The 114,459-nt window shown below is 46.9% G+C and carries 118 protein-coding genes, 1 tRNA gene and 1 pseudogene (1 of these 120 only partly in view); 39 read left to right on the top strand and 81 right to left on the bottom strand.

From position 1 onward, the window contains the following. The first annotated feature begins 358 nt into the window (after positions 1-358). Positions 359-1,360 carry a cytochrome-c peroxidase gene (locus CBX96_RS04110; protein ID WP_109285796.1) on the top strand — a complete coding sequence of 334 codons (1,002 nt, stop codon included), beginning with the start codon at positions 359-361 and terminating at the stop codon, positions 1,358-1,360. Between the two features lie 138 nt (positions 1,361-1,498). On the opposite strand, the gene yejK is transcribed toward CBX96_RS04110, so the two are convergent. Next, positions 1,499-2,527, bottom strand: coding sequence for a nucleoid-associated protein YejK (yejK, locus tag CBX96_RS04105; protein WP_011622980.1), 1,029 nt, complete (start codon positions 2,525-2,527; stop codon positions 1,499-1,501). 77 nt (positions 2,528-2,604) lie between these two features. On the opposite strand from yejK, the gene CBX96_RS04100 reads away from it, so the two are divergent. Beyond that, positions 2,605-2,823 carry a YejL family protein gene (locus tag CBX96_RS04100; RefSeq protein ID WP_109285825.1) on the top strand — a complete coding sequence of 73 codons (219 nt, stop codon included), beginning with the start codon at positions 2,605-2,607 and terminating at the stop codon, positions 2,821-2,823. A 66-nt stretch (positions 2,824-2,889) separates the two neighbouring features. Next, positions 2,890-4,680: a DUF3413 domain-containing protein gene (locus CBX96_RS04095; RefSeq protein WP_109285795.1), complete on the top strand. Its 1,791-nt coding sequence runs from the start codon at positions 2,890-2,892 to the stop codon at positions 4,678-4,680. Positions 4,681-4,808: 128 nt separating this feature from the next. Here CBX96_RS04095 and CBX96_RS04090 read toward each other — a convergent pair whose 3' ends face one another. After that, entirely contained in the window at positions 4,809-5,921 is a 1,113-nt protein-coding gene (locus tag CBX96_RS04090; RefSeq protein WP_109285794.1) for an NADH:flavin oxidoreductase/NADH oxidase, read from the bottom strand. A 101-nt stretch (positions 5,922-6,022) separates the two neighbouring features. Here CBX96_RS04090 and CBX96_RS04085 point away from each other — a divergent pair, with 101 nt between their 5' ends. The 4 genes from CBX96_RS04085 to CBX96_RS04070 all read left to right on the top strand — a co-directional run bounded on the left by CBX96_RS04085 (position 6,023) and on the right by CBX96_RS04070 (position 13,703). Next, entirely contained in the window at positions 6,023-6,889 is an 867-nt protein-coding gene (locus CBX96_RS04085; RefSeq protein WP_109285793.1) for a LysR family transcriptional regulator, read from the top strand. A gap of 194 nt (positions 6,890-7,083) precedes the next feature. Beyond that, positions 7,084-8,034, top strand: coding sequence for a GGDEF domain-containing protein (locus CBX96_RS04080; protein WP_109285792.1), 951 nt, complete (start codon positions 7,084-7,086; stop codon positions 8,032-8,034). Positions 8,035-8,507: 473 nt separating this feature from the next. Beyond that, a complete protein-coding gene (locus CBX96_RS04075) occupies positions 8,508-13,277 on the top strand; it encodes a DUF3320 domain-containing protein (RefSeq protein WP_109285791.1) in 4,770 nt (1,589 codons plus the stop codon). 69 nt (positions 13,278-13,346) lie between these two features. Continuing rightward, complete coding sequence (locus CBX96_RS04070) at positions 13,347-13,703, top strand: hypothetical protein (protein WP_109285790.1); 357 nt, start codon at positions 13,347-13,349, stop codon at positions 13,701-13,703. A 536-nt stretch (positions 13,704-14,239) separates the two neighbouring features. On the opposite strand, the gene CBX96_RS04065 is transcribed toward CBX96_RS04070, so the two are convergent. The 10 genes from CBX96_RS04065 to CBX96_RS21535 are packed head-to-tail and all read right to left on the bottom strand — an operon-like array spanning position 14,240 to position 21,700. Then, the gene (locus tag CBX96_RS04065; protein ID WP_109285789.1) at positions 14,240-15,436 is read right to left on the bottom strand and encodes a phage integrase Arm DNA-binding domain-containing protein; all 1,197 of its coding nucleotides are present in this window, start codon (positions 15,434-15,436) and stop codon (positions 14,240-14,242) included. Beyond that, positions 15,436-15,639 (bottom strand): hypothetical protein, encoded by a 204-nt coding sequence (locus CBX96_RS04060; protein WP_109285788.1) that lies wholly within the window; start codon positions 15,637-15,639, stop codon positions 15,436-15,438. Before CBX96_RS04060 ends, CBX96_RS04065 begins: the two co-directional genes overlap by 1 nt. Then, on the bottom strand, positions 15,636-16,061 hold the full coding sequence (locus CBX96_RS04055) for a hypothetical protein (RefSeq protein WP_109285787.1): 426 nt from the start codon (positions 16,059-16,061) through the stop codon (positions 15,636-15,638). Before CBX96_RS04055 ends, CBX96_RS04060 begins: the two co-directional genes overlap by 4 nt. A 1-nt stretch (position 16,062) precedes the next feature. Then, positions 16,063-18,774, bottom strand: coding sequence for a toprim domain-containing protein (locus CBX96_RS04050; protein ID WP_219930408.1), 2,712 nt, complete (start codon positions 18,772-18,774; stop codon positions 16,063-16,065). 9 nt (positions 18,775-18,783) lie between these two features. Continuing rightward, positions 18,784-19,020, bottom strand: coding sequence for a hypothetical protein (locus tag CBX96_RS04045; RefSeq protein WP_109285786.1), 237 nt, complete (start codon positions 19,018-19,020; stop codon positions 18,784-18,786). Continuing rightward, on the bottom strand, positions 19,020-19,553 hold the full coding sequence (locus CBX96_RS04040) for a hypothetical protein (RefSeq protein WP_109285785.1): 534 nt from the start codon (positions 19,551-19,553) through the stop codon (positions 19,020-19,022). The genes CBX96_RS04045 and CBX96_RS04040 overlap by 1 nt, the downstream gene beginning before the upstream one ends. Beyond that, on the bottom strand, positions 19,550-20,410 hold the full coding sequence (locus CBX96_RS04035) for a 3'-5' exonuclease (RefSeq protein ID WP_109285784.1): 861 nt from the start codon (positions 20,408-20,410) through the stop codon (positions 19,550-19,552). The genes CBX96_RS04040 and CBX96_RS04035 overlap by 4 nt, the downstream gene beginning before the upstream one ends. Continuing rightward, positions 20,407-20,691, bottom strand: coding sequence for a hypothetical protein (locus CBX96_RS04030; RefSeq protein ID WP_109285783.1), 285 nt, complete (start codon positions 20,689-20,691; stop codon positions 20,407-20,409). The genes CBX96_RS04035 and CBX96_RS04030 overlap by 4 nt, the downstream gene beginning before the upstream one ends. Beyond that, a complete protein-coding gene (locus tag CBX96_RS04025) occupies positions 20,688-21,536 on the bottom strand; it encodes a Bro-N domain-containing protein (protein WP_109285782.1) in 849 nt (282 codons plus the stop codon). The genes CBX96_RS04030 and CBX96_RS04025 overlap by 4 nt, the downstream gene beginning before the upstream one ends. Beyond that, complete coding sequence (locus CBX96_RS21535; protein WP_181382133.1) at positions 21,533-21,700, bottom strand: host cell division inhibitor Icd-like protein; 168 nt, start codon at positions 21,698-21,700, stop codon at positions 21,533-21,535. The genes CBX96_RS04025 and CBX96_RS21535 overlap by 4 nt, the downstream gene beginning before the upstream one ends. Positions 21,701-22,153: 453 nt before the next feature. On the opposite strand from CBX96_RS21535, the gene CBX96_RS04015 reads away from it, so the two are divergent. Together CBX96_RS04015 and nadS are read left to right on the top strand one after the other, a co-directional pair. Continuing rightward, positions 22,154-22,465 carry a type II toxin-antitoxin system RelE/ParE family toxin gene (locus CBX96_RS04015; protein ID WP_109285780.1) on the top strand — a complete coding sequence of 104 codons (312 nt, stop codon included), beginning with the start codon at positions 22,154-22,156 and terminating at the stop codon, positions 22,463-22,465. 1 nt (position 22,466) lies between these two features. After that, on the top strand, positions 22,467-22,754 hold the full coding sequence (gene nadS, locus CBX96_RS04010) for a NadS family protein (protein WP_109285779.1): 288 nt from the start codon (positions 22,467-22,469) through the stop codon (positions 22,752-22,754). A 41-nt stretch (positions 22,755-22,795) separates the two neighbouring features. Here nadS and CBX96_RS04005 read toward each other — a convergent pair whose 3' ends face one another. Continuing rightward, positions 22,796-23,038, bottom strand: coding sequence for an ogr/Delta-like zinc finger family protein (locus tag CBX96_RS04005; protein ID WP_109285778.1), 243 nt, complete (start codon positions 23,036-23,038; stop codon positions 22,796-22,798). Next, entirely contained in the window at positions 23,038-23,298 is a 261-nt protein-coding gene (locus tag CBX96_RS04000) for a hypothetical protein (protein ID WP_109285777.1), read from the bottom strand. The genes CBX96_RS04005 and CBX96_RS04000 overlap by 1 nt, the downstream gene beginning before the upstream one ends. A 172-nt stretch (positions 23,299-23,470) precedes the next feature. On the opposite strand from CBX96_RS04000, the gene CBX96_RS03995 reads away from it, so the two are divergent. Further along, positions 23,471-23,944: a hypothetical protein gene (locus CBX96_RS03995; RefSeq protein WP_109285776.1), complete on the top strand. Its 474-nt coding sequence runs from the start codon at positions 23,471-23,473 to the stop codon at positions 23,942-23,944. A gap of 5 nt (positions 23,945-23,949) precedes the next feature. Here the strand turns inward: CBX96_RS03995 and CBX96_RS03990 are convergent, their stop codons facing one another. From CBX96_RS03990 to CBX96_RS03980, 3 genes are read right to left on the bottom strand one after another with little or no spacing between them, the layout of a single operon-like run. Further along, positions 23,950-24,234 (bottom strand): hypothetical protein, encoded by a 285-nt coding sequence (locus tag CBX96_RS03990; protein ID WP_109285775.1) that lies wholly within the window; start codon positions 24,232-24,234, stop codon positions 23,950-23,952. Between the two features lies 1 nt (position 24,235). Beyond that, the gene (locus CBX96_RS03985; RefSeq protein WP_146194325.1) at positions 24,236-24,712 is read right to left on the bottom strand and encodes a hypothetical protein; all 477 of its coding nucleotides are present in this window, start codon (positions 24,710-24,712) and stop codon (positions 24,236-24,238) included. Positions 24,713-24,715: 3 nt separating this feature from the next. Next, entirely contained in the window at positions 24,716-24,961 is a 246-nt protein-coding gene (locus CBX96_RS03980; protein ID WP_109285773.1) for a hypothetical protein, read from the bottom strand. 180 nt (positions 24,962-25,141) lie between these two features. Between CBX96_RS03980 and CBX96_RS03975 the strand changes: the two genes are divergently transcribed. The 3 genes from CBX96_RS03975 to CBX96_RS03965 all read left to right on the top strand — a co-directional run bounded on the left by CBX96_RS03975 (position 25,142) and on the right by CBX96_RS03965 (position 27,985). Next, positions 25,142-25,450 (top strand): helix-turn-helix domain-containing protein, encoded by a 309-nt coding sequence (locus CBX96_RS03975; RefSeq protein WP_109285772.1) that lies wholly within the window; start codon positions 25,142-25,144, stop codon positions 25,448-25,450. Between the two features lie 109 nt (positions 25,451-25,559). Beyond that, complete coding sequence (locus CBX96_RS03970; protein ID WP_109285771.1) at positions 25,560-27,074, top strand: ParB N-terminal domain-containing protein; 1,515 nt, start codon at positions 25,560-25,562, stop codon at positions 27,072-27,074. Then, the gene (locus CBX96_RS03965) at positions 27,074-27,985 is read left to right on the top strand and encodes a DNA adenine methylase (protein ID WP_109285770.1); all 912 of its coding nucleotides are present in this window, start codon (positions 27,074-27,076) and stop codon (positions 27,983-27,985) included. The genes CBX96_RS03970 and CBX96_RS03965 overlap by 1 nt, the downstream gene beginning before the upstream one ends. Positions 27,986-28,049: 64 nt before the next feature. On the opposite strand, the gene CBX96_RS03960 is transcribed toward CBX96_RS03965, so the two are convergent. The 14 genes from CBX96_RS03960 to CBX96_RS03900 all read right to left on the bottom strand — a co-directional run bounded on the left by CBX96_RS03960 (position 28,050) and on the right by CBX96_RS03900 (position 38,777). Beyond that, complete coding sequence (locus CBX96_RS03960) at positions 28,050-29,162, bottom strand: phage late control D family protein (RefSeq protein WP_109285769.1); 1,113 nt, start codon at positions 29,160-29,162, stop codon at positions 28,050-28,052. Beyond that, the gene (locus CBX96_RS03955; RefSeq protein WP_109285768.1) at positions 29,159-29,608 is read right to left on the bottom strand and encodes a phage tail protein; all 450 of its coding nucleotides are present in this window, start codon (positions 29,606-29,608) and stop codon (positions 29,159-29,161) included. The genes CBX96_RS03960 and CBX96_RS03955 overlap by 4 nt, the downstream gene beginning before the upstream one ends. Positions 29,609-29,610: 2 nt before the next feature. After that, positions 29,611-32,589, bottom strand: a complete 2,979-nt coding sequence (locus CBX96_RS03950) for a phage tail tape measure protein (RefSeq protein ID WP_109285767.1) — start codon at positions 32,587-32,589, stop codon at positions 29,611-29,613. Continuing rightward, positions 32,586-32,714: a GpE family phage tail protein gene (locus CBX96_RS03945; RefSeq protein ID WP_109285766.1), complete on the bottom strand. Its 129-nt coding sequence runs from the start codon at positions 32,712-32,714 to the stop codon at positions 32,586-32,588. The genes CBX96_RS03950 and CBX96_RS03945 overlap by 4 nt, the downstream gene beginning before the upstream one ends. An 8-nt stretch (positions 32,715-32,722) precedes the next feature. Beyond that, on the bottom strand, positions 32,723-33,052 hold the full coding sequence (locus CBX96_RS03940) for a phage tail assembly protein (protein ID WP_109285765.1): 330 nt from the start codon (positions 33,050-33,052) through the stop codon (positions 32,723-32,725). Between the two features lie 137 nt (positions 33,053-33,189). After that, entirely contained in the window at positions 33,190-33,705 is a 516-nt protein-coding gene (locus tag CBX96_RS03935) for a phage major tail tube protein (RefSeq protein WP_109285764.1), read from the bottom strand. 9 nt (positions 33,706-33,714) lie between these two features. After that, positions 33,715-34,884: a phage tail sheath protein gene (locus CBX96_RS03930; RefSeq protein ID WP_109285763.1), complete on the bottom strand. Its 1,170-nt coding sequence runs from the start codon at positions 34,882-34,884 to the stop codon at positions 33,715-33,717. A 116-nt stretch (positions 34,885-35,000) separates the two neighbouring features. Next, on the bottom strand, positions 35,001-35,174 hold the full coding sequence (locus tag CBX96_RS21530; RefSeq protein WP_181382132.1) for a hypothetical protein: 174 nt from the start codon (positions 35,172-35,174) through the stop codon (positions 35,001-35,003). A gap of 9 nt (positions 35,175-35,183) precedes the next feature. Then, on the bottom strand, positions 35,184-35,453 hold the full coding sequence (locus CBX96_RS03925; RefSeq protein WP_109285762.1) for a hypothetical protein: 270 nt from the start codon (positions 35,451-35,453) through the stop codon (positions 35,184-35,186). Next, complete coding sequence (locus CBX96_RS03920) at positions 35,454-36,278, bottom strand: phage tail protein (protein WP_109285761.1); 825 nt, start codon at positions 36,276-36,278, stop codon at positions 35,454-35,456. It abuts the gene before it with no gap. Next, complete coding sequence (locus tag CBX96_RS03915; protein WP_109285760.1) at positions 36,275-36,901, bottom strand: phage tail protein I; 627 nt, start codon at positions 36,899-36,901, stop codon at positions 36,275-36,277. The genes CBX96_RS03920 and CBX96_RS03915 overlap by 4 nt, the downstream gene beginning before the upstream one ends. Further along, the gene (locus tag CBX96_RS03910) at positions 36,894-37,823 is read right to left on the bottom strand and encodes a baseplate J/gp47 family protein (protein ID WP_109285759.1); all 930 of its coding nucleotides are present in this window, start codon (positions 37,821-37,823) and stop codon (positions 36,894-36,896) included. The genes CBX96_RS03915 and CBX96_RS03910 overlap by 8 nt, the downstream gene beginning before the upstream one ends. Then, positions 37,816-38,172: a GPW/gp25 family protein gene (locus CBX96_RS03905; protein ID WP_109285758.1), complete on the bottom strand. Its 357-nt coding sequence runs from the start codon at positions 38,170-38,172 to the stop codon at positions 37,816-37,818. The genes CBX96_RS03910 and CBX96_RS03905 overlap by 8 nt, the downstream gene beginning before the upstream one ends. Then, positions 38,169-38,777: a phage baseplate assembly protein V gene (locus tag CBX96_RS03900; RefSeq protein ID WP_109285757.1), complete on the bottom strand. Its 609-nt coding sequence runs from the start codon at positions 38,775-38,777 to the stop codon at positions 38,169-38,171. The genes CBX96_RS03905 and CBX96_RS03900 overlap by 4 nt, the downstream gene beginning before the upstream one ends. A 174-nt stretch (positions 38,778-38,951) precedes the next feature. On the opposite strand from CBX96_RS03900, the gene CBX96_RS03895 reads away from it, so the two are divergent. The 3 genes from CBX96_RS03895 (at position 38,952) to CBX96_RS03885 (ending at position 42,521) form a co-directional block, all read left to right on the top strand. Continuing rightward, positions 38,952-39,425 carry a GIY-YIG nuclease family protein gene (locus CBX96_RS03895; protein ID WP_109285756.1) on the top strand — a complete coding sequence of 158 codons (474 nt, stop codon included), beginning with the start codon at positions 38,952-38,954 and terminating at the stop codon, positions 39,423-39,425. Between the two features lie 412 nt (positions 39,426-39,837). Continuing rightward, positions 39,838-41,655, top strand: a complete 1,818-nt coding sequence (locus CBX96_RS03890) for an AAA family ATPase (protein WP_181382131.1) — start codon at positions 39,838-39,840, stop codon at positions 41,653-41,655. A 197-nt stretch (positions 41,656-41,852) separates the two neighbouring features. Continuing rightward, the gene (locus CBX96_RS03885) at positions 41,853-42,521 is read left to right on the top strand and encodes a hypothetical protein (protein ID WP_109285754.1); all 669 of its coding nucleotides are present in this window, start codon (positions 41,853-41,855) and stop codon (positions 42,519-42,521) included. A 160-nt stretch (positions 42,522-42,681) separates the two neighbouring features. Here CBX96_RS03885 and CBX96_RS03880 read toward each other — a convergent pair whose 3' ends face one another. From CBX96_RS03880 to CBX96_RS03830, 12 genes and pseudogenes are all read right to left on the bottom strand, one after another. Beyond that, a complete protein-coding gene (locus CBX96_RS03880; RefSeq protein WP_109285753.1) occupies positions 42,682-43,146 on the bottom strand; it encodes a phage virion morphogenesis protein in 465 nt (154 codons plus the stop codon). Continuing rightward, positions 43,128-43,601 (bottom strand): phage tail protein, encoded by a 474-nt coding sequence (locus CBX96_RS03875; RefSeq protein WP_109285752.1) that lies wholly within the window; start codon positions 43,599-43,601, stop codon positions 43,128-43,130. Before CBX96_RS03875 ends, CBX96_RS03880 begins: the two co-directional genes overlap by 19 nt. Then, positions 43,594-43,818, bottom strand: a pseudogene (gene lysC / locus CBX96_RS21740) (Rz1-like lysis system protein LysC); the annotation flags it as partial. The pseudogene lysC and the gene CBX96_RS03875, both read right to left, overlap by 8 nt. After that, entirely contained in the window at positions 43,721-44,188 is a 468-nt protein-coding gene (lysB, locus tag CBX96_RS03870) for an Rz-like lysis system protein LysB (protein WP_109285751.1), read from the bottom strand. The gene lysB and the pseudogene lysC, both read right to left, overlap by 98 nt. After that, positions 44,172-44,999, bottom strand: coding sequence for an N-acetylmuramidase family protein (locus CBX96_RS03865; protein ID WP_109285750.1), 828 nt, complete (start codon positions 44,997-44,999; stop codon positions 44,172-44,174). The genes lysB and CBX96_RS03865 overlap by 17 nt, the downstream gene beginning before the upstream one ends. Before the next feature lie 10 nt (positions 45,000-45,009). Continuing rightward, positions 45,010-45,312 (bottom strand): phage holin family protein, encoded by a 303-nt coding sequence (locus CBX96_RS03860; RefSeq protein WP_109285749.1) that lies wholly within the window; start codon positions 45,310-45,312, stop codon positions 45,010-45,012. Further along, positions 45,309-45,686: a putative holin gene (locus tag CBX96_RS03855; RefSeq protein ID WP_109285748.1), complete on the bottom strand. Its 378-nt coding sequence runs from the start codon at positions 45,684-45,686 to the stop codon at positions 45,309-45,311. The genes CBX96_RS03860 and CBX96_RS03855 overlap by 4 nt, the downstream gene beginning before the upstream one ends. 2 nt (positions 45,687-45,688) lie before the next feature. Next, positions 45,689-45,907, bottom strand: a complete 219-nt coding sequence (locus CBX96_RS03850; RefSeq protein WP_109285747.1) for a tail protein X — start codon at positions 45,905-45,907, stop codon at positions 45,689-45,691. Further along, complete coding sequence (locus CBX96_RS03845; RefSeq protein ID WP_109285746.1) at positions 45,907-46,368, bottom strand: head completion/stabilization protein; 462 nt, start codon at positions 46,366-46,368, stop codon at positions 45,907-45,909. Before CBX96_RS03845 ends, CBX96_RS03850 begins: the two co-directional genes overlap by 1 nt. A 100-nt stretch (positions 46,369-46,468) precedes the next feature. Next, positions 46,469-47,170 carry a phage terminase small subunit gene (gpM, locus tag CBX96_RS03840; protein WP_109285745.1) on the bottom strand — a complete coding sequence of 234 codons (702 nt, stop codon included), beginning with the start codon at positions 47,168-47,170 and terminating at the stop codon, positions 46,469-46,471. A 2-nt stretch (positions 47,171-47,172) separates the two neighbouring features. Then, the gene (locus CBX96_RS03835) at positions 47,173-48,177 is read right to left on the bottom strand and encodes a phage major capsid protein, P2 family (protein ID WP_109285744.1); all 1,005 of its coding nucleotides are present in this window, start codon (positions 48,175-48,177) and stop codon (positions 47,173-47,175) included. Positions 48,178-48,186: 9 nt separating this feature from the next. Then, complete coding sequence (locus CBX96_RS03830; protein WP_109285743.1) at positions 48,187-48,996, bottom strand: GPO family capsid scaffolding protein; 810 nt, start codon at positions 48,994-48,996, stop codon at positions 48,187-48,189. A gap of 152 nt (positions 48,997-49,148) precedes the next feature. Between CBX96_RS03830 and CBX96_RS03825 the strand changes: the two genes are divergently transcribed. Then, positions 49,149-50,906 (top strand): terminase ATPase subunit family protein, encoded by a 1,758-nt coding sequence (locus CBX96_RS03825; protein ID WP_109285742.1) that lies wholly within the window; start codon positions 49,149-49,151, stop codon positions 50,904-50,906. Beyond that, complete coding sequence (locus CBX96_RS03820) at positions 50,906-51,949, top strand: phage portal protein (RefSeq protein WP_219930407.1); 1,044 nt, start codon at positions 50,906-50,908, stop codon at positions 51,947-51,949. The genes CBX96_RS03825 and CBX96_RS03820 overlap by 1 nt, the downstream gene beginning before the upstream one ends. A gap of 789 nt (positions 51,950-52,738) precedes the next feature. Here CBX96_RS03820 and CBX96_RS03815 read toward each other — a convergent pair. Continuing rightward, a tRNA-Pro gene (locus tag CBX96_RS03815) sits at positions 52,739-52,815 on the bottom strand. A 365-nt stretch (positions 52,816-53,180) separates the two neighbouring features. On the opposite strand from CBX96_RS03815, the gene CBX96_RS03810 reads away from it, so the two are divergent. Continuing rightward, complete coding sequence (locus CBX96_RS03810) at positions 53,181-55,361, top strand: diguanylate cyclase (protein WP_109285740.1); 2,181 nt, start codon at positions 53,181-53,183, stop codon at positions 55,359-55,361. Here CBX96_RS03810 and CBX96_RS03805 read toward each other — a convergent pair. After that, positions 55,358-56,824 (bottom strand): carboxylesterase, encoded by a 1,467-nt coding sequence (locus CBX96_RS03805; RefSeq protein ID WP_109285739.1) that lies wholly within the window; start codon positions 56,822-56,824, stop codon positions 55,358-55,360. The two genes, CBX96_RS03810 and CBX96_RS03805, sit on opposite strands and share 4 nt — an antisense overlap. Before the next feature lie 164 nt (positions 56,825-56,988). Here CBX96_RS03805 and CBX96_RS03800 point away from each other — a divergent pair, with 164 nt between their 5' ends. Further along, positions 56,989-57,516 (top strand): DUF6942 family protein, encoded by a 528-nt coding sequence (locus tag CBX96_RS03800; RefSeq protein ID WP_109285738.1) that lies wholly within the window; start codon positions 56,989-56,991, stop codon positions 57,514-57,516. 178 nt (positions 57,517-57,694) lie between these two features. Here CBX96_RS03800 and nadE read toward each other — a convergent pair whose 3' ends face one another. From nadE to CBX96_RS03720, 15 genes are all read right to left on the bottom strand, one after another. Next, a complete protein-coding gene (gene nadE, locus CBX96_RS03795) occupies positions 57,695-58,525 on the bottom strand; it encodes an ammonia-dependent NAD(+) synthetase (RefSeq protein WP_109285823.1) in 831 nt (276 codons plus the stop codon). A gap of 209 nt (positions 58,526-58,734) precedes the next feature. Beyond that, a complete protein-coding gene (locus tag CBX96_RS03790) occupies positions 58,735-60,039 on the bottom strand; it encodes an inosine/guanosine kinase (protein WP_109285737.1) in 1,305 nt (434 codons plus the stop codon). A gap of 190 nt (positions 60,040-60,229) precedes the next feature. Continuing rightward, on the bottom strand, positions 60,230-61,276 hold the full coding sequence (hemH, locus tag CBX96_RS03785) for a ferrochelatase (RefSeq protein WP_181382130.1): 1,047 nt from the start codon (positions 61,274-61,276) through the stop codon (positions 60,230-60,232). Positions 61,277-61,355: 79 nt separating this feature from the next. Beyond that, entirely contained in the window at positions 61,356-62,000 is a 645-nt protein-coding gene (gene adk / locus CBX96_RS03780; RefSeq protein ID WP_011623010.1) for an adenylate kinase, read from the bottom strand. A 141-nt stretch (positions 62,001-62,141) separates the two neighbouring features. Next, entirely contained in the window at positions 62,142-63,005 is an 864-nt protein-coding gene (locus CBX96_RS03775; protein WP_109285736.1) for a tetratricopeptide repeat protein, read from the bottom strand. 117 nt (positions 63,006-63,122) lie between these two features. Then, a complete protein-coding gene (htpG, locus tag CBX96_RS03770) occupies positions 63,123-65,036 on the bottom strand; it encodes a molecular chaperone HtpG (protein ID WP_109285735.1) in 1,914 nt (637 codons plus the stop codon). A 313-nt stretch (positions 65,037-65,349) separates the two neighbouring features. Beyond that, positions 65,350-65,949, bottom strand: a complete 600-nt coding sequence (recR, locus tag CBX96_RS03765; RefSeq protein WP_023265729.1) for a recombination mediator RecR — start codon at positions 65,947-65,949, stop codon at positions 65,350-65,352. 12 nt (positions 65,950-65,961) lie between these two features. Continuing rightward, entirely contained in the window at positions 65,962-66,291 is a 330-nt protein-coding gene (locus tag CBX96_RS03760) for a YbaB/EbfC family nucleoid-associated protein (protein ID WP_109285821.1), read from the bottom strand. Between the two features lie 169 nt (positions 66,292-66,460). Then, positions 66,461-69,616 carry a DNA polymerase III subunit gamma/tau gene (gene dnaX, locus CBX96_RS03755; protein WP_109285734.1) on the bottom strand — a complete coding sequence of 1,052 codons (3,156 nt, stop codon included), beginning with the start codon at positions 69,614-69,616 and terminating at the stop codon, positions 66,461-66,463. Positions 69,617-69,745: 129 nt separating this feature from the next. Further along, on the bottom strand, positions 69,746-70,297 hold the full coding sequence (gene apt / locus CBX96_RS03750) for an adenine phosphoribosyltransferase (protein ID WP_011623016.1): 552 nt from the start codon (positions 70,295-70,297) through the stop codon (positions 69,746-69,748). A 471-nt stretch (positions 70,298-70,768) separates the two neighbouring features. After that, positions 70,769-71,137: a YbaN family protein gene (locus CBX96_RS03740; protein ID WP_011626436.1), complete on the bottom strand. Its 369-nt coding sequence runs from the start codon at positions 71,135-71,137 to the stop codon at positions 70,769-70,771. Positions 71,138-71,237: 100 nt separating this feature from the next. After that, positions 71,238-71,360 (bottom strand): hypothetical protein, encoded by a 123-nt coding sequence (locus CBX96_RS21635; protein ID WP_011623018.1) that lies wholly within the window; start codon positions 71,358-71,360, stop codon positions 71,238-71,240. Between the two features lie 156 nt (positions 71,361-71,516). Continuing rightward, on the bottom strand, positions 71,517-72,257 hold the full coding sequence (locus CBX96_RS03730; RefSeq protein ID WP_109285733.1) for a DUF2063 domain-containing protein: 741 nt from the start codon (positions 72,255-72,257) through the stop codon (positions 71,517-71,519). Beyond that, positions 72,257-73,096, bottom strand: a complete 840-nt coding sequence (locus tag CBX96_RS03725; RefSeq protein WP_109285732.1) for a DUF692 domain-containing protein — start codon at positions 73,094-73,096, stop codon at positions 72,257-72,259. The genes CBX96_RS03730 and CBX96_RS03725 overlap by 1 nt, the downstream gene beginning before the upstream one ends. 142 nt (positions 73,097-73,238) lie before the next feature. Continuing rightward, positions 73,239-73,670, bottom strand: a complete 432-nt coding sequence (locus CBX96_RS03720) for a hypothetical protein (protein WP_109285731.1) — start codon at positions 73,668-73,670, stop codon at positions 73,239-73,241. A 259-nt stretch (positions 73,671-73,929) separates the two neighbouring features. Here CBX96_RS03720 and CBX96_RS03715 point away from each other — a divergent pair, with 259 nt between their 5' ends. Beyond that, positions 73,930-74,877, top strand: a complete 948-nt coding sequence (locus CBX96_RS03715) for a tRNA-dihydrouridine synthase (RefSeq protein ID WP_089067605.1) — start codon at positions 73,930-73,932, stop codon at positions 74,875-74,877. A gap of 162 nt (positions 74,878-75,039) precedes the next feature. After that, positions 75,040-75,399: a TraR/DksA C4-type zinc finger protein gene (locus CBX96_RS03710; protein ID WP_011717378.1), complete on the top strand. Its 360-nt coding sequence runs from the start codon at positions 75,040-75,042 to the stop codon at positions 75,397-75,399. Positions 75,400-75,491: 92 nt separating this feature from the next. Here the strand turns inward: CBX96_RS03710 and ushA are convergent, their stop codons facing one another. The 3 genes from ushA to CBX96_RS03695 form a co-directional block, all read right to left on the bottom strand. Further along, on the bottom strand, positions 75,492-77,213 hold the full coding sequence (gene ushA, locus CBX96_RS03705; RefSeq protein ID WP_109285730.1) for a bifunctional UDP-sugar hydrolase/5'-nucleotidase UshA: 1,722 nt from the start codon (positions 77,211-77,213) through the stop codon (positions 75,492-75,494). A gap of 364 nt (positions 77,214-77,577) precedes the next feature. Next, positions 77,578-78,243, bottom strand: coding sequence for an alpha/beta hydrolase (locus CBX96_RS03700; protein ID WP_089067603.1), 666 nt, complete (start codon positions 78,241-78,243; stop codon positions 77,578-77,580). 52 nt (positions 78,244-78,295) lie between these two features. Continuing rightward, complete coding sequence (locus tag CBX96_RS03695) at positions 78,296-78,523, bottom strand: DUF3389 domain-containing protein (protein ID WP_011623027.1); 228 nt, start codon at positions 78,521-78,523, stop codon at positions 78,296-78,298. A gap of 386 nt (positions 78,524-78,909) precedes the next feature. Between CBX96_RS03695 and CBX96_RS03690 the strand changes: the two genes are divergently transcribed. Next, positions 78,910-80,838 carry a M1 family metallopeptidase gene (locus tag CBX96_RS03690; RefSeq protein ID WP_109285729.1) on the top strand — a complete coding sequence of 643 codons (1,929 nt, stop codon included), beginning with the start codon at positions 78,910-78,912 and terminating at the stop codon, positions 80,836-80,838. A 287-nt stretch (positions 80,839-81,125) separates the two neighbouring features. On the opposite strand, the gene CBX96_RS03685 is transcribed toward CBX96_RS03690, so the two are convergent. Together CBX96_RS03685 and CBX96_RS03680 are read right to left on the bottom strand one after the other, a co-directional pair. After that, on the bottom strand, positions 81,126-81,614 hold the full coding sequence (locus CBX96_RS03685) for a peptidylprolyl isomerase (protein WP_109285728.1): 489 nt from the start codon (positions 81,612-81,614) through the stop codon (positions 81,126-81,128). 208 nt (positions 81,615-81,822) lie between these two features. Next, positions 81,823-83,115, bottom strand: coding sequence for a lytic murein transglycosylase (locus CBX96_RS03680; protein ID WP_258294030.1), 1,293 nt, complete (start codon positions 83,113-83,115; stop codon positions 81,823-81,825). Positions 83,116-83,522: 407 nt separating this feature from the next. Here CBX96_RS03680 and CBX96_RS03675 point away from each other — a divergent pair, with 407 nt between their 5' ends. After that, positions 83,523-83,882, top strand: a complete 360-nt coding sequence (locus CBX96_RS03675; RefSeq protein ID WP_011072081.1) for a DUF2750 domain-containing protein — start codon at positions 83,523-83,525, stop codon at positions 83,880-83,882. A gap of 57 nt (positions 83,883-83,939) precedes the next feature. After that, positions 83,940-84,581 (top strand): hypothetical protein, encoded by a 642-nt coding sequence (locus tag CBX96_RS03670; RefSeq protein WP_109285727.1) that lies wholly within the window; start codon positions 83,940-83,942, stop codon positions 84,579-84,581. Positions 84,582-84,767: 186 nt separating this feature from the next. On the opposite strand, the gene CBX96_RS03665 is transcribed toward CBX96_RS03670, so the two are convergent. Together CBX96_RS03665 and CBX96_RS03660 are read right to left on the bottom strand one after the other, a co-directional pair. Then, positions 84,768-85,712 (bottom strand): chemotaxis protein CheV, encoded by a 945-nt coding sequence (locus CBX96_RS03665; RefSeq protein ID WP_011717385.1) that lies wholly within the window; start codon positions 85,710-85,712, stop codon positions 84,768-84,770. Positions 85,713-85,913: 201 nt separating this feature from the next. Beyond that, a complete protein-coding gene (locus CBX96_RS03660; RefSeq protein WP_109285726.1) occupies positions 85,914-86,528 on the bottom strand; it encodes a class I SAM-dependent methyltransferase in 615 nt (204 codons plus the stop codon). Between the two features lie 96 nt (positions 86,529-86,624). Between CBX96_RS03660 and CBX96_RS03655 the strand changes: the two genes are divergently transcribed. The 5 genes from CBX96_RS03655 (at position 86,625) to CBX96_RS03635 (ending at position 89,900) form a co-directional block, all read left to right on the top strand. After that, positions 86,625-87,182, top strand: a complete 558-nt coding sequence (locus tag CBX96_RS03655; protein WP_109285725.1) for an LON peptidase substrate-binding domain-containing protein — start codon at positions 86,625-86,627, stop codon at positions 87,180-87,182. A gap of 116 nt (positions 87,183-87,298) precedes the next feature. After that, entirely contained in the window at positions 87,299-87,967 is a 669-nt protein-coding gene (locus CBX96_RS03650; protein WP_181382129.1) for a sigma-70 family RNA polymerase sigma factor, read from the top strand. Then, positions 87,960-88,655, top strand: coding sequence for a ChrR family anti-sigma-E factor (locus CBX96_RS03645; protein WP_109285724.1), 696 nt, complete (start codon positions 87,960-87,962; stop codon positions 88,653-88,655). Before CBX96_RS03650 ends, CBX96_RS03645 begins: the two co-directional genes overlap by 8 nt. Positions 88,656-89,189: 534 nt before the next feature. Further along, entirely contained in the window at positions 89,190-89,363 is a 174-nt protein-coding gene (locus CBX96_RS03640) for a hypothetical protein (RefSeq protein WP_011072074.1), read from the top strand. 276 nt (positions 89,364-89,639) lie between these two features. Further along, positions 89,640-89,900, top strand: a complete 261-nt coding sequence (locus CBX96_RS03635) for a hypothetical protein (RefSeq protein WP_109285723.1) — start codon at positions 89,640-89,642, stop codon at positions 89,898-89,900. A gap of 3 nt (positions 89,901-89,903) precedes the next feature. On the opposite strand, the gene CBX96_RS03630 is transcribed toward CBX96_RS03635, so the two are convergent. Further along, on the bottom strand, positions 89,904-90,851 hold the full coding sequence (locus tag CBX96_RS03630; protein ID WP_109285819.1) for a 1-aminocyclopropane-1-carboxylate deaminase/D-cysteine desulfhydrase: 948 nt from the start codon (positions 90,849-90,851) through the stop codon (positions 89,904-89,906). 269 nt (positions 90,852-91,120) lie between these two features. Between CBX96_RS03630 and CBX96_RS03625 the strand changes: the two genes are divergently transcribed. Continuing rightward, positions 91,121-91,528 carry a YccF domain-containing protein gene (locus CBX96_RS03625; RefSeq protein WP_011626453.1) on the top strand — a complete coding sequence of 136 codons (408 nt, stop codon included), beginning with the start codon at positions 91,121-91,123 and terminating at the stop codon, positions 91,526-91,528. Between the two features lie 62 nt (positions 91,529-91,590). Here the strand turns inward: CBX96_RS03625 and CBX96_RS03620 are convergent, their stop codons facing one another. The 3 genes from CBX96_RS03620 to CBX96_RS03610 all read right to left on the bottom strand — a co-directional run bounded on the left by CBX96_RS03620 (position 91,591) and on the right by CBX96_RS03610 (position 94,344). Next, positions 91,591-92,460, bottom strand: a complete 870-nt coding sequence (locus CBX96_RS03620; protein ID WP_109285722.1) for an alpha/beta fold hydrolase — start codon at positions 92,458-92,460, stop codon at positions 91,591-91,593. Next, complete coding sequence (locus CBX96_RS03615; protein WP_089067597.1) at positions 92,460-93,485, bottom strand: M14 family metallopeptidase; 1,026 nt, start codon at positions 93,483-93,485, stop codon at positions 92,460-92,462. The genes CBX96_RS03620 and CBX96_RS03615 overlap by 1 nt, the downstream gene beginning before the upstream one ends. Before the next feature lie 106 nt (positions 93,486-93,591). Further along, positions 93,592-94,344: an ABC transporter substrate-binding protein gene (locus tag CBX96_RS03610; protein ID WP_109285721.1), complete on the bottom strand. Its 753-nt coding sequence runs from the start codon at positions 94,342-94,344 to the stop codon at positions 93,592-93,594. A gap of 264 nt (positions 94,345-94,608) precedes the next feature. Between CBX96_RS03610 and CBX96_RS03605 the strand changes: the two genes are divergently transcribed. Continuing rightward, positions 94,609-94,875 (top strand): PGPGW domain-containing protein, encoded by a 267-nt coding sequence (locus CBX96_RS03605; RefSeq protein WP_089067595.1) that lies wholly within the window; start codon positions 94,609-94,611, stop codon positions 94,873-94,875. 230 nt (positions 94,876-95,105) lie between these two features. On the opposite strand, the gene CBX96_RS03600 is transcribed toward CBX96_RS03605, so the two are convergent. Further along, positions 95,106-96,818: an AMP-binding protein gene (locus CBX96_RS03600; RefSeq protein WP_109285720.1), complete on the bottom strand. Its 1,713-nt coding sequence runs from the start codon at positions 96,816-96,818 to the stop codon at positions 95,106-95,108. A 128-nt stretch (positions 96,819-96,946) separates the two neighbouring features. Next, on the bottom strand, positions 96,947-97,327 hold the full coding sequence (locus CBX96_RS03595) for a DUF6508 domain-containing protein (RefSeq protein WP_109285719.1): 381 nt from the start codon (positions 97,325-97,327) through the stop codon (positions 96,947-96,949). Between the two features lie 301 nt (positions 97,328-97,628). Between CBX96_RS03595 and CBX96_RS03590 the strand changes: the two genes are divergently transcribed. After that, positions 97,629-98,090: an EVE domain-containing protein gene (locus CBX96_RS03590; protein ID WP_109285718.1), complete on the top strand. Its 462-nt coding sequence runs from the start codon at positions 97,629-97,631 to the stop codon at positions 98,088-98,090. 344 nt (positions 98,091-98,434) lie between these two features. After that, on the top strand, positions 98,435-98,767 hold the full coding sequence (locus tag CBX96_RS03580) for a hypothetical protein (protein WP_109285717.1): 333 nt from the start codon (positions 98,435-98,437) through the stop codon (positions 98,765-98,767). Between the two features lie 66 nt (positions 98,768-98,833). Here CBX96_RS03580 and CBX96_RS03575 read toward each other — a convergent pair whose 3' ends face one another. Both CBX96_RS03575 and CBX96_RS03570 read right to left on the bottom strand, forming a co-directional pair. Then, on the bottom strand, positions 98,834-99,628 hold the full coding sequence (locus tag CBX96_RS03575; protein WP_011626460.1) for a TIGR00266 family protein: 795 nt from the start codon (positions 99,626-99,628) through the stop codon (positions 98,834-98,836). Between the two features lie 160 nt (positions 99,629-99,788). Further along, positions 99,789-100,703, bottom strand: coding sequence for a LysR family transcriptional regulator (locus CBX96_RS03570; RefSeq protein ID WP_109285716.1), 915 nt, complete (start codon positions 100,701-100,703; stop codon positions 99,789-99,791). A 214-nt stretch (positions 100,704-100,917) separates the two neighbouring features. Here CBX96_RS03570 and CBX96_RS03565 point away from each other — a divergent pair, with 214 nt between their 5' ends. Together CBX96_RS03565 and hppD are read left to right on the top strand one after the other, a co-directional pair. Beyond that, entirely contained in the window at positions 100,918-102,078 is a 1,161-nt protein-coding gene (locus tag CBX96_RS03565; RefSeq protein WP_089067590.1) for a homogentisate 1,2-dioxygenase, read from the top strand. A gap of 113 nt (positions 102,079-102,191) precedes the next feature. Next, positions 102,192-103,232, top strand: coding sequence for a 4-hydroxyphenylpyruvate dioxygenase (gene hppD, locus CBX96_RS03560; RefSeq protein ID WP_011623053.1), 1,041 nt, complete (start codon positions 102,192-102,194; stop codon positions 103,230-103,232). 173 nt (positions 103,233-103,405) lie between these two features. On the opposite strand, the gene CBX96_RS03555 is transcribed toward hppD, so the two are convergent. Continuing rightward, the gene (locus CBX96_RS03555; protein WP_109285715.1) at positions 103,406-104,809 is read right to left on the bottom strand and encodes a diguanylate cyclase; all 1,404 of its coding nucleotides are present in this window, start codon (positions 104,807-104,809) and stop codon (positions 103,406-103,408) included. A gap of 181 nt (positions 104,810-104,990) precedes the next feature. After that, a complete protein-coding gene (locus CBX96_RS03550) occupies positions 104,991-105,554 on the bottom strand; it encodes a sugar O-acetyltransferase (protein WP_109285714.1) in 564 nt (187 codons plus the stop codon). A gap of 324 nt (positions 105,555-105,878) precedes the next feature. Between CBX96_RS03550 and CBX96_RS03545 the strand changes: the two genes are divergently transcribed. Continuing rightward, on the top strand, positions 105,879-106,502 hold the full coding sequence (locus CBX96_RS03545; RefSeq protein WP_011626464.1) for a LysE family translocator: 624 nt from the start codon (positions 105,879-105,881) through the stop codon (positions 106,500-106,502). 112 nt (positions 106,503-106,614) lie between these two features. Here the strand turns inward: CBX96_RS03545 and CBX96_RS03540 are convergent, their stop codons facing one another. Continuing rightward, positions 106,615-107,880: a GNAT family N-acetyltransferase gene (locus CBX96_RS03540; protein ID WP_109285713.1), complete on the bottom strand. Its 1,266-nt coding sequence runs from the start codon at positions 107,878-107,880 to the stop codon at positions 106,615-106,617. 109 nt (positions 107,881-107,989) lie between these two features. On the opposite strand from CBX96_RS03540, the gene ggt reads away from it, so the two are divergent. Continuing rightward, entirely contained in the window at positions 107,990-109,729 is a 1,740-nt protein-coding gene (ggt, locus tag CBX96_RS03535) for a gamma-glutamyltransferase (RefSeq protein ID WP_109285712.1), read from the top strand. Between the two features lie 266 nt (positions 109,730-109,995). Here ggt and CBX96_RS03530 read toward each other — a convergent pair whose 3' ends face one another. Beyond that, on the bottom strand, positions 109,996-112,089 hold the full coding sequence (locus tag CBX96_RS03530; RefSeq protein ID WP_109285711.1) for a TonB-dependent siderophore receptor: 2,094 nt from the start codon (positions 112,087-112,089) through the stop codon (positions 109,996-109,998). A 354-nt stretch (positions 112,090-112,443) separates the two neighbouring features. On the opposite strand from CBX96_RS03530, the gene CBX96_RS03525 reads away from it, so the two are divergent. Beyond that, positions 112,444-112,671, top strand: a complete 228-nt coding sequence (locus tag CBX96_RS03525) for a hypothetical protein (protein ID WP_375136844.1) — start codon at positions 112,444-112,446, stop codon at positions 112,669-112,671. A gap of 517 nt (positions 112,672-113,188) precedes the next feature. On the opposite strand, the gene CBX96_RS03520 is transcribed toward CBX96_RS03525, so the two are convergent. Together CBX96_RS03520 and CBX96_RS03515 are read right to left on the bottom strand one after the other, a co-directional pair. Next, positions 113,189-114,196, bottom strand: coding sequence for an NADP-dependent oxidoreductase (locus CBX96_RS03520; protein WP_109285709.1), 1,008 nt, complete (start codon positions 114,194-114,196; stop codon positions 113,189-113,191). After that, positions 114,193-114,459 carry the 3' portion of a hypothetical protein gene (locus tag CBX96_RS03515; RefSeq protein ID WP_109285708.1) on the bottom strand. Its footprint extends 144 nt past the window's final position, so the window shows 267 of its 411 coding nt (coding positions 145-411); its start codon lies off the right edge, out of view; it ends in the stop codon at positions 114,193-114,195. Before CBX96_RS03515 ends, CBX96_RS03520 begins: the two co-directional genes overlap by 4 nt.

The following is a 114,459-nucleotide window of genomic DNA, read 5'->3' as shown; positions in this document are numbered from 1 at the left end:
TAATTCGATGACTGAGTGAGCAAAACGCAAAATGCACTAATGCCACTCGCCCCGCCCAACAACGCGGAAAAATCTCGATAACGGCGTCAAGGATGTCACCGCTGAGCTAATAGCGATGAATAGGCAAGCGTAAATACAAGCTGGTTAATAGGCACTCGCGATTAGCAGATAAATTGCTAAACGAAACACCACTCACCCTATCGAGATAATCAAATAAAAACAGCGAATTAGCTCACAAAAACCTAATCCACAACTGCGATAGACCCAATCGAAACAAGGCGTTATCCCTAAGTCGATTAAGCCGTTAGTATCGCCCTATAAACCATACATAAAACAAGGTTAATAAGGGAGAGACCAGATGATAAAACTCACCGCTATCGCGATCAGTATTATGGCCATGTTAGGCGGACACTATGCTGTTGCTGCCGAACCGATTGAAGTAATTACGCCAGCTAAAATCACCGAGCCAGAAAAAGTCGAGCTGGGTAAGATGCTGTTTTTCGAACCCAGACTGTCGAAATCAGGCTTTATCTCCTGTAATTCTTGCCACAATCTTTCTACCGGCGGCGTGGATGCCCTGCCCACATCGATTGGCCACCATTGGCAAGAAGGTCCAATTAACTCCCCAACCGTGCTGAACGCCGACTTTATGCTGGCGCAATTCTGGGATGGCCGCGCCAGCGACTTAAAAGAGCAAGCCGCAGGACCGATTGCCAACCCGAAGGAAATGGGCTTTACCCATGAACTTGCCACCGAAACCATTGCCTCAATGCCCGCATACCGTGCTCGCTTCGCTAAGGTTTATGGCGATGAAAAAGTCGATATCGATCGTTTAACCGATGCCATTGCCGCCTTCGAAAAAACCTTAGTCACGCCGAATAGCCCATTCGATCAATATCTATTAGGTAAACAGGATGCGATTAGTAGCGAAGCCAAAGCCGGTTATCAACTGTTTAAGGACAAAGGTTGCGTCAGCTGCCACAATGGCCCCGCGGTTGGTGGCACTATGTTTATGAAGATGGGCCTCATCAAACCATTCCACACCAATAATCCTGCCGAAGGGCGTAAAGGCGTGACGGGCAAAGAAGCCGATAAATATGTGTTTAAAGTACCGACACTGCGTAATATCGAGCTCACTTATCCCTACTTCCACGATGGCAGTGTTTGGACGCTTGAAGAAGCGGTAAATACCATGGCGGATATTCAGTTAGGACAAAAGCTCACCGACAAAGAAACTAAGGAAATGGTGGCCTTTTTAAATTCGCTCACGGGTGAACAGCCGCAGATCGCCCTACCAATCCTGCCACCATCGAATAAAGCGACGCCGCGCCCTGTGCCATTTGCGGCAGCGACCAAGTAGGTCGAGCTAAGCGACGCTTCAGATAGGTCGCTTACGCGCAAAAGTTAAAGGCCGAGGATTCATCCTCGGCCTTTTTGTTTAATGTTCGATGGTTAAAAAGCTGGCGCTTAAAGCTTAAGCGATATTATCCAAGGCGGCCTATTCGCCCTTAAGACGTCTATCTAACTGATCTTTTAAGTTAGCGGGCACGCCTTTAATCAAGAGCGTGTCGGAAATCGGATCGTAAATCACCCGCTGACCTAAATGGCCACCATCGAAACTAATAGTGACGCCGCCACCGGTACCCGAAAACTTCTTCAGCTGTCTTAAGGTCGATTTATCGGCGGGAAATTCTTCATCCAGCTCATAGCTACCGCCACGGGCAAAATCATAGAAAGACTCCATACCTTGGTCGGCGAGTTCATCGGCTAAATCTTTGATCTCAATGTCAGCGCCTTCATCGAAACGCTCGGAGCAATACTCAAACACTTTGTTACGGCATTGCTGACGTTCTTCTTTAGTCAGATCGCTGCTGGCCACAAAATCTTCCACCGCATTCATTAGGGTCTTATTTTGCGCCTTAGTATTTACGCCCTCGACACACCCCATAAAGTCGAGGAAGAAGTCCGCCACCTTACGGCCTGCACGTCCACGGATAAAGGAGATGTACTTGCGGGAATCCTTATCGGCCTGCCATTCAGTAAGGTCGATACGCGCCGCTAATTGAATATTACTTAAATCTAAGTGGTTGTTTTGCGACAGTTCCATATCATCGAGTACCGTCATCGATGATTTGGCACTCAGCAGCGCCACAAACAAAAAGTCACTCGCCATGCTGGTATAGCAGGACATCAACAAGAAGCCGCCTTGGCTAAAATCATATTTAGCCAACTCTTCCTGCAACAACTTACTGGCTTGGCCGGTAAATTCGACGAAGCCTAAATCCCCTGCACGGTATTCCTGCAACGCATTCGAAAAGGCCGGATTAGCCTCACCGTCATCACCATGGATACCAAAATAGCCAAATCCTTTGCCGGATTTGCTGGTATAAGTCTGATGCAACTCTTCCAGCATCATCTCGACAGCCTGACTGTTCAGCAGAGGTTGAGGACGTAAACGGCAGCGTAATTGACCCTGACTGTCCTGGGAAATCTCGTGAATAATTGCTTGTTCGATGTTAATACTCATAAGCCCTGATAGTGATGCTGGAATAAATCCGCTATTATATGCCGCTAATCCATTCCAAAGTGAAACATTTTTTGATTATGGCAATCCAATCGAAATACTCAAACACACAAGTTGAATCATTAATCGCCGAAATTTTAGCGGTACTCGAAAAGCACAAAGCTCCTACTGACTTAAGCCTGATGGCGCTAGGCAACTGTGTCACTCACCTGCTCGAGCGCAAAGTGCCAAGCGAATCTCGCCAAGCGGTCGCCGAACAATTTGCGAAAGCGCTCGCACAATCGGTGAAATCCAATTAAGTTAGTCGAGTAACAATGATTAAAACAGCATAAGATACAACGCCTTTTAGGAATAAGCGGATCACTATGGTCGAGCGAAAAAAACAAATGAGCCGCGATCGCGTATCGCGACTCATCAACTGGGGACATTGGTTCGCCTTCTTTAATGGCCTGTTGGCCATGATTGTCGGCACACGCTATCTCAGCAGTGTGGGTTATCCCGAAACCTGGTTTGGCTGGGGCTATCTCGCCGTCAGCACCATTGGCCAGTTCAGTTTTCTTGCTTTTATCGCCTACTTGATCTGCCTATTCCCACTGACCTTAATCTTGCCTTACTCCAAGATTTTAAGGGGCTTAGCGGCAGTTATCGCCACCTTAAGCCTGTGTATCTTATTGTATGACACCATAGTGTATGCCGATTATGGCATGCACTTGAGCCCCTTCGCCTTTGACTTAGCCTGGGCCGATTTAAATGCCCTGCTCCACGGCACCTCTTATATTGTGACGCCCATTGCCATTTTGGTGATTGAGCTAACGGCGGCTAACTTCCTGTGGAAACGGATTGAGAAAATCCAAAAGCTGAATCTTGGCAATAAGGTCATTACCTTGATTGGGGTGTGTTTTGTCAGCAGCCATTTGATCCACATTTGGGCCGACGCGGCCTATATCACCGAAATTACCCGTTTCGATGATACTTATCCGCTGTCATACCCCGCCACGGCTCGCTCCTTTATGGAAAGCCATGGGATTGATGGTTCTTCGCAATCGGATGACGAAGCTAATCATGCGACCAGCACGCTCAGTTATCCTGCACAACCACTACAATGCCAAGCCGACAGCAAACCCAATGTGTTAATGCTGACCATCGACAGCTTACGTGCCGACATGGTGGACGCTAAGACCATGCCGTTTTTACATCAGTATACTGAGCAGAATCAGAGTTTTACTCAGCATTACAGTGGCGGCAATCAATTTAGAACTGGCATGTTCTCCCTGCTCTATGGCTTACAAGGCAGCTATGGCGATGCGCGCATCTTCAATAGCACTAGCCCAATCATGACCCAAAGCTTTAGACAGGCGGGTTATCAGCTTGGCTTATTTATCCCCGAAACCAATCTGAATTTACGCTCGGCGCAGGCCATGTTTAATGACTTTACCCCCGTCATCGCCAAAGAAACCAATGGCAGTGCCGATGCGGATTTACGCAGCGTAAGCCACTTTAAGCAATGGCAAAGCGTGCAGCAGAGCCCATGGTTTGCCCTCGTCAATCTAAAGGCGCCGGAGAATTTTGACACTCCAGTCGGCTTCCTTGGCATCGAAACCGTCAAGGCCGATGCGAATTTGAAACCGGCGCAAAAGGTGCTGTTTAACCAATATCGCCAATCGTTGAATTTTATTGATAAGCAAATCCAAGCGATAGTGAGTGAGTTGCCAAGCGATACCTTAGTGGTGATCACCGGCGTTAATGGCAAAATTTTCACCAGCAACAGCGACGAAGCCCAGCGCAATCTGTCTCCCGAGAGTGTCAGAGTGCCTATGGTCATCCATTGGCCCAATGTCGGTGCCAGTAAGGTTAAATACCGCACGAGTCACTATGGCGTAGTGCCTACCTTAATGACCCATATCTTAGGTTGCACCAATAACACCACTGACTACAGCGCAGGCCGTAGCCTGTTACAGCCAAGCCAAGAGACCTGGATTTACATCGGTGACAGTCGCATATTTGCCATTTACCAACAGTCGGAAATCACCGTCATCGACCGTCATGGTAAATACCGCATTTACGATGAAAACTTTGAACACAGACTGCATAAGAAGATGAGTGCGCCTGAGCTTATCCAAGTGATGCGAGAAGGCCGTCGCCTCTACAATCATTAGGTAAAGCGTCACTAAGCCAGCAAATCGTTCAGGCTGTTATCGCCCCGTGTAAAAGTTTGCGTTAAAGCGAGAATAAACAAAAAGCCCCACCTTAAGCGTGGGGCTTTTTATTTGGCGAATAACTCATATCAATCTATGGATGATTCCGCTTTCACGGTGGAATAACGTTCTAACCAATGAGCGTAGGATGAAGGTAACACCCAAGATGGACGCGAGACCTTTAAGGTTTGCGCCGCTTGATAAGGCCAGTGAGGGTTAGCCAAGAATGCTTTACCTATCATCACTAAATCCATTTGCTGATCTTGAATCGCTTGCTCCGCATGGTGAGGATTATCCATGCCCCATGACGTTGCCACCGGGAAACCCACTTCCCGACGCACTCGCTCGGCGATAGGCGCCAAAAAGGCCGGGCGCCAAGGAATATTGGCCGTAGGTGTTGAAAAACAAATACTGACGTTAAGCATATCGAGGCCCGCGCGCTTAAATTGCTTTACCAAGGCGATGGATTCACTCAGGGTTTGCTCGTCTTTATCATCAAATTCAATCACACCAAAGCGCGCCGTTAACGGCAAATGCTCAGGCCAAACCGCCCTCACCGCCTCCACTGTCTCGATAAGGAAACGGCCTCGTCCTTCGGCATCACCACCGTATTCATCGGTTCTTTGGTTGGCGTAGGTAGAGAAGAAGCTTTGCGCTAAATAGCCGTGGGCAAAATGCAGCTCTAACCATTCAAACCCAGCGTCGAGCGCCCGCTTGGCCGCCGCCACAAAATCGGCTTTCACGCGCTGAATATCATCAATCGTCATGGCTGTCGGTACTTTGCCAAGGTTAGCGCCAAATGCCACGGCCGATGGCGACAATGTTTGCCAGCCTTGCTCCCCCTCAATATGGTCATCCCCTTCCCAAGGAATGTTGGCACTGGCTTTACGACCAGCATGGGCGATTTGGATCCCCGCCACCGCGCCAGCCCCTTTAATCGCCGAGGCGATGTTGGCTAAGCCCGCAGCTTGTTCCTCGTTCCACAATCCTAAGCAGCGCGGAGTGATCCGCCCCTCTGGCGATACGGCAGTCGCCTCAACCACCACTAAGCCTGCGCCGCCGCGAGCAAGACTCGTGTAATGTACTTGATGCCAATCGTTACTCAGCCCGTCGTGAGCCTGATACTGGCACATAGGTGCCACGGCAATGCGGTTTTTAAGCGTGATATCTTTTAATCTAAAAGGAGAAAATAGCTGGGTCATTTGACAGTCCTAACCATGGGTTAACTATGATGAGGACAGACTAAAACGAACCTGCCATAATTAAAAGCATTAGCTTATTATAGGTTCTATAAGATTTCATTATGATAAACCCACAATGGCTCAATACCTTTGCAGTGTTAGTGGAAAAGGGAAACTTTACCCGCACGGCCGAAGCCATAGGTATCACCCAAGCAGCGGTCAGCCAACATATCAGTCGCTTAGAGGAAGAATACGGCACTCTCTTTTTACGCCGTAGCCGCCAACTCGAAATCACGCCCGTTGGTGAGCATTTGTTGAGTTACGTCAAAGACATAAACTGCGCCGAGAAGCGATTACAGCAAAAACTCATTCAAGACGATGCCCATATTGGCGAGATAAGCCTTATCACGCCTGGCAGTATTGGCTTAACGCTCTACCCGTTACTTTTGCAGCTGCAAACGCAGTTTTCGCAGCTAAAAATTCACCATCGTTTTGCCCCCGATAATGAAATCCTCTCAGCCATTCTCGCAAATCAACATGAGCTAGGGATGGTGACCTTTAAGCCGTCGGATCCTTGTATCAGCAGCAGCCATTTTACTGAAGAACCCCTCGAGCTAGTTGTGCCTGCCGGGCATAAAATTACCAGCTGGCAAGATTTGCAGCGCCTAGGATTTATCTCTCACCCCGATGGCGAAGCCATGGCCACCCGCTTATTAAGCCGCAAATATCCAGGAAGTCCTGGCATCCAAGAGATCCCCTGTAAAGGGTTTATCAATCAGATCAGCTTAATTCTCGAGCCCGTCGCCAAGGGGCTCGGCTTTACCGTGATCCCTCGCTATGCCCGTAAAGCCTTTGAACGACAAGATGAAATCTATGTGGTTGAGTGTGGCAGCCCAGTGGTAGACACCATTTGGCTGATCCACAGAGCCGAGTGGCCTTTGTCTCGCAGGGCACAAACGGCCATCGCTTACTTAAAAAGCCAGATTTAGCCTAAAACCGATAGATGGAAATGCCACGGCGAAAGGCGTTAAACCGGCAAACTGAACGCCTCGCAATAAAAACTAGCTATTTTAGAGCAACATAATTAATTGAATATCGGACAGATTTATTTTAATGGGTTATATTAACAACCATAAAGAGTACCCCATGTTGTTAGAACTCATTCATTGCACGGCTGCGATCCATGACAAAAAATGCCCCACAACACACAGAAGCGGGTTCCGATACCAACCATAGTCAGGCCATTGATACTATTTTGAATAGTCTCGATGCGCTGGTTTATGTCTCTGATTTAGCCACCTATGATCTGCTCTATCTCAATGACTACGGTGTATCGGCTTGGGGTGAGGCAAAAGGTAAAAAATGCTATCAAGTGCTGCAATCGAGACAAAGTTCACCTTGTCAATTTTGTACTAACCCTAAGCTGCTAGATGACAAGGGAAACCCTGCTGGCGTCCATGTGTGGGAGTTTCAAAATACGCAAAATAAGCGTTGGTACCAATGTCGCGATCAAGCCATTCGTTGGACCGATGGCCGATTAGTGAGAATAGAAATCGCCACCGATATCACCGAACGCAAGCAGATGGAGCAAGCGCTCATAGAGGCAAAATCCACGGCCGAACGCCTTGCCGATACTGACGAACTGACCCAGCTCTATAATCGCCGGGCTTTTTTCAATCTCGGTCGTCAAATCGCGCAGCAAGCCCAACAACCGCTGGCCTTTATCATGTTCGATATTGACCATTTTAAGCGAATTAACGACCACTGGGGCCATGCGATGGGGGATGCAGCGCTTATCCATATCGCAAAATTGACGCAAACCAAACTGAGATCCCTGGATATTCTCGCCCGCCTCGGGGGCGAAGAATTTGGCCTGATTTTACCCAACACTCACCATGAGCAAGCATGGCAAGTGGCAGAGTCAATTCGCCATGGGTTTGATACGCAGCCACTGCTGCTTGACGGCCACAGCATTCACTGCACCGCAAGTTTTGGCATTGCATCCTTAAGCTTGCCTCAAGTCAATCATCCCGATGAGGCACAAACCCTGTTAGAGACCCTTTTCAATAATGCCGATCAGGCCATGATGCAAGCCAAACGCGCAGGTAGGAATCAAGTCTGTGATGCGGCATAACCTATTGCAAAGATGTCCATTGCAAAGAAGTTAGGCCTTTTAAATTCAGTGCAAGACTCAAGATGGGATAAGCATTTTGCAGTTTTTATCGTTATAGTATCCCCTAAAGAGTCCTAAAGAATTTTTTATCAACGAACTTAATATCCCATTTTGATATAGGTACACCTCAAGCTATATGCTAGTTAAGCGACTTTATTTAATGTTGAAAAGCATCTTCACAATCTTGGATTATTCACTCTAGTGCAAAACTTGGATACTCAACTTTGAATGCGCAATATTTAGATCCCATCAGTGTTTTGTAAGGCAAACGAAAAACGAAATTAATCCATCACTTTTATCAGTGTTGTTAACACAACTCTAGTCAATGCGCTTGAAGGTAAATTGAAAGCGCATTATGTTATTGTTTCAATTTGAATGGCCGGAATTAACAGTTCCGGATTTATGGGTTCAGCATATCTCGGAGATGGATATTTATGGTTGTCGACCAGCAACTGGAACGTGCGCGTCTTGAATTACTAGATATGGGTCTTCGAGCTAACCCTCAACTGAATTACCGAAGTGGCAGTAAAGCCCTCGACATTATTGATGAACAATCCGCCAAAATCTTTGAAATACTGGTTGAGCAACAAAACTCTCTCAGCTTTTTACCGCTGCCAGAAGTTTATCAGCAAAAAATTGCCGACAGCGAGGATGAAGGCTCATTCTTTCAGAACGATGATAATTCGGAATTACCACCTCTCGATTTATACCTTGAACAGAAAAAGGGAGCGGCTCGCTTCACCGACAAATACCTTCAAACAGGATTAGTGCCAGCCAAACTTGATAAAGCACTGCTGAAACTAGAAACCGAAGCCCATACAATGCTTCAAGAGCAAGGGGTCGAAGTTCTGTATTTAGCACTTGGTTTTCTACAGTGGAATGAACCAACAAACTCATCAGTCTCAAGGTATGCTCCTTTAATTTTAATCCCTGTTCAACTGATTCGATCGTCTGCCAGAGATAGCTTTAAATTGCGTTACACAGGCGAAGAACTGGGCTCAAACCTGACCTTGGCGGCAAAGCTCAGAACAGAATTTAAGTTACTGCTGCCAACCTATTCTGATGAAATGACAGTCTCGGATTATTATCAGGCGGTAACAGATGCAATTACGGCACAACCGTCCTGGAGGGTGCATCAGGATAAAATTGGTTTAGGGCTGTTCTCTTTTGGCAAGTTTCAGATGTATATGGACCTTGACCCATCCGGCTGGCCTGAAGGAAAAAAACCATCCCAGTTACCTTTGATTGGCCGCTTATTCCGGGATGGTTTTGATCACAATGCAGAAATCAATCCAACTGATCTGAATCATCCTGAAAAGCTCCATTTGGTAAAAGACGCAGACTCCAGTCAGATTGAAGCCATTTTAGCCATGAAATCTGGTACAGACCTGATTATTCAAGGCCCACCTGGCACAGGCAAATCCCAAACCATCACCAATATTATTGCTGAAGCCGTTGCTTTGGGTAAAAAAGTGCTGTTTGTGGCGCAAAAAATGGCAGCACTTGAGGTGGTGAAAAAACGCCTTGATGAAACTCATTTGGGCTTTGCCGTACTGGAACTACACAGCCACAAAAGTACGAAAAGAGCTGTGCTGGAATCTATTGCTGAATCGCTCGAACAAGGACGGCCACAAACCGGAAACCGCCAGCAAGAACTGTCAGATTTGGCAGAATCAAAAGCCTCACTGGATGCTTATGTCCATGCCATTCGCGCCCCAGTTTTGCGTAGTAGTCTCAATTACATTGAAGCTTTAGGCTCTCTGTTGCAGTTGAAAACAAAGAATCCCGAAAGCTCTTTACCTACTTTGCCTTTTAGCTGTTTTGAACAATGGACAGCTGAGCAATACAGCAATGCCAGAAAGCTGGTGGCCGAATTAGTGCAGCAACTGGAACGTGTTGGTGTGCCTGCAGCTCATCCTTTTGCAATGTCTGGCCGCACTGACTTTTCTCCAGCATTGCAGCAAGCTTTAACATCAGCTTTGGCTGAAATAAGCCAGCTACTTAATCAACTTGATGCACAAACTCAAACCGTCAGTGCATTTCTGAAGCTTGAGAAACCACAAAGCTTGCAGCAAGTTACCCCACTGATCGCAAGAACAAGCTGGCTATCCGAAGTGCCGGACCTTAAACAGGTTAAGGTAAATAACCCTTTATGGGCTGTTGAACAAAAACGGATCGATAACGGCCTGGCTTGTTTAGCCAATTTCTTAAGCCTCAAAACCAGCTGCGAACAACACTTTATCACTCAGGCGCTTGATGCCGATTTGCTGAGTATCCGCCAGGGCTTGATTGGCAAAACAGATAAATGGTGGCGTTTCCTGTCGTCCAGCTATCGACAGGCAAAAGCTAACTTAGCAGGACTTTGGCATGGCACCTTGCCTGCTTCGTCTACCGACTGGCTCACTGCATTAGATACTGCCTTAGCCTACCAAAGCGCGAAAAAAGAACTGGCCAGCTACAGCGCTATTTTGTCTGAAGTCTTTGGCACACAGTGGCAAGGCGAATTTTCAGAGCATGCTGAGTTAACCCAAATCCATAGCTGGATCAACGCCTTTTATGCAAAGGTAACGAGTCTTGAATTGTCGCAGCCATTGGCTGAACTGATTGATACAGGCGTTGATAAAAAGCTGCTGCGCGATCAGGCGAACTCTCTGGCAACACTCTGCAAAGCCATCGAAGCGCAGACACAAACGCTGCAAGAGCTGATACAAATCCACAACAGCAATCCAAACCACGATTTAGCCACCATGCAATTTACCCAGCTCAATGCTTTGTTAGAAGGCTGGAAAAACTCTGCCCTGCTCTACGATTTCGCGCGATACAACCAGATTATTCAGGCCTTTGACTCCTATAAAATCAAAGCTTTCGCTGAACTGGCGTACTCATGGCATACAGCTCCAGACTTGCTAATGACGGTATTCGAGCTTAGTTATTACCGTGGTTTGGTTGATCATGCCTACGACAGCTCGGAAGCCATACGGCGCTTTGACCGCAATAAACATGAGCAAAGCCTGCGTGACTTTAAACGTATTGATGGCAACAGTCTGTTTTTCGCCCAGGAGCTGTTGGTGAACACCTTGTACGAGCGCTTACCCAAGAAAACAGCGAAAGGGGAAATGGAATTAGTGCTGCGGGAAATGGGTAAGAAAAAGCGCCATATTCCTATCCGAAAACTGCTGGCTGAAGCCGGTAACGTGATCCAGCAAATAAAACCTATTTTTATGATGAGCCCTATGTCCATCGCCACCTACCTGAAACAAGGAGCTTTGGATTTTGAGCTGGTGATCTTTGATGAAGCCAGCCAAATTCCAGCCCCTGATGCCTTGGGCGCTATGCTACGTGGGCGGCAGGTGATTGTGGTGGGTGACAGCAAGCAAATGCCACCAAGCAACTTATTTGGTAAAGCCGTTGAACTGGAAGAAGAAGAGCTGGAAAGCAGCGCCACTGCAGAAATGGAAAGTATTCTGGCACTGATGGAAGCCCGTGGTGCGGCAAGCAAAATGTTGCGCTGGCATTATCGCTCCCGCCACGATTCACTGATTGCAGTGTCCAACGACCAGTTTTATAAAAACAAGCTAGTGGCCTTTCCAAGCCCAGGGTTTCACCCTGATGCAACAGGGCTGAAGTTTCATCACTTGCCGGAAACCCATTACGACAAAGGCGGTTCACGCACCAATCCGGGCGAAGTAAAAGCTGTGGTAGCGGCCGTATTTAACCATGCGTTAAGCAAACCTCACCTGTCCTTGGGTGTGGTGGCTTTTAGCCTTTCGCAGCGTGATGCCATTTTACTTGAGCTGGAAAAAGAGCGCCGCTTACACCCTGAAACCGACGAATTCTTTGCACGATATGCAGGTGGCGATGAGTTTTTTGTAAAGAACCTGGAGAACGTACAAGGCGACGAACGCGACGTTATCTACATCAGTATTTGTTATGGTAAAACCAGCACAGGCCAACTCAGCCAAAATTTTGGCTTGTTGAATAAACCCGGTGGTGAACGGCGCTTAAACGTGTTGATCTCACGCGCCCGTCTGGCGATGGAAGTCTTTGCCAACTTCAAAGGTGATGAATTAAAAGTTGAAGCAGACAGCCCATTTGGTGTGCGTTCGCTGCAAATCTTTTTACAATTTGCCGAATCAGGCCAGTTGAACAAAGCCCATGAAAAAGATCAGGAACAAAACTTTGCTTTTGGTGCCTTGCTGCATCAGGCGATCCAGCGTTTAGGTTATCAGGTAGCCACCCGGGTCGGCAGTCAGGGTTATTACATCGACTTAGCCATCAAACATCCGGAAGACCCAAGTAAATTTGTATTGGCGCTGGAATATGACGGCGCTGGATATTACCAGGCCGCTTCAGCCCGCGACCGCGAACGGCTGCGGCAAAGTGTGCTGGAAGGTCTTGGTTGGAGCTTTGAGCGTATTTGGTCCACCGACTGGTTTCGCGATCCAGAAGCTGAGTTACATCGCCTGAAAGTACTGATAGATAAAGCCATAACACAGCACAACGAACTGATGGTATCGATGGCGGCACAAGCCTATAGCACTAAAAAAGTGGAGCACAAAGCTGTGGTACAGGAGGCCATCGCAACGCCAATAATACGGATTGAAGAAGAACAACCAGAATTTGAAGCCTGCACTACGCCCTATAGAAAAGCCGATGTATCTAAACTTAATATTCCACATGTCGATGATTTCAGTGCCATCCCTTTAAGTACGTTGGTATATGCAGTTGAACGAATTGTTGAAACTGAATACCCAATATTCACTAGCCTAGTAGCAACTCGTTTAGCCAACGCCGCAGGACTGACAAGGGTTGGAGCCAAAATTAAACGCACTGTAGATCAGGCCATTTCAGGCGCTGTTGCTAAAGGATTCATCAAATTAGATAGCGATGAAGTGTTATGGCCGAATGGACGAAGTACAGTTAAGTTAAGAAACTGGAACAGCGTCGACACAGCCACCCGTAAGCTGGAAAACGTCTGTGATGCAGAGCTCACCAACGCCTTATTGCTGACAGTGCAAGACGCTCATGCCATTAGCATGACTGATGCGGCTTCTGCAGCGTTGGGGCTATTGGGTTTTCAACGTGCAACAGCTCAGGCAACTGAGCGGATGAGCAAGTTGGCACAGATTCTGTGTGATAAAAATGTGTTAGTTTGTGAGAATGAACGGCTGAGAATATCAATATCAAAGCCTTCATTGTCCTAAGAAGAAAGAACTTAAATTAACGCCAGCACTAAACTTTAACAACTGGTTATTTTTACATTGGGTAATAAAATGCTAATAGACACCGACTTAATTTTTGATGAAATACAGGGATATGAGTTCTATCACAAATGTGAAGTAAAGGCCGTCATAGATGATAAAGTAAAAGGAGAAGATGGTGAGATTCTTGAGTTCTATGAAAATATTGAATATTTAATAGAGGAGTTTGATGAAGTCATTGTTCTACGTAAAAAACTAACCCTAATGGAACTGGAAGACTTTCGGGACTATATCGAAAAAAAAGGAGATATAGAAATCCTCAAAACGATTGATAAGCAAATAGAAGAGGCCAAGCTAGCAGGGGCCTGTATTACATTCGCATGCTTACACAATGATTCTTTTTATGATTTGCATGTATTTAGAGACTAAAAATAGCTTTTATCTCCAGCATTATGATTAAATAGCAAAGGTATTTTTGGGCACTTTAAAAAGTAGACAATTTTTTATAAAAATATAAAAACCTGAAAAATTCGAAATGTAAGCTTAGCAAGGCTGCCTACTTTTGTTTAAAAAAGGTATTCAACTCCACCAAATCAGCCTTGAATACTTATGTTTATTTACTAGATAAGTAAACGCGATGAATTAAAGTCGTTGCTAAGTTTATAGCCTTCGAGGTTAATGCGAATGCAACCATCCGGTCTGTTGACAGTCCAAACATAGCTAAATTCCAGACACAAAAAAGCCCGCAATTGATTTAGATTGCAGGCTTTATTGTTTATGAATTTGGTCGGTATGAGAGGATTCGAACCTCCGACCCCTGACACCCCATCACAACGAACAGTAGTATGGTAACTGTCTAATATAAATGGTTTTTACCTTCGTTTTCGTCTCTAAATTAGACTCGTAAAAATGGATTTTCAGGATTATACGAATCAAGCACTTACACCCTAGTTTTGCGAGTGCTATCAGGCCTGCATTTTGATTTCTGCGAATGGTACCTCAACCCACTCTACATGGTTTTGTGTATAGATCTTTGTGCTCTTGGCATCGGTATGCGCCATTCGTGATTGAGGGTCTACGCCCTGGATATCGAATAAATGAGCTGCCAAGGCACGTATTTCATGGAATGTCGGCCGTTCTGCTGGTTCCAAGTGATTACAACACCCTACTTCATCTCGTAATGCTGAAAATGCACGGCTGATATAATCAGGGCTTAACTGCGAAATATGGTTCACTTCTTTGCTTAAACCATTAGAGCGTTTTGTGGGTAAACGGTGAACCACATAAGGACTCACAATTTTATCTCGACTACGGTCGATGATCCGCTTAAGTTCATCACCAATAGGTATGGCCACATGAGCAGCCTCCTTGCCCTCAATCTTTTGTCGATGGATGTAGAGCGTACCAAACACATTGCCAAACGGTGTGATTTGAGGTGAATCAAACCAATAGCAGCCACAGCTCTTACTATTTGGCTTCTTTAGTGAGTACTGAATGCGAGATATTTCTAGGCGAGCATGAGTGGTTTGCAATGATAGATCCATCGCAGTTTGCAGCCACAACGGTGCTTGATCATAAATAGCCTTAAACCATTCTATTTTCAAACGATGGCGCTGCTTACTCTTTACCCTGCGCATCTTTTTGTTCACTGCGGGGTTTAAAGGCATCAAGCTTTCATCCGCAGCATATGAGAACAGTTTCTTAAGCCAGCTCACCTTGCGGTTTTGCACGTTCGCACTGCTATCTGAATGGAATCTCGCTATATAGTCATTAACATGCTTTAACGTGATTAAGGACCCGGGCGTTTCAGCAAAAAACAGTATGCACCGCTGCGCATCATTCTCCATTGTTTTCACTAGGTCAGCAGAGGGTTGCTCATCGGCAACAATACGTTTCAGTAATGCGGGAATATGCTCAGAGAAAGGCAATTCATTAGGATAGTCACCTTGTGGCGTGTCCAATAAATCACTCACTTTCAAGCCGACCCTTGGTCTTGCTATCAGGTTATATTCTTTTGCGATCGAGATAGCGGCATCTCTATCACTACCTAAAGATCTGAATTTACCGCTAATCAACTTAATACGATACGTCCCCCAACGAGCATCATAATAAAGATGCTCGGGTAGATTGATTAAAGGTTTTTTCCGTGGTCTAGCAGCCATTATTCCCTCAACAACTCTTGAACTGTCTTAGATACATTAGAATCGACGCCCGCTCTTTCGGTATCAAATACATAGGTATTGCCATCAATCACCCTGCCAGCAATTACATTACGCTCAACCCAGCGACGTATCGTCTTATTATCAGGGATCGACCCTTCTGCAAACTCACGTTTTGCCCAAGCCATCGCCTTCATTAGCTTCATAGTGCGCCCCTTGGTTTCATCAAGCATAGAGCCATACGGCAAGCTGAGGATTCACGTAATTCATTTGCACTGTAACCAACTGTTAACCCGCCCGAATCCGCAGCCTTTTCTCTCAATAAGCCCTGAGAAACCAAAGCACTTCTCAATGAATGGTTTGATATCCGCCCTTCTGCAGAGGCTTTCTGTAAGCTATCACCTCTTTTATATGCTGCAACGGCAATTTCAATGCTGCGTTCTTTACCCTTTTTAAGCTCTGCACGCTTAAGCTTTATTTTTTGCAGTTTGCAATACACACACTCACCATGGCTGTTTGCATAACGTAACGACTGACCACACACATGCACATGGGCTGATTCAAACTTGGTCATGCCAGCAGCCTTCGCCTTAGCCACTTCTTCTTTAATCGAAATTGTACTGGTCATCTTAATTCTCCTTGGCAAAAACCCAGCACTTCACTGAAGTGGGGCGTTTAGCATAGGGATGGGTTTCGTTGTGTCGTGCATTAACGCCACTATTAATGGTGCGAACCCCAATAAACTTACGGTTTCGAGCCGATTTAAGCAGTCGCTTTAACTCGGTGAGAGGTGGTGCATTTTGCCTACGTTCTGCGGCGACCTCAGCAAAATGGTTAAGGTTAATGGCATACAACTTAGGATCACGAGAGTGGTTCAAAATAGGTAAGTTATCGTCATCAATAAAGTCGATCACATCCCAAAACTCTTGCACCATAGGATGATCAGCATTAATCGCTTGTTGGCGTTTAACGGCCATATCCCGCAGCATATCTTGGGTTTGTTCGATTTGTTCCTGGTTAATATCAGCAACGATGGCTAAAGCTTCTACCAATGCACAAAGCTGAGCATGATTTTTGATGATACGGATATTCTTAATATCCGGAAAAGTGCTCAACCACTGCTCATAATGCTTACAACGGTTATTCACACAATCCATAATCTGCTGCTCATGTAGTGCCGCCTTTAAGATAAACCCTGAAAGCTCATCAACACTCACCCGCTCCATCCATTCTGCCGCTTCTTTAGTTGCTGGCGTTTGCCCATTACGGTCAGTATGAATATGAATAATCCGCTGCAACACAGCCTCAGATGCCTGTACCTCGGCGTTTTGGGCAATCACAATCGCACCACGAAACGGCGGTTCATAGGTTTCGTTACCATTATTTCGTAGGCCTCGAGCACGCACACTGCGGCCGTTATAAGCCGTTTTCAGTTCATCCCAATCAAACCCTTTTTGCTTAGCATCTTTGCCGTCACCGCGGTCCCCCTCAATCAATACCACTGGCATATTAGATACTTGAGCAAAGTTACGAGCCCTTGCGGCAAGGGTAGATTTACTAGGGTCAAACCCTTCGTAATCCGCACGGCCAGCAAGCTTCCACATAAACTCGATCAAAGTTGACTTACCAGTGCCAGGTTCACCAATCACTTCTAAAAAGGGATAACTCTTGTGCTCTTGGCGTATCTGTTCAGCAAAAAAACTACCAAACCAAAAACTCAATGCCACAAAACCTTTTGCATTAAACGCCTGCCATAACTTACGTGGCCACTCCTGGTTTAACTGTTTAAAATCGGGATTAAGATGCACACCAACAGACTGGCTTAAGGTCTTAATGCTCAGCTTACCAATATCGAAAAAGTCTTCTTCGTTCAGGCGATATAGTCTGCCGTCTTTGACCGCCACCTCGTTATAGACATAGCATTCAAACTCGCGGCTATACCCAATAAAATCCGTTGTTTGAACACGTTTGATGTTATACAGCTGTTGACTCATTAACTTGTCTAGTTGCGGGGTTTGGCCATTAAAAACCGCGCCAGGAGCCATCCCAAGTAAACGTTTTTTAAACTCCGCACTTGAGCTTAACTGGCTACCACTAAAGGTGTTTTTTACACTCGGGCTATCATGGGGAAAATCCACCCGAAAATAATACCAACTCTCATCAGTCAGCTTATTTTCTTGGTAGTACAACGCTTGAGGGTAACACTTGGCCAACTCCTGAATACTGCCCGACTCTTGCAAAGCACGCTCACGGATTTCTTCATCCGTTAGTTCTTCCCCATCGCGCAGCGCAGCATCTTCCGCTTGCTGATATGCCTTATTAAAGCGGCTAAGATCGAGTTTGAACCAGAATAGAGAATTGTTAAAACCAAAGGGAAACTCCTGCACGCCCTTCTTGTTATACATCAACAAGGCTTTTTGAGTGGCGCTAGTCGCAATCAGCAACTGGCCTAAATAGCGATATTCATCGAGGTGTTTTTCGGTAAGACGTTCGCGTTGATGCAGCTCATTCCAATCAAGCTTTATCTTGCCCTTTGGTGGCTGCGCTGCGGTCGCTTTCCAACCGAGTTCCCTTGCACGCTTAACAAACTTTTTCGTGAAGCTTTCGCCGGCTTTACCATCATCGAATGCAAATACCAATGTTGGGCGCATATTCGTCGGTAAAAGCACATCAAGCTGCTCTAACGCCTTATCAGGAAAATTATTGCAACTCATTAACGCAAAAGCAGTTACCGAGTTTTGCAGTAAAGCGATAGCATCAAAAATGCCCTCGGTAAGCCATAGTTCTTTAACATTGGTGAGATCGAGTGAGTCAATTGTTGGCGGTTGCCACCAATAACCTTGATAACTTCCTACAAAGTTTGCTTTCTGCTTGCCAAACCGCTGCGGGTTATCGATAAACCTCTCCCAACTGGCGCCATTTGGCAGGGCAAATTTAACCGTAGCAGTACCCATATCACGTTTACCGCAATAATAACTGCCTTGGGTATACCAACCATTAATCATGGTTAAATTAAAGCCACGACCATGCTGCAAATATGCATCCGCAGCCACATTGGGATTGTCTACGGTTCCAGATTGAGGGTTCGTTTTTAGTGGAAAGCGGTCACTCCAGCTTGAAAATAGCTCAGGAAATAGCTCTTTAATGTGCAGCTCTTCGCCACACTTGTTTAGGCGCCCGCAGCGTAAAACCCACGGGCTATCATAATTGGTATAAAGCTCTTTTTTGCCGCAGCAGGGGCAACGCCCCTGCTGCAGAAAGCCTTGTTTACCCTCTTTGAACTCAAATTCGTTTAGCAGTCGAGGTAACACCTCGCGATGCAGTTCAGGGTACATCGACATAAAATACCCCTACTTAGTTTGAATGTGTTCGCTAATACGTTGTTGCGTTGTATCGATGCCCAACAGGTTTGCTTCAATGTCCTTATGCAACACAAACAACAATTGCCCTAACGCATTAGCATTCACTTTATGCTCAGGTGGGCATAAACTTAGCAACTCAGATACCGCTCCAATGGCTTGAACGGTTCCATCAAGCCTTACCAGTTGCTTGTTAAGTGCATTAACGTTTGCAGTTAGTCCCTCCATTACACACCTCCCTTAAGCAGCAGGCGTGCCGCCGCAATCGTGGCATCCCAGCCTAAGCCGCCCACAGGGTTAGCAAATGTTTTGGGGAAGTTCTGGTGTTTTTCACACTCGTTCATCACCGCTAAGCAATCAACCAACGCACTGCATAATCTACCGTGCTGTTCCTTAAGCGCATTTACCGCAGCGATCGCCGGCAAATTACCTATAAGCAGTTGAGCTGGATTATCTAAGCGAACCTCGCCTAATTGATGATGTGCGGCAAAGGCCAGCATCTTTTCTTTAACCGATGGCATGAGTGCAGGAACACAACCTAAATCCTCAGGAGTGGCTAATCGCATCTCAACAACTACAGCACTGTCGCGATTCAACTCAGTATTTTCCAATGCTAATTCTGCCGCGCGGTCAGAGCAGGTTGCACCATAAATACGGGTTTCAAATCTGCCTGCTTCTCGTACAGTACAAACAAACTTTTTAATTGGTTTATCCGCCCAATACAGGGCCGCATCAAATTGCGCTTTATCAAGAGCCGTCATACTGCAGCCTCCGCCGTTTTAAGTTGCAGTGGCACAAAAACAATATCAGGGAACATCTGCATTACCGCGTAGGCACTCATACGATCGAGCGCTAATTCGTAGCTCAGTTGACCATTAACACTGGTGGCAAACAGTTCAAAACCATCGCGTTTTTCAAATATCCGAGCGACCTCTGTATTAAAGTAAACGCTGGCTTTATCGGAATGGACAATCACCCGTTCAGGTTGTCCAATTAGGCGGGTAATTAATGCATTAGTGTGGGTATCAGTTTGGATTTGGTCGACATTGTTGCTCATATAACGGAGCACGCCTAACGTCATAATACAATCAGCTAAAGCACGGTGAGCCTGCATGCCCTCAGGCAATGTCACCCCACATTTGGCCGCGGCATTAACCAATTTATGCCATTGGTAATCCCCGTTTTGCGGATCCACTTTGCCAAACCACTTGGCATAAGCTTTCATCGCACAGCCCAACTTAACATTGTGTAAGGCAATATCACTATCAGCAAAGCCACACATCATGACGCTTTGAAGCAACAAACGAACGTCATCATCAGTGTTGTATGCGATCAAGGTCTTACCGCTAATAATACCGTTGATTTGATGCAACAGCGCACTAATACGTGGTGCCGTGGCGACCATTTCATTCGTAATACCATGGATGTTAATCGCAGCAGCAGGGATTGAATTACATGGTTGAACCAGACTATTCAAAAGTACTTCACCACGACTGTTGATAAGGGTTATTTCAACGATTTCATCAGTATCACCAAGCCCTGTGGTTTCGGTATCCAGGATAATGCAATCGTAGCTCAACCACTGCTGTGCGAGTTCAAAGGCTAATAACCGGCTCATAGCGCACCTCCACAAAAAGCAGTGTGCTGATTTGAAACTAGCGGTTGTCTGTGAAGGTTAAAGTGTTCCGCAAATTCCTGTGCCCATTCGCGCTTATCAGCAGGCGCATCAACCACTTCACAGTGACCAAATTGATTTAAAAAACTGGCGAGGGTTTTACGGTCAGCACTCAGTTGCTGTTGTGGCCAAGTGATATTAAATGAGCAGCCATTAACCGTTTTCAATTGGCTATGACCATCGATACTAATCGTGCGTTGGAAGGGTTCAAATGGATGGCTCATAGCGTGTCTCCCTGTGGCAGGTCTGCAATATCAGTGCTGGGTTCAAGAGAGAACGACCAACACTTAAGTACTTTGCCACTCAATTGAGTGCTATTGACGTTATGGCTAGCGGCAATCAATCGTGGTGACTGGCGTAGCGCACGGGTTAAGGTGCGACCTTTGACCATGGGGATATTGTGCTGTTCACACAAGGCTAAAAAGCTGTCGATATGTACCGCGAGTTGTGTTTTAGGCGCATGTTGATTAACCAACTCACCTTGTTGCTCTAAATAACAAATGGCGTTAAAGAAGGCTTCAACAATTTCAAGGCTGTCATCGGCCACGCCCGACAGAATGAGCGAATCCAATGGCGGAGTGTCTGTACCCAACCAGCCGCGTACCGCCTGCAAATCTTGGTACAACATATTGCGGATATAAGGATCAGGCGTTTTGCTGATATCGCTAAGCAACTTATGGCTATAGCGTTGCAGTTCAACCCGCTTGTTGAGCGGCAGGCCGTCACGCTGATAACCGCCCGTTTTTCGAATGCTGGGCAACACCTCAGAGGTTAACCATTTTTTAAATTTTTTAGCCGAAGGTTTACGGCTGGTCAGGATCAACGAATAGACACCCGATTCGTTAATGCAATTCATCTCCTGTATGCCGCCAGGGGTGTATACACTATATACCCCCCTTTCATCCTCATCTAAGCGGTCTAGAGCTTGCCTCGGGCTGACAATTTCGAGCGCATTACAAATATCATTACCTACAAACCAAATCGAGTTAACATCAGTAACAACTCGAACGCCTGCCAGTAAATCACCTTGCTCGAAGGCAAAGAGTTGCGGTTTAGTTTGAATACTCATAGCGCACCGCCTTTTGCTGGCGTGCGGCACACAAAAACCAGCGGCATGCCGTTTAATTGATTACGGGCAGCTTGTTCGGTGTTGGCAATGGTTGAAACGGTGCGGATGCGGGCAAGCTGTGCCAGCTTTTGATCGCGATAGGCAATAAGAAATGTATATAACATGGTAAAAACCTTCTCAGTGAGTTTCGAGAAGGTGGACCGGGTAGCCGCAAGTCTGCGCCCCTCACTGGATAGGCGCATTGGGGGCGTTTTCTTTGGCTCCCGATCCATGCCCCCAAATACCGTACTATGGCTTTGGATATACCCGCGCACAGCGCCGGTATAGGGGAGATGGTTTTCGCATTTTCCAGTGAGTGTCACAGCACGCGGGGGACTAGCCCACCTGCTTTGTTGCGAGAGCTCATTGACTAGATGAGTGGCAACAGTGGGGAGTATAATGTGTGGATATCGCACACACAAGAAAAAGTTGAGTATATTCATTTTTACCTACATTTATATCAAAAAACCAGCTTGGCCTACATGACACTTCACCCCTGTTAACTGGGGTTACCGCTTGCAATATTGCTACGCCAGTGACATACTTGCGCATACGAAACTACGCCAATGACTTACTTTATGGTTTTTATCGAAACACCCATATTTACCAAGCTGGTGCAAACGCTGTTAACCGATGACGAGTATCGAGAGTTTCAAACTTACTTAGCCGACAACCCAGAAGCAGGGCCGGTGATAAAAGAATCCGGCGGGCTGCGTAAAGTCCGTTGGAGCCAAGCGAATAAGGGTAAAAGCGGCGGTGTACGTGTGATTTATTACTATGTAACCGCAGCCAGCCAATTGAAAATGCTGTTGATTTATCCAAAGAGTGAACAAGAGAATTTAACTGACGCCCAACTGCAGGCATTAAAAGCAATCGTTGAGAGGTGGTAATATGAATGACGAACTGTTTAGCCAATTGCTTGAAAGTGTTCAGCAAATGGATGAAATTAATCAAGGGGTTCGCCAACCTTCCCGTGAGACCGTTGTCACCTCGGTACAGGTCAAAGCGATTAGACAGCGAACTCAACTGACGCAAAGCAAATTTGCCCAGTTGATAGATGTGAATATTGGTACGCTGCGTAACTGGGAACAAGGACGCCGTGAACCCACTGGCCCCGCTAAGGTGTTGCTGCGTGCAATTGAACGTGATCCTGTACATGTGATCGCCGCCTTAGGTTAATAGAATGATCAAAACGTAAGCCCTGCCAATGCGGGGCTTTTTTATGCCTGCTGCTTTTGTAACGTTTCGCCCTTTCTGCTGGTCTGCAAGTTAATCCCTTCTTTACGCGTGCGCGGCTGCACTACGGTGCGCTGGATTTCCTCGATACTGACAAATACATGACCACAATCATCGTTATTGCAGCGGTAGGTCTTTTCGCGGGTGAGTGTCGTAATCGCACGGGTTCTACGCTGCAGCGCACGGCAGTCACAATGTGGGCAGGTGATGCCTGCTCCCCTGCCCATTAGGCCGCACTCTGCTGAACGTCAGTCGCCGCTTTAAGGCTGGCTAGTCTCTGTTCTAGTTCGACGATCTCATCCTGTTGTTCGTGCTTAAGGGCGGCGATGATTGTCAGCGCTGTATCGTGTCCTAACTGACGTAAACGACCATTAGCCACATTGAATAGGTAGTCATAACTAAGGTTATGTTTCTTTGAGAATTGTTTTAGCCTGCCGCGGGTTTGCTGAATCGTTTTTATGGCGTGGCGAATTTCATCCGATGTCATAACATGCTCCAAAGTTGAAAATAGCCACATCAAAATAGATCACAAAGATATTATTTTCAACTCAAAAGGCATATAAACCATTTTTTGTTTTTTTAAACTTCTACATCCTAACTAGACAGCGCCCCATTGGGGCGGTATCTTGTTAGGATAAATTGACTATAAGCATTTTTTTATGACTAAAGCACATAACATGCAGGCCATATTTGCCGATAACATGGACACCTTGTTAGGCAAACACAATATGAAGGAATTAGTGGCGAATGCTAATCAGCATGGGACTTTGCTTGATTACACTTACTTTATGGCGATGCGTCGAGGGAAGGCCAACGCCAGTATAGAAAAGTGCGAAATAGCTGTGGAGATCCTACGTAATGTGCCCGGATTTGATTGGGTCGAAGTTTGGATGTTCTTTGTACCGCAGTATTTTAAGCAATACCAAACCAATGCATTAAAAGAAACATCATTGGATGCAGTGAAATTTGATGCCTTAGTTCGAGAGCTTTTAGTCACAGGACATCGATTGCAGTTTTTATGTTTGAGCGAACAGCAATTTGAACAAACTGCTGAACTTGCACGCTACATTTACCAATCTCGCACGGGTGAAAGCCCAGAAGCGACAATGCCCTCTTCTTCCCGCGCAGTGTAACATTCTCATACTACTCTGAAACCGCGCTTGCCATCAGGTACAGTTTTTTGCTGTTGTTCACAGGCAAGCTGGTATTCATGTAATTGTTTACGCCATTCATCGTAAGCAGCCATTTTCGTATAATTATTCGGCATCTGTTCAATTTGTAGTGCTTGAGTGCACAAGTAATGGGCACGAGCAGCATGACCTGTTTGCAATTTTAGTGATGAAAAGGTTAACCAACGCCAATACACTAAAATACTTGCCACGATATTGATAAGACTTGTTATCACCAAAAACACTTCTACCATGTTAGTTATTCCCTTTTTTTTGATTTAGTGTTCGCCCTAACCAATAGAGCGCAGCAATGGCTACTGCAAAGTTAATGGCTGGGACACCAAACTGATACACACTATGAAGTACATCGGTTTTGATGATCATGCGATCAAGATAACGTGCCAACTGCAGCAACATCATCGCAAAAGCACTGTGGCAGATAGTTCGGCAAAGTTGACTAGGTAATTCACCACGTTGCTGGTGTGCGACTGAAATGACTAACACTATGGTGCTGTAGATGGTAATCCAACACCAATACCACAGTTGACGAGCCAGCGTTGTATCGAGAGCCATAATGACAGGAATGAGCATATCCATGCAGATCCCCAGAATAACCCACACAAGTAGGCTAAATGTTGCGGACCACTGTACACTAAGTACTCGCCCACATAGCACAATGCCACCACAAACTAACCAATAATAAGGCACTATCTGCTCGATAAACGCTGCCATAAATTATTGCTCTTGTTGTGGTTCGTTACCCCAACCGCCCCCTTGAACTTCCACTTTAAGAGGTTCATTACCCCAACCACCACCTTGTGTATCAGCCTCGCTCTTGGCTTTTGCTTCGTCAGATAAAGTCACGGTATCTTGTTGCTTAACTTCTGTACTTGTTGTTTGTTGATTTTCATCAGTATTTACTGAATTAGGCTTAGTACTTGCAGTGTGTTGAGTACCCGATACTGCCGGATTGATATTCATAGCATTTCCTTTAATCGCTTTGTGTATGAAAGATTGGACACGGCGCAATCTAATGTGTGAATATAAACATATATGTTTATAAGTGACTGTAATTGCAAGGTTTAAATTTTGCTTTTTGCAATTTTTGACACAGCCATTATTCCACCAAACGAGTGAAAGTTAAACTGGAATTTAACAAAAATGACAGATATTGGCACGCGATTGCGTGACGAGCGTATCAGATTAGGTTTAAGCCAAACCGAGTTTGGGAACTATGGTGGTGTTCGTAAAAATACCCAAAGCAAATACGAATCCAACGAACGCGCCCCAGATGCCCTTTATCTCGCTAATGTGGCCAAACATGGCGTTGATGTGCAGTACGTGATTACAGGTGTGAAAAAGGCAGAAGCTGATGATGATGTGGCTGAGCTTTTAGGTAAATGGTCTCTACTGAGTGGTGCCCAGCGCAGCATTTTGATGATGCTGATATCTGAATTCCGAATTGATTAGTAAAAGTGCATTGAAGAAAAAATGATTTTAGTCGTTACCGATTTATTTGCTCATATTTTCCTTCTGCGTTATTTCAACAAAAAACAAAAGGTACTAAGGGACTTAGAAAATGTCGAAGAGTGACTGGTGGAATAAACGAGTTTTAAGATCGGTTGACAATCTCAAGTTTTGGCAAAATAACCCTAGATTGGACCCAGCAGAAGAACATGTACGCCTAAATGATTTTGTTGAAGATTTAATCAGTGTTGATTCAGAGAAGAATAGTTTTCTTGATTTAATAAAATCAATTGCTAGCAAGGGATTTATGCCCATAGATCCTGTTGTTGTTTGGCAACATGAAAATGGACAGTACATTGTTGCTGAAGGAAATCGGAGAGTACTAGCTCTTAAACTATTGAGAAATCCAGAGAAATCACCTAAAGCCATTCGTGCAATAGTGTCTAAGCAAGCAGCAATGATTGATCGAAACGATATCGAAAAAATCTATGTGTGCTGTGCTCCCTCTTTTAAAGACTCAAGATGGTACGTGCTTCAGCGACATTCGACCAGTTCAACACAAAGAACATGGCAACGCCTACAACAACAGAACTTCATCCTACAGTTGTATGATGAAGTAGACCAAAACATAGATCTCTTGATTGCAGAAACTGGCTTTGATCGCTCTGAAGTAATTCAAGCTTTACGTTATGTTGAAGTAAGAAATATCGCAACAAGACCTGAAATTTTGTCACAAATGACCGAAGATGAAGCTGCTTGGGTCAAAAGCTATCGCATGAATATGACTGTACTTGAACGATGGTTTGGTTCAAAAGAAATTAGAGAAAAATGGGGTATCGAGTTTGATGGGATGGTAGTTAACATCACCTCGAATATAAAAAGTTTTTACAACGCTTATGCCCAATTTTTAAAGCTAATGTATCTAGGTAAGGAATGTGGCTTAGGATTTGCCATCAACACTCGTTCAATTCCGGAGCAAAATCAAAAGATTTTGGCAGTTTTGCCTGAAGTAACATTTACGGACGAAGGTATTACGACTACCGACGAATCAACCCCTGACTCCTCAAGTTCAACGTCCACGTCATCTGAAACCTCATCCTCAGAAACTTCTACAGCTACCCCTGAAGATACATCAGAAGCACCTAATAAACCGGATGGGCATCGTTATAATCCAGATAGAAATCAACTTGTACATGCTTTTTGTTCGATAACTGTTTCTAGCGCAAAGTTAAAAGCTATTTTTAGGGAGTTTAAAATTCTTCCTATTGATCGATACAAAAATGTGACTGCAGCATCATTACGAGTTTTTCTTGAGTTATCAGTTGATGAATATACATTTCAGAATGATTTGCAGTCGAAGATGTCCACTCTAGATAAAGATGGGTATAATCGGTTAACACTTCAACGTAAACTATCATACTTGAACGATAAGACTTCCCCACTTGGGCAGGGTGCTAAAAAAGTTATAAGTAAGCTTTTAAATCACACCAATGAGCATAGCTTAGATACGTTGAACTCTTATATTCATGGAATGGAAACCCACAAAACCAGCAGGCGTTTTATCAATGGTTTTTGGGATATCCTAACACCTTTGTTTAGTGAACTCATTGAGTTCAAGGAAAAATAATGTTTTATTCCCCATTAAGATACCCTGGTGGAAAGTCGAAATTAACGGCTTATGTACTTGAAACCTTAAAGTTAAATGGTCTTGAAGGCGGAGCTTATGTAGAACCATTCGCAGGTGGTTGCGCTATTGCTTGGTTTCTACTTTTAGAAGGGCATGTAAAAAAAGTGTTTATTAATGATTTAAACCCTTCGATACATGCTTTTTGGTATAGTGTCTTACACAAAACAGATGAACTTTGTCAACTAATTGAAAACACAGACATAACAATTGATGAATGGCGTAGACAGAAGGCTATTCAGAGTAGTGACAGCGCTAGCACCTTGGCATTAGGGTTTTCCACACTATTTTTAAATAGAACTAATCGTTCAGGAATTATTAAAGCAGGAGTGATTGGTGGTCTAAACCAAGATGGAAATTTTAAGTTAGACTGCCGGTTCAATAAGTCAGAAATAATCAGTAAAATCAAAACTATAGCTGCAAAAAGAAATGATATCGTTTTGACTGCTGTTGATGCTGTACAATTTATTGATGAATACATCCCCAACATTGAACACAAATGTTTAGTAAATATTGACCCACCCTATTACGTAAAAGGTAAAGGACTTTATCAGAATTTTTTTGAACATGATGACCATTACCGTTTATACAAAAGCATTAAAAACATAGAGAAACCTTGGATTGTTACATATGATGACACTCCGGAAATTAATGCTATTTATTCTGAATTTGAGCCCGACTCCTTTGGATTGACTTATACTGCACAAACAAAAAGGAAAGGTGCTGAAGTTATCATCCACAAACCAACATTAAAGCGCTGTAACTTTAGGCCAGATGTTACTTTTTCTGAAGTGGCTAAGTTAAAGAAAATACAAGCAAAGATCGCTTCGGATTCTCATTCAAAATCTACTTAAGTACGCATTTTTTATACTAATTCATATCCTATAGAGCGCACAAATAATGTGCGCTTTTTTCAGTTTAAATGGATTCAATCTCAACGACTTCGCTGTTTTTAACTTCTAGCTCTATTCCTGTGGTATAGCCCATGTCGTTGATATTGTGTTCGACGCGGGTGAGTATCCAGGCGCTGTTATCAATGGGTGGTTTGAAACCGCTGACACTAACAGGTTGCTCAGGGAATAGCTCTGGCCTGCCCATGGCTAAGGTGATGCTGAAAGTGGCCACACCGCGTTGCAGTTTATCCCACATGGCACGGGCTGCGCGCTCTGCGTTCTGCTTGTTGGCATAGATATGGCGCAGAGTTTTTACGTTGTCGTTACTGCCAACCATGATCTCTTTTTCACCCACGATGACCTTTACATCGTCTGGGTTTGCTTCTTTTGGCTTTTTCGCTTTAACAGTCTGGCGCTTAGCGGTTTTATCGTTTTGCCAGTAGGCGACGACTCCTGAGTAGGCATCGCGATCGGCTACGCCAAAGTGGTGGCTATCGCCCGACTGGCGGGTAATGTCGACACGGTCGAGCGCGACACCGCTGGCGTTGTGGGCTAAACCCGCTTGTAAAAATAACAGGTTGCCATTTTTTACCGTGGCAATAGCGTCAAATTGTTCAGCTAGGCGTGTTAGAAAGTTGGCATCTGACTCGTTGGCTTGGTCGATGTGTTCGATAACTTCGGCTTTGAGCTTGTCGCTAATTTTGGCTTTAAGCTGATGCCGGGCTGCAATCGCATCGATAATGCTGCTTACACTTTGTTGATGAAAACTTTGCTCGCGGCTTTGCTGCAATGTGCCGCGCATATCAGCTGATTTACCGCGAATGGTTAGGCTGTCCGGTGGACCACTGTGCTCAAGTTCGTCAATGGTGTATGTGCCTTTATCAACCAGCGCGCTGCCCTTCCAACCAATACGCACTTGCATGCTAGCGCCCTTGGGCGGCATCGCCAGTTCGCCATCTGCGTCATCAAGCTGCACTTCAACAGTATCCGCTTCAAAGCCGCGATTATCAGTTAGGCGCAGCGACATGAGCCGCGTTTTCACTTTGGGGCTGATGTCTTTGCCATTGACCAGAATTTGAAAATCTGGCGTTGGCTGGTCGCCACTGGCCAGCGGGTTAAACTGCTCAAGTAGGCTCACAAGATCCCCCTAATCAGTTTACTGATGCCCATGCCTGCTAGGTTCTCGTTGGCGATAAGGCTCGTGTTTTTTTCACCCACCCGCTTTAGTTCAATGGTGAACTCGATTCGCCGTGCGGCGCCGTCACTAAAAAACTCGCTGCGGCCTTTGCTGATTTTCTCGATCACAAAAAAGCCTGTCACAGTTCCGCGCCCTTCAATCAATGGGTAGGCTTTGCCGGTGTCGGCCATTTTACGCAGCATATCGAGGCTCAACTCTCCGCCCGTTATTTCAGGCATTAACACGCCAGATAGCGTTAGGGTTTCGTCCCCCACCCCTAAGAACTGCGCTGATGGCCTCGCCCCCACGCGGCTGTTGGTTGGGTGGCGCCATACCATGTCATGCTGCGATGTTTGGTATGGCACCGTTAGCCGGCTAAATACAAAAAAGCCAAGAGTCATCATCATAGTTAGTTAAGGTCCTTTAGGCTGCTGCGTATACGTGCTTGCTGGGCTCGCTCACGCTTTTCTAGTTCGATGGCGATTAACCGCGCGACATCCTGCGCATCCATACCAGCAGTGGCATAAACCGTAATTGGTGCATGAATACCGGCATCAATATGAACGGTTTGAGGCTGCGGCGCTTGGCGCTGTGCAAAGGTGCTTAACCTGTCTTGCGCTGCGCTATGCGTTGGGCTGTTATCATCTGGTGATAAGCTGTCGCTCTTGGGTTTTCTGGCTGGTAACTCGCCTTCTTTTACCAAGCGGATTGCATCCGGTACCGAGCTGTTTGGTAAATACTCTGCGCCTTGGTATTCATCTCTGATAGTACGGGTTTGGTCTGGGATTGCTTGCAATGATGTGCCCAGATATTGCTCGCGCACCTGGCGCACAATATCCTCTGGCTGGCTCAGTTTAGCCGGCGACAGCTGCTCGACGATCTCACGGTGCTGAACGATTGGCGCTGGCGATGGTAGGTTAGCAACGTCATTTGACATGGCTGCGGCAGGAAGCGCAGAAATGCCCAACACAAATGCCGTTCCAGCCATTTGCTTACTCAGTTTGTTTACCTCATTTAGTGGATCTTGCTGGCTGCGATTAAGGCCCACGCTTAAGCCCTGCATAGTTTGGTCACCCATTACCGCAAACACTTTACTGGGTGAAGCAATACCCAGAACGTCTTTGAACCAACCAATGGCACTGCTTGCAGCATTGGTGATAGTTTCTTTTACCTCGGTTAGCTTGCCGGTGATCCCTTTAACTAGCCCGTCCATCGTCATTTCGCCGAGGCTGCTAAACTTGGCAGGCAGTCCGGTGAAGAACGAGATAACATCGTCAAAGTTGTTCACGATTAGCCCGATTGGCGACCATGAGAAAACGGTTTTCATGGTTTCCCAAATGCTAGAAAGCACGGCTTTAATGGGCTCAGGTAAGTCATTGAAATAGCTATTAACAGCTGCAATCCCTTCGCCAGTCAGCGAGGTGATAGATTGCCAAAATCCAGCCATCCATGCTTTCACAGTATCCCAATGGGTGACCAGCAAATATCCAGCAGCGACTAACGCGGTAATACCTAAGATCAGCCAACCGATTGGCGTGGTTAAAAGCCCTAATGATAGTGCCCTTAATCCACCGAGCACCCACTTGAATGCTCCGCCCAGTTTAGTGAGTGCGCCCCCCATTAGCGGCAATGACTTAATACCAAGGATCGATGTGCTGTACTTAAGCATCGCCAGTGGGCCTAAAATACCTGCGAGCATGAGGGTCAGTGTTCCACCGGCAACGGCTAGCGCCCCCACGGCCATAGTGGCTTTAAAAAGTGTGGCTGTTAATTGAGGGTTAACCTTTATCCATACACCTAAGCCTTCTGCCATCTCTCCGAGCCATTTAACCAACTCCTTAAGCTCTGGTGCCACGGCCTCGCCAACGTTAACAAGCGCATTGGTAAAGGTTCCCGTGGCGGCATCCCATAGGTTTGTCAGGGTATTTAACTGCTCATTAACCCTGAGTTGCAGCGATGCTTGCGCCTCCATCTTTGCTGCTGTTTCTCGGTAGCCGGCAATACCTTTGGTGATCATTATGTTCATCACTTGCAAGGTTTCGGCATCGTCACCATAGATCTGCTTGAGTACAGATAGACGGGTCTCAGTATTTAGTCCTCCGAGCTTCTGTAGCTGGCTAAACATGTTTTCTAATCCGGCAAATTCACCTTTACCGTCAGTAAAATCGAGCTTAATCCCCATGCCTGCCAGTATGTTGTTAGCTTTACCAACTTTGCCCGTATCCATAGAAAGCTGAAATGCTTTACGGTAAGCGTTACCTGAAGCTTCTCCCGCCATCCCCGCTTGGTCTGCCATAACAATCAGCGGGCTTAACAGTTGAGCAGCTTCAAGCCCTTGTTTTCGAAGCACGGGTAATGCAGAGCTCAGCTTACTAAAGCCTTGCAGCATATTGGTTTTATCAACACCGAGATAATATGAACGTTGGATAACGTCCATTAGGTTCATCATGTCTTTTTCGGCTGTGCCTGTGGCGTCTTGCAATTTAGCTGCAAATTCTGCCGCCTCATTAAATGGCAGCTTCATTTGAACGCCTAAAAAAGCGGTCGCTTCGCCTAGCCCGCCTAAAATCGCTTTTGATGACATACCTTGCTGAATAAGGGTTGTCATCATGTCCTGAAAGTCGGCAGTAGTGCCTGGGAGTTTGTTACCGAGCTGAGTTGCTAATGCATTAATCTCAGCAAACTCTTTACGCACAACACCACCCGCCCCCATCATCGAGACTTTAAGCCCCATTGCGGCGGTTTCAGCTTTTGAAAACTCAATGATAGGGACTGCTGAAACGGCACCAACCGCTGCACCCGTGGCCACCATGCCAGCACCTTTGCTCGCAAGATCACCCTGTAATGCCTTGCTCTTTTGGTAGCTAGCTTGAGCCGCATTGAGTTTTTTCTGTTGCTCTGAAACCTGTTGTAAACGGCGCTTTTGTTGTTCGAGGTGTTTGTTCGCTTGAGAAAGATCATTGGCTAGCGTGCGTTGATGCTTGGAAAGGTTGCGAGTATCGATACCAGAAGCACGAAGCGCTTCACGTTGCCGGTGCTGGCTAATCGTTAAGTTCTTTTGCTGCGTTTTTAGCCTAACAACGGCCGCTTGCGCTTGTTCATACTCCCTCACCAAGGCTTTAGCCGGCGCTTGGCTATTCTTCATTTCCAATGCTAGCCGCTGCGCTTCTTTTTGCGCTTTAGCGAGTTCATTTGAAGTAATGCCAAGGCTGCGGCTAATCTTACGGTAGCCATCGATTTGAGCCGATTGCTTATTAAGCTGTTTAACCCGTTCTTGCGTTTCCTTAAGTTGGGTTGCGGTAATGCCGCCAGCTTGGCGCATTTTCTTGAGCGGGCCAGTAATTTTATCAACCGTTGCTAATAACACACTGATTTGCAGTTTATTCATGCTGTACCCGATTTAATTTTTTCCCATCTATCCAGCGCCTTATCGTGCCAGCCCATTAGCTCTTCAATATCCATTGCCGCCATCTCAGATAGCGGCCAATGGAAAATGATGGCGATATCCGCCATCACATCATCTATGCACTCAGGGAGGCCTGAACATCGCTCTCGCTCTGACTGTCCAGCTGCAGCTTCTTCGGTACCAAAAAATTACTAATCTCTCCGCCAATTTGAACTAAGTCGGCAGGGTCCATATTGAGTACTTCATCTTTAGTGATCATTGGCGAACTGATGCGCGGGAGCACAGTTGAAATGGCGTTAACATCAAGGTTGAGCAAATCTGATAGCGATAAGCCGCGCAGTTCGCCGGCTTTAGGCTTGCGTAAGGTGACTTCGGTAACGGACTCTTTACCGCGGCTGATAGCTTGATCGAGTGTGACTTTTTTATGAGTGATAGTGACTGACATAGTTAGACCCTCTGTTATGGTCAGGATGACCTGTAGCGGCTAGAGGGCAGGATGCCCAGCGCCGCCTAATTTTAAAAAATGCCCGCATACGGCTATGTATTGCGGGCTTAGGTTGGTATTAACGCGTTAAGCCCGAGTTATAAGCCGATGGCTTTACGGTGCTCGGCCATCATGTCGACGCCGTTGATTAGCTCAATGCCGTTAACGGTATCGACTTCGACCAGCACTTCGCCGCCTGCGGTTTCTTTGTAGTAAGTACAGGTCATGGTGGCTTTGGTCTGGCTGTTGTCGCCCGTTTTGTACGTGCCACGGTCGAGCTCTTTGTAACGGCCACGGCAAACGATTTCGACCGACTCAATTTCGCCTGTATCATCGCGCTGGAATGAACCGGCAAAGCGCAACATCACACCATCGATTTTGCTGGCCGACATTTGCTTAACTAACTTGGCCTCGTAACCGCCAAGGGTGAACTCAACGCCTAAAGCGTCATCGTCTAGCCCCATATCGATATCTGCTGCACCTGGCATGCCGCCGCCACGGTATTTTTCAAACTTGCGGCTGAGTTTGGCTGGGGTAAACTCTTCCGCCACACCGATCCAGTTTTCACCGTCACCGAATAGGTTGAGGTGCTTGAGTTTTCTTGGTAACGCCATGGGTTATCCTTAGGCCGCTGCTACTGCGGCCGCGAAGTCGACCAAATAGCGGTCGGTGATTTTTTGACGGAAGGTTAAGTCTTCCAGCGGTGGCACTGGGGTGTAGTCGTAATCGATATACAACTTGCCCGCCTTGATGGTGCTAACGTCGTTAACGTCTTCGCTGTACCATGCTTGGCCATCGACGATATAGCCAAGGCCTTTTAGCTCGCGGAACTTGGCGTTAATGCCTTCGATGATGTCCTTAACTAGCGTTGGGGTTAGCGGTTTATCCACTGCCCACATATGCGCATCGGCAATGGTGTCCGCTAGCACTTGCGCGGTGCGGGTGTAGTTTTCAAACTGGAATAATGGATCTTCCGAACAGGTACGCGAGCCCCAAAAGCGGAAACCTGATTGATTAATCAGGGTGGTAATCTCGTTACTGTTGAGGTAGCCGGCATCGGTTGATGGATCCTGTAAATCCCAGTACACGGGTTTGCTTAAACCGGTAACACCGCTAACGGTGACGTTGGACAGGGTTTTGTGCCAGCCGACTTCTTTATCGATACGGGCGCGCAGGCCAAGGGCGCGAGCGGTCGCTGCCGCGTTGACATTTGCGGCCGCAACGGTATCAAAGGCCACAAATTCAGGCCAAATGACCATGACTTCACGATCGCCAAAGTTTTCGCGATAGGCAACGGCTTCTTCTTTGGTGGCGCAGCCATAGGCGCTGACATAGGTAAAGGCACGCAGCTTTTTAGCGATAGCCGCCAGTTCGGTGGCAACGGGTAAGGAGTCTAATCCTGGCACTCCAATAATGCGCGGCTTAACGCCCAATAAAGACTGTGCAGCCAGCAGCGCCTTCAGGCCGGTGTATTGCCCTTGCGGGGTTACCGTACCGATGATGTTGGCCGTTGTAGTGGTTTCATCGGCGCCCTGCTCAACACGCACCACAACGGTGAGCGTATTGACTTGATCAGCAATGGCTTTAAGCGTGGTCTTTAACGTGCCTTGGGTGCCCGCTTTACCAATCGCTTGCATCACATTGGTGAGCAATACTGGGGTGTTTAGCGGGAACAGTGTTGCATCGGCATCGCTGGCGGTGCAGACAGTGCCGATGACGGAAGTTGATACTGTACGAATGGTGCGGGTGCCATCATTGACTTCAATGACGCGAACCCCATGGTGATAATCCATAATAAACTCCGGTGCTGTGGGTTTTGCAAAACTAAGCAGGGCTAGCTTGCAGAGCACACCGGAGCGGTGCTAGCGGTTTGAGTGGTAAGAGTCGCGTATTGACCTAAAAACTCACTTTATTCGGTCGCGGTTGTGGGCGGTGTAAATGAGGATGATGTACTGTCGTACTCATCACCATCATTTACAGGTAAGTCGGGACTAATGCGAATATAATCGCTTCGATTGACTTCTCCACTGAGCTGATAAATACCAATCACCTTGCCATCTTTAATGTGCGCATAACGATACATAAAGCCTCCTTAAATAAATTCAATGACTTCCCAATAAACCGTGGCAGTTGCACCGCCACCATTGCCACCAGTAACAACGGTGACGTGCGATGCATCCGCCAAATATGCGGCACCTGACGCCACTGAACCGGTTGCCCCTGAAGTAAATCTAAATCCCGAATTCACCATGGTTTTTTCTGGTACAACGGGAGCGATTTCAATATTGCCTGTTGTTGATGTATAGCCTCGCTGAATCGATTTAATCCCACCGCCAAGCAGCGCATTTTTCATGTTAATCATTTAAATCTCCCATTCTTCACCGTTGAATGTGGCAGTTATGGCACAGTTGATGTTGTAAAGCGCTTGGGTTGCGGTTTGTTCATTACAAATGATGTTGCAATCCGCGGTTAATATCGGGGTCGCCGCATGTAACTTACTGAGCATGACTTGCACGCCAGCCGTGAGTTGCGCAGACGGTGGCAACAGATACTCATTGTTATCTCGAAGTAGATAACAACCCCATGGCTGCAACTGTGCCTCGGCGTCTGTCGCAGGATTACGCCATTGGTAGCCATTTGCTGTTTTTACTAATAGCTGGTTCGGGGTACCACCATCGAGTGCGGCAACAGGCATATATGGCAATTTCTTGCAGTACTCGATAACGTAATTATGGGTAGCCAACACCACGGTTGGGTCAATTTTTAACGTGACATTGGCATCAGCACCAATGGCTAAATAGGTGCGGATGGGCAGCTCGGTGGCGGCACCATCGGCAGGCACCGTCTTATAACTTGGTGGTAGCTTAGTAACGGCAAATAAGCGGCCGTCACTTAAAAACCAGCCCACTTCGCGAGCCGTAAAACCACCTACTTCTACCGGTACCACACCTTCAATGTAATAAGATGCGGGATTGTCTGGATTAACAATTAGCTGGTTTACTGCCCCTCGATACAGCTCATTGACCAGTGTTTCACTCGCTTTGAGGAACGTAATATCTGGGTTGTACTCTGCACCACCGCCATCGCCTACCGCAAATTGGGTGATGCTAATGGGTTGGCCAAGCGCAGTGGCGTTTGCCAGTGCGGCTGCACCTATGTTGGTTAAGATTGTGTAATACTGGCTCACTGTGCGTTCTCCACTGTGATGATATTGGCGATTAAATTACCAGCACTCACATACGCACAACCATTGGATGTTAACTCGCTGAGTGTGTAATAGCTGATGGTGGCAATACTGGCGCTCATCGATGCGCAAGATATTGTGCTGGCCCCGTTTGAACTGGCCACGGTTCGAATAGCGTGGTGGATAACGCCGCGCTTTGAATTTGCAATGGCCGAACTGATCATCAACAGAGTATTTAAATCAATGCCAGCATCTGACACTAAGGCATCGATTTGCACTGTTCCAGGTTGTTGACTACCGCCCTGTTCCCACCACTCAAGGATCTTGGTGTTAATGCCGAGGCTGTTAAGTGCCCGCTGCACTGCATAAGGTGTGCCTTTGAAACGATGAATATCAAACGCATCGTTTACCACCTGGCGTTTCACGCTTTCGGACCAGTTGTTATCCCATTGGTCAACGGAGTTCGCCCAGGCTAACCAAGGTAATAGCGCTAATGGGCAGCGAAACGGGTCCCACAGGTCAGCAATTGACAAGGGCAAATCCAGCGAGCTTGCGATCACTTGTTCAATATCGCGCTCAAGCTGAGAAGCATTAGGTGGCAGTAATGATGGGACCGAATTATTCACCTAGACCCCCAATCGATACATTAACGCTGGTGCAATAGGCCGCTTGATGCTCAAGTACTGTGATATCCGCGGATGGGCTAATCAGATTGACGTTGTTGACGCCACTTTGGTGCAACGCTTTATATATTCCAGAACGGGTAATATCAGCCCCTAAACCGCGCTGTTCTGTTTGGTAGAGCGCTAACGCTTGATTAGCAGCGGCTAACACCACTTGAGGATCAGGCCCCGGCAGTATCTGCAATTGAGCCTCTACGTTATAGCTAATGATTTCTGCCGATTGAATGGTGACTCTATCGCCCTGCGGCCGTACTTTTGACGGTGTATTGGACTGGGATAAACCATCGGCACTGATACCAAAGACGTCACGCACCTTGATAAGTAGCTCATTGCTGACTGTGCCATCACCCTCGATTGACAGAATGGTGACTACCATTTCACAGGGAGCTGGACTCACGGCTTTGGCATCAGCCACGCGACCATCGGCGCCCAACGCAAAAAAGATATAACCGTCGATACTGCCCGCCGTATTTAAGCCATCAAACGCCATTTGCACTCGGCGTTTAAAGGATTGTTCATCTTCTAAAATTTCGGGGATGGGCGGTACTGCAGTTGGATCCCCTGCTTGAATAACTAATGGCGCGAGGTTGTAACGCGAGCCGAGTGCAATCAGGTCATTGCCCGTTGATGAGGCTAAAATATTACCGCGAGTGGCATCATTAATTTGCGCAACCAAGTGCATTTCACGGTAGGCAAATACCTGCAGTAATTTGGTAATAGGGTCAGACTCTAACGCCACCACAGCTTCATAGCTGGGGTCGATATCAATCAGTAACTGTTTAAGCTTGGCATAGCGCTGCTCAAAGCTCAGCGGCTGGATAATGTCAGGCACAGGGACTTTAGATAAGTCGATTAACTCAGCCATAGATGACCTCGAATGATTGGGCGCGTTGAGTGTCAATGCGGTCGGTCACTAAGTTGAATTGCACCTTGCCGTTGATGTCGCCACTGATAATTTCAATCTCAGTAATGCGAATACGCGGCTCCCAACGGGTTAGTGCGATAACTGCCGCCGCCATAAGCTGCAGCTTTACCGCTGCGCTTTGGGGTTGGTCGATTAGTTCAAAAATGGCGCTGCCGTAGTCGCGGCGCATCACACGCGAACCCAATGGCGTGGTTAAAATATCCTGGATACTTTGGCTGATATGCTGTGACTCGCTAATGCTTTGGCCGGTAAAGCAATTCATTCCTAGCCATTTTTCATTGGCGCTCATTGTGGGCCACCTGAAACGCCAGGGCCCGTATCGACACCGCCATGTTTATGAGTGCCAAAATTAATTCCGTCGATAGTGACACCACCGGCGTTTGTCATTTTGCCGTTATGGTCAATTGCGCCTGTGACCTTAGCGCCTAGTTCTACGGTGAGCTTTTTCTTAACCAGCACATTGCCCGTAAACTCCGAATTTGGGCAATCGATAGTCACCCTAACGCTCGCTTGTACGTTGGCGGTTTTGATACCCGTCACCTTAAGCTCGCTAATATCTGGGTCGTACTCAATTACCGCACCATCTGGATAAACGGTGCGTTCACGATTGTTGTTATCGTCTGGCTCTGGGTTTTCATCGCTATAAAGCGCAGGAAGAATGTAGGCGTTGGTAAGGTCGCCGCTAAGCGATAGCAGCATGACTTGCTCGCCTACTGTTGGGCGCCAACTGGTTTTGGCTGTGCCGGCACGACGGGTAAAAAAGGGGCGAAACTGGGTAAGTAACTCACCGGTTTTTACGCGGCACAAATTTCCCTTTACTTCGGCAACGGTGCCAATACGTAAAAGGTTATCGATACGGCGTGTAAGTTCGGCAATCGCGGCGGTCGTGTTCATGCGGCTATGGTTGCCAGTTGTCTGGCTAGCCGCTAGCGGTTTGGGTGGTATGTGGGAAGTTATAGCGCAAGAGGTAAGATATAGCTTTTCTGATTTTTTAGTTGCAACAATATTTTAGATGTATCAATTTAGGTGGTATCGAATGGATCTGATTTTATTTGACATGGAACCTTTATGAAATCACGAATTATTTATGATTTGAATGACTTCTATCAAGATCGTCATGGATGGGTTTACTTTCTTATAAGTGAAGATATGCGTTATATGAAAATTGGTAAAACAAACGCAGAACTTCAAGCAAGAGTTAGGGCCGCAAACTCAAGAGGAAACAAACAGTTTCGTCTACTACTTGCCTATAACAATGCTAATTTAGAAAGAAAGTTTTTACATTTTTTCGAGAGTTACCGTGCAAGATATAACTGGCATGAGCCAAGCTCTCGTCAAAGTAGCCTGACATTCGCTGAACTTTGGAAAGTCGCAACAGACCATATCCGACGTAAACATGGCTGCTATAAAAAGCGTTATGTGTTATGGGCAATTCATCAGCATGCTCAAATCACAAGAGAAGAGCTTTGTAAGATACCACCTAAAAAAATTGCTCCAAAACTAAGAGTGATGATCGAAGCTGAACTAAGCATAATTAGTTAAAACATATACATTATTTAGTCAAAACATAGGTTAAGACTCTGTTGGAGACATTATCTTCCTTAAGGAAAATTCATCAAATTCAAATATGGATTGGTATTTATCTTTTTGTTTTCTGTAACTGGGTGTTCGTATACCAGTACAGCAAACAATTACTCAGAAAGCTCAGATGTTGGTGGCACACTAGGCTGGACTTCACTTCTAGAAGAAGTAGCTAAAGGTCATATATCTAAGTCTTTAGATGTCTTGATGTTTTTCACTAAATAGGTACATTATAAAAATCTGTTTCTTGCTCTCTGAGTCGCAAACATATGGACTGCCTCACTTCAAACCGTTAATAGCAGCCGTATTCGTGCCTCTAAGCATGCTGTGATGAAGTTACAACAAGCCTTTTACAAATTCAGTCAGGATGAATATGCAAGTAAAAATCAAGCAACCTCATAAATCAATTTCGTCAATGATGGAATTCGAACTTCCATTTTTTACTGTATTAACTGGTGAGAATGGCAGCGGTAAAACGCACCTATTTGAGGCTATTAACAATAGCAGAGCAAATGAAGTCATTGTTGAAGGGAAAGTACTAAAATCTATCAGATACATTCCTTTCGGAGGGTTAAATCCAACAATCGAACAGCAATGTGAATCTGGACAAGTTTTACAACTAATTAAGTATCTCTGGCAAGATATATACGAAGCACAACAAAGATGTAATGCGAATTATGACCGCTCTATAGAGGCCGAAACAATCGAAAAAGACCCAGTTTATAGACTTATGTCAAACTCTAGACATAAAGCCTCTTTGCTTTCGATATTCAGCCAGACCGGTATTATGCCATCAAAACTGACAGAAGATATTGTTGCTGAAAAAACCAGCATGATGGATGTTTCAGAGAACAATATCCTCAATACCCAATTAGCTCTAATTTTTAAAGCATATCATATAAGACATGTAGACAATTTGCTAAATAAAGTCTATCAGGATTCTAAAATCCCTGACGCAGGACCATATTTATCACCTGAAGAATTCGAACGGGAATATGGGGAGCCTCCTTGGGTGTTAGTTAATTCAATTTTAGAGAAGTTAAAACTCCCATATAAAGTTAACAACCCAATGGGAACAAAAAGAGACTCAACTTTTAACTTCAAACTTATACATAATAAATCTTGTGTTGAGATAAACACAAATGACCTGTCTACCGGAGAAAAGACTTTAATGTCTTTAGCGTTAGCTATTTATAACTCGAATGGGAAAGGTGAACGTGCGGAACTATTAATATTAGATGAGCCTGATGCTCCACTGCATCCTTCAATGTCAAAGATAATGCTAGAAATAATTGAGGAGGAAATTGTCAAAAAGCATGGCATACCGGTCCTTCTGTCAACACACTCTCCAGCAACTGTTGCATATACTCCTGCCAATGCTCTTTATAAAATAACACTTAATGATAAAAGGCCACAACAATGCAATTTGGAAGATTCCATGAAAATTCTTACTTATGGGATACCTAACTTCCGTGTTTCAACTGAGTCAAGACGGCAAGTATTCGTGGAGCATAGTAATGATGTGACGTTTTATGAGTCACTATTCGATATAATATCGAGAAAAGTTGAATTTACGACTGTGCCACAATTTTTGCCTCCTCATACTCTAAATGGTTCAAACTGCGAAGCTGTAATTGAAATTACTCGAAAACTAAGAAACTTGGGAAATCGTCAAGTTTATGGCTTGATTGATTGGGATCTTAAAAATACTCCTGAAGATCAGATCATTATTCTAGGAGGAGGGAAGCGTTATGCGATAGAAAACTATATTTTTGAACCCCATTTTATAGGCTTATACTTGATACATAAGAAATTTGCTTCTCCTGAAGAACTAGGGTTAAAAGGGTGTTCTTCTTATTTTGAAGCGTCACAACTAATCGCAAGCTCAAACGTACATCTTCAAACCCTAACTGACACAGTGGAAAGTAAAATTAGCTGGAAAACCGATGAAGTAAAAGTGAACAGCATCCTTGTTGGAGGATGGAGCCTGAATATTCGTAGAGATTTTTATACTACACAAGGTCATGAACTTGAAGAAATGTATAAAGCAACTTGGAAAAAATTAAATAAGGTGCGAGAAAATAATGCTAGTGACGCAACATTAAAGAAAGATATCATCATTACCGTAATGAATGACTTTCCTGAGCTAATTTCACAAGATTTAGCTGATACAATTAAAAAGTTTGAATAAACCAATAACAAATTAGCAACAAGCGCTCCCCCCAAAAAATGGCTAAGCTCAGCGTTTTTGCATAGACTCGCTTGGACAACAAAACTTCACGGCGATATAGATTTGGTGCTTCGCAAAGTTTAAATTAATCGCCTCTACGTTTTGCTTCTTATGTTGGGCGTTAGGTAATAAAACTTACACGAATTAGGAGATTAGTATTGTTAAAAAAAGAAACTTCCCGAGGTCAACAAGTTGTTGACCTTGTAAAGTCTGACTCAATCGTAAGCTTAGGGAAAGAATACTTAGAAATCGGTATAGATGCAGCATTGGATTCTGGAGCTTTAAAAGACATACCATTAGTTAGTACTGTTGTTGGAATATGTAGTAGTTATGGGACAGTAAAAAATCAAATTTTCGCTACTAAATTAATTAAGTTTCTCAACCAACTCTCAGAAATCCCTCAATACGAAAGGATGATAATGATTCAGAAACTAAACGAAGACGATAAATTTGCGGGAAAAACTGGCACAACTTTGATTGAAATTATTGACCGAATGGAAAGTGAAGTTAAGCCAGAACTAGCAGCAAAGTGTTTTTCGGCTTACGCACAAGAAATCATCACTTACAACGAATTGCGACATATGCTCCATGCCGTTGAGCGAGTGCCTGCTTTTGAAATTAATGGGTTAGCTAAATTTGCCATAGCGACAATAGGTACATATCGGCAATTCGATCAATCAACGTTGCTTGCCTATGTTAATGCAGGTTTAGGTATGAACAATGGAGGCTTAGATGGCGGTGCTATTTTGCCAACAGATCTTTGTCGTCTATTCGTGAATAGCGGCGTTCTTTCACTTAATGGAATAACCATAGTTCAAGATTCCTAATCCCGAAAATGGAACATATGTCTGGTATATTGAGTGCTGGAAAAGCTAAAATGTGCAAGCTATTAAATATATTATATTTTTTTGAAGCCATTCTCTTTTAGCTGATGTTCCAACTCACTTTTGTCCCGATAATGTTCGAGAAATTAGTTGGTGGTAGGGTTCAGTGCATAAGCGCTAAATGCCTAACAATGGCTTCTTCTATCATGTCCTGATCATCACGGGTAAACCCCAACAGTTCACGCTGCGGATATTGAACCGATATCCGCTCGTTGATCCTGCCCCTTAGTCCGTATTGATGCTCGGTTGCTACGCGGGAAATAAACCCAGTAAAGCCCACGCTGGCCGCTTGGGATGAATATTCAGGCTTTAGGTATTTTTGCCTGATGATCTTCTGGAACATCAGTTTTCGTTTAATAGCTCCGATACGTTTTGCCCATGCTGGCTGAGGTTTTCGCGCCTCAAATGCCGAGCCATCTGGCGCGATATTTTGCTTTATCCGCTGTGCTTGAGTGGCGCGTAGTCGCCTTGCAATATCGCGACTGAGTTGCTTGCGTGCTGCAGGGGATAACTGCTGTATGAGTCCGTCAAACAGTTCATTTAGACGGGTTAAATCGTCGGTGGCCATGGCACTTCAATTCCATTGGTGTAAAGCGTCCAATCGATCGCTTCATCATTGAATACCGGCTCAGGTAAGTGAGTCACTTCAAGCTGCATCCCTTCACCCGCTACGACCTTAACTCGCTCCGTAAGGGCTAGCACTATCTCAATATCAGCCGTGGAGTGATTAATGATTTCAGCCTTGAATTTAAAGCCTGACTCGCGTTTATCTGGGTTAAATAACAGCTCCGGCTGCTGCGTGGCCAGCCAGCCTAAAATCGGCACAATCAGCGTATCTGCATGGGCGGCATAGTCGGTCACCACTAAGACGCAGTTAAATTGATATTCAAAGCTGAGGTTTTGCCCCGCACCGGTGGCGATGATGTTGCCGTTCTCAATGAATACGTGCAAGCAGTCGGGGTTACGCTGCAAATGCGGCACTTGTTTGGATAGCAACTCGCGCAGTTGCGCTGGCTTATTCATGGCGTTGACCTTCTGTCTGCAAGGCGTTGGCTTTAGCTTTCTGTTTATTTTGGCAGTCGATAATCATATCGATTTGTGCGGCGCACTCATGCCATGCGGCTTCACAGGTATCGAGCTCACTACTGATCCCCTGATTGCTGATGGGGTTGCTCGCGGGTAACTGGCACGGGATCACGAGTGGACAACCAACGACGGTACTCTGCACTGCCACTAATGGCGGGGCGCTGGTGCAGCCGGCGAATAGCATCAGGCAACTGAGCATCAGCCCACGCTTTAACATCGCTAAGTTCACGTTTTAGCTCCTCGATTTTATTTTTCCGATATTGGCTAGTGCTGCTGACAGCGGCGAGTTTGGTACGCAGCTCCGCCTGTGCTTGTTGGTTATCTGCAGCCAGTTGTTTGAGGTCGAAATAGGATTGGGATGTCTGCGTAAGTGACAACACCAAGGCGCCTTGATGCTGTTGCAGCGTGGATAACTGATTGCTTTGATAGCGGATAACCGCCACTAAGCCCAATAAGGTCGCCAGTGCGGCGACCATGATATAAGGCATAATTGGCTGAGCAGCGCGACTAAGCCACGTCCACATGGCCAGTATCCTGCGTGTTTGGGTGTAAAACGGCATTAAACTGCTGGTATGCCCGCGCTAATTTAATGTCGTAGTCATTTTCTTTATAGGCCTGACCATTGTAGCGCTTGGCAAATTCGGCCCACTTACGCGCTTTAAGTGCCTTATGCAAAATAGGGTCTGCTTCGATAAATTTAACTAAGGCATTAAGCTGCTCACCCTCCGAGGTGTCCATGGCCTGCTTAAATGCCTGCGGTGATGGATAGCCCAAGGCTCGCCAATGAAAGCCCATAATCTGAAACATGCCCCAGCTGCAGGCGCAAATCGCCGCCTCTGGATTAAGCTGGTACGCAATAGCAAAGCGTTGATATTCACCACTGCCGCCGGTATAACCGCCGCGGGCTGGGTTGCAAATATTTGGATACTTAGCGGCGAGTTCTGCCGCTGCGGCACCTTGTTCTAATAGCTCGCGATAAAAGACATGACGCTCAAATAAAATGCTTGGCCTGCCGCAGGCGAAAAAGCCAAAGCCGTTTGATTCGACCTCGGCCACGCTGGCCATGGCGGCAAACAAGACGCCAAGTCGTTTAGCCGCTTCGATAAGCTGGGTGGTTTGAATAAACTTGCTGCGGCTTTCGCCGGCGAGTAATGCCAGCGTTCTTACCCCTGCGTAGCCGGTGCGAGGTAAGTCGTGTTTATCTTGAAATTGCTCGATAGCCTTTTGGGTTGCATCGCCAAACCAGCCATCGACAACTAATGATGCGCCAGCGGCATTAAGCTTTAGCTGTAAGTCGCGCACTGCAGTGCCATTACTGCCTTTTCGTAGGCTCATGTCAGTTCCCTCATTGAAGTTTTAATGTTTGACGCCGTTCGCGCTTTTCTGGCTTTGGCGCCAATTTCAGTAAGCTGGCCACATTGCCCCGCGCCTGAAAGATAGCTATGCAAAGGATGGCTTTTAAAAACACCTCCGCATAACTGGGTGTAGAGGTCACACCATAGAGGGTGAGGATGCCCTCAGCCCCTGCCGCGACGGTGATGAGATAGGCGCAAATACTGATAAAGATTCGATGCCGCCCTGTTCGTACAAACAACGCCAGGCGCAACACAATCAAACTGCAAATAATGGCATTGATGATCAGCATCATTTTCCCCTAAGCCCACGCAGGGCATTGAGCCAACTCTCTGGGTTGTTGGTGAGTTTCATCAGGTATTGCAGCATGCGAACAACACACGCCGATGAGATAAGCGCGGCCATTCCCATGTTGACCTGCAGTGAATCTGGCAGCACTGCGCTGAGCGCGTTCGCTGCCCAATTTGCGCACAGTACGCCGCCTAAAAACGACACCACAAATAGCCCCACCCGCTGTAAATTGCCTGAGGTATCGTTGGTGATAATAAACAACACTGCCCCAGTAAAAGCGCCAATCATCACCGCGGGTTCGGCTCCTGGGACTAATGTCAGAATGCTGGCAGTCGCCACTGCCGATGTTGCTGAAGTTGCTGAAATAGGCTCGCTCATCATTAATCCCATAGTTGAATAAAATTAGGCTTGGTGGGTGTCACTGCCTGCACAGGTAATTGCACCACGGTGCCATTAGGTAAAACGGGCCCAAGTGCTGCTAAGTGCGGATTGCTATCGAGTACTTGCTCTGTGATCTCCCCCGTGGCGCCAAGGTAGCGATAACAAATCTTATCGACGGTATCGCCCTCTATACTGCGCACTGCCTGATAGCTGCTCATTAAATGAGTTCCACCGTGACATGGCTTTCGCCCAAGATGTCGCGGATAGCAAAACGCGCATCGCGGCGCAGATCGGTAATACTGTCGGTGAGTTCTTCACCCGCCTTTAACCCTTTGGCCGTGCTATCAAAATCGCTGTAACGCTCAATAAGATTGGCTTTGGAGAGGCAGTACACCGCCCGTAAATACAATTGCAAATAGATGCTCTGGCCATTGATTTGCTCGGCAGGCACTTGCACTAGGCTGCCAAACCCCAAGAGTTGATTTCCAATACGCCAATTTTTGAGGTCACCATTGACCTGCAATGCTGCATTGATTACCGCATGCTCAAGCCGTTCATTGGTCACAGTGCCATCGAGGCGCATTGTTTTACGTAGCGCATCCGGCTCAATGCCTGGCCAAAATGGACTGTTGGTAATGGTGCTTGCTGTGGTGCTTGTGGCTGGTGCGATAAAGCTCATACAGACCTGCTTGCGGCTAGGTTGTGCGGTGGGCTGGTGTAAGTAGTGGTATTAACTATCACTACTGGCCAGCGCCGCACGGGTTGCGAGGGTCGCTCGGTTAACCAGCACTGCCTGCCGTTGCCGGCGCGGTGCTTTCGGTTGTTTGTTTGTCGGCGTTCTTTAGCTCTCGAGTGAGTTTCTCGATAAACTTTTTCACGCCCACTTTATCGTTTAATGCCAGCGCCTGTTGGTAGGCATCGAGCGCAGCGTCAAGCCGCCCTTCTGCCTCATAGGCATGCCCAAGTTGACGCAACAACTTAGCGCGGGCTTCGTCGTACATATCGCACTCGGCGGTCAGTTGAAGCGTGGCGTTAAGTTGTTCGCTTTTGACTGGGGTGTCGGTCTCAATCAAACGTGCGGCGGTTTCGGCAATTTCTTCGGCAATGGTGCAAGCCAAATTGCGCTCGAAGCGGTCAGGCATCACTAAGTCATGCTTGAGGGCGTAGGCAGCTAACATTAATGCGCGGTCAATATTGCCGACATCGATATGCCATAACAGCACAGTGACGAACACTTCATCTTGCAGGCCACTATCGCCCGCAATAGTGCCATCGATATAGGCATCGTATTCGGGTAAGAATTGCGATTTTGCCTGTAGCTTACGTGATAGCGCCTGCACAGTTTTTAAGATGCGGCGATGTTCAGTGAGCTGCATGAGCATGAGTTCGTAGGTATTTTCGGAGCGAACCGCTAAGGGGGACTCTGTCCCCCGCGCTGCCGCCAATACGCTATGAAAGCGCTTATGGGCGGGTGATGTCATGATTAGGCCCCCATCTCAATGTTCTCGGCAAACGCTGTGCAGCCATAATCTTCCACTACATAGGCATCGTTTGATGATTCGTAGTTTTCAATTTGATCGCGCTTAGGATTGTCGATCACACTGCGGCGGCGACCGCCTTCTTGCCAGTAAAGACTTAAGTTATCCAAGCGCGTGACCAGCAAGGCGTTAGCAGGGAAATGTGGCACACGCACCGCGCCTAAACCGCCAATGCGTTTTTGGCTGATGATCATGTCAGCGGCCATGGTTTCCGTTGGGGCATTATCTTTGTTGATAATAGGGAAGTACTTATCAGCCAGCAGCTTACGACCACAAATTACAACCAACTCAGTATCGTCTTGGTGCCATGGGTCAATCATGTTGTTAACCATGTCGAACACCAATGCATCGAGGTTGGCGTAATCGGTGCCAATAACAATCTTGCCTGAACCGTCTACCACTTCGGCCATATGGCGCTCTGGAGCAAATTCGCGGATTTTTTGCAGCCAGCCTTTGTTCACATCCTGTAGCAGCGGGTTTGCAGTACGGTTTGAGGTGGCCGCACGGCTAGTGCCGTTAAAGCCGATCATAATGCGGTCGAGTGCCTGTTGTTTCAGAATGGCATCGCGAATGCGCGCCTGAAAGTCCGGGAACTTAGCCCACATATCGATTTTGCTGTAACGCAACGCAGTATCAAAGTTGGTTTGGGTACAGTCGTAGCCATGTGCATCTAAGTTAGCAGGGTCGATAGCTTGACGATCGCCTTGGGTGGTATCCGTAGTACTAGCAATCGTACCTGTGACACCTAAGCCTAACTTTTCACCAGATTTTTCGGTGACCGGCACCACGTTAATCTGGGTTAAAAACTGCGAGCTTTCTTGCATCCGTGTTTCAAGCGTTTGCTGAACGCTTGGGGCAACGGTGAATTTTGTTTCTGCCGTTTCAATGCTGTTTAGCGTCGCGACCTGAGCTAAGTAGCCATTGTAAAGGGTACGAGTGGTATTGCGCATGTTTGCTCCTTAGCAATCGGTTTTTATGTTGTTGTCGCCACCGGTTGCGGGCGAACGTCGTTGGCCTGTTGGCTCTTCTTTTTCGAGCTGCGCTTTAAGCGCATTAAATTGGCTGCTGAGCTCGTTGAAGTCGGTTTGCAACTTATTGAAGTCGTTAGCTGATTTATCAAGCTTGGTGGTGAAATCCGCGCCTGTGTCGGCAACTGTTTTGGCAATTTCTTCAACGGCTTGATGCACGTCCGCAAAGTCAGTTTTAGCGTCGGCTTTGCTTTTGCCTAGCAACGCTTTGACTTTGGCGAACAAACCTGGCTCGTCGCTGACATCGTCAAATTCAAGTTCCACTTCAACGGCGGAGGTAAATAGGTTTTCTGGGCGCTGCTTGCGGGATGTAAGCGGGTTGTCTTTGCAGGTTGCAGAGAACGCCAGCATTTCAGTGCCTAATGATGCTGGTGAGTCTGTTACCGCTAGGCCAACTAACCCACATTTGCCCGTTTTGGCAAAGTCAGGATCAATCTCAACACTGGTATAAACCTTTTGGCGGTTCTTGTTCATTGCCACCAGTTCTTCGGTTGGATCAATTTGGGCAAACAGCGTCAGTTTGCCGTCCACTTCTTCGGCCTTTACGGCGGTAACATCACCATAGGCTCTAAAGGGGCTATCAGGTGTCATGCCGCGAATGTGCTCTAGCCAAATTCGGGCGCCATATTTTGCGGTGTTGTAGGTGTCAACGATGTCTTTAATCCACTGGCGCTCAACGACACGGCCGTCTGTCGTATGTCCTTCTGTGAATACGCGGAAAAATTTCGATTTCTTAGCCATTTTGTCGCCCTTAAGGGTTGAATGAGGTCGGTTAACTGCTGCCTGTATGGTCAAGAGCGCGGCTTTTAGTTGCAACGGCTTAGGGCGGTATAAGGAAACCGATACCGCTTAAACAACAGGGTTTTCGGTATTGGCCTATTTACACTGGCGCCATGAAACTGAATCCCGATAACAATCAACGTCAATACGCCAAGAATCTCTTTTGGCAAGGCTGGCACGTCCGCGAGATTAGCCAGCATTTGCAGCTGCCCGAAAGTACCGTATCGAGTTGGAAAAAACGTGATGCGTGGGAAGATGCCAAGCCTATCGACCGCGTGGACAGCGCGCTTGAAATGCGCATGCTGCAGCTCATCTACAAAGAGAATAAAGACGGCAAAGACTTTAAAGAGATTGATTTGCTCGGGCGGCAGCTGGAGCGTATCGCCCGTATTACTCGTTATCACAATGGCGGCAATGAAGCCGACTTAAACCCCAATGTGCATAACCGCAATGCGGGACCGAAAAAGCAGCCGGTGAAGAACTATGTGAGCGAAGAGGATTTGGAAAAGCTGATTGAGGCCTTCCAAAACTCGATGTTTGCCTACCAAAAAGAATGGTACACCGCAGGCCTAACCCAGCGTATTCGCAACATTTTAAAGTCGCGCCAAATTGGGGCCACCTACTATTTTGCCCATGAGGCGATTATTGATGCCCTAGTAACGGGCCGTAACCAAATCTTTTTGTCGGCCAGTAAAGCGCAGGCCCATGTGTTTAAGCAGTACATCATTCAGTTCGTGAAGGATGTGACTGGTATCGAACTCAAGGGCGACCCGATTGTGCTGCACAATGGCGCCATTCTGTACTTTTTGGGGACGAACGCGCGAACAGCGCAGTCTTATCACGGCAACCTGTATTTGGATGAGTACTTCTGGATCCACAAGTTCCAAGAGTTTCGCAAGGTCGCCTCAGGTATGGCCATTCATGCCAAATGGCGCCAAACCTATATATCCACCCCATCATCAATTACCCACGATGCCTATCCGTTTTGGACGGGCGCGCTATTTAACCGTGGCCGACCTAAGGCCGATCGCATTGAGATAGATGTGAGTCATCAAGCATTGGCCAAAGGCCGTAAGTGTGAAGATGGCCAGTGGCGCCAAGTGGTCACGGTTGATGATGCTATCCGCAAGGGCTGTAACTTATTCGACCCCGATACGCTGCACTTAGAGTACAGCCCTGATGAGTATTCAAACCTGCTGATGTGCGAGTTCATCGACGACACTATGTCGGTGTTCCCGATGGTGATGATGCAGCGCTGCATGGTGGACTCGTGGGAAGTGTGGACTGATTACAAACCCTTTGCCCCAAGACCGCTCGCCCACCGTGAAGTGTGGATTGGTTACGACCCGAACAAGGGCGGCAAAGGTGATAGCGCTGGCTGCATTGTGATGTGTCCGCCTGCAGTGCCCGGCGGTAAGTTCCGCGTGATTGAAAAACACCGCTGGAACGGCATGGACTTTGAAGCGCAGGCCAAGGCGATTCAAGATATTTGTGCCAAATACAACGTGACCTTTATCGGTATCGATACCACCGGCCTTGGTGAGGCTGTGTATCAACTGGTTAAGAAGTTCTTCCCGCAGGTTACGCCATTCCAATACAACCCCGTATTGAAAAGCCAAATGGTGATCAAAGCTTATGACGTCATCAGCAAAGGCCGTTTGGAATATGACGCGGGCTGGACTGACCTCGCCCAAGCCTTTATGAGCATCCGCAAAACCTTAACCGCCAACGGCAAACAAGTGACTTATGAGTCCGCTCGCAGTGAAGAAATCAGCCACGCCGACATCGCGTGGGCAGCAATGCACGCACTTTACAATGAGCCATTGGATACCAGCGGCTCGAGTACTTCGACTTTGGAGATTTACGAATAATGGCAAAATATAGGAAGGCTCAAACTATGCCTACTAAACCACAACAGCATAGGCAGCAAGAGCAACGAATTGAGACCTTTACCTTTGGTGAGCCCATGCCAGTGCTAAGCCAACGGGAGATTTTCGACTATCTTGAGGCCATGTCTAACGGCAAGTACTACGAGCCGCCGTTGTCCTTGACTGGCCTAAGTCGGATTTATCGGGCGTCCGTGCACCATGCCAGCGCGATTCAGGTAAAGCGTAATATTCTTAAAAGCTGCTTTATTCCACATCCAAAGCTTAGCCTGTATGAGTTCAGCGCCATTGTTCTCGATTACCTGGTTTTTAATAATGCCTATGTTCAGGTCATTAAGAATCGCTTGGGCGGTGCGTTGAAGTATCAAGCCTCGCCGGCTAAATATACGCGGGTAGGCATTAAACCTAATCAGTATTGGTGGGTGCCTAACTTTCACGAGGAAATGGAGTTTCCTGAATCAACAATCTTTCATCTGAAGGATTATGACGTAGGCCAAGAGGTTTATGGTATTCCAGACTATGTGGCCAGCATGAACTCGACTCTGCTAAACGAGAGTGCGACCCTATTTAGGCGTCGGTACTATGAGAACGGCAGTCACGCTGGCTTTATCATGTATCTCACTGACTCCACCGTAAATGAGCAAGATGTCAAAAGCTTGCGCGAAGCGCTGAAGAATAGCAAAGGCCCGGGTAACTTTCGCAACTTGTTCTTACATGCACCAGGCGGGAATAAGGACGGGATCAAATTAATCCCTGTAGCAGAGGTTGCGGCCAATGATGAGTTCTTGGTGATTAAGAATGTTACCCGCGATGATCAATTAGCAGCGCACCGTACACCACCGCAACTGATGGGTATCATCCCCAACAATACAGGTGGCTTTGGTGATGCAGGTAAAGCTGCTGAGGTATTTGATGCTAACGAGCTGGAATGCATTCGCCAGTCACTACTGTCTATCAATAACTGGGCAGGCGAAGAGATCATCCGGTTTAAGCCTTACCAGCTCGCGGTCTCAACCGAAGCCAAGTAACTATCGCCCCATCCACACCAACCGCCCTCGGGCGGTTTTTTATTGCCTGCCGTTTACCCCCACTTTTAGCCCAGCGCGCGCCGTCAGACCCACGCCACGCCTGCCCGCTTTATCGGATGAAAAAAACGCAATCATTCAATAGATAATCTTAAGGCCGCCTGCAGGAACAAAGCATGAATTAAGCTTCTGAATGAAAACGCAAAACTACGCAAGATCTTACTTCCAATAATGATGGAGTTATCTAGCTGAAGCGCTATGAAGGTATGGGAGTATTCGGAAAAAGGTAACCTTGGTAATCACTAGCAAAATTTATTCATAACACATTGATTAATAATAAATATGCAAATTACCCCATAAAGGTAATCCAAGGTAACCCAAAAGGTAATCTTTTTTTTAATACATTGAAAATATTGAACTAATTCTGATGGCAATATTACTATCTAAAAAGGTAATCTAATTACTCTTTAGTTACTATAAATGTTACCTTTTGAATTCAGAAAAAATGCTATATTTTCATACCATTACAGTAAAAAATTTAAAATAATTACCAAGGTTACCTTTTTCCGAAGCCCCCCCAAACTCTCTATTTATAGTTAAGTAATAAAATCAATTAAGTTCATCAATATGCGCAATTCAAACTGATGAAGTTGCCCTAATCGAATGCTCAATACAGGGTTTAGATAGTTTATTTGGGTATGAGGTTTTGCGAGTATTTTGCGAGTGTTTTGCGAGTAGCGTTTAAAACTAAAAAGCCCCACTTATAAAAGTGAGGCTTTTCAATGAATAATTTGGTCGGTATGAGAGGATTCGAACCTCCGACCCCTGACACCCCATGACAGTGCGCTACCGGGCTGCGCTACATACCGAAAATTTTCGTGCTTAAATAAACTGACTTGGTTAAGCTTAAGCACTTGTTACTTAAGATCCTATCGAGTGGGGTTCACCTTAAGTGACGCAGACTTTATCAAGTGGATTGCATCAACGCAAGTGCTTAGTGAAATGAGTTTGACCAACTGCTTAGTTTCTGGTCTGAATGGTGAGTTTTTACAAGAACCATCGCCTCTTTTGCCCCTAAATGCGGCAGAGAGGCCCAGACTGTGACCTGAGGCGAAACTTAAGTTTTCGCATTCAATATCAAATTAAGAAACATCTGCTAAGCTAGTTATCATTAATCGTTTCAGTGCAATAGATTGCTTTTTAAGCATAAATTTTTGATGAAAAGGAATTATCATTGCGTCTACCTGCTGTGAATAGCGCCCATTTAAAGTTAGCCACCTTCCTCGGCCTACTGGGTTTAGTGCTCAACATCTACCCTATTCCGCTCTTTGCCAACGTCCAGCTTATTTTAGGTAATGCGGCGGTGGTGATAGTGGCCATTCTGCTTGGGCCTTGGTATGCCCTGTTTACCGCCTTATTTACGGCAACGGGCTTGATGTTGGCCTGGTCCAGTGCCCACGTGTATCTGGTCTTTTTGCTCGAAGCGCTGTGGTTAGGGTTTGCTCGGCGCAAAGATGTGCCTATCTTGTATGCCAGCATAGGTTATTGGTTACTGCTCGGCTTGCCATTGATGAGTTTGTACCTGTGGTTAATTACTGGCATGCCGAGTTACCACATCCCCTTCACCACGATAAAACAAGCCTTTAATGGGATTTTTTACACGACTCTCGGCGAGCTTTGCGTGGTGGCACTCCCCAGTTTGTGGCATTTAAAAGATAAGTTAGTGAATCACACTCGTCGCACTATGAGTGCGCAGCTTAGCTATCTGTTTATTTTGATCACCACCATCAGTTTACTGACCTCATCTTTAGTGTTTAACCATTATTTTATGGATAAACAACAGGTGTTAATTAATCGGAATCTCGATGACACTGGCATATCTCTCGGGCATGCCACCGAGAGCTATATCGCGGTCAACACCCGAACCATTGCCAGTGTAGGTAAATTTATCAGTGAGTCTGGCATTCCCTTTGAACAGTGGCAAACCACACTTAGCAGTGTACAAGGACTCACGCAAAGCTTTACCACCATGTTTATTGCCAATGAACGGGGTGAGATAGTCGCGGGTAGCCCAATCGAAAAGTTTCAGCAATTAAAGCAAATGGGAAAAATGTTTACAGTGAAGGATAGGGACTACTTTATCCAATCCTTTAATCACCACAACACCTTTGTGTCGCCAGTATTTGTGGGGCGATTTATTGGCAAAGAAATTATCATTGCCATCAGTGCACCAATTTTCAAAGAAGGCACAAACGACACCGTAGGCATAGTGCAAGGCAGTCTCGACTTAAGTTTTTTCTCGAGTATTGATAAACAAAATCAACACCATGAGACACAATCCATCATCTTATTAGATGAGAAGAAAAATATTGTTTATGCCTCCGAAAGGCTCGGGCTCACCCCATTGGCCCCCTTTAATTTCGTCACCGGCAGCACTGAGTACCGCACGCGATTAAAACTGATGGATATCAATCAGACCGAGGCGGATACCCCTGAGTATATTTACGCTCACCATCAACTGAATAATGGCTGGCATCTGTATGTGGTTGAGCCGTTTGTCCCGCTGCTCACCTTGGCTCAGGAGCAATACACCAAGACCATAGTGCTGCTCTTGCTTAGTATGTTAGGTGCCGTGATTATCGCAAAGGCGATCAGTCGCTTAACCACGACGCCCCTCGCCTTACTCGCACAGCACTTTAGCCAGACCAAAGATGGCAGTTTTAATGAAGAAAAGTTTGAGCATGAGCTGTTAGATAACAGTACCCCTAAAGAAATCTACAGCCTGTACGAGAGCTTAGAGGCTAATCAGCAAGCACTGCTCAGTTATCAACTCGAGTTAGAGGATAAAGTCAAACAGCGCACCATGGACTTGGAAATCGCGAACCGCAAACTCAAAGACATGGCGGAGCGGGATTCACTCACCAATCTGTATAACCGCCGTTATACCGAGAAACAGTTCCTGCATATCCAAGATCTGTGCGAGCGTGGCCAAGATGCGATTGCCGTGGTGCTACTGGATCTCGACTTCTTCAAAAAAGTGAATGATACCTACGGCCACCTTGCCGGCGATGAATGCCTGCGGGTGATGGCGGAAGTATTATCGAGTCACTTTAAGCGCGATGTCGATTTGCTCTGCCGTTATGGTGGTGAAGAGTTCGTGTTGATATTACCTATGTGTAATACCTTGAAAGTTGAGCAACATCTTAATGATTTCCGTGAGAAACTCGCTAGCGTGGTCATTACTAACCCGGCCGATCAAGTAACCTTTAGCGTCACCGTAAGCATAGGCGCCATCATTGCCGATGCAGCCTACAGCTCAACACTCGAAGTCTGGTTAAAGCAGGCCGATGAGAACCTGTATAAGGCTAAGGAGCAAGGGCGCAACTGCGTGGTTTGCACCCTTATCAGTGCTTAGTTCGGCATGTGCGCGGCACGATACTGGTCAATCCGCGTTAGCATGTAGGGGAAAAACGGATTCCATTTTTGGCGTAACATTTCCGAGGCGGGCACGCTATACACCCCACGCTCGCCACGGGATGCAGCCGCGCCAATTTGGATCCTGAGTAATTTTTCATTATTTTTAATGCCATACAGCCCATCATCCTCATCGAATGGCAAGGCCACATGGGACAAGGAATACACGCCCGCAGGCCAGTGCAAGGATAACGACTCCACCTCTGGCTCGCTGTTATCCTGCGGCATAACCCCAAACTCCCGAGCTTGAACCTGCGTCGTCTCGCTGTCTTGATTTTCAATCAAGGTGCCACGGTAATGGATGCTATCTCGGGAAGTCGGTAATAAACTCGACAGCGGATCATTGACCATCAACTTACTGTTAATCACGGTTCGGTTCATATCAAACAGTACTAATTCATGGCCCTTCTCGGGCAGAACTTGGTAAAGCAAGTCCACCACGGCGGCACTTGAAACAGTTGCATCTGCGACGGATTGAAAGGTTAAAATGTCAGGGATCTGCCCACGCTGCGAAGGCGTTAAGCCACTCAATAGGCTCTGATTACGCAGTGCTAATTGGTAAACCACATCACCCGCGTTTACCGCAAAAGAAGTGTATTTAAAGGGATCGTATTCCATTTGAATACTGTTCCACTGCAACTTATCTAAGTCGAGTAAACGGCCAATCCAGCTTTGCCAACGGGCCGCAGCCGCAATCGGAGCAAGCCCAATGGCGGGCGACATAAAAATCATCCCCGCATAATCGGGGGCTTTCTCTTGATTGATGAGCTCAAGTTCATGGTTTAGCGCTACCGCGGCGCCCGTCGAAAAGCCAATCACAAACAGTGGCTTACCTTTAAGCTCTTGTTTCATATGTGCCGTCGCCAAATTCATCGCGGCGGCTAAATCCTGCCAGTACAGGCTCGTCAAACCGCTCGGAATGGTGCCATGACCAGGGAGTCTTAATCCGAGCACATGGGCTTTACCCTTAAAATGTGCCGCCACATTGGACATGGCATAGGGCGAATCCGACATACCATGGAGAAGGAGTACGCCAAAGGGCGCATTGGCCTTGGGCCACTCGAAGGTGCGATTCCAGTTATGGGGCCAACGGGCGGGATCCGACAGGCTATTTTTAACATAACGATTCACGGGCGAAGCATCCGTCGCCGAGACTTTTTTGAGGACTTTATTCTCCACTTCGGCAAATAACTTATCTTCTAAGGCGATGTAATCACTAAATTTGTCTAATTTGGTGTTGTAGCGAAATTCGTTTTTAAGTTCTGTGGTGTGCCAGAGGGAGAGATCGGGTCTGGCATTGAGAAAGTGTATCCCTGTCACCAACAGGGCGACGGCAATCCCCAAACAGGCATAAAATGCCGCGAAAAAAAAATGCTTGGTTGAGCCTATGATGATGGCTTTCATTCTCGTCCCTTGGATCCCATAAAATGCGCAATCAGATTATAAGGTTAGATAAAAAAAAACCTCAACTTTCATGTTTAAGATTTGATCTCGCAACCATTTAGTTTCGGCAGTGCGCCTAAGTTAGGGTAAGATCCACCTCACTTTGACTCTCATATTCGACTGTTATGCACATTGGCCCAGCCGCAGCGACCTATGCGTTTTATCTCCCCAATCCCCCACTCTTCCCCGAAGATTGGCATTGGTCGCAGGATAACGCGATAGCAGAGCTCATCGCCTTAAATGGCAATCACTGGCGTAAGATCTTCACAATTATGGCAAAAATTTGCTCCCCCAGTGAGGATTGGCGCAATTATCGCGATAACCAGTTACTCAAACAGCAGCAAATGTTACTGATAGGTGCCAATGCCCTCTCGCCACATGCCAATATTCATATTGTCTGTGGGCAAGCCGCGGCCACGGCATTAGGGATTGCAGCCGATAGCCACATCGCCACTCACGCACTGCAAACAAACACGCAGCGGCTGCAATTGATGCAAGACTCACAGGCAAAACTGCAAGACATCACAGCGATGCTGCAAGCACAATCCACGCACTCAAGTTGTGTACTGCTCACGCCCTATTTAGACTATCGCCAATACTCAAACGCTTTGATTGCACTGACGCGTCACCACCTTCAAGCGAAGCAAAGCTAAAGGAATGCGGCTGAACTCAATGCAACTCTGCTCAATGCAACTCAGTTCAATACGGCTAAGCACTATGTGATTAAGTTCGAATCGAGACACTTGGCGAGATAGCATTAAGCATTCACACATAAAAAAGCACCCAATTAGGGTGCTTTTTCGTTAATTTTCAGACGGTAAGCATCTTAAATTAATCGTAAATAGTGGGGATAGGTTGACGCTTATGCTGCGTGGCCTGGTAGATATTGATAAGCTTTTCTTCCACGGCCTTATCGACAGCTTTCCCTTCAAGGAAATCATCGATTTGCTCGTAAGTCAGCCCGAGCGCCACTTCATCTTCGAGTAGCGGTTGATTGTCTTCCAAATCCGCGGTTGGTGCTTTATAGACTAAGGACTGTGGTGCGCCCAAATACGCCGCTACCTGACGCACTTGGCGTTTGTTGAGGCCAAATAAAGGCGCGAGATCGCAGGCTCCATCACCCCATTTAGTATAAAAACCCGTGATATTCTCGGCGCTATGATCTGTCCCGACTACTAAGCCGCCCACTAAACCGGCTAACTCGTACTGGGCAATCATGCGCATCCGCGCTTTCACATTACCTTTAATAAAATCGACTTTCGCCGCATCCGGTGAGTGCAATCCCGCTTCGACAAAGGCCGTTAAGGTGGCTTGATGCACACCATCAACCCCTTGATGCACATTGATGGTAACTAATTTGGTCGGCTGAATAAATTGGCAAGCTTGCTGAGCTTCGTGCTCATCTTTTTGAATTTGATAGGGTAAGCGCACCGCAATAAACTGATAGCCGCCGTCAGGATGCTCGCTATTGAGGCTATCAACGGCCAACTGGCATAAACGCCCTGCCGTGGACGAATCCACACCACCGCTGATCCCAAGGACCAAGGCTTTGCTGCGGGCTGCTTGCAGTTTAGATTTAATAAACGCCACACGGCGCTGCACTTCGAACTCAGGATCGATTGTCTTGAGTACCTTCATTTCTGTTAAGATCTGCGCTTTCACCGAAAATTCCACCTTAATATTCGCTGTTATTGGGAGCAGTGATTCGGCTAACGTTATCATTTATTCGGGTCTGCCTGTAGCAAAAATTAACATCCACAGGGTTAATTGTTGAGAAAACGTCATTGGCTCAAGTTTTCGTCTCTCTCAAAAACAATAAGGGCAATAACGGTTTGCCGCTATTGCCCTTATTTACTTAAACCTATGTAGGCTTATCTTTCCCAGTAGGATTCTTCTAAGCTGTCTTCACGCTCAGGTAAACCGCGGGAGAGACGCGGACTGTGCTGCGCCAACACCTCGTAAGCCACGCGGTTAGCATACTTACAAATTTGGGAGAATGACGAATAACACAGACCATCACGCTTGTGCTTGCTTGAACCTGGCACATTGGTCTTGTGGAAGGTATTGGCTGCCAAGTCGTGCAACAATGCCGACAACGCGCCATCACCGGCACCGTTGGTGTTACCGATTTTCTCTGGGCCGCCCATGTAAGGCGAAATATGCGCAAACACTTTAATCGGGTTTTCGCAGTCACGCTTAAGCTTTGGACGCGAGAACTCATAACGGTTAAATTCGGGGATAGCACCGGGCAGCAGTGTATGGGTGGTTTCACGCTTTTCGGCATCATCGGTATAACCTGCGGTGTAAAGCCCGATTGGGCCAGCAGTAGTTAACACCATATCACACCACTCGAGGGCTTTTTCGCTGGCAAGCAGCGGATCGCGAAATCCGGTTAAGGCCTCACCTTCATCTTCGTTCATCGCCAAAATGGTCACATGCTCTTGGATAAAGTTTTGCCACCAGACCGGATCTTCTTCGATTAAGAAGCGTGTGCCTAAGGTCAATACCACGGGGACTTCGGCCGCTTTGGCATATTCAATCGCGCACATGGCCGCATCGGTGATCCTGTCGCCACCGCTGGCACGCATTAAATAGGCGGTTAATACCAAGGCAGAGCTGCCCTGCACTACGTCTTTATCAATGTATTCTGGGGTTAACTTGTCCATCGCGCCTTTACTGATCGCAAAGGTACGCTCACCGCAATCCGAAATCAGGGTGAAACAACGGCCGATAGGACCATCGACGGGTTGTAGGAAGTTAAGGTCAACCTTAGAGGAAGTGTTGCAAAGATAACGGTAGGCGTAACTGCCGACTTCGATATTTTGGCTCATCACCCCAAACAACACTGAGCGGTCATCGGCCAAAATAGAATAATTGTGCACTGTGTTACCAATAGTGCCGCCCGCAAACTCATCGCTGATCAAACCGTTTTGTTTCAGCTCGGTATACAGAGCATGCGCTTGCTCGTCATTGATAAGCGTCGAATTGCCCTTAGGTAAACCATAACGGCCGAGCAACTCATCCTCTACCTTGGCTTCAATATCCACTAGGGTTTGATCGATACCGCTGACATAAGTTGCAAAGGGTTGAGGTTGCTGCGTTAATTGCTCAAGCAATGGGTCACGGGTTTTGACCGGAAAATAATGTTTCGATTTGCGCTGACCGGGAAACTTCATAGTGGCTCTCTTTTCCTGGCATCCATGCTAATGGGCATTACAATGAGCCTGCGCTCATCGTGTCCTAAAAATAATGAGTCTAGGCTAGAGAGATAAAAAATCCACTCCCGAGCCACAAAGGGCGCAGATTCTACCATAAAATCAGCATGAAACTAGGCCGTCTTTCGGTTTCAACGGGAGAAATTTACCGTCACTCTACGCGTATCCAAGGTTGAGCTTGTTCTTGCACCAGTTGCCTGAGCAGCTCGATATGGAGCTCATCGTCATTTAAACAGGGAATAAAGTGATAGGCCTCGCCGCCCGCATGCAGGAAAGTCTCTTTACCGCCAATGGAAATTTCTTCTAAGGTTTCAAGGCAATCGGTGGCAAAGGCTGGGCAAATGACATCGACACTTTTCACGCCTTGGCGGGGTAAATCGGCCAGCAGCTCATCGGCATAAGGCGTTAACCACTCTTCTTTACCGAAGCGGGATTGGAAACACACCTGCCATTGTCCGTCGGATAACTCCAGCGCCTGCGCCAATAACTTAGCCGTCGCGCGGCACTGCTCAGGATAGGGATCGCCTTCGGTGGCATAACGCAGCGGAATACCGTGGAAGGATAAAATCAACTTATCGGCCTGCCCATGGGTTTTCCAATGGCGCTTAACCGAATGCGCTAAGGCCGCGATATAGGCGTCATGGTCAAAATACTGTTTGCTGAAACGCAGCTCAGGAATGTCACGCACTTGGGTAAAATACTGCGCCACCGCATCGAACACACTGGCCACGGTCGAGCAAGAATATTGCGGATACAGCGGCAGCACCACGATACGTTCGGCGCCTTGGGCCTTAAGTTTGGCAAAGCCGCTATCAATCGAAGGATTGCCATAGCTCATGCCCAGTTCCACCGGAATGGTTTGATTAAAGGTCGCGCTCAGATCCGTAGCTAACTTTTGCGCCTGCTGCTCGCTTATCACCATCAGCGGTGAGCCCTGCTCCGTCCACACGCTCTGATACAGTTTGGCCACCTTGGCGGGTCGGGTGTTAAGGATTATCCCCTGCAAAATCGGCTGCCACAGCCAAGGGGACAAATCGACGACCCGAGGATCACTTAAAAACTGTTTGAGGAATCGCTTAACCGCTTTGGGAGTGGGTTCATCGGGCGTGCCGAGATTGACCAATAACACGCCAAACGCAGGAGAGGGAGAAGTCAATGTGGTACCTTTTATCAGCCAAATACCTCGGCAGGCTAACATTCAGTTGCCAATAAAAAAAGCCTGCAATAGCAGGCTTTTTCTTAATATGAGAACTTGTTCTCGAATTTAGCAATGATGCTTATTTCAGCACGCTGGCTAATTGTGCACTCACAGCCGCTACCGACTGAGTACCATCAAACTTGTGGTATTGAGTGTTACCCGCCGCAGCCACTTTGCCATAGTATTCAACCAATGGCTTAGTTTGCTCGTGGTAAATGCCTAAACGCTTACGCACTGTGGCTTCTTCGTCATCTGGACGAATCGCTAAGTCTTCGCCAGTTACATCGTCCTTGCCTTCCACTTTAGGTGGATTGAATACTACGTGGTAGACACGGCCAGAACCTGGGTGAACGCGACGACCGCTCATGCGCTTAACAATTTCTTCGTCTGGCACATCGATTTCGATCACGTGATCAATGCTGATACCGTTTGCCGCCATCGCATCCGCTTGTGGGATAGTGCGTGGGAAACCGTCTAACAGGAAACCTTTAACACAGTCGTCCTGTGCGATACGCTCTTTAACCAGTCCAATGATCAGATCATCAGAAACCAGTTGGCCTGCATCCATCACTTTCTTCGCTTCTAAACCCAGCGGAGTACCGGCTTTAACGGCAGCACGTAACATGTCGCCAGTAGAAATTTGTGGGATACCATACTGTTCCATAATGAACTGGGCCTGGGTACCTTTACCGGCACCTGGGGCGCCCAATAGGATAATGCGCATCTCAAGAGTCCTCTTTTTCGCATTGATATTCTTCTTAGGGCGGCGATCTTCGCACATCTGGCCGCCATTGAGAAGGCTTTTAGCTTCGACTTTAGCCTCAGAAACCGCAAATAAATCGCCGTTTTGTGGCAAATTTAATCCTTAATAGAGCAAGGTATAGAGCTTACGGCGATACTGATTCGCCAGACTATTGCCTTGCCCAAGCGCCGTTAAAATCTCCATAAAGACTTGTTTTACTTTGCCATTTTCAGCAGTTAAATCCTTAGATAACACACTGTATAAATGTGCGAGCGCTTCTTCGTCTCTGTGGGCCGAATGCAAGGCCTTACAAAGTTCGAGTAATAACACTAAATTCTGCGGATTATGCTCGAACTTCTGCTGCAAATCACGAATTTCTGGCGTGTCCGCCGCATCTAAAGCAAGGGTTAATTTCGCCTTTAAGCTCTGGTAATAACCATCTTGATCGGCAAGGCCAATCTGCTCGAGTAGCAGCTGCGCTTGGGCGAGTTCACCTTGCATCAAATACACATCGGCAAGCACTAAACTCACCTCGGCCGCCTGATTGGAGGCGCTGTAGGCGTCTTTCAGTAACACGGCCGCCGTGGATAAATCTTCCGCCGATACTTGGCTTAAGGCTAACAGGGCTTTGGCTTGCTCAAGCTGTAATTGCCATAAGGGTGGCAAGTGTTTCTCCAGCATAGCGTTGACCTGCGCCGCCTCTTGCATGCCCGCAAAGCCATCTATTGGCTGGCCCTTATCGAGCACTAAGGTGGTCGGCAGTGCTTGAATGCGGAAATAGTTAGCGATTTCCAGCTCGGTTTCGCAGTTCACTTTCGCCAGCACAAAACGGCCAGCATGTTGCGCGGCCAGTTGCTCGAGTGTTTGCACCATGGCAACACTCTGCGGCTGTGGCTGGGCCCAAAACACCATCACCACCAGTTGCTGCATCGAAGCATCAACCACTTGCTGAATATTGTCTTTCGTTAGATCGAGGATATTGTCCATGGTTTTCCTTACTCCCAATCTGGCACCTCTACGGGGAAATGCCCTAGGATAATGCGACTCGCGGTGCCTAAAACGGAATCGGGGCACTTGTGTCTCGACTCAAGTGCCCCGAATGTCTTACTTCAGGTTCGCCAATAGCATTTGGTTCATCAGCTTAATAAAGGCCGATGGATCCGCTAGGCTGCCCTTCTCCGACAATTGCGCCTGTTGCAATAACAGATTCGACCAATCGGCGAAGGCGGCTTCATCTTGAAGATCGTTTAAGCGCGACACTAATGGGTGCGCGGGGTTGATCTCAAACGTTGGCTTGACCTCTGGCACTGGCTGACCCGCTGCTTGCATCAGTTTGATCATCTGGCTCGACATCTCACCTTCACCCGTCACCACACAGGCTGGGGTATCGGTTAAGCGTGAAGTGACTTTCACATCGGCCACGCTAGCGCCTAATGCCGCTTTAATGCGTTCAACCAAAGGCGCAGACTCTTCGGCGAGTTTCTCCTGCGCTTCCTTCTCGGCCGCATCTTCCAGCTCACCTAATTCCAGCTCGCCACGGGTCACTGAATGCAGTTGCTTCTCTTTGTATTCGGTTAAGTGATTGATTAACCACTCGTCGATACGTTCTGACATCAGCAACACTTCGATGCCTTTCTTACGCAGCAGTTCTAAGTGTGGGCTGTTGGCCGCGGCTTCGTGGCTGTCGGCAACGATATAGTAAATCTTGTTTTGGCCTTCCTTCATGCGGCTTAAGTAGTCATCGAGTGACACAGTTGGGGCCGCGCTGCCAGTATGGGTAGACGCAAAACGCAGTAAGCCGGCAATACGCTCACGGTTTGCAAAGTCTTCCGCTGGGCCTTCCTTCAACACTTGACCAAATTCGGCCCAGAATTGTTGGTATTTTTCCGCATCGTCTTTTGCCAGTTTTTCCAACATACCCAGCACGCGCTTAGTGATACCGGTGCGCATCGCCTTGGTGATGTGGTTGTCCTGCAAAATCTCGCGAGACACGTTTAGCGGCAGATCGTTAGAGTCAATCAAACCCTGCACAAAGCGCAGGTAAGATGGCATAAACTGCTCAGCGTCATCCATAATAAACACGCGCTGAACAAAGAGTTTCAGGCCATGCTTACGGTCGCGGTTCCACAGATCCCACGGTGCTTTTGAAGGGATATACAACAGGTTAGTGTATTCCTGTTTACCTTCTACGCGGTTATGGCTCCACAGCAGTGCATCTGTGTAGTCGTGGGAAATGTGCTTATAAAATTCTTGGTACTCTTCGTCACTGATCTCAGACTTATTGCGCATCCACAGCGCAGTCGCCTTGTTCATGACCTTCCAGTAACCTTCGGTAGCGGGGATTTTTTCACCGTCTGGACCATCGCGCTCAGGGGTGCCTTCCTGCCACATTTCAACGGGTACAGAGATATGATCTGAGTATTTAGTAATGATGGAGCGCAGGCGCCACTCATCGGCAAACTCTTTCTCTTCATCACGCAGGTGCAGGGTAATCTCTGTACCACGGCTCGCCTTAGTGATGGTATCGACGGTGAAACTGCCCTCACCTTCCGATTCCCACAATACGGCTTCATTGGGCTTATGGCCTGCCGCACGGGTGCGTACTGTGACTTTTTTCGCCACGATAAAGGCGGAATAGAAGCCCACACCGAATTGACCTATCAGCTGCGAATCCTTTGAGGCTTCGCCTGAGAGGTTTTTGAAGAATTCGGCGGTGCCCGACTTGGCGATCGTGCCTAAATGCTCAATCACGCCATCGCGGGTCATACCGACACCATTGTCTTCGATGGTCACAGTGCCTTTTTCTTTGTCTGCGCTGATACGCACACGGAGCTCACCGTCACCTTCGTATAGTGCGTCGTTGGTCAACGCAAGGTAACGCAGCTTATCGGCCGCATCAGCAGCGTTGGAGACCAGTTCACGCAAGAAAATTTCTTTGTTGGAATACAAAGAATGGATCATCAAATGCAACAGCTGTTTGACTTCAGTTTGAAAACCATGAGTTTCTTGTTGTGACATGAAATTTTCCTTATTTGTTACGCAATTTGGTTAAAGCAAACGCTTAGTGATTAATAAAATGGGGCTGTAAATCCACTTTTCAAGGGGGGAGATAAAATCACAGATCAAATGGCGAAAAATAAGGCAATCTTGGGCGAAAACACGGCCAATAGCCTAGATATTTGGCAGTTAGTCTTAAACAAGTGAGGCTAACGCGGCGAACAACAACACTAAGAGCATGTGCTTAATACTCTTTATTCACATCATCCTGCGCCCATAAAATAAAAACCCGCGAGCACAGGACTGGCGGGTTTTCTCTTTAGGCCATCACACGCTACAGCGGGATACGCCCATTGAAGGACAGCGCTAAGGTGGTGCTGTCGACATATTCCAGCTCGCCACCCACTGGAACGCCGTGGGCGATACGGCTGATCACCACCTTATGGCGCCGTGCCATATCGGCAATAAAGTGGGCGGTGGCCTCACCTTCTACCGTTGGATTGGTCGCGAGGATCAGCTCGGCAACATCGCCCGAGGCTAAGTGACGCTCTAATAGCGCCAAGCCTAACTCCTCAGGCCCCACCCCATCGAGTGGTGATAAATGGCCCAGCAATACAAAGTAGCGACCGGTAAAATGTCCACCCGCTTCAATGGCTAACACATCGGCCGGCGTTTCGACCACGCAAATCGTCGACGAGGAGCCGCGTTTATGGCTAGCACAAATCGGACAGAGGCTTTCTTCAGTGTAGGTTCGGCAAGACTGACAATGACCGATATCGCTCATGGCACTCGACAGCGCCGAGGCTAATTTAAGCCCAGCTTTTCTATCGCGCTCAAGCAATTGAAACGCCATACGTTGAGCCGATTTAGGCCCAACCCCTGGCAAACAGCGCAGGGACTGAATTAACTCGTCAAGCAGTGGACTAAATTTCATTGTCTATCTCAATTAAAATGGCATTTTCATGCCTGGTGGTAATTGCATACCGCCAGTCACTTCGGCCATTTTGGCTTTTTGGTTTTCTTCGATACGACGCGCGGCATCGTTACACGCTGCTGCAATCAAATCTTCTAACATCTCTTTATCGTCTTCCATCAAGCTTGGATCGATTTCGACTTTACGTACTGTGTGTGAGCCAGTCATGGTCACTTTAACCAGACCCGCACCTGATTCACCGACCATTTCCATGCGGGCAATTTCTTCCTGCATTTTTGCCATTTTTTCTTGCATCATCTGGGCTTGTTTCATCAGATTGCCCATACCGCCTTTTCCAAACATAGTCATTTCTCTTCTATTAGGGTTAGTCGCAAGCTTTTAAGCTGGCTAATCTTACTGAAATAAATGGGATTGGCAATCAATGCCGATATCCCATCGCTAAACTTATGATCTTGATAGCGAGTTTTTAACAAACTCTGCCACTCCATGCAGCAAATGCACTGAGGAAATATTACTCGGGCTCAGGCAGTGCGGGAATAAGTCCGCTACGCTGAGCTAATAATTCTGGCGGATAGAGTAAGGTATCCTGATCCAGCTCGGCGCCAAAACGGTTAATCAGCCATTGCACATTATCGTCCATCATTAGCGATTGACGTGCCTGTTGCAGTAACTCTTGGTGAAAACGTTTGCGCATCTCTAAGGGCGTTTCCCTCGAAGGATCGCTTCCTATGACCACCTCAATCTGCCTCGGGTTCCCCAATGCCGCTGTCAATGCATGCTCGAGCTGCTCAATCGCCACGGGCGCCGCCAAGTGTTTTTGGTCGGGTTTAAGCAGCAATGGCAAGGGGTTAGCCTGCAGCTGACAAATCGAGTTTACCGCCAACTGACGCACACGGCCGCCAATCTCTAGGCTCGCCATGAGCTTATACCAGTGCAAGTCTAAGGGATGACCAGTAATCGATTGCGCCAATGTTAATGCTGTGGATGACGCAGGAGAAACCGTCTCACTTGACTGTGACTGCACCGATGCCGGTTGCTGAGTTAGCTGCTGAGTTAGTGGTTGAGTTTGTGGCTGTATAAGTTCCTGCGCCTGAGGAGGCTGCGTATTTGGCTCAAGGCTTTGCGCAGCTGGCTCGCTTTCTTGTACTGCCACTTGCTCTAACGCTTGCACAACCCGTGTCGCCTCGTTGTCCGTTGGCGATGTTTGAGCGGCAACGGGCGCAGCGCCTAAATCCTCAACAGCTGTTTGCGGCGCGACAGGGGTTTCAGTCTGTAGGTTAACACTTGCAGCGGGCGCATTGGCTTCATCCATCGCCGCGACGGGCGCCTCTTCCCAAGGCGGGCGATCGTTCGGATCAAGCGGCGGAGTTGGCGTAACATTTGACTGTGACTCAAGATGGAGCTCGGCGTCGAAATCATCATCAAAGGGCAGCTCAAACTCGTTATCAGACGCGTTTTTAGCGACTTGCGGCTCAATAGATGCATCAACTGAGGACGTGTTATTTAATGCCGCGTTAGAAACTGGCGCGGTATGCGCACTCTGGCCTGGGGTTTTAAGCTTAACTTCCGCTGCTGGCTTTTTTCCATCACCTTCCTTGGTGCTGAGCGCATCGAGATCGGAGAGTAAGGAGTCGCGTGCCGCTAATACCGCCGATAAAATATCGTCATCCTCGAGGGATACAGTAGCTGTTGAAACTGGAGGAGTTGTTGAAACTGAATTGTCGGCAAAAGACTGCGATTTGGGGTCATTGGCAGACTCATGCACAACATCACTATGGTCGATAGACTGAGCACTGTCGCTCATCAACGAGCTATCTTCCATCCCAGAGAACCCGCCCTGCTCCTCAGCCATAAATTGCGAATAATCATCCTGATAGGCATCGAGCGGCGCGGCGGCATAATTGTATTGTCCGAAATCCTCTGCAGAATATTCATCTGGCGCTAGCGCATCTGCACTCTGATTAACACTCGCTTGAGTATCGTCCTCGACATCATCATAAGATAAGGCAACGGGTTCTGTTAACACCGCAGGAGAAGGCTTATCGCCAGAGCTTTCGGGATCCACCATCGCCGCTTGATTATGCTCAGCATCAAGATTCGATGCAGGCGTAGAAACAGAGCTCAGTTCAGGGCTTGATTCTGAGCTTGCGTCAGTTTTTGAATTAGGGCTTGATTCTGAAATTAAGACGGCCTCAGTACGCGATACCGCCTCGGTACTTGCACCAAAGCCTTGGCTTTGGGCTTGGCTTAAGATCACTTGCTGCTCAGCAATCAAAGCCGCGTTGAGTGTAGACTCTTCATCAAGTGCATCCTCGCCAACTAAAGCATCCTCGGGTACAGCTTGCTCTGCGGCTTCGGCTTGAGAAGCTGAAGATTCATTCGATTCAGCTATAGACTCAGAGATTGCCGCTTGTGGCAGAGCCTGTGAGTCACGCTCAGCGGTTAGCGGAGTTTTTTTTTCAGCCACTCCCTGATTAACTGTCTGTTCTACCACAGGCATATTTGATGCGGGCGTCGCAGACATTGACTGCTGAGCTGGTAAGCTCACCTTAGCAGCGTCTCCAACCTGCCAACGTTTCACGGGCTTTTCGGGAACAAATGCCACTGCCCTTAGTAACGCCATTTCGAGGCCCGATTTAGGATCCGGCGCATGGGGTAAGTCTTTACGACCAGTCAGTAAAATCTGGTAATACAACTGCACTTGTTCCGGCGCTAACTGCTCGGCAAAGGCTTGAATTTGCGCGCTGTAAAGGGATTGCTGCGCCGCGGCAGGAGCAAATTGCGTCAGGGTAATTTGATGCAATAATTCCAGTAAACTGCGCAGCACTTCTTGGGCGTCCGCGCCATAGGCGAGCACCTGTGCGCAGCTTTGCATCAAAACGCCAATATCGGCATCGGTTAAGGCTTTGAGTAAGCGCAGCACATGCTGCTCATCGATGCTACCCAGCATAGATTGCACTTGATTGAGCATTACTGTGCCACCACCGAAGGCAATAGCTTGATCGGTCAAACTTAAGGCATCGCGCATACTGCCATTGGCCGCTTTGGCGAGCAGAGTTAAGGCTTCGTGCTCAAAGGGTAATTGCTCTTGGGTTAAAATATGCTGTAGCTGAGTGCCAATTTCCTGCTGGGTTAAGCTCTTTAAATTAAATTGCAGACAGCGGGATAACACAGTCACCGGCAGCTTTTGCGGATCGGTCGTCGCCAGCAAAAATTTCACATGCTCTGGCGGTTCTTCGAGGGTTTTTAGCAGTGCATTAAAACTGCTGCGGGAGAGCATGTGTACTTCGTCAATCAGGTAGACCTTAAAACGGCCACGGGTCGGACGATATTGCACATTATCTAAGAGTTCACGGGTGTCATCGACCTTAGTGCGCGAGGCGGCATCGACTTCGATCAAGTCAACAAAGCGGCCTTGGGCAATTTCGACACAGCTGCCACACACACCACAGGGGGAAGCCGTTACGCCCTTTTCACAGTTGAGGCCTTTAGCGAAGAGGCGCGCCAAACTGGTCTTGCCCACACCGCGAGTACCCGTAAAAAGATAAGCATGGTGTAAACGTTGTTGCGTTAACGCATTCGTGAGCGCGTGCAACACGTGGCTTTGGCCGACCATCTGTTCGAATGTGGCAGGGCGCCATTTTCTGGCTAACACCTGATATGACATGGAACTCCCCAATGTGCATGACAAGAATGTTGGTACAAAAAAGGGGATCGCGCCCCGAGATAGTTGCAAGATAACATGTCAATTAACGACATGCCATTAAACTATCCCTAGGCGCCTTTGGCTGAAGAATTATTCGCCTTCAAACTCACAAAGTTTAACCAACTCAAGACCTAAGGCCGTTAAGCGGGCTTCGCCACCGAGATCGGGTAATGAAATCACAAAAGCCGCATCTTGCACTTCACCGCCCAGTTGGCGGATAAGTTTGACTGTGGCTTCGATAGTGCCGCCAGTGGCCAGCAAATCGTCAACCACTAATACTTTGTCATTCGCGGTAATCGCATCGGTATGGATTTCAAGGCTATCGTGGCCATATTCCAGCTCATAGCTTTGGCTAATGGTCGCGCGTGGCAACTTACCAGGCTTACGAACAGGCACAAAACCAATGCCTAATTCCAGTGCTAAAGGCGCACCAAATAAGAAACCACGGGCTTCAGTGCCCACAATCTTGGTAAAGCCTTTATTGCGATATTGCTCAACTAATAAATCGATAGTCGCTTTATAGGCCGCGGCATTTTCCAGCAGACTGGTCACATCGCGAAATAGAATCCCTTCCTTAGGATAATTAGGAATCGTTTTAATGCTTTGCTTTATCAAGGATAAGGTTTCTGTATTCATAGCCATTTAATTTAACTTAATCGTTTCGCCACGCGTAACTGCTGGCGGTAAAAACAAAACGTCCACAGCGAGTGTGGACGAGCTTTAATAATTCGCACAAAGCTTATGCCGCTTTGGTTTGAGTTGCAATAAGCAGCGTATTCAAGTGACGAATTGGTTACCAATTTGTGCCTTAGATCAAATGTGCTTCCATAGGGTGTGTTGACGTTTCAGGGTTATTTTTGCAGCTATTTGGCTGGCGTTTATGCAAGGCAAAGTCCGTGCTGTGTAGTTATTCTACATAAACGGACAATAACGCAGCAGAAACGTCAACCAAACGCTGCCCGAAGGGTTCGTCTGGCAAGCATTTGCTCTTACTTTCTGTCATAAGAGCCGCTCGTCATTTGAGTAGAATTACTACACGTCATTCCTCGTTTCGCGAGCACAAACTTGCCAGAACGAACAAAATTTAATCTCGAAACATCAACACGCCCTACACTAGGATTCGATTTCAGGAATGGTTTTAAGATACCAAAGTAATCCGCAAGCCATGGTGAGCAGCAGCAACTTCACCCATACAATCGGGACCACCAAAATGCTAACGCTAAAACTGAGTCCCGTGAGCAACATCGCTCGGCGTTTAAGGCCGGGGCGCATCGCCCTGTGTTGTTGCCATTGGGTCAGCGCATCGGCAAACCAAGGGTGTGTCATCAACCACTGGTGTAAGCGCTCGCTTGAGCGGGCAAAACAAAAAGCCGCCAATAGAATAAACGGCACTGTCGGCAACAGAGGCAATACAATACCTAGCAGTCCAAGGCCCAACGCCAAGCAACCTATCAATAAAAACAAACCGCGTTTCAATATCATAGTTTGTAAATGATCATAGTATGTTGATGCCTCAAACCTGAAAAACAAAAGCCACTCAAAGAGTGGCCAGTAGTATACTCAATTTGAGATTAAAACCTGCTTAAATTAAGCCTAATTGCTTTAACCAAGTCAGGCTTGCTGGTAGCGTCGGCAACAGTAAGACTAAAATAAAACCAATAAAATACATAAAGTTAAATGGGTCTTTAAATGGCTGACTGCTCATTACAGCTCCTCAAATGTGTGCAAAGATAAGTGCGCAGGAATCGTACAGTGATTAAGATCACAAAACGGGCGCCATTGTAGCGGTTTGTCAAATCAACAAAAACCCTTTTTATGTAAGGTTATTGCATTTATTTTGCTGATTTTAGCAACATGCAGCTTAAATTCCGCGCACTATCCCTTTAACGGCGAGCTGTTCGAGTAACTGAATACAGCCTTGGGTTAAGATCTCCGGTTGCATTTGCGGATAAATCCCTTGCAGCCAGTTCAGTATGTCATCGAGGCGACTCTGCTTTTGTTCTGCCAAATATCCCAGCACTTGCGCACTTAGCGGCGTTAATTGTAAGAAGCCCACCTCGCCCGCCTCATCCTGATAGAGGCAAAAAAACACCGGCTGTGGCAGCGGCGTTGTGGGGCGATAATCTTGGCGGATCTGCTGCACCGGATATTGGTACTGAGCCACACTCGCCGTTGCCGCTAAACACAAATTACGCTGTAAAATATCTGCGCTGGACAGTCGCTCTTGCTGGTCAACTTGTTGCGCCGTTGCCACTCGAAGCTCAAGCCATTCATAGTGCGCTAGCTCCAACATAAAAGGCGGATCACTTTCTGCTAGTGAATATTCAAATTGCAGGAATTGTAAAAATTCTCCGGCAATATCAATAAAAATTGGGGACTTACAATCGTGTTGACTGAAAAAAGCCTGCACTAAGGCTTGCCATTGTGCATGGCTATAAAGACTTTTAAGAACGGGAAAGGCATTAGACACAAAACCCATCACATTATTAAAAAACAGCTCTCTGTAAACCTGCATCCGCTCAAAGGGCACACCGCTCGGCACAGGATTTTGGGGATCGCGAATATAATCGATAAAAGACTGTTGTACTTGCGTAAAATCCATCAGGCAATCCTCTTGTCTAAACGATTTTTCGCCCGCGCTTGATAGGCATGGATTTGATTAATCTCATCCAATAACTGCACCGTTTCAGGCAGATTAAAGTCACGCTCGAGCAGTGTCGGCAAGACGCCATGCTGGGCATAGCACTTATCCAACAATGCCCAAACCGGATCGTTGATGTCGCTGCCATGGGTGTCGATCAGCAAGGTTTCGGACTGTTGGTAATGCCCTGCGATATGCAAATAGGCGATGCGCTCCGTTGGCATGGCCTTTAAATAAGCCTCGGCATCGTATTGATGATTTATCGAGTTCACATAGATATTATTCACATCTAACAGCAGCTTACAGTCGGCCTCCTCTAACACTGCGGTCAAAAACGCCTGCTCACTCATCTGCGCGCTCGGCGTGGCATAAAAGGAAATATTCTCGAGGATCAAAGGCCGCTCTAAAATATCCTCCACCTGTTTTACCCGCCTCGCCACATGCTTAACGGCGTCATCGGTAAAGGGAATGGGCATCAGATCGTATAAATGACCACCACCCGAGCAATAACTTAAATGCTCCGAATAGACGTCGATTTGGTGCAGATCCATAAACGCCTTCACTTGGCGGACAAATTCCAAATCTAAGGGAGCAGGACTGCCGATAGAGAGTGACAGACCATGGCAGAAAAAAGTATGTTGCTCAGTAAGCTGCCTAAATTGCTTGCCGTATTTTCCACCGAGCGTCATCCAGTTTTCAGGGGCGACCTCTAAAAAATCGATAGCCGTTGGCAGCGCTTGGCAAAACTCACTGAGCATTTCACGCCGTAAGCCTAATCCAACCAATCCACTCTCTTGCATTGCTTTCACCTTTTACCTAGGGTGTATTGACCTGTCGATATTACCTTTTCGTTCTGGCAAGCCCACACTCGAATGCTGCGAAACAAAGGCCAGCTGAGGCTGGCCAAGTGTAGAGCTGAAGCTCGATAGTCTCGACTCGTGCTTATTTCATTTCTTTTTTGACTGCGTCGGCCTTAGCTTCGACTTTTTCAGCGGCTTTTTTCATATCACCACCGCATTTGCCTTCACCACACTTACCTTCGTGAGCTTTATCGGCAGCAGCTTTCTTCATATCGCCGCCACATTTACCTTCACCGCATTTACCTTCGTGGGCTTTATCAGCGGCGGCTTTCTTCATCTCGCCACCACACTTGCCTTCACCACACTTACCTTCTTTGGCTTTTTCGGCTGCAGCTTTTTTCATATCGCCGCCGCATTTACCTTCACCGCATTTACCTTCTGAACCGACGATTTGATAACCAGCTTCCATGGTTTCAAATCCGAATGGGTTGGTTTGCGCATTCACGGCGAACGCGGAACCGACCACCACTGTACCTAACGCAACTGCAACGGCTGTTTGCTTAACTGACTTCATATGTTTCTTCCTTATTCTTGATTAATGGTGGCCAACAACAGTGTTGTAGCTGGCTTACTGCAAAAGACCCGCCCCATCTCGGTTTCATTTCAAAAAATATCACCAAATCACAGAAATAATCAAAATATGCTGATAGGAAACAGAATTTAGTCGTAAAAATCCCCAAAAACAGCTCTTACCCTTCCCTCGCAATGCTTTGTAACCACAGTCCAATAGGATAGAATGCACGCCCTTTGAAACTGGATATGGGTTTGTTGCAGTGCGCGTAATTTTGGCTCCGATGGAAGGCGTGGTTGACGACTTAATGCGGGATATTTTGTCTTCAATTAATCCCTACGATTTGCTCGTCACCGAATTTGTGCGCGTGGTTGACCAACTCTTACCCGAAAAAGTGTTTCTCAAACTCTGCCCAGAACTGCTCAAAGGCGGCTTTACCCCCTCGGGCACGCCGGTTCGTGTACAGCTTTTAGGGCAAGAGCCCAACTGCATGGCCGAAAACGCGATGCGCGCGATTGAGCTTGGCTCCCACGGTGTCGATGCAAACTTTGGTTGCCCCGCTAAAATGGTGAACCGCAGTAATGGCGGCGCGGTGTTGCTGCAATACCCTAATACGATTCACGACATTGTGCGCGCCATGCGCCAAGCCGTGCCCGCCGAACATCCAGTGACGGCGAAAATTCGTTTAGGCTACGAAGATAAATCCCTGTTTATGGAAAATGCGCTGGCCGTGTATGAAGCGGGCGCGACAGAACTGGCTATCCATGCACGCAGTAAGGTCGATGGTTACAAACCGCCCGCCTACTGGGAATACATCACCGAAGTGCGCGAGCGTTTGCCCATTCCAGTGATTGCTAATGGTGAGATTTGGAACCGCGAAGATGCCGAGCGTTGTATGGCGGTGACGGGCTGCGACAGTATTATGATAGGTCGCGGCGCCATTTCGCTGCCCAATCTTGCCGATACCATTAAGACTGGCGCGGCGCCTTACAGCTGGGCTGACACCTTAGGCTTGATGCTAAGCTACACCCAACGCGAGCTGAGCGGCCGTAAGAGTGATTATTATCCGGCGCGAATTAAGCAGTGGTTTAGTTATTTGAATCGCCAATACCCCGAGGCGGACACCCTGTTTAGGGAGCTACGCATCTATAAAACCACAGAGGAAATTGTGCGAGTGCTGGAAGAGGCGCAGCAGCGCCTAGGCGAATAGCCACTGATAACGCATAGGATAATCCCATGAGAAAGTGGTGAAATTTATTTTAAACACCACTAAATCCCTGCAAATCGGACAGATACTTGATCTTTATCATAGTCGTTGATAGTGGAACTATTAGACTGAATGTCCAGAGTCAGATAAAACAGGCGATTTTACGTGAGCACCACCCATATCAGACAAGAATTGTCAGAGCTTGAAGCTAATCTAAGGAAGGAAATCGGCGCGCTCCCTCAGTTTATTGAAATACTTGGGGCGCATTATGCCAATCTCAGCTTAGGCGAGTTAATTGACCGCCTGGCACAGAGTCACCTCGCAGAACATCCGCTATTTTGTCGTTTAAACCGCCTCGATGCCGCCTTCTGTCAACTCGACTTAGGCTTATACGGCCTATGCTCAGATTGCGAAACTGAAATCGAAGCCGAGCGCTTAACTCAAGATCCCACCGAGCAACGTTGCAGTAGCTGCGCCGAGCATTATCAGCATGAGCATCGCCATGAGCTTAGGCTAAGCCATTAACAGCTTTAGGCTTTATCGTTTTCTCAGTCAGTTTACCAATAAAAATGCCACTCAAATGAGTGGCATTTTTTACGATAATTTATCGCAAGTGATTACAGCTTACAGCCTTCAACACTGTTTGAGTTTTCGTAAACAATGTCGCCCACTGGATTGTAGTCAGCAGCAACGATTGTTTGTTTCTCTTTCAAGAATGAATAGAGTAAGTCCGCATCCACAAAACCTGTTTGGATTGGGCTAGCCAGTTTTGGATAACCATCACCACCTGCAGCGTTAAAGCTAGGTACGGTGAACTTATAGTTTGCCGTTGCGCTGAACTCTTTGCCGTTGATTTCGCTGATATTAGCCGTTTTAGCCACACAGTCGATGGTCATTTTCACGCCAGTGATCTGCGCATAACCACCAGAACCGATTTGGATACTGCCCACAGCGCCTAAGTAAGCCGCGACTTCAGTGCCCGTCATTTCGTTCAGGGTGACCATGTTACCGAAAGGTTGAACCGTCAGCACGTGACGGTAGGTAATGTCGCCCGCTTCGATAGATGCACGCACACCACCTGAGTTCATTACACCAAAGTCAGCAGACACTTTACCGCTTTGTGCCATGGCTAACATGCGGCCTAAGTTGGTTTGCTTGTTACGTACGTTTGCACGTTCACCGTCGAGCAGCGCATCGGTAGTCGCAATCACTTCGTCTAACTTAGCTTGGCCTTTCTCTTGGTAGTAAGACAGCAGCTCTTTTAACTCAGCATCTGGCTCAATCTTAGTACCAGCCAGCTCAGTGGTTTTCTTGCCAGCTTCGTCCAGTTTACGCATGTTCACAGGGATCAGCTTGTAGCTGGCTAAGTGCAGTTCGCCATTGAAGTATTCGAAATCCGCACGGCCAACATACTTACCCCATTCGTGGGCTTGCATGATCCAAGTGCCGTTTTGCTGGTCTGGCGCACAATCATCACCAGGTTTGAAGCTCGCGTAAGACGTGTTGTCAGTTCCCGGTTCCATACACACTGGGTTTTGTGAGTGACCACCGATAACAACTTGTAAGTCGCCTTTATTCAACGCACGCGCCATTGCGACGTCGCCAGGGGCGTTGCTACCGTTTTGACCGTCGGCATAGTGACCCATGTGAGTCGTTGCGAAAATCACATCAGCCGCTTTGGCGTCTTTAATTTCTTTGATAACTTTCGCCACTTCCACTTTAGGATCGGTGAAAATCAAATCGCTGATAAATTCTGGGTTACCGATTTTTGCAGTGTCTTCGGTGGTTAAACCAATCACAGCCACTTTAAGACCGTTAATATCGAACACTTTGTAAGGCTCGAAATAACGCTCACCTTGACCACCCTCAGCGTTTTTACGGTAAATGTTTGCCGCCAGCATTGGGAATTCGGCTAAACGACGCTGCATATCTAAAACAGATAATGGGTTATCGAATTCATGGTTACCGACTGCCATTGCGTCGTAACCAATTTTGTTCATACCAGTAAAGTCAGGAATCGCATCCTGTAAATCAGATTCTGGTACGCCGGTGTTAATATCACCGCCAGATAATAATAATGTTTGGCCGCCATTCTTGCTGACTTCAGCGCGAATTTGATCGACTAGAGCTTTACGAGCCGCCATACCATATTCGCCATCACTGTTTTCCCAGAAACGGCCATGGTTATCGTTGGTGTGTAATACGGTAAATGTTTTACAAGCGCTGCCCGCTTCGGCACAGGTTGTTGGTACTTTAGTATTATCATCATCACTATTACAACCTGCTAGCGCAGCAAGCACTGCAGTCGCAATTAATCCTTTAATAAGCTTATTTGTCATTACATCAACCCCTTGATTTTAATTATTTTATCATAGATAGATTGTGCGAGTACCATCGACTCTCGCGCCACGCATAATAACAAAGAATAAAGACGAATTGTGTCATTTTTATTAATAAACGTGACTTTAATGTGGGATCTTTAATGAGTTTTAAGACAGATTTGTTTCAAATAAAAAATAAGCTAAACGACTTATTTTTTATTTCACAATCTAATGGGGAAGGCATTTAAAAAGAAAAGATTTAACGCTTTAATTTAAGCAACTTAGATAGCGTTGGCAATATAATGGATTGTTCTCTATATAAAACACCATGCAACCAAAATTTAATTTACCGCATGGTGTTTTTATCGGCATTTAGATTTTTCTACATTTCAAAACACTGTTGTAACCAAGTGCTTATTGCTTTCAATTGTACCGGGATAACCGAATGCGGCATCGGGTAGGTTTGCCATTGCACCGAATATCCTCCGGCCATTAACGCATCTTTCGCTAATAAACCTGCGGATAGTGGCACTACATCATCCTGTTCACCGTGCTGATGTAAAATAGGCGTTTTCGCATTGGCTGCACTTAATTGGCTGGGTAATACATCACCCGTCGGTAAATAACAGGAGAGTGCCATAATTCCTGCGAGTTTTTGAGGATAACGTAATCCTGTAAATAAGCTCATCACCCCGCCTTGGCTAAATCCGGCTAAGACGATGCGCTCACTGGGGATCCCCGCGGCGATTTGTTCGTCAATCAAGGCCTGTACACTCAGCTCTGAGGCCATCACGCCCTGCATATCGGCTCTATCGTGCAAATCCATGCTTTTAATGTCATACCAAGCGCGCATAATGTAACCGCCGTTGATGGTCACCGCTTGCTCTGGCGCATGGGGGAAGATAAAGCGAATGCTGTGTCCCGCTGGCAAGCCTAATGCTGGAACCACAGGTGCAAACCCTGCGCCCGAGTCCCCTAAACCGTGTAACCAAATCACCGCAGCCGTCGCCTCAGCTTGAGGCTCAATCACAATACGTTCAAGTGTCATACTGACAAATCCCTTATAAATCAAAAGTTATTATGCTCGCCCTGCGAGCGCTTTACAGATAATCAATACCAAGGAGAGCTTGCAATGCATCGAGCTGGTTGGTGTTATCTAATTTAATGCTCCAACGCACGCCGCCGCCATTGGCGATGATCATCGGCGGCTCCTGCCTAAGGCTGATGTCTTCGGCCGCGGCTTGAAGCACCACATTGGCCATGTTCAGCCGGATCTGCACTTCAAATTCAGTGGCAATCAACTTACCCTGAGAAAATTCCACTAACATAGCTATTCCGCTCTCGTGATAGTCACTGTTAAAACGCGCCATAATAGCAAAGTTATTTCGCCAAGGATGAACTTTTAAACTCGCACTACCGTTGATCACAGACACGCCATAGGTTGAGCAAGCTTAGGTCTACCCATCGACATAAAATCTACATCGCTCGGTTTGAGTGCGCTTACGTCAAATCCTTATCCGCTCGGCATAGACTCTTAGCCAAGCCATTTAGCAATGGTAATCCCACAGTGTAGATAAAGTTTAATTACATTTTAGTGTCAGCTAAAGTGCCCCAAAGCAGAGCAGTTCGAGTAAAATCCCGCATCTGCGATGCAAGTCCGCTCACGGCTAGTACGCTTTACGCCATAACAAGAATCACAACACTGGGTGGTTATATGTTTTTATCCCGTCGTACCCTCATTAGCAGCGCACTCTTGATGCTGCTGCCATTAGTACAATATGCCAATGCGGCCAATGCCTTACCGAATACCAGCCTAGCCAGCGTCACCGCCAGCCAAATGCACTCTGTCACCGATGAGCTGACCTTTGCCAATTACCAGCAAGTGAGCATTCATCACATCGCATTGGCATTAAACGTAGATTTTGCGCAGCAGCAACTCTCGGGGGACGCGATTCTCGAACTGGATTGGCATCAGACCGGAAAAGTACTAGTGCTCGATACACGTGACCTTACGATTAACAGTGTCAGCATGTTAGATGCAAACGGCCAATGGCAATCCGTGCCCTTTAGTTTAGGTGCAGCCGATAAGGTCAAAGGCGCAGCGCTCACCATCAATCTGCCTCAAGAGCGAGTCGCTAAAGTCAAAGTTAATTATCATACCTCCAAGAATCCATCAGGCATTCAATGGCTGACTCCAGAGCAAACCCAAGGTAAGCAATGGCCATTTATGTTTAGCCAAAGCCAAGCCATCCATGCCAGAAGCTGGATCCCGCTGCAAGATACGCCCGCAGTGCGCCAAACCTACAGCGCCACTGTCACAGCCAAGCAAGGCATTAGTGTCGTGATGAGTGCCGATAGAGAGAGCGTGTCTGCGACGCAAACTCAATTCAGTATGCCACAAGCGATTCCAGCTTACTTGATTGCCATTGCCGCAGGACATCTGCAATTTGCCGCCTTAGACGACACCTCAGGCATTTGGGCCGAGCCCGAAATGCTTGCCAAGGCCAGCAAAGAATTTGCCGATACGCCAGAGATGATTGCCATCGCCGCCAAACGCTACGGCGATTACCGTTGGGGCCGATACGATTTGTTGATCCTTCCGCCGAGTTTCCCCTTCGGTGGGATGGAAAATCCACGTTTATCCTTTATTACCCCCACGGTCATCGCGGGAGATAAAAGCCTAGTGAGTTTAATCGCCCACGAGCTGGCCCATTCTTGGTCGGGCAATTTAGTCACTAACGCCACCTGGCGCGATCTCTGGCTCAACGAAGGTTTTACCACCTATGTGGAAAACCGCATTATGGAAGATCTCTATGGCAGCGACCGCGCCCTAATGGAGCAAACCATTGGTTACTCAGAGCTGTTGGCCGAATTAGCCGAGTTACCCGCCAGCGATTCAGTGCTGCATATTGACTTAGGCGATCGCGATCCCGACGATGCCTTTAGCGGCGTCCCCTATGTGAAAGGACAATTATTTCTGCGCTTCCTCGAGCAAAAATTTGGCCGCGAACGGTTCGACACCTTTGTGAAAAGCTACTTCGATCACTTTGCGTTTCAAAGCATTACCACAGAGCAGTTCCGCAATTACCTCACGCAGCAGTTATTGCAGAAATATCCCAATATCGTCAGCGAGTCCGAAGTGGATACTTGGGTGGAGGGACAAGGTTTACCCAGCTTTTTAGTGCCACCCAACTCACACGCCTTCGATGATATCGATGCTCAGCGCCAAGCCTGGTTAAAGGGCAAACGTGATGCCAGCGCTCTGAACACTCAGGGCTGGACAGTGCATCAATGGCTACGCTTTATTAATGAAATGCCGAGGCTAAATCTCACTGAGCAGCAATTAGCCGAGTTAGATAAGGCCTTTCATTTTACTGGCACGCACAATAATGAAATCGCCTTTGCTTGGTATGCCCTCGCCCTCGATAACGGTTACTACAGTGTCTTACCGGCACTGAAACAACATTTAACCGAGATTGGCCGCCGCAGGCTGATTGTGCCTTTGTATCAAAAACTGGCGAGCAGCGAGCACTATGACTGGGCAAAAACCGTTTACTTGGCGGCCCGCAGTGGTTACCACCCACAGACCCAAGCGAGTCTCGATATGATGTTTAGTGATAAACCGATGGAGCATGTTCATTAAGCGGTGCGTTTGTTGGACTTGAGCGCAGAAAGCCTGTGCTCAAGCCTCGCCATGAAAAGTGGGCATAAGTTTAGCGGTGAATCCTATACACAAAAGCCACGACCTTGATTGAGAGATTTTGATTACGAAACTGTGGTTGCGAGACTTTGATTACAAACATGGATTGCAAACCAAAGTATTAGCGCACAAAAAAGCCCAAACCTAGGTTTGGGCTTTTGTTTACTTATCTGGTCATTACTCCCGAGCACCCCTGCTGTAGCAGAATATTGATGGGAGAACCACACAGATTAGTGGTGGTGACCGCCTACACCGTGGGCATGACCGTGGGCGATTTCTTCATCGGTCGCATCACGGGCGCCAACCACTTCGATATCGAAGGTTAAGTCACGGCCCGCTAATGGATGGTTAACATCCACAGTTGCCATAAACTTACCCACTTTGACGATAGTCACTTGACGTTGACCCTGATCAGTGTGAACCACAGCCGTCATGCCGGGCTTCCACACGTTAGCGCCTAACAGGTGCTTCACAGACACACGTTGCTGCGCCGCTTCACCTTCGATACGTTGACCATAGGTTTCAGTGCATGGCAGAGTAACAGTGAACTTTTCACCAATCGCTTTACCATTAATCGCATTCTCAACACCTGGCATCATGTTGTCATGGCCGTGTAAGTAAGCAATAGGTTCGCGACCTTCGTTCGTCTCGATCACTTCGCCTTTTTCGTCGCGCAGAGTGTAGTTAAACTGCACAACCATATCGTCTTTAATGCTCATCGAATATCCTTTGATTTGCCTCGATTTCAAATGTCGGCCGAGCTTAACAAAACTGACCTTTGCACTCCACTGTTTTATCCCTGCGATACATCACCAAAGCTTAAGCGGCTGCGGATCAGCAAGCACAGCGTCTAAAGTGGCATGGGTTGAGTAAACCATAGGCCACTTGCGGCAATATTCGCAGTCAGTACGACTCAACCTAAAGACTTTAGAGTGAAATCCCCAATGCGCTAAAGACCTCAGGGCTTGGGAAACCGTCAGCAATCATATTCTTACTGCGCTGGAATGCTTGGATCCCCGCCGAAGAGTTGCGCCCAAGTACGCCGTCGGGTTTTCCGACATCGAAGCCGGATTCATTCAGCTTGGTTTGTAACTGTTTGATTTGCTCACGACTCAAACGTGGTTGCTCGGGCGGTGCCACTTTTAGTGGTTCGCCACCATTAATTCTATCGGCCAAATGACCAACGGTAATGGCGTAAAATTCAGAGCGGTTCCAACGCATGATCACATTGAAGTTCTCATAGCCTAAAAACGCGGGGCCAGTATGACCCGAGGGCAAATACAGCGCCGCCTTCATATCGATAGCCGGTAAAGGCTGACCATTACTTTGCACGACAGATTGCGCTGCCCATTGGGATAGCGGCTGCGCCTGTTTGGCACCAAGGTTTTCATAGCTGAAATTGCGCGGCAATATCACTTCACGCCCCCAACGCTCATTACGTTGCCAGCCTAAATGCTGCAAAAAATTCGCCGCCGAGGTGAGTGCATCTTCGGTGCTATTCCACAAATCGGCCTTACCGTCACCATCCCCATCGATGGCATATTTTGCATAGGCCGAGGGCATAAACTGGGTGTGACCCATAGCGCCGGCCCAAGAGCCTACCATAGTGCTCTTATCAAAGCCGTATTTTTCTTTTAACTTAAGCGCTTGCATCAGCTCAGTCGTAAAATAGCCACTGCGACGCGGCTCACAGGCCAAGGTAGCAAGAGAATCTAACACGGACATTTTGCCTTTGTAGGAACCGTAGTTAGTCTCTAGTCCCCAGAAAGACAGAATATATTGTGGCGGTACACCGTATTGCTGCGCCAATTTATCGAGCAGCGCGCGGTGTTTTTTCAGTAAACGACGGCCTTCATTCACCCGCCAATCGGTCGCCCGCTTAGTAAAATAGTTGTTGAAGGTTTGGCTAAACTCGGGCTGAGCTTGGTCAAGCTCAATCACTTTAGGCACAAACTGCAAACTGGCGACTGTATCTTGAATAGTGGCTTCGGATAAGCCTTCGGTACGTGCGCGCTCCTGTAAGTTAGCTACACAGGTCGGGAATGCCGCAGCATGGGCGGCGATGGTGTCACTGAGCGGCATTTCTTGCACGGCGGCCTGCGTCTCGGCGATCGCAGTTTGAGTCGTACCGCCGGAGGTTGGCGCGCTCGAACACGCACTTAAGCTCACACACGCGGCGATGCTGGCGGCAAGATAGGACATTCCTTTCAGTTTGATCAAATCAATTACTCCTACAGTCAGCGCTAAGAATGTATCTTAGCTGAGCGAGGCAAGAGGTGAATCACCCCGAGCCAAGAGAGATACGATATTTAGCCATAAACAGGTTGCAGCTGTGTTGATAGATCAAAAAAACAGGGCAACGGCCAAACATCCACGAAACTATTTTCTCCCCCAGAAAATCAAGTCAGATACTCACCAACAATCAGTAATCCTTATTGGTGCCTCTGCTCGGCACATCCTGACCCATAGCGCCCGCTAACACAATGCTTATCACCACAAATCGCCGGATAAATTCACTTATTGCTCAGTTAACCAACAGCAAAAAAATCTTAGCAAAGAATCCCTTGGACTATCTATCCGTTGCCGTATAATGGACAAGTTAACAGCATACTTCAAAGAGACCTATCATGACTGAAATCAACGCGGCGTTGGCTGGCTTTATCGAAAACGTAAAAGAACATCAAACACTCTGGGGTTTGATGGATGAAACTGGCGAAGGCTGGGTCGTTTGTGACTCGGGCGAGTTCGAAGATACTGATGTTATGCCTTTATGGTCGAGTGAAGCGCAGGCAAAGTCTCACTGCACCGAAGAGTGGAAAGACTACCAAGCGGTAGCCATTAGCCTCGAAGAATTCCTCGAGTACTGGGTATCGGATCTCAACGATGATGGCGTGTTGATTGGTGTTGATTGGCAGAGTGATGAAGACTGCTTAGAGTTAGATCCTATCGTTCTGGCGAAAGATTTAGTTGATGTTGAAGAGGTTTAATTCCATCAACCAAAACAGCATGTTTAAGGCATCAAGGGCTGAGGTATCTAGCTCTTGATGTCCGCTTTCCCTTGTATTGACATTCCCTTCGATAAACGTCACCTCTGTTGGTTTTGCGGCGAGCCCTGCAAAGACCGATTGGAATATCAAGCTGAGTCACATGCGCCTCACCCAGCATTGGCCGTCCCTTGCTGCGCCGAATGCTTAAAACTTGCTAAAAAGCACACCTTAACCTCTATCTGGGATTGCCGAGTGGCGGTCAAAGATGCCCTAATGAGCATTTATGCCAAGCACTTAGCTATTGGGATTAATTGGACAGAAGAAGAGTTAGCCGAGTCTGAATTTTCCTGCAAAGTGTTTGAAGGTTTTAAAAAAAGCGCTTGGATGATGTATCAAATTGCCCGAGACAGGATTAACTTTCCGGGCTGGCCAATACAACTTGAAGGGGTCGAACTCGAATGCCAGTTAGACAGTACCCGCTTTGAGTTTGATGGGGTAACTTACACCTCTTTACCCGCGGCGATTCACTACTACAGCCAACAATTCTGCTTAGATCCCGTATTTTTTGCCGAGCTTATCCGATTAGTCGGTAGGCAGAGATTTAACTATGCCCTTAGGCTTGCGCGGATCTATATCGCCGCCGCCAAAGAAATGAAGCGCCAAGTCCTTGCCGATGTTAAAGCCGAACTCAATCAATAAGCCATATCGCGGTAAGTCGTCTACATCACTGCAAATAGCCCGAGTTACGACCAATAGTACGAGTCACAAGTCACAAGTGAAATACTCAAATCGAGTGCTGAAAATAACAAGGCCGCCAATTGCAGGTTGCTAGGACGGCCTATGGGTTTCAAACCTGTAATTGAGCAATCGGTTAAATCAGTGGCGTTATTTGCCAATAACTTGTTTTAATCTGTCCTGCACCACTTCCACCAACAAGTCGGGCTGGAACTTAGAAATAAACCTGTCGCAGCCGACTTTTTCGACCATTGCATTATTAAAGCTACCACTGAGTGAAGTATTTAAGGTGATAAATAAGTCCGACATGGCCTTATCGTTACGCACTTCATAGGTCAGCTTGTAGCCGTCCATCTCCGGCATTTCGGCATCGGTTATCATCATCAAAAGCTCTTGGGCGACATTCTTGCCTTCATCGCGCCATTTTTGCAGTAAATGCAATGCCTGCAAGCCATCTGAGGCTTCGATAATTTCAATCCCGAGTTGGCCTAAGGTCTCACGCACTTGGCGTCTGGCGGTTGAAGAGTCATCGACAATCAACACCTTCTTACCGGGCATCTTGTCTAACAGGCTCTCATCTAACACCCCTTCGGAGAGACGAATATCGTAATGGACGATTTCCGCTAATACTTTCTCGACATCGATAATCGACACCAGTTGCGACTGACCTTGGTATTCGATGCGGGTAATGGCCGTGAGGTAATTATTACGCCCAGCCGTTTTAGGCGGCGGCATAATATCGCTCCAGGTCATATTGATAATGTGCTCAACCTTACCGACTAAGAAGCCCTGCACACTGCGGTTATATTCGGTGATGATCATATTGGCATCATCTCCCGGAGGCACAGGTTTAAAACCGATAGCCGAACGCAAATCAATCACGGGAATCGACATGCCGCGAATATTCGCCACCCCAAAAATATGGGGATGACTGCCGGGCATAGAATTTAATGGCGGTAACTTGACGACTTCTTTGACTTTAAAGACGTTAATCGCAAATAACTGGGTAGAGTTAATTCGAAAAAGCAGTAGTTCGAGCCGATTTTCACCGACGAGTTTGGTTCGTTGATCTACGGTTGCAAGCACGTTTGCCATAATGCGACTTCTCTACTTTGGAGGAACAGCTTTCCTCACCAGTGACGGATTAAGCTAAATTATAGCGGTAAACTCACCATGAGAACCATGCGATAAGTCGATTTTATCTAAAAATTACAATCACTCGGCAATCCTTTATCCTTCGCAAGCGCCCCAATAAATAAATGATTCGCTTACGGCTATCGCCGCAATTTATCCCCTTTATGCCATGCGTTTTTGGGCCAGCACCATGCCCGAAAGGTTGAGAAGATTTCTCTCGCAGAGGATCTCAAATCCCCCTTGGCGCAGTCCCGTTAACCATTCTTGATGGTTAAATCGATTCTGTTGTGGATGTTCAAACAACCGTCGACTCAAGGGATTGCAAATGGCAGCGCGGTATAAATCTTCCACAACAAAGTAACCGTTGGGTTTTAGCACCCTTGCCACCTCGGCAACCGCCGATTGCCAATCGGGAATGTGGTGAAACACGGCGAAATTGAACACCACATCAAACTGGATATTTGCAAAAGGCAATGCAGTAGCATCGGCAACACTGAATGCCAATTGGCTTAACCCATGGGGTGAATCATGCCAGCGCGCTTTAGCGGCTGCGACCATCTCAGGATCAAGATCGACGGCCGTCACTTGCTCGGCCCCAAAATGATCGCGGATCAGCTGAACTCCGTTACCAAAACCACAACCAATTTCGAGGGCGTGACGTAGATAAGGAAGGGGTTTGGGCATCATAGAAGTCAGTAATGGCGCTTCAACATGGTTTTGCAACCAAAAACGCAGCGGATGCTGGACTAACTTTTTCTCGAATGGATTTAACTTCATCTCATCCCCTTAAATGAATCGGTTATTGCTTGGTACACTGATCAAATTCTGTATATGGTACGTAATGATATAGACATAAGTTCACTTGAGGCCACTATGAAATTACCTCTTTTTCCTTTGCCAATCTGTTTATTACCAGAGGGATATACTCAGTTGCGCATTTTTGAACCTAGGTATAAACGCTTAGTCGCTGAATCGCTAAAATCGGCGGATGGCTTTGGCCTGTGTATGACATCGGAAGATGGCAAAACCCTTTATCCCATCGGCACGCTGGTGCATATCATCGATTTTGAAACCTTACCCGATGGAATGCTCGGAATCAGCATTCAAGGAAAACAACGCTTCACATTCGGCGATATCAGCATAGAGTCGGACGGATTAAAACGCGCCGAGGTGAAGCTTATCGATAATTGGCCGAGTACACCGATTGAATACGATGAGCGTTACTTGAGTGAGATGCTGCAAAACATACTTAAGGAGTTCCCCCTGCACCTGCAACATTATCAGGTGGAACAATTTGAAGATATCGCCTGGGTGTGCCAACGCTGGTTAGAAATTCTGCCGGTGCAAGCAGCAGAGAAATACACTTGCATCAATGCGTTAGATCATCAACTGACACAGGACTTATTACATACTGTCATTCAATCCGCTTGAGTGATCCAACTTCCCGCGCGCCACGTATTGCTCTGTATGCTTATCGAATGTCGGCCCTGACGTAACATCTTTTGTGATGTTCAGACTGGATTGAACCTTAAGTAAAGAGCTCAACAATGGAAAATTTTCAATCACATTTAGCGCAAAATCGCTATGATAGGCAGTTAACATCCCCTATCGATATGGCTATGGAAAACGATAGCACTATTTCAACCGCCAATGAGCCAATCACAGATGCGGATCCTTTGACGCGCGCCATTATACGAGTCGCGAATCAACGGGATAAAGCCGCCTTTGCGGAATTGTTCAGCCATTTTATGCCCAAAATTCGCGCATTCGGTCTGCAACGCTTAAATCAGCAAGGGCTGGCCATGGATCTGGTGCAAGAAACCATGACCTTAGTGTGGACCAAAGCCCATTTGTACAATGCCGACAAAGGCTCGGTGGCGACCTGGGTTTTTACCATTATGCGCAACCAGTGTTTCGACATGCTCAGGCGCATCCAACATAACCGTGAAGATGCCTTCGGAGATGATATTTGGCCTATTTACGATGTGGCCGTCAGTCAAGAAGGCGGCCCAGATCATAAACTCACCGCCAAGCTACTCGCGCACTTAGATGCCCTACCCCTGCCCCAACGCCAAGTGGTTCAAGGGATCTATATGCAAGAACTCACGCAACAAGAATTAGCCGATGCCTTAAAAGTCCCGATTGGTACGATAAAATCGCGACTCAGATTGGGGTTAGAAAAGCTGAAAAGCTTTTTGGAGACGCAACATGATTAAACATCATCCCCATACCGATTTGCTGTTAGCCCATGCACAAGGCGAGCTGCCGTTGTCTATGTCAATTGCCATTGCGGCCCATTGTGCCCTTTGCCACGAATGCCAATCGCAAGCTAGCCGCTTTACGGAGCAAGCGGCAGAACTCGCCTTTTTAGCGCCGAGCAGCATCACTAAACAAGCTTTAATCAGCGAAACAGATTCAGCACAAGATGACACTTGGCAGCAAATGTTGTCGCATATTATGGACTTGCCCGAAGCAACGCCAGCTGAAAGCGACTATCCTACCAAAGCGACGGTTTCCCTTAATCATAAGCACGTGCGCTATGAGATCCCGACAGTATTTCGCCAACATATTGCTCATCCGTGGCAACAGATTGGTAAAGTCAGCCGAATGCGTTTCGATGTGGATGAAAGCCATACCCGCGCCAGCCTATTGCATATCGACGCCTTAGGTGAAATCCCGCAGCACACCCATAAGGGATACGAGCTAACCCTATTATTGGCGGGGGAATTTTCGGACATCAACGGGCAGTATGTTCCCGGCGATTTCATCATCTTAGATGGCAACACGCATCATTCACCTAAAACCCAGTCAGGCTGCCTCTGCTACACAGTTTTAGATGCGCCGTTATATTTTACCAAAGGGCTCAGTAAATTATTGAATCCCATTGGTGAGCTGATTTATTAATCTCGCTGACATTAAAAATAAGCTGGCAGAGTGAATAACCGATAAACGCAAAATTACAACAAAATACCAACAAGCCTTTTTCCCGCTGAGTAAAAAATAAACTTGCCAGCGGGAATTTTGCTGTTATACTGCCCGCCGTTTTGAGAAGTATCTTGTCGTTATCCTTTTTATATCGGTTTGTACATTCGCGTAAGCAATGACAAACACGATCCTCACGAAGAAAGCCTACTACAAGTAAGTCCCACAAAAATAATGAGTTAGTGATTTTCTGCATCGACTCAAAAACAGTGAACTATTTAATTAAACCCATGTCATAGTATTGTCACTTTGCTATGGTCAACTGGGCTAATTGAGATATTCCATTGACATAATCGCTGATATGCATTAGTTATCAATAAGGCATCTCTTGATTAATGATCATGGAATGGGTAACCTCAAGACTCATTGGTATCATCTTTCGCAATTATGCTAAGGATATTTTATTGTTACAACTTACTCACCTAAGGGTGAATTGAATTAAAAGGAGTGTGGCCTATGTCATACAAAATTAACGGACATGAAATCACAGTGAACTTCCCTGTAGATTCAATTTCAGTCAACAAAACATCCATTGCTTTTACCGATAGACAAGGTAAAAATAGACAAACTTTTTCAAAGCGTACCGAAGCCTTAAACTTTATGAAATGGCTTTTGTCGTCAAATAAATAAGTTTGATTTAGTACTCATTGAGTACAAATAACGGCATGTTGGTTTATTCGGTTCTCATTTTTCTCGCCATACCGAAATCGACTCGCCTTTATAGATAGCCCAATATCACGATTTGCTATCCCTTTACGTCGAATGACGAACTCGTTTGGTTCAGGCGGTATCTAGCTCACACAGATACGTGCCGAACCAAATGTGTATTCCACTAACCTAGATCAAATTAATCTGCATTTACCCCTGCTAATATAATCACTCACTCAGTTTGTGAATGTATTTTCTATGTCAAAACCCGATTCTAAAACGGCTATGCTGGCCTTAATAACCCAGATTAAACAGGTTATTCCGCTCAACTTAGATGAAGCACAAATGTGCCAAGGTGAGTGTTTAGGCTGTTCTAAAAAAATGCTGGAAATGTTGGATGCTGAAATAAGCTATTGGCAATATTCAACCGATACGCCGGGATTGAAAGATCTTAAACATCTTGAAAAGATAGCCACACGCACCCACAAAATATTAAAGCGTAATAAGTTAGTTGGCTAAACGCTATCCTGCATCGCCCTCACCGTATTTTCGTCTATATCTTGGCAACATGGTTTGATTTCCTAATAGCCCCCCCTGATGAATATAGAGGATGGAGGCATGTTGCTCGCGCTGTAAATAATCCTCTAACACAATAAAGCCTAAGGGATCGTAGAGTAATTCAAATTGCACACCGCTGGCACTGAGTCTTTGCCACATGGCATAAAACTCAGGATAGAGTTTCCCAAAATGGTATTTCTTCCCCACATTCAAAATCTGTGGATGTTCAGCAGAGTTGGGATTTAACTCATAAAACTGCTGCGTTAAATACTCATCGCCGCCGACAACGGCGCAGGTAAGCACGCGAATATTCAATTGCTGACGCACAAAATACTGATTTAAAAAGAGTGCCGTTGTTCCTGTACCTGCAGGTAAAAAAACCTTGAGATCGGAAATTTGCTGTGACTCGGCCCAAGCAGCTATTTCGGTGGCTAACTGACTGACGCCATATTGCGCATACTGACAGCGCCCGCCTTCGGGAATAAACAAAGCGTTAGGCTCAGCCGGCAAGACTTGCTGCTCAATAAAGTCATGGCAAGTCCAATTAGGCTCACGTTGGAGAAAAGGATTGGTTGCAATCAGGCTTGATAAATCAATGATACGCGTACCATTGGCGATGGCAGCGGCATAATTACCCGTCGGCAAGGTGCGGATATGGCTGGCAATATGATCCACATAAAAATCGCACTGCCAGCCCTTCAGCTTGGCGAGCGCTGACAGTGAATATAACGAGTTAGCCTGCGCGGAGCCATAACCAATCAGCTTAGTCACGTCAGCAAAATCATGGTCTAAAAAATAGGCAAACTTACGCGCTTTATTGCCACTAAACGCAGGATGCAATAAATCGTCTCGTTTGAGAAATATCTCGCGTCCGGCAAAGGAAAAAGACTCTACAGGACTGTCGGAGAGCAGGCTTTTGGCTAACATGGATACACTCGAAGGAAACAAGGCCGTTAGTGTACCGCGAGCTTGCCTACATCGTCCGTAATTATTAAGCATTTTCGCGAAAATCTAGCATTTTTTACAACGTCACACCGTCACCAAGATAAATATTTTACTGATAAATAAGGAAAAATATTTTGGCACAATTCTCGCTTACTCCATTTAAGTATCAATTAATGATTCTGTGTGTTGGCCAAGGTAATGCCAACACAGATTTAAAATGTGTTAAGGAGTATTCAATGTCACTTTTACGGTTAATTTTCAATATTGCTTGGTTTGTCCTTGGTGGATTTGTGATGGGACTCGCCTGGTGGCTCGCGGGGATTTTGTGTTTTATCAGTATTATCGGTATTCCCTTCGGCCGCGCCTGCTTTGTCATTGGCGAATTGACCTTTTGGCCCTTTGGACAAGAGCAAATGAATCGTCGTCACTTAACCGGACGTGAAGATTTAGGCACAGGTGCCTTTGGTATGGTGGGCAATATTATTTGGTTCTTGCTGTTTGGGATTTGGTTGGCCATAGGCCATTTGGCCCATGCCCTCGCCTGCTTTGTGACGATTATTGGTATCCCCTTCGGGATCCAACATATCAAGCTGGCGCTATTAAGCCTGACACCGATTGGGCAAACCATAGTAGCGAAAGCGTAATAACCACAGTAGCGGAAGCCTAATAATCATAGTTGCTAAAGCCTAAGTCGGATCACTCAGCACTACTCTGCATCACTGGGTAGTGCTGATGTATAGTTAGTCAGTGATTGCACTAATCTTGCTTCGTGATAGTCCCTTTCTTCATCGAGTAAATCAGTGTAATCAGCAAATGGCTCACTCACTTCCCCTTGTTCTAGACTTATCATTTCGAATAGATAATGCGCCAGTTTGGCTGGCGCATCTATGGTGATGTCATGACCACAATAGGCCAAGACAACTAAGTCGACGTTAAAATGTTGTGCTAATGCCCTGCTGGTTTGAATATTCACTAATGCATCACGATCACCCGATAAAATACTGACAGGAACAGGCAAAGACGCTGGGCTGCGATAACGAAACGCCGCCCACAACTGACGACACGCATTACTAAAATGCGGTGTCGACTCTTGGCGATATTGGCTCCAACGAGCAATCAAGGCGACATCGCGCCGATGGCGATAACTGGTTAAGCGCACAATCGTCGATTCGATAGGATTAAGCTGTCGACCGCGGCAACGTTTGAGCCAAGCACTCAGGGCATTCAATCCATTAAATCGCTGATACCACGGTGATAAGTTAGCCGCGCTACTATTCAGCACAAATACGTGTTTTATCTGCTCGGGGCGCTGCTTAGCCATTTCCATGGCGAGCATGCCGCCCATCGATAAGCCCAGCAGATAAAAGGCTTGTCCCGCTAAATGCTCATCCAATTGTTGCCATATCGAGCTGGCATATTCAGGGATAGTTAAAGGGCTGACTTGGTGAGTGAGGATCCCATTGCCAGGCAAGTCAGGGGTAAAAACGGTGCAGCCCCTTTGCCTTAATCTCTGATCAAAGCCATTCCAATGGCGTTGATCGCGCATTAAGCCCCTGAGTAATACCCACGTTGTCATCAAAAACGCTCCCGATACCAAAACTGCTGCGCACTCTGCGCCAGTTGTGTGAGATGTTCGGGCGTCAGTCCTTCTAACTCCCGTGCGTACGCCGCCTCCATCAAGAACTGCATCAGAACGGTGTGCCGGCGTAAAATCCTGTGGTGCCTGTGTGTTTTTTGCGGATTAAAGAAGCCCGCAAAATTGAATATTTGCCTTGGATTTTTCTTAATCCATGCCCATGAGCCCATCTCTAAGGTCAAAGGTAAGAATGGAATATTGGCTTGAGGATCCTGGGTATGATGCTGGCGGTACAAGTAATCCCAAATATCACCATGGGTGCGATAAAACTGGCTCTGGGGCGCAAGCCGATAATGGCCATGATGGGGATAGCTCGCTTCAAATAACTGCTTTAAGTGATAAATGAAGTGAGCATTTTCAAAGGATGCGCGCGTGTGGGCATAGGGAAACCAGATATGATCCGTCAAACCAAAGCCAGAATGCGCATCGAGTGAAATAAGACTGGTGCTTTGTCTAAGCAGTTGTTGCACATAGGCCACCAGCCCTGCTGTTTCAAGCTCCATGCCGCCAAGGCCACGAAACCAAGGCAGCTTGGAAGAGAGCCGCTGCCCTCCAACCATAAAAGACACTTTTTCCCGGGACTCTATCGGCGCGTTGCGCATCAAGTCGACCTGATTGCCATTACCGCGACTGCCCAGCAGTAATCCGACGGGATTCACCACAGGGACAAAGGCTAAGCGGATGTCCGTTAACAACTGTTGTAGGTGTTTGTCCCACGCAAGGCGCTGCAACAGGCTGTTAAGCAAAGCTAAAATCACCTGGGAGCCAATCCGCTCAACCCCATGCACGCCGCCAACGAATAACACGGTCGGACATGGGCGTTCGGTCACGCCTAACTCGACACTGTAGAGCGGAAAATGTTGGTGCCGAAATGGAATGTCTGCAAGAACTTGATATTTGAGTTTAAGATGATGAGTATCAATGAGTTGTGATAGTGTATCTAACTCGAAGGGAATGTTATTCATATCATCCTAGAAAGTGAAATGAGCATAGACTCATAGCCTTAGGACGATATTAATGGCTAACCACGACAAATTTATGACAACAGATTAAGCCAAAGCCAAGCTCACTTTAGTGGTGTGTTACTTCTTCCTGAAACAGCAACTCCCCCATAATGCTTTCAATATCCAGTTGTGCTAAGCCCTGGTCGAAAACATCCCGCCAATGGCGCCCCTCCTCAGTATTACGAAACGCAACATAGAGCTGTTTATTGGCAAGCAGTTGTTTATTCACCTGTAATTTATCCGCCAATGGCTGCAAATGAGGTTGCTTTAACAGGAAATAAAGTACGTTGACATCAATCACTGCGCCATCGATGCGACCAGCTGCCACCTTCTTGATATTTTGTTCATCGGAGGTCACGGCCTCGACGGGCTGCGAACCAGAAGCAATCATCAAATCCAGCGAGTCGGTATTCACATAGTCCTTTACAACCCCTAAGGTATAGCGGTTCAAATCGGCTAAATAATGCCAACTAATGGGATGAGATTTTTGCTCAACAATACCTAATGGACTGATCCCTATTGGTTTTGAAAAAACAAATTTGTCTGTTTCAAAATAATATTCTGGAAAATAGCCGATGTAATCGGAGCTGGGCATGGCTGCCAATTTTATCGCTCGGCTCCACGGATAAAAATCGACAACAAGTTGTTGCTCCATGCGCTCGAAGGCGGCTTGAGCGACCGCGACACTGGCCCCCTGTTGTGCCAACTGCTGACCGGAATAAGGCGGCCAGAGTAAAGAGGTGAGCTTAAGCGTGTCGGCAAATGCGCTATTGGCCATAGTGAAAAGGCAACAGAGCATCAGTGGGCACCAGCGGATCATAACACCTCCCTCAAAGGATCATCTGTTTTAATGGCTTGAAAAACAAACAATTCATCACATGCTCATCGGTTAAACTCTTTTCAGTATAATCAGCCATCCCTCAAGGTACAGTGAATATTTGTTACATATTTAACCGACGGGAACCTAGCTTAAGCAGAAATGATAGGAGTAGACTGAATTTGCATCGATACTCACTGCTCGTCATTCTTGCGCTGAAAGTGGAAGATGAAACCAACCTGATGAGGTCAACATGGGGGACGCGATATGCCAATTTCTTTCAAAGACAGTAAGTTGAATTTTATGCACCCCGCGATGACTCGAACCGTCATTACCGTGATAGGTGCATGTTTTACCTTAGTCGGAGGGATATTTTTACTCTTACCCGGACCGGGACTGCTCTTTATCCTGATAGGACTAACCCTCTTGAGTACTCAGTATCCTTGGGCAAAACGTTGGCTGCGCCTAAGCCAGCGACAATTAAGTAAGAGTGCAGCTTGGCTCGACAATCAAATTCGGCGCCTCCGCCGATAATCTTGAGTCACCACCTAAACATCAACCCAAGCTTTCGAACTTGGGTTGATTTGTCTTAATATGCCCTTGGGCGTAATGACGTTTTAGGGTTATTTTTACAGCGTTATGGCTGACGTTTATGCAAGGCAGAGTCCGTGCTGTGTAGTGATTCTACATAAACGGATGATAACGCAGCAGAAACGCTAGCTAAACGCTGCCCGAAGGATTTCATCTCAAAACGTCTTCACGCCCTAGGCATTAATATCCTCATATAACTCTTGATACATCAGCTCACGCATTTTAAATTTCTGGATTTTGCCCGTGACAGTCATCGGGTATTGCTCCACAAACTTGATGTAGCGAGGCACTTTAAAGTAGGCGAACTTTTCGGTGAGGAAATGACGAATATCCTCCTCTGAAATCGTGGCGCCACTACGAACCTTGATCCACGCGCACACTTCTTCGCCGTATTTATCACTATGAACCCCAAACACTGCTGCATCTTGCACATCTTTATGGGTATAGAGTTTCTCTTCAATTTCACGGGGATAGATATTCTCGCCACCGCGAATAATCATATCTTTAATACGGCCAACGATTTGCACATAACCTTGCTCATCCATTTGCCCAATATCGCCAGAATGCAGCCAGCCTTCACTGTCGATAGTTGCCGCCGTTTTTTCAGGATCATTCCAATAACACTGCATGATGCAATAGCCACGGCTGCAGACTTCACCGGGCGTATTGATTGGCAGCACTTCACCAAACTCATCAACGATTTTCACTTCGGTATGAGGTAAAGCACGGCCAACGGTAAGCACACGTTTCTCAACTGGTGAGTCGATTTCAGTTATGTGATTCAGCGGGCTGCACTCGGTTTGCCCATACCCAATTAACACTTCCTGCATATACATCAGGTTTTGTACCCGGCGCATCACTTCTTCTGGGCAAGTCGCTCCCGCCATAACACCGGTACGTAGCGAACTTAAGTCAAAGCGTTTAAATTCGGGGTGCTCTAACTCGGCAATAAACATGGTTGGAACACCATGAAGTGCGGTGCAGCGTTCACGCTCAACCACCTCTAGGGTGGTCAGCGGATCGAAGGAATCCCCAGGAAAGACCGCCGCCGCGCCCTTAGCGAGGCACACAAGGTTACCCAGCACCATGCCAAAGCAATGGTATAAAGGCACTGGAATACAGAGCTTATCTTCACAGGTAAACTTCATTGCCTCGGCCACTAAGTAGCCATTATTCAGGATGTTGTGGTGCGATAAGGTCGCCCCCTTTGGGCTACCCGTGGTGCCAGAGGTAAATTGAATATTAATGGCATCATAAGGGCTAAGTGACTCGGCGATTTGCTCGAGCGCCGCCTTGTCATCTGACGTCACTTCAAGCAATAAATCATCAAAGTTCAACATGCCGGGAGACTGTTCAGCACCCATGCGGATCACAAATTGTAACTCGGGCAACGCTTTGGCCTGCAATTGCCCTGCGGCGCACACCTTAAGCTCTGGCGCTAACTCGTAGAGCATCTGTAAATAGTTACTGGACTTGAATTTATCGGCGCAAATCACCGCCCTACAGCCCACATTAGTCAAGGCATATTGTAATTCTTCAGGGCGATAAGCGGGGTTGATGCACACCATGATGGCGCCAATTTTGGCGGTGGCGAATTGGGTTAGACACCACTCAATATTATTGGGCGACCAAATGCCCACGCGATCCCCTGGACCTATGCCCAGTTTGAGTAAGCCTGTGGCCAAGGCATCAATTTGTGCAAGGTATTGGCGGTAATTCCAACGGATATCTTGATGATTCACGACAACGGCTAACTGTTCGGGATAAGTGTTAGCGATATCGTTAAGGTACTGTCCTATGGTTTTTTCAACAAGCTCCGGGGAATTAGGTCCCCGGAACTCACTGTATTTAAGTGGGTTTGTTGCTTGAGTCGTTGAAACAGACATTAAGGCCTCCGTGCTTTTTTATTATGGTTAGCATGGTCCAAACTAACCAATCCTCGGAACATCTCACAAGTAAAAAAGCACGGTATTAGACTAAAGAGTAAGGATATTCTGTTACTCGAAAACCTGAATTAACGGGTAATAAACGCCACCTGTTTATCTGTGGTTAAACCCTCTAAACGCTGCAAACGCTCCATAATCGCCAGCAATACCCCTTGGCGACGCATATTCTCTAACACCCCTGGACTGAACACTTCGAGGCGAGTCATCGCGGTTAATAGCAGACGGCATTGAGCGACACTGGCATCACGGATATAGGCGGGTTTATCGACTAAGTAACTGTTGTTATACCAGTAATCCCAGGTGAAATTAGCCAGTAACCAGCCCTGAGTGGTTAAATCGCTGATGAATTCCAACATGCGTTCGCGGTGCAGGCTCACATCCCCTGCGGTAAAATCTTTAAGGTATTTAGTGTATAGGCCACTGTCTGTGGTCATTGCTGAAGTTTCCATAACACACCTCACTGTTTCAACATCACTCATATAAGAAGTCGGGTATTGAAATAAAGCTTGGATTGGGACCTAAAGCTGCCAACTTTGCATCGATTTGCGGCGTCATAGCACCAACTGCATAAGGCATACCAGACTCGATAGTGACGACAGAGTAAGCTGCGTTAACTGAACACTGACTTAACGCGCCTGATAATGCTTAACGTCAGGGGATCAGAGAACGGTTAACTGTGAGGCAAACAAAAACTAGGATAAACTCAACGCATTAACGCGATGAGATGACTATTTCAGTAAAGGATAAAAGATGAACTACTGGCTTATGAAATCGGAACCCGACGAATTTAGTATCGACGATCTTAAGGCTTGCCCCAATCAAACCGAAGCCTGGTTTGGGATCCGTAACTACCAAGCACGTAACTTTATGCGAGATGCGATGCAAATTGGCGATCAAGTCTTCTTTTATCACTCAAGTTGCAAAGTACCCGGCATTGTCGGCATTGCCGAAGTCGTGACCAATGCCTATCCTGACAGCTCGGCCTTTGACCCCGAATCAAAATATTTTGATCCTAAGTCCGATCCACAGCAGCCACGATGGTTAAGGGTGGATATTCGTTTCATCAAACAATTTAAGGAAATCATCCCCTTAACTTTGATCAAAAGTTTGCCGCAACTGGCCGATATGTACTTAGTCTCTAAAGGTTCTAGGCTGAGCATTCAACCTGTAACCGAAGAACAATGGCAAGCCGTGCTTATGCTCGCCCGCTAAGGGCAGATATTCAGCTAAAGTTCATTTAAGCTAAACTAGGGCGTGTTGACGTTTCGAGATTAGATTTTGTTCGTTCTGGCAAGCACGTGCTCGCGAAACGAGGAATGATGTGTAGTTATTCTACTCAAATGACGAGTGACAAAGAGCAAGGGCTTGCTAGACGAACCCTTCGGGCAGCGTTTGGCTGGCGTTTCTGCTGCGTTATCGTCCGTTTATGTAGAATAACTACACTGCACGGACTTTGCCTTGCATAAAAGCCAGCCCAACTGCTGCAAAAATAACCCTGAAACGTCAACACGCCCTAGAGTGACACAACAACCTCATTATTCCCTAAGGGAGCTAGTATGAATAAATTAACAGCAACACTGATAGGTGGAGTCGTACTCAGTCTGGTCGCCCCGATAACGGCTTTTGCAAAGCACGATAATGATAAGAAGGACAAAGATCTGCCCCCTGGTCTACAAAAGAAAGTCGACAAGGGGCAGCCTCTTCCCCCTGGATGGCAGAAAAAACTGCGTCGTGGCGATATCCTAGATTACGATATTTATGACCGCGGCCGCGTTGTCGTCCCCATCGACAGAGACGGCAGAATCAGCATTGAAGTCGAAGGCTCCATCATCAAGCTCGATGAAAAGAGCCGTAAGATCCTCGATATTATCAATGTGGTCACCTATTGATCTGAATTTACCAACAGCTTCCTGCGCACACTTAAACAGTTAAGTGTGCGCATTTTGCTTTTAGGGTTAGCGCCCGTCGAGCATGCGGCCAAGTCCGCCGAGGACTGAACCTTCACCGCGGTCACTCCCACCAGCAGAGGGAGCGTGAGCAATAATACGATCTGCCATCCGCGAGAATGGTAGACTCTGCAACCACACAGTGCCATGGCCTGTTAAGGTCGCTAAAAACAGCCCTTCTCCGCCAAACACCATCGACTTCAATGAGCCTGCTCGCTCAATATCGTAATCAATCCCAGGGGTAAAACCGACTAAACAACCTGTGTCGACACGTAAGGTTTCGCCTTTGAGTTCTTTCTTTATTAAGGTGCCGCCCGCATGAATAAACGCCATGCCATCGCCCTGTAAGCTTTGAAGAATAAAACCTTCACCGCCAAAAAAGCCCGTGCCTAGGCGGCGATTAAACTTCATGCTCACTCGCGTCCCAAGGGCAGCAGCGAGGAAGCTGTCTTTCTGGCAAATCAGTTCTCCGCCATACTGGGCAAGATCGAGAGCTAAAATCGTCCCAGGATAGGGCGCGGCAAACGCCACTTTACGTTTCTGATGTCCAAGGTTTGTAAAGTGCGTCATAAAGATGCTTTCACCCGTGAGCACACGTTTACCCGCCCCCATCAACTTGCCAAAAAAGCCAGATTCCGGCTCGGAGCCGTCACCCATTTTGGCCTCGAAGCTAATGTCCTGCTCCAGATAATTCATCGCGCCAGCTTCAGCGATCACAGTCTCATGCGGGTCGAGTTCGACCTCAACCAACTGCATGCTGTGACCGATAATCTCATAGTCCACTTCATGGCAACGTCTAGACATACATTTCCCCTTACTCTGTCAGTCCAATTAATGTGGCGAGTCGAAATCATCAGTGCCACGATATTGGACTCACTTTATGACATAAAATGTCAAAAGGCGATCGTTTTTATCCCTAAGTTGCGTCAGTAAGTTGTTTCAAAAGATGACAAGTAGTAGAGGATTAACCTAATCCCACCCCATTAAACTGCCCTGTTTTAGCAAATTCCTCTAGGATTAATTCGGTAAAGAGTTTGCCAGCACGGCCCAAGGGGCGCTCAAGGGTCGACACTAATTGGGGAGTAAAGGTATAGCGACTGCCACCGACAAAATCGACCTCCACAAGCTCACCACTCAATAACTCCTCCTGAACCAGAAAATCAGGCAACCAACCAAAACCGAGCCCTTTTAACAAGGCGTTCTTTTTCATAATAAAACCAGAAAGATAGAACACTTTATCGCCACCGAATTGCAGCTCATCTCGATAAGTCTTATTGGGGGAGGAATCTTCGATGGTCAGCTCAACATGCTGCTGTAACTCGGGCAAACTGATGTGTTTTTGTTGAGCCAAGGGATGTAAAGCACTCGTCACCAGCACACTGGTTATCGCAGGGAGTGGCTGTGGGTGATAATAGGGGCCAGTGCGGTAGTCTTTAACCAACATCAGATCTGCATTATCACGCTCGAATCTGTGCTGCACACCACCCAAAAACTCCATGTTGAGCTGAATTTTTGTTGGAATTTGATGCTCTGCCATCCGTTTAAGTGCCGTCATAATCGGCTCCATCGGCAAGGCGCCATCGATCACTAACTCAAGCTTAGGCTCCCAACCTTCACTGAAACGACTAGCAAGATGTTCAATATTGGCAAGGTGTTGTAACAGTCTTTGCCCCTCGGCCAAGATCACCCGCCCTTCACTCGTCAACTCGGCGCGGTATTGGTCCCGGCTAAAAAGTTGCACACCTAAATGTTCTTCCAGCTTTTTGACCTGATAGCTGACCGCCGATTGCGCCTTGTGTAAACGCTCGGCGGCTTTGGCAAAACTGCCCTCTTCCACCAACACTTGCAGCACATTAAAAGCATCAATATCGATGCGCATGGGGACTCCTAAGCTTTCATTAACATGTCACGGAAACGCTACGAAACGTAAAGCAGTTAATACCATCTAATTTTTAGATTGAGATAACAGATTTATTATTCTTTTTTTTGTTCATTCAAGCAACTAAATTGATAAGAAGATCACACTAATGCAACTTGCAGCATAACGACTCGCGGTGTAGGCAAGCCTGCAGCGTAACTTTGAAGGAATCACCATGCCATTTTATGTGAAACAAGGCCAAGTCCCCCATAAGCGCCATATCGCATTTGAGAAAGAAAACGGCGAGCTATACCGTGAGGAGCTGTTTTCAACCCATGGTTTTTCCAATATTTACTCGAATAAATATCACCACAATATGCCGACTAAGGCATTGGAAGTGGCGCCCTACCGCCTCGGTCACGGTGCCCAATGGGAAGATTCATTAGTTCAAAACTATAAACTGGACTCTCGGACAGCCGATCGCGAAGGCAACTTCTTTAGCGCCCGCAACAAAATCTTTTATAACAATGATGTGGCCATTTATACCGCAAAAGTGACTCAAGACACGCCGGAGTTTTACCGCAATGCCTACGCCGATGAAGTGGTGTTTGTACATGAAGGTGAAGGTACGCTCTACAGTGAATATGGCACCCTAGAGATCAAGAAATGGGACTACTTAGTGATCCCACGCGGCACCACACATCAGCTCAAATTCAACGATTACAGTAATGTGCGCTTATTTGTGATTGAAGCCTTTTCAATGGTGGAAGTGCCAAAACATTTCCGTAATGAATACGGTCAGTTACTCGAGTCTGCCCCCTATTGTGAACGCGATCTACGCACGCCCGTATTGCAAGATGCCGTGGTTGAACGTGGCGCCTTCCCGCTGGTATGTAAATTTGGCGATAAGTACCAACTGACTACCTTAGAGTGGCATCCCTTTGACCTTGTGGGTTGGGATGGCTGTGTTTACCCCTGGGCATTTAACATTACCGAATACGCACCAAAAGTCGGCAAAATTCACTTACCGCCTTCAGACCACTTAGTGTTTACCGCCCACAACTTTGTGGTGTGTAACTTTGTACCGCGTCCTTATGACTTCCACGAGCGTGCCATTCCTGCGCCTTACTATCACAACAATATTGATAGTGATGAAGTGCTGTACTACGTCGACGGCGACTTTATGAGTCGTACAGGGATTGAAGCCGGTTACATCACCCTACATCAAAAAGGGGTGGCGCACGGCCCACAACCCGGCCGCACCGAAGCCTCAATTGGCAAAAAAGAAACCTATGAATATGCAGTGATGGTGGACACCTTCGCCCCACTGAAATTAACCGAACATGTGCAAAATTGCATGAGTAAAGACTACAACCGCTCTTGGCTAGAAAACTAACGCTGCACCGCAGCATGAGTGAATGGCTTAACTAAGCCAACTAGCCGTAAGTCACCACAGCGAACAAGGCAAAAAGAGTGACTGCGTGTTGAATTAATCAAGAGGAACAGATCATGGCAAGCGAACTCAACCCACTGGGCTTACTCGGTATCGAATTTACCGAATTTGCCAGCCCCGACAGCGATTTTATGCACAAAGTGTTTATCGACTTTGGTTTTTCACTGCTGAAAAAAGCCAAAAATAAAGACATTTTGTACTACAAACAAAATGACATTAACTTCCTGCTCAATAATGAGCGCGAAGGGTTTTCGGCAGAATTTGCCAAATCCCATGGCCCTGCTATTAGCTCTATGGGCTGGCGCGTAGAAGATGCCAGCTTTGCTCACCGTGTGGCGGTAGAGCGCGGCGCCAAAGCTGTGGCCGATTCGGCCAAGGATCTGCCTTATCCAGCCATTTATGGTATTGGTGACAGCTTAATTTATTTTATCGACACCTTCGGTGCCGACAACAATATCTATGCAACTGACTTTGAAGACTTAAGTGAGCCTGTGATCACTCAAGAAAAAGGCTTTGTCGAAGTAGATCATTTAACCAATAACGTCTATAAAGGCACCATGGAACATTGGGCGAACTTCTACAAAAACATCTTTGGTTTTACCGAAGTGCGCTACTTCGACATCAGCGGCGTACAAACCGCACTGGTGTCTTACGCCCTGCGCTCACCCGATGGCAGCTTCTGTATCCCGATTAACGAAGGTAAAGGCAACGATAAGAACCAAATCGATGAATACCTGAAGGAATACAATGGTCCAGGTGTACAACACTTAGCCTTTAGAAGCCGTGATATCGTTAAATCCTTGGATGCGATGGAAGGTAGCTCGATTCAATGCTTGGATATTATTCCCGAATATTACGACACCATTTTCGATAAAGTCCCACAAGTGACCGAAAACCGTGAGCGTATCAAGCATCACCAAATTTTGGTGGACGGCGACGAGTCAGGCTATTTATTACAGATCTTCACTAAAAACCTGTTTGGCCCGATCTTTATCGAAATCATTCAACGTAAGAACAACTTAGGTTTTGGCGAAGGTAACTTCACCGCCCTGTTCCAATCGATTGAACGTGACCAAATGCGCCGCGGCGTGCTGTAATCGCGACCATTAATGTTATAAGAAAAAACGGTACGCACTGCGTACCGTTTTTTTATGTATTATAGTGACCCGCTGTTTGTCACGCTTCGCGTATGGCCTAGCCTTTCGATTATTGCCTTAGAGATAATCCACTTGAGCATCGCACTTCCGAACAAAGCTTCTTGGCGTGGTCCTTAAGCTTGATACTTTACAATTGTGTTTTTGCCCTGTGCCTTGGCTTGATACAAAGCCTTATCCGCCAAATGCAGCAACGACTCGCCAGTGATACCTTGTTGATACTCCACCCAACCAATGCTCACAGTGCAGTAAATCGTGTGCTCCTCGGCTGCTATCGACATCTCTGCAAAGGATTTTCGAATACGCTCAAGCACCGGATACACCTGCTCGGCATCAATATCCCTAAGCACAAGGGCGAACTCTTCACCGCCTAGGCGCGCGGCAATATCTTGGCTACGGCTATGATTGTGTATCAACTGCGCCAACAGCTGGATTACCCTATCGCCCACACTGTGACCATAGGTGTCGTTAATCATCTTAAAGTTATCGAGATCCAACATAGCGACCGAATAACGCACTGTCGGGCCGTTAAGATTTGTCAGCAGTGGCATAAAGCCGCGGCGATTCAGTAGCCCCGACAAGGGATCATAGAGTGCCTCTTGCACCGCGGTCTGCTTATCTCTCTCGGTTCGGCGCAGCTGTGCCCGTTGTAACGACACCCCAAAAATGGTTAATGCCGATGACAACACAAAAGCCATCATCTCCGCATTGGTTTGATACGGCGTGGCATTGATAAACGGGCCATAGCCCTGGGCTGTCGCTAAAATAATAAACAGCATGGAGGCACTGCTAAACAGTGCGAGGTAAAAGCGCGTGACCTCAAAGGAGAGCACAACCAACAGCGGCGGGATCACATAAAATAACCAGCCCAGATCGAACTTAACCCCCACCAAACAAAACATTGGCAAGCCAATCAAGGGCAGAAGGATATGGCGGGTTTTGGCTATGCTTAGCGCATTGGGTTCCACCCATCCGGCATACAGCTGATACACCAACACGATGCCCAGAATATCGGCAAAGAAAAACATTTGCCCCATACTCCAAAACGCGCTGGGTAAAATATAACCGCCAAGCACTAAGTTAGCGGATAACAATGCGCTGGAGCCGAAAATGGGGATGATGCCTGCGACCACCACAAACTTCATCAAGTCATTCGCACTTCCCGTACCCTGTGGCAAGAAGCGTCTGAGTAACAACATCGACATCGCAGGCGCGAGCATATCGCTTAACGCAGCAATCGAAGTATGCAGCAGCGAAAGACCGAGGGAATCCTGTTGCAACATGCCTTGAAAATTCAAGGTAAAACTGCCGAGGAATATCAGCGCCAATGCCTTACGCCCCCACATGAGTAACATCACCAAGGCAATGCCGGAGGGCAGCCAAATCAAGGTGATATTCTCAGGTTGCAAGCTAAATAACGTTTGGCCTAAGGCGCCAGTTAGCCAGTAGATAATGCCTGCGCACAGCAGTGCGATATGGCTTTGTCTTGCAGGCAATAAAGGCGAAAAAAGTGTCTTCAATCGGTAATCAACCTCAAAGAGCGCTAACGCATAAAATTAAACGGTTTATTGGTTCGCTATTAAAGCTTGTGCTTCGGGCATTAACCCAATGGCAGAACAACTAAGTTTACACATAAACTCGGCGACGGCTTTAATCTCAGCGACAAAAGCCCTGCGACCTAAAACCCAGTACGATTGCTCTTCAGTCCGCATTAGGTGCTGTGATTTGCTTAATCACCCTGCAAGGATTACCCACAGCCACACTATTGGCTGGAATATCTTTATTCACCACACTGCCCGCGCCAATCACACAGTTATCGCCAATGGTGACACCGGGCAACACACTGACATTACCGCCGAGCCACACATGGTGACCGATATGAATAGGCTTACCAAATTCTGTTGTAAGACGAGCAATGGGGTCAATAGGATGGGTCGCGGTAGAAATCAGCACATTGGGCCCAAACATCACATGGTCGCCAATCGTCACTTGGCAAACGTCGAGTATGGTTAGGTTGTGATTCGCATAAAATTGCTGGCCAATTTGGATGTTATAACCGTAATCACAAAAGAAGTTAGGCTCGATATGGGCACAACTAGGCACATTGAGTAGCTCACGCAAGTGGGCCATGCGCGCCTCAAGCTGTGTGGGATCGGCATGATTAAATCGATGACAGAGTAATTTAGCCCGCATTCTTTCGGCGACTAAGGTTTCATCGGAGGCTTGATAGGCTTCCCCCGCCAACATTTTTTGCTTTTCTGTCATCTAAGTTCAACATTTAACCCTTGTTATAATGACGCAACCCTAACAATCGACTATCAATAATTCAAGCGCAACAACAAATCCGATGCTTTTTTTGCATCAATTGTTGTACGGTTTTACATCCAACCAAGCTAACGTCAGCAAACAATGCCTTCAAACACGATGAAAATTAGCCCCGCTCATTCAGGCCGATTTGACAGGACGCTGGGGCGAGTCAGCTATTTTGCCAGAGTTCGATTTTACCAGAGTGCGATTTAGCCGATTGGCTAACTCTCTCATTTTCATTACACTAGCGTTCCTTCACTCTTCTAGTAGACCGTTTAGACCATGCCAGATTTTGCCTTACTCGCAGTGTTTATCCCGACCTTTTTCTTTGTTTCTATCACCCCGGGGATGTGTATGACGCTCGCCATGACGCTCGGGATGAGCATTGGTGTGCGCCGTACCCTGTGGATGATGCTCGGTGAGCTTGTTGGGGTTGCCTTGGTCGCTACCGCAGCGGTCATGGGTGTGGCGAGTATTATGCTTAACTACCCTGAGGTTTTTCAGGTATTTAAATGGGTTGGTGGCATTTACTTAGGCTATATCGGCGTACAGATGTGGCGCGCCCGAGGCAAGATGGCCATGCTTAGCGATGATGACACTAACCCAAGAGCCAGTAACTTTACGCTGATTTCACAGGGTTTTATTACCGCCATTGCTAACCCTAAGGGTTGGGCGTTTATGGTGTCACTACTACCGCCATTTATTAATGCCGAGCGCGAGGTTGCGCCGCAGCTCCTAGCCCTCCTTAGCATTATTATGGTGACAGAATTTACTTCTATGTTGGCCTACGCCAGTGGCGGTAAGAGTTTGAGGATATTTTTAAGTCGCGGCGATAATATTCGTTGGCTAAATCGTATCGCCGGCAGTCTTATGATTGGCGTTGGCATTTGGTTAGCAGTGAGCTAGTTAAACATGCTGTCTTGAGTGATATGTGCTTAGTACATCACTCTTTTGTGTAGACCCATTCGCGTCGCGCCAACGTATTTGTTGACGCAACGCTCTACGTTTATGGTGGTTATTAGCCCTTTTTATAGGGCAACACCTCGCGCATCTGCTGCATATACACTTCCATTTGCTCGGCTTCCTCCTCGGTAAAATGCGCTATGGCTCGCTTAAAGTCGGGATGAGCAATATTGTGGTAAGAATAAAGCGCCACAGGCTCGAAGCCGCGCAGCACTTTATGTTCGCCCTGAGCGCCTGCATCAAAGATATCAATCCCATGGACGATACAGTATTCAATGCCCTGATAATAACAGGCCTCAAAGTGTAATCCCTCAAGCTCGACAGTACTGCCCCAATAACGACCAAATAGACATGTCTGCCCTTGCTCGTTGCGGCCCGTAAAATACAGCGCGCCCGCTAACATCTGCCCTTTCGCATCACTTACGACGAGCAAGACAATTTGCTCAGCCAACCGCTCGGCAATCATGTTAAAAAATGTTGGCGTTAAATAGCCACGATGGCCGGAGCGCTTAAGGTAGGTTAATTGATAACATTCAATAAAATGCTGCCATTGCTCACGGCTAATATCCGCTCCCGCGACAAACTCATATTGCAAACCATAGGGCTGTAGCAGGGCACGCTCCTTAAGAATATTTTTACGCTTACGGGAGGTGAGCGCCGCTAAAAAGGTGTCAAAATCTGCATAGCCACGATTATGCCAATGGAACTGGGTGCTTAAACGCTTAAGGGAAGTGGGATTGGATGCCTCAGCAAATAGCGTTTGCTGCGAAGGCGAGACAAATAAGCAATGCCAAGAGGACATTGGCACATCCATGTTCACTAATTGCTCATTTAAGCACGTAAATACGGCGCGGCTTAGCTGCTGTGCATCCTCTGCCGAAAGCGTAGGCGATAGCCCCAACCGCCGCCCCTGCACCGGTGTAAACGGAATGGCATTTAACAATTTAGGATAATATTCAAAACCATGGCGCTCATAGGCCTGCGCCCATGCCCAATCAAACACGTATTCGCCGTAGGAGTGGGATTTTTGATAAAGCGGCATCACTGCCAACAGGGGTAATTCCATAAAATCTGCGGCATCTTTTTGGCTAATAAAGACGGCATCAGGCGCTAATTGGTGTGCTAATTCACTGCCAGTGGCGTCGAACACACATAAATGATGTGGGCGCCAGCCCGTCGCGGCACAGGCCGACAAGCTCTGCTCTAAGCTGAGTAAATAGGCATGCTGGCAGAAGGGATTGTCCGTCCCCATCATTCGGTCCCAGCTGTTAGCGTCAATACTCTGCGCCGCGCTGGCAAAGGCCAATATCAGTTGTCTCATTCGTTGAATTCTTATCCGTTAAACACACTAAGCAAAGATCCAAGGTTGCAATTAAGCCTAATTCTCGGCACATTGCATAGCCAAAATGAAAATAAATTCAGGATTGAATATGCGCCGCGCAGGAACTTTTAGACCTCTTATTCTCGCCATCGCCATGGCACTGCCTTTGTTGTCTTCGCCCACTCTCCATGCCGAAGAGCCTTCGATTTTCAGCCAAATGGCCACGGCACAACCCGTATGGGCAAAACATGGTATGGTCGCCAGCCAAGAAGCGCTGGCCAGCCGCACTGGCATCGAGATTTTGAAGCAAGGCGGTAATGCCGTCGATGCTGCGGTGGCGGTCGCATTCAGTTTAGCCGTCACACTACCCCGCGCGGGCAATATTGGTGGCGGTGGCTTTATGCTCGTCCATCTGGCCAAAGAAAACAAAACCATCGCCATCGATTACCGTGAAATGGCGCCATCAAAGGCGAAAAAAGACATATTCCTCGATGAGAATGGCGATGCGGTAACTAAATTAAGCCGTGAACATGGTCTGGCTGTCGGCGTCCCAGGCACTGTGATGGGTATGAGTTTAGCCCTTGAAAAATATGGCACTATGACCATGGCGCAAGTCACGGCGCCCGCCATCAAAATGGCACAGGAAGGCATTAGCGTGACCCCAGATCTGGCGGTATCCCTTGCAGGCTTAAAGCGCCGCATGAGTCAATGGCCAAGCACGGCAGCCATCTTCTATAAGGCCGACGGTAGCGACTACCAAGTAGATGATATTTTAAAACAGCCAGAACTCGCCCACTCCCTGCAACTTATCGCCGAGAAAGGCACTAAAGGGTTCTACGAAGGTGAAACTGCAGAAAAACTGGTTAAGGCCGTGCAAGAGGCTGGCGGCATCATGACCTTAGCAGATTTACAACACTACAAGGCCGTTGAGCGTGAACCCGTTCGTGGTCAATACCGTGGATATGAGGTGATTTCTATGCCACCGCCATCCTCGGGCGGCGTGCACATTATCGAGATGCTCAATGTGCTGCAGCAGTTCCCTATCGATCAATTTGGCCATAACACAGCGCAAACCATTCATGTGATGGCCGAAACCATGAAGCATGCCTACGCCGATCGCAGCGAATACTTAGGCGATCCCGATTTTTATAAGGTGCCGGTCAAGCAGTTAACCAATAAGGACTACGCCCAAAAAATCGCCAGCCAAATTGCGCTAAACAAAACCACGCCCAGTACCGAAATCAAACCCGGCAATCTAGCGCCCTATGAGAGTGACCAAACCACCCACTTCTCGGTGGTCGATAAATGGGGCAATGCGGTGTCTAACACTTACACCTTAAACTTCAGCTACGGCTCGGGTTTAGTCGCCAAAGGCACGGGTATTTTACTCAATAACGAAATGGATGATTTTTCCGCAAAACCCGGCACGCCTAACGGTTATGGCCTAGTGGGTGGCGATGCCAACGCGGTGGAAGGTAATAAACGTCCGTTGAGTTCAATGAGCCCCACCATAGTGATGAAAGATGGCAAACCCTTCTTAGTCACGGGCAGCCCTGGCGGTTCACGCATCATTACCACCACGCTGCAAATCATTATGAATGTGATTGATCACGGCTTAAACATTGCCGAAGCCAGTAATGCTGCGCGGGTACACCACCAATGGCTACCCGATGAACTGCGAGTCGAAAGCAGCCTGAACCGCGATACTATTTCGTTACTCGAAGCCAAAGGCCATAAAGTGAAAGTGCAATCGGCCATGGGCAGCACACAATCTATCATGGTGACAGATCAAGGGATTTTTGGTGCCTCAGACCCACGCCATTCGGGTAGCGAAGCCGTCGGTTACTAATCACTGATTGGCATACAAGTGATATGCATAAAGGCAAGGAAGCCATGGATTGGAGCGATAAGGCTAAGCGCAAAACTGCTCGATATTGAGCATTCAAGCTAAACCGCTATATAGAATCGTTCAGGAAGAGTCAAGCAAACGACATAAGCAGGTAATTATTAGTAAATGTCGGGCTTTATATTCGCTAATCTCCTATCACTTAGTGATGTGAATGCCGTGTCTTAATAGACACAGCATTCACAGCTCTAGCTTACAGGGAAGATTTTTTAAAAGTTGTAGCTTAGGTTTAACTCAATCCTTCGAGGTTCACCGAAGAAACCTTGATTGTAAAAATCAATACTGGAGTAATATTTTTTATCAAATAAGTTATTGATATTTAGCTGAACTTTAGCATCATCAGTCAGTTGATAGCTTGTCATCAGATTGACTAGGTAATAGCTGTCTTGCTCAGATCGCTCACCATTCGGACCTGCGTCATCTTTGTAAATTTTACTCTGCCAGCTTAAGTTACCGCCAACGATTAAATCTGCGAGTGCACCATCAAAGTGATAAAGTGAAGATAAACGCACCAGATCTTTAGGTAAGTGAGTGCTAAAAGCTGCTCCATCCTGATCTTCTGATTTACTATAGGTATAGCTGAAAAACAGGTCCCAATTTTCTGTTGGTTTACCGTTTAGCTCAACTTCGTAACCTTGGTTACTGGTTCCGTCCACTCCACGCATTGGATAGCTACCATCGGGTAGAGGTGTGGGGTAATTTGGGTCACGTTCTGCTACATTTTCTTTTTGCACTTTAAATACGGCAACGCTGGCGGTCAGTTTCTCATCGAAGAAATCCCCTTTCGCACCCAGTTCTATATTATTTCCGGTCATTGGATCTAAGCGCTTATTGTTCGCGTCTTTTGCATCCTGTGGCTGGAAAATTTCGGTATAGCTGGTGTAAATCGAGATACTGTCGTTCAGGTTGAATATCAGGCCAGCATAAGGTGTAAAAACATCGCTATTGTTGTAGTCATCAGCCGCGTTTGATTCAAATTTATATTGGCTAATGCGGCCACCCAGTAACAACATCCATTGTTCATGTAAATTAATTTGGGTCGCGAGATAGGCCCCCTTTTGAGTTTCCTCTCCTTCTTGATAGATTGGTGTCGACGGATAATTAGGCTCGGTAATTGAGCCATCCCATTCGAAGAAGTTACCAATACTTAAACTATTCAATGGGTAATAGGAATCTGCGGTTGTGTCTTGCTTAGAATACAATAAACCCGCAGTCAATTTATGCTCGCGGCCAAAGAGCTCAAATGGGCCTGAGGCAAATAGTCGTGCGGCATCTTGTTTACGGGTCGATTGATAGATCATCGCCGATGATTTCATACCTAAGCCAGTCGCTTTATCCGGCGCGCCATCGAGATACAGCAAGTGGCCGTCCATCTCATCTTCACGATGTTCGACGTCAAATTTAAGGTCCCAATTATTATCAAAATCATGTTCAAGCGTGGCAAAAACATTCGCGCCATTCCGTTGCCAACTTGACCAAGAGGCTGCAGTTGTGGTCGAGCGAGGTAGATCATTGGCTAAGCTGCCATCCGCATAAAATAGCGGGATACCACCCCAAGTGGAGCCTTTAGGATCGCGGTCACTGTAATCAGCACCTAGGGTAAATAAGGTATTGTCACTGAGTCTTGCCGTTACCACACCATAAATTTGAAGATTTTCATCTTCGGCAAGATCAATATAACTATCTGATTTTTCATAGGCAGCAGCAAAACGAGCCTGCACAGCACCACTATCCGTCACATCAATAGAGGCATCGCCTTCAACACGGTAACTATCCCATGAACCGACTTTGGCGCTGACATAACCACTAGGCGCAGATTTAGGACGTTTGCGAATGAGGTTAATTGCCGCTGATGGTTCACCCGCCCCTGTTAAGAGTCCGGTTGCGCCACGGACAACCTCTACGCGATCGAATAATATGGTGTCGGTTGAAGCGTCATTAAAGAAACTCGAATAGTTAACGGGCACGCCATCAAACTGAAAATTGGTAATGGGATTTCCGCGGGAGCTAAAGAAATAGCGATTAGTTTCGGCTTTTTGAGCATAAATGCCAGGGGTTAAAAACATTAAGTCCGCGACACTATTGAGTGAGAAACTTTGAATAAACTCTTGATCGATAATGGTTACGGATTGCGGAGTTTCCCTAAGAGTTAAGGGTAAACCTGTTGCCGTTGCAGCCTTGTCTAATCGACTCCCCTTGATACTAATGACCTCAATATTGGTCGCGGACTTGTCTTCACTGGCGTAGGTGCTTGGTACGAATAAAAAACTCGCAATGAGTGTCGCTAACAGCGTTTTTTGCATCATGATTCCCCATCATTGTTTTTGAGAGATGCATTTTAATTGAAAATAATTATCAATACACAAAAATGATAACAATTCTCATTACATTTACACTCTAACATTCGTAAAATGTTGGGAACATCACATGCTGTAGGCGAGCCCTCAATTTGGGTCCATGTTGAATGTCTAAGTAGCATCGCCATCTAGAATTTATTCGATATCGTCTGCTTTATGGAGATTAGGATTTACGCTGCAAAAATGAAACTCACCTTCAACCCACCGCCATAGCGCTCAGTCCTGATAAATAAGATTGACTCAGCATCAACTCGCTCTTTATTATCCAGCTCTAACATATGAATTAAAAAGGAATTTATTGTGACAATGTTCTTGCTGATTTTGCTATTGCTCTTAGCTAGCATGATGTTTTTCGGCATGTTGAGTTATTCACTCGGCCGCAAAAAGACCACGAATCCTAAACTCACAGGGATGCTAGGCGCACTATTGGGATTGTTTCCGTTATTAGGTGTTATTTTTTTGATTGTCTTAGTGCTAAAAGCCGACATCACAACCCCAAGCATGCCCCAAGGAAATTGCCTGCTCTAGCTAAAATGCGGTTAACCTACCTGAATTTATTCCACACTTAATTTAGCTCGGCCATATAGTCGCAAAGAGTTTTTAGCCAGAAGAACGCTTCAAGAGACAGTTGGGTTTGTGTTGATTCCAACTGTCATTTCGGATGTCGTTTTTAAAGAAGATACCTGCTCGCTTTGGGACAAAAGCGTGATAGACACTTTGCTCTAATCTCTACTTTTCGGATTATTAAAAGTATGGCAACCTGCTTTTAGTTGCAAAGAGATTGGTGATGAAATCACAAGAGCTAACTGACTGCTGCGACAACACCTATTTTCTGAGTACACTTCCGAGCTTCAGTTTTAATTTCTGCTGTACGGATATGGGAGGTTGCTCAGATCAGGGTTTATTTGTTAACACTTCACTTGAATAAGCAGGTTTACTCATTTAATGAAAAGTCTAAAAAACTCGGTTCAACTAAGCGATATCCATAACATTGCTCTCCGTAAATGCAGCTTATGCGATGCTTATAAATGAATACTGCTGTGTGTTAATCATGCATTTTGACAACAACTTTTCCTTTGGCATGCCCTTCGCCGAGGTAAGCCAGCGCTTGTTTTGCGTGTTCGAATGTAAAGACTTTGTCGATAACTGGTTTGATAGTTTCTGCTTCAAGGAGTTTGCTGATTTCGCTCAGTTGGCTGCCATCGGGGCGAACAAAGAGAAAAGAGTAGCTAACACCTTTCTTGTTCGAGAGGCGGTTGATTTTCAGGCTCATCAAACCAAATACAAAGGCTAATATCCCATTCAGTTTGCGTGCCCGCGCAAAAGCCGCGTCTAACGGGCCAACAAGAGAGATAATTTTGCTTCCTGGTTTAAGGATGTTGATGGATTTCTCTATGGTGTCGCCTCTTGTGGTTCCTAATACGGCATCATAGTTATTTAGCTCTGCTTCAAACGCTTGTTTTTTATAGTCCACTATCGTATCTGCACCAAGACTTCGAACTAACTCAACATTATGGGTACTTGTGGTGGTTGCCACCGTTGCGCCAAGGTGTTTTGCTAGCTGAATCGCAAACGTCCCTATTCCACCTGAGCCCGCGGGGATAAACACTTTCTGACCCGCTTTAAGGTTGGCGCGTTCTTTTAGCGCTTGCCAAGCGGTTAGGCCGACCATTGGGATTGAGGCCGCTTGCACGAAATCAAGATTAGCCGGTTTCAGCGCAGCCGTACTTTCTGGCACCACAGCAAATTCAGCAAGCGAGCCAATACCTAGATCAAAGATGCTTGCAAAAATAGCATCTCCTGGCTTGAAGCGTGTGACTTGGCTGCCAACTTCAGTGACTATTCCCGCTAAGTCGCTACCTAGCGTTGCTGGCAACTTAAAATGCAAAATAGGTTTAAACGTCCCTGTTGGGATCATATTGTCGATAGGATTTACGCCTACAGCGTAGACCTTTACGAGCATTTCATTGGGTTTGATTGTCGGCTTAGGGACATCACTAAACTCAATGATGGGTGATGATTTATGGTATTTTTTGAGGGTGAGTGCTTTCATTGATGTGTTCTCAACTTATTGCTAACGTGATGTTTTTGAATCGATGTGCGCCAAACATACAAAAATGCCAATCCTAAAATCGCTTCTATCAACGCCGCTATCAGGATTTTGTTATTCGCTTGACCGACTGAAAACTCATAAACACCGAGTAATATCAGTATTGTACAAGTTGTTATTATTCCTTTTATGAGCGCTATCCGGGTCGCTGAATGCTCTGCATTTCTAGCCACGAAAAACATGATGGCGAATCCTATATAAAATGC

It is taken from the genome of Shewanella sp. BC20 (assembly GCF_003129585.1).
Lineage (GTDB): Bacteria > Pseudomonadota > Gammaproteobacteria > Enterobacterales > Shewanellaceae > Shewanella > Shewanella seohaensis.
This window is presented reverse-complemented; position numbering and strand designations above follow the sequence as displayed.

Excerpts from the sequence above, each read along its gene's own strand:
- CBX96_RS04080 (WP_109285792.1), top strand. The coding sequence starts at position 7,084 with ATGACAAAAAATGCCCCACAACACACAGAAGCGGGTTCCGATACCAAC.
- CBX96_RS03965 (WP_109285770.1), top strand. The coding sequence starts at position 27,074 with ATGTTTTATTCCCCATTAAGATACCCTGGTGGAAAGTCGAAATTAACG.
- CBX96_RS03740 (WP_011626436.1), bottom strand. The coding sequence starts at position 71,137 with ATGATATTGAAACGCGGTTTGTTTTTATTGATAGGTTGCTTGGCGTTG.
- CBX96_RS21635 (WP_011623018.1), bottom strand. The coding sequence starts at position 71,360 with ATGAGCAGTCAGCCATTTAAAGACCCATTTAACTTTATGTATTTTATT.
- CBX96_RS03720 (WP_109285731.1), bottom strand. The coding sequence starts at position 73,670 with ATGAAGTCAGTTAAGCAAACAGCCGTTGCAGTTGCGTTAGGTACAGTG.
- CBX96_RS04085 (WP_109285793.1), top strand. The coding sequence starts at position 6,023 with ATGATAAACCCACAATGGCTCAATACCTTTGCAGTGTTAGTGGAAAAG.
- CBX96_RS03830 (WP_109285743.1), bottom strand. The coding sequence starts at position 48,996 with ATGGCTAAGAAATCGAAATTTTTCCGCGTATTCACAGAAGGACATACG.
- CBX96_RS03730 (WP_109285733.1), bottom strand. The coding sequence starts at position 72,257 with ATGGATTTTACGCAAGTACAACAGTCTTTTATCGATTATATTCGCGAT.
- htpG (WP_109285735.1), bottom strand. The coding sequence starts at position 65,036 with ATGTCACAACAAGAAACTCATGGTTTTCAAACTGAAGTCAAACAGCTG.
- CBX96_RS03540 (WP_109285713.1), bottom strand. The coding sequence starts at position 107,880 with ATGAGACAACTGATATTGGCCTTTGCCAGCGCGGCGCAGAGTATTGAC.
- nadS (WP_109285779.1), top strand. The coding sequence starts at position 22,467 with ATGAATGACGAACTGTTTAGCCAATTGCTTGAAAGTGTTCAGCAAATG.
- CBX96_RS03545 (WP_011626464.1), top strand. The coding sequence starts at position 105,879 with ATGCCAGATTTTGCCTTACTCGCAGTGTTTATCCCGACCTTTTTCTTT.
- hppD (WP_011623053.1), top strand. The coding sequence starts at position 102,192 with ATGGCAAGCGAACTCAACCCACTGGGCTTACTCGGTATCGAATTTACC.
- CBX96_RS03805 (WP_109285739.1), bottom strand. The coding sequence starts at position 56,824 with ATGAAAGCCATCATCATAGGCTCAACCAAGCATTTTTTTTTCGCGGCA.
- CBX96_RS03590 (WP_109285718.1), top strand. The coding sequence starts at position 97,629 with ATGAACTACTGGCTTATGAAATCGGAACCCGACGAATTTAGTATCGAC.
- CBX96_RS04050 (WP_219930408.1), bottom strand. The coding sequence starts at position 18,774 with ATGTCGATGTACCCTGAACTGCATCGCGAGGTGTTACCTCGACTGCTA.
- CBX96_RS03610 (WP_109285721.1), bottom strand. The coding sequence starts at position 94,344 with ATGATCCGCTGGTGCCCACTGATGCTCTGTTGCCTTTTCACTATGGCC.
- ushA (WP_109285730.1), bottom strand. The coding sequence starts at position 77,213 with ATGACAAATAAGCTTATTAAAGGATTAATTGCGACTGCAGTGCTTGCT.
- CBX96_RS03800 (WP_109285738.1), top strand. The coding sequence starts at position 56,989 with ATGCACATTGGCCCAGCCGCAGCGACCTATGCGTTTTATCTCCCCAAT.
- CBX96_RS03655 (WP_109285725.1), top strand. The coding sequence starts at position 86,625 with ATGAAATTACCTCTTTTTCCTTTGCCAATCTGTTTATTACCAGAGGGA.
- lysB (WP_109285751.1), bottom strand. The coding sequence starts at position 44,188 with ATGTGGACGTGGCTTAGTCGCGCTGCTCAGCCAATTATGCCTTATATC.
- CBX96_RS03875 (WP_109285752.1), bottom strand. The coding sequence starts at position 43,601 with ATGAATAAGCCAGCGCAACTGCGCGAGTTGCTATCCAAACAAGTGCCG.
- CBX96_RS03970 (WP_109285771.1), top strand. The coding sequence starts at position 25,560 with ATGTCGAAGAGTGACTGGTGGAATAAACGAGTTTTAAGATCGGTTGAC.
- CBX96_RS03835 (WP_109285744.1), bottom strand. The coding sequence starts at position 48,177 with ATGCGCAATACCACTCGTACCCTTTACAATGGCTACTTAGCTCAGGTC.
- CBX96_RS03890 (WP_181382131.1), top strand. The coding sequence starts at position 39,838 with ATGCAAGTAAAAATCAAGCAACCTCATAAATCAATTTCGTCAATGATG.
- CBX96_RS03690 (WP_109285729.1), top strand. The coding sequence starts at position 78,910 with ATGTTTTTATCCCGTCGTACCCTCATTAGCAGCGCACTCTTGATGCTG.
- CBX96_RS03825 (WP_109285742.1), top strand. The coding sequence starts at position 49,149 with ATGAAACTGAATCCCGATAACAATCAACGTCAATACGCCAAGAATCTC.
- CBX96_RS04110 (WP_109285796.1), top strand. The coding sequence starts at position 359 with ATGATAAAACTCACCGCTATCGCGATCAGTATTATGGCCATGTTAGGC.
- CBX96_RS04065 (WP_109285789.1), bottom strand. The coding sequence starts at position 15,436 with ATGGCTGCTAGACCACGGAAAAAACCTTTAATCAATCTACCCGAGCAT.
- CBX96_RS21530 (WP_181382132.1), bottom strand. The coding sequence starts at position 35,174 with ATGTATCGTTATGCGCACATTAAAGATGGCAAGGTGATTGGTATTTAT.
- CBX96_RS03635 (WP_109285723.1), top strand. The coding sequence starts at position 89,640 with ATGTCAAAACCCGATTCTAAAACGGCTATGCTGGCCTTAATAACCCAG.
- CBX96_RS03665 (WP_011717385.1), bottom strand. The coding sequence starts at position 85,712 with ATGGCAAACGTGCTTGCAACCGTAGATCAACGAACCAAACTCGTCGGT.
- CBX96_RS03865 (WP_109285750.1), bottom strand. The coding sequence starts at position 44,999 with ATGAGCCTACGAAAAGGCAGTAATGGCACTGCAGTGCGCGACTTACAG.
- recR (WP_023265729.1), bottom strand. The coding sequence starts at position 65,949 with ATGAAATTTAGTCCACTGCTTGACGAGTTAATTCAGTCCCTGCGCTGT.
- CBX96_RS03725 (WP_109285732.1), bottom strand. The coding sequence starts at position 73,096 with ATGCAAGAGAGTGGATTGGTTGGATTAGGCTTACGGCGTGAAATGCTC.
- CBX96_RS03580 (WP_109285717.1), top strand. The coding sequence starts at position 98,435 with ATGAATAAATTAACAGCAACACTGATAGGTGGAGTCGTACTCAGTCTG.
- CBX96_RS03760 (WP_109285821.1), bottom strand. The coding sequence starts at position 66,291 with ATGTTTGGAAAAGGCGGTATGGGCAATCTGATGAAACAAGCCCAGATG.
- CBX96_RS03600 (WP_109285720.1), bottom strand. The coding sequence starts at position 96,818 with ATGTCTGTTTCAACGACTCAAGCAACAAACCCACTTAAATACAGTGAG.
- CBX96_RS03925 (WP_109285762.1), bottom strand. The coding sequence starts at position 35,453 with ATGATTAACATGAAAAATGCGCTGCTTGGCGGTGGGATTAAATCGATT.
- CBX96_RS03550 (WP_109285714.1), bottom strand. The coding sequence starts at position 105,554 with ATGACAGAAAAGCAAAAAATGTTGGCGGGGGAAGCCTATCAAGCCTCC.
- CBX96_RS03670 (WP_109285727.1), top strand. The coding sequence starts at position 83,940 with ATGTCCGCTTTCCCTTGTATTGACATTCCCTTCGATAAACGTCACCTC.
- CBX96_RS04030 (WP_109285783.1), bottom strand. The coding sequence starts at position 20,691 with ATGAGCCATCCATTTGAACCCTTCCAACGCACGATTAGTATCGATGGT.
- CBX96_RS03860 (WP_109285749.1), bottom strand. The coding sequence starts at position 45,312 with ATGATGCTGATCATCAATGCCATTATTTGCAGTTTGATTGTGTTGCGC.
- CBX96_RS03980 (WP_109285773.1), bottom strand. The coding sequence starts at position 24,961 with ATGAATATCAATCCGGCAGTATCGGGTACTCAACACACTGCAAGTACT.
- CBX96_RS03930 (WP_109285763.1), bottom strand. The coding sequence starts at position 34,884 with ATGGATTATCACCATGGGGTTCGCGTCATTGAAGTCAATGATGGCACC.
- CBX96_RS03685 (WP_109285728.1), bottom strand. The coding sequence starts at position 81,614 with ATGAGCATTAAAGACGATATGGTTGTGCAGTTTAACTACACTCTGCGC.
- CBX96_RS04100 (WP_109285825.1), top strand. The coding sequence starts at position 2,605 with ATGGCAATCCAATCGAAATACTCAAACACACAAGTTGAATCATTAATC.
- CBX96_RS04015 (WP_109285780.1), top strand. The coding sequence starts at position 22,154 with ATGGTTTTTATCGAAACACCCATATTTACCAAGCTGGTGCAAACGCTG.
- CBX96_RS03775 (WP_109285736.1), bottom strand. The coding sequence starts at position 63,005 with ATGGACAATATCCTCGATCTAACGAAAGACAATATTCAGCAAGTGGTT.
- apt (WP_011623016.1), bottom strand. The coding sequence starts at position 70,297 with ATGGCTATGAATACAGAAACCTTATCCTTGATAAAGCAAAGCATTAAA.
- CBX96_RS03615 (WP_089067597.1), bottom strand. The coding sequence starts at position 93,485 with ATGAATAACATTCCCTTCGAGTTAGATACACTATCACAACTCATTGAT.
- CBX96_RS03620 (WP_109285722.1), bottom strand. The coding sequence starts at position 92,460 with ATGACAACGTGGGTATTACTCAGGGGCTTAATGCGCGATCAACGCCAT.
- hemH (WP_181382130.1), bottom strand. The coding sequence starts at position 61,276 with ATGTTAGCCTGCCGAGGTATTTGGCTGATAAAAGGTACCACATTGACT.
- CBX96_RS03895 (WP_109285756.1), top strand. The coding sequence starts at position 38,952 with ATGAAATCACGAATTATTTATGATTTGAATGACTTCTATCAAGATCGT.
- CBX96_RS03675 (WP_011072081.1), top strand. The coding sequence starts at position 83,523 with ATGACTGAAATCAACGCGGCGTTGGCTGGCTTTATCGAAAACGTAAAA.
- CBX96_RS04055 (WP_109285787.1), bottom strand. The coding sequence starts at position 16,061 with ATGACCAGTACAATTTCGATTAAAGAAGAAGTGGCTAAGGCGAAGGCT.
- ggt (WP_109285712.1), top strand. The coding sequence starts at position 107,990 with ATGCGCCGCGCAGGAACTTTTAGACCTCTTATTCTCGCCATCGCCATG.
- CBX96_RS03850 (WP_109285747.1), bottom strand. The coding sequence starts at position 45,907 with ATGAGCAGCTATCAGGCAGTGCGCAGTATAGAGGGCGATACCGTCGAT.
- CBX96_RS03910 (WP_109285759.1), bottom strand. The coding sequence starts at position 37,823 with ATGGCTGAGTTAATCGACTTATCTAAAGTCCCTGTGCCTGACATTATC.
- CBX96_RS03935 (WP_109285764.1), bottom strand. The coding sequence starts at position 33,705 with ATGGCGTTACCAAGAAAACTCAAGCACCTCAACCTATTCGGTGACGGT.
- CBX96_RS04045 (WP_109285786.1), bottom strand. The coding sequence starts at position 19,020 with ATGGAGGGACTAACTGCAAACGTTAATGCACTTAACAAGCAACTGGTA.
- CBX96_RS03995 (WP_109285776.1), top strand. The coding sequence starts at position 23,471 with ATGACTAAAGCACATAACATGCAGGCCATATTTGCCGATAACATGGAC.
- CBX96_RS03700 (WP_089067603.1), bottom strand. The coding sequence starts at position 78,243 with ATGACACTTGAACGTATTGTGATTGAGCCTCAAGCTGAGGCGACGGCT.
- CBX96_RS03575 (WP_011626460.1), bottom strand. The coding sequence starts at position 99,628 with ATGTCTAGACGTTGCCATGAAGTGGACTATGAGATTATCGGTCACAGC.
- CBX96_RS03595 (WP_109285719.1), bottom strand. The coding sequence starts at position 97,327 with ATGGAAACTTCAGCAATGACCACAGACAGTGGCCTATACACTAAATAC.
- CBX96_RS04095 (WP_109285795.1), top strand. The coding sequence starts at position 2,890 with ATGGTCGAGCGAAAAAAACAAATGAGCCGCGATCGCGTATCGCGACTC.
- CBX96_RS03660 (WP_109285726.1), bottom strand. The coding sequence starts at position 86,528 with ATGAAGTTAAATCCATTCGAGAAAAAGTTAGTCCAGCATCCGCTGCGT.
- CBX96_RS03695 (WP_011623027.1), bottom strand. The coding sequence starts at position 78,523 with ATGTTAGTGGAATTTTCTCAGGGTAAGTTGATTGCCACTGAATTTGAA.
- CBX96_RS03950 (WP_109285767.1), bottom strand. The coding sequence starts at position 32,589 with ATGAATAAACTGCAAATCAGTGTGTTATTAGCAACGGTTGATAAAATT.
- CBX96_RS03790 (WP_109285737.1), bottom strand. The coding sequence starts at position 60,039 with ATGAAGTTTCCCGGTCAGCGCAAATCGAAACATTATTTTCCGGTCAAA.
- CBX96_RS03565 (WP_089067590.1), top strand. The coding sequence starts at position 100,918 with ATGCCATTTTATGTGAAACAAGGCCAAGTCCCCCATAAGCGCCATATC.
- CBX96_RS03605 (WP_089067595.1), top strand. The coding sequence starts at position 94,609 with ATGCCAATTTCTTTCAAAGACAGTAAGTTGAATTTTATGCACCCCGCG.
- yejK (WP_011622980.1), bottom strand. The coding sequence starts at position 2,527 with ATGAGTATTAACATCGAACAAGCAATTATTCACGAGATTTCCCAGGAC.
- CBX96_RS03985 (WP_146194325.1), bottom strand. The coding sequence starts at position 24,712 with ATGGCAGCGTTTATCGAGCAGATAGTGCCTTATTATTGGTTAGTTTGT.
- CBX96_RS04090 (WP_109285794.1), bottom strand. The coding sequence starts at position 5,921 with ATGACCCAGCTATTTTCTCCTTTTAGATTAAAAGATATCACGCTTAAA.
- gpM (WP_109285745.1), bottom strand. The coding sequence starts at position 47,170 with ATGACATCACCCGCCCATAAGCGCTTTCATAGCGTATTGGCGGCAGCG.
- CBX96_RS03530 (WP_109285711.1), bottom strand. The coding sequence starts at position 112,089 with ATGCAAAAAACGCTGTTAGCGACACTCATTGCGAGTTTTTTATTCGTA.
- CBX96_RS04005 (WP_109285778.1), bottom strand. The coding sequence starts at position 23,038 with ATGGGCAGGGGAGCAGGCATCACCTGCCCACATTGTGACTGCCGTGCG.
- CBX96_RS04035 (WP_109285784.1), bottom strand. The coding sequence starts at position 20,410 with ATGAGCCGGTTATTAGCCTTTGAACTCGCACAGCAGTGGTTGAGCTAC.
- CBX96_RS03900 (WP_109285757.1), bottom strand. The coding sequence starts at position 38,777 with ATGAACACGACCGCCGCGATTGCCGAACTTACACGCCGTATCGATAAC.
- CBX96_RS04025 (WP_109285782.1), bottom strand. The coding sequence starts at position 21,536 with ATGAGTATTCAAACTAAACCGCAACTCTTTGCCTTCGAGCAAGGTGAT.
- CBX96_RS04060 (WP_109285788.1), bottom strand. The coding sequence starts at position 15,639 with ATGAAGCTAATGAAGGCGATGGCTTGGGCAAAACGTGAGTTTGCAGAA.
- CBX96_RS03855 (WP_109285748.1), bottom strand. The coding sequence starts at position 45,686 with ATGAGCGAGCCTATTTCAGCAACTTCAGCAACATCGGCAGTGGCGACT.
- dnaX (WP_109285734.1), bottom strand. The coding sequence starts at position 69,616 with ATGTCATATCAGGTGTTAGCCAGAAAATGGCGCCCTGCCACATTCGAA.
- CBX96_RS04070 (WP_109285790.1), top strand. The coding sequence starts at position 13,347 with ATGCTAATAGACACCGACTTAATTTTTGATGAAATACAGGGATATGAG.
- CBX96_RS04075 (WP_109285791.1), top strand. The coding sequence starts at position 8,508 with ATGGTTGTCGACCAGCAACTGGAACGTGCGCGTCTTGAATTACTAGAT.
- CBX96_RS03625 (WP_011626453.1), top strand. The coding sequence starts at position 91,121 with ATGTCACTTTTACGGTTAATTTTCAATATTGCTTGGTTTGTCCTTGGT.
- CBX96_RS03645 (WP_109285724.1), top strand. The coding sequence starts at position 87,960 with ATGATTAAACATCATCCCCATACCGATTTGCTGTTAGCCCATGCACAA.
- CBX96_RS03880 (WP_109285753.1), bottom strand. The coding sequence starts at position 43,146 with ATGGCCACCGACGATTTAACCCGTCTAAATGAACTGTTTGACGGACTC.
- CBX96_RS03845 (WP_109285746.1), bottom strand. The coding sequence starts at position 46,368 with ATGAGCTTTATCGCACCAGCCACAAGCACCACAGCAAGCACCATTACC.
- CBX96_RS03570 (WP_109285716.1), bottom strand. The coding sequence starts at position 100,703 with ATGCGCATCGATATTGATGCTTTTAATGTGCTGCAAGTGTTGGTGGAA.
- CBX96_RS03940 (WP_109285765.1), bottom strand. The coding sequence starts at position 33,052 with ATGTCAGTCACTATCACTCATAAAAAAGTCACACTCGATCAAGCTATC.
- CBX96_RS03945 (WP_109285766.1), bottom strand. The coding sequence starts at position 32,714 with ATGGCGGATATCGCCATCATTTTCCATTGGCCGCTATCTGAGATGGCG.
- CBX96_RS03650 (WP_181382129.1), top strand. The coding sequence starts at position 87,299 with ATGGAAAATTTTCAATCACATTTAGCGCAAAATCGCTATGATAGGCAG.
- CBX96_RS21535 (WP_181382133.1), bottom strand. The coding sequence starts at position 21,700 with ATGTTATATACATTTCTTATTGCCTATCGCGATCAAAAGCTGGCACAG.
- adk (WP_011623010.1), bottom strand. The coding sequence starts at position 62,000 with ATGCGCATTATCCTATTGGGCGCCCCAGGTGCCGGTAAAGGTACCCAG.
- CBX96_RS03520 (WP_109285709.1), bottom strand. The coding sequence starts at position 114,196 with ATGAAAGCACTCACCCTCAAAAAATACCATAAATCATCACCCATCATT.
- CBX96_RS03990 (WP_109285775.1), bottom strand. The coding sequence starts at position 24,234 with ATGGTAGAAGTGTTTTTGGTGATAACAAGTCTTATCAATATCGTGGCA.
- CBX96_RS03955 (WP_109285768.1), bottom strand. The coding sequence starts at position 29,608 with ATGATGATGACTCTTGGCTTTTTTGTATTTAGCCGGCTAACGGTGCCA.
- CBX96_RS03640 (WP_011072074.1), top strand. The coding sequence starts at position 89,190 with ATGTCATACAAAATTAACGGACATGAAATCACAGTGAACTTCCCTGTA.
- CBX96_RS04040 (WP_109285785.1), bottom strand. The coding sequence starts at position 19,553 with ATGACGGCTCTTGATAAAGCGCAATTTGATGCGGCCCTGTATTGGGCG.
- CBX96_RS04000 (WP_109285777.1), bottom strand. The coding sequence starts at position 23,298 with ATGACATCGGATGAAATTCGCCACGCCATAAAAACGATTCAGCAAACC.
- CBX96_RS03905 (WP_109285758.1), bottom strand. The coding sequence starts at position 38,172 with ATGAGCGCCAATGAAAAATGGCTAGGAATGAATTGCTTTACCGGCCAA.
- CBX96_RS03975 (WP_109285772.1), top strand. The coding sequence starts at position 25,142 with ATGACAGATATTGGCACGCGATTGCGTGACGAGCGTATCAGATTAGGT.
- CBX96_RS03820 (WP_219930407.1), top strand. The coding sequence starts at position 50,906 with ATGGCAAAATATAGGAAGGCTCAAACTATGCCTACTAAACCACAACAG.